Genomic DNA, 115,343 nt, shown 5'->3' with positions numbered 1-115,343 from the left:
TGTGCTTTCATCCGCGGCAAGGATTCCTTTGCCGTCAAGGACGAGAGCCTGTGCAATGTCTGCAAGTGTTTCTGTCATGGTTCGTTACCTTGCATCTTTCAGGGAGTAGGTTCCCGAGTATATACGGCCTGAGGCGTGACCCGGAAGAGCTTCTCCCGGGCCACCACCACGTTATAGGCTCAGAGGCGTGCCTTAACGGCTTCGACAATGGCTTCAGGCGTTATCTTGAACTTCTTGTACAGCTGGTCAATCGGTGCCGAAGCGCCAAAGTCTTCCATGCCGACAAATGCGCCATGCGGGCCGATCCACTCGTGCCAACCGAAGGACAGCGCAGCTTCAACCGCAACAGTCAGGGTGCCAGGAGAAAGGACTTCATCCCGGTAATGCTGTGGCTGCTGCTTGAAAATTTCCCAGCATGGCATGGAAACGACAGCTGTTCCGATACCCATGGCTTCAAGAAGTTTTTGGCCCTGAATGGCAATCTCGACCTCGGAACCGGAAGCAAGCAGTGTCACTTGGCGATCCAGAATCGACGGGTTGAGAATATAGCCCCCATATCCGGAATAGTTAACCGAGATATCCTTGCGCTGGGCAGGAAGACCCTGACGGGTCAGGGCAATGACGGATGGTGTACCTTCTGCTTCCAGCGCCAGTTCCCAGCATTCAGCTGTTTCAATGGCATCCGCAGGGCGGAAGACATTAAGATTGGGAATCGCGCGCAAGGAGGCAAGGTGCTCGACAGGCTGATGGGTCGGACCGTCTTCACCGAGACCAATCGAATCATGGGTCATGACATAGATAACCCGCTGTTTCATCAGCGCGGAAAGGCGAATGGACGGGCGGCAATAGTCTGTAAAGACCAAGAAGGTTCCACCGTAAGGAATAAAACCGCCGTAAAGGGCCAGGCCGTTCATCGCTGCGGCCATGCCGTGTTCACGAACACCGTAATAGATGTAGCTGCCTTCGAAACTGCTGGCTGTTACTGGTCCCTGACTTCCTGATTTGGTGTTGTTTGATCCGGTCAGATCGGCTGATCCGCCGATCATCTGTGGAATCGCTGCAGTCAAAACGTCCAGAGCATTCTGTGATGACTGGCGGGTAGCCAGTTTTGGAATTTCAGCTGCGACTTTTTCTTTGTAAGCCTGAATAGATGCTTTCCAGCCTTCAGGCAGCTTGCCAGAGATCTGCTGTTCAAACTGTTTGCGTTTTTCTGCAGGAAGCGCGGCAAGCTTTTCATCCCAAGAAGACGCAAACTCTGCACCACGTTTTCCGGCTGAGCGCCAGGCATTCAGGATGTTGTCCGGAATTTCAAAAGGTGCATGCGGCCAACCGATTTTAGCGCGGGTGCCAGCAATTTCCTCGTCGCCGAGGGGGGCGCCATGGGTTTTTGATGTACCGGCTTTGGTCGGTGCACCAAAACCGATAACGGTCTTGCAGGCAATCAATGAAGGCTTGTCACTTGTACGTGCTGCCTCGATGGCCTTTGCAATGGCTTCGGGATCGTGCCCGTCAACCGCGACAGCATCCCAGCCACAGGCCTGGAAGCGCAGGAGCTGGTTGTCGGAAACGGAAAGATCTGTCGAACCGTCAATGGTAATGCCGTTATCATCAAAGAGAACAATCAGCTTGCTGAGTTTCAAGTGGCCAGCAAGAGAGATTGCTTCATGACTGATACCTTCCATAAGGCAGCCGTCACCAGCAATGGCATAGGTGTGGTGGTCAACGATGCTATCGCCGTAACGCGCGTTCATCAGACGCTCACCCAGAGCCATGCCAACAGCCGTGGCAATACCCTGTCCCAGGGGACCAGTTGTGGTCTCGATGCCCGGCGCGTGGCCGTATTCGGGATGTCCGGCAGTAATGCTGTCCAGCTGGCGGAAGTTCTTCAACTGCTCCATGGTCATGTCCGGATAACCCGTGAGATGCAACAGGGAGTAGATCAGCATCGATCCATGTCCGGCAGACAGCACAAAGCGGTCGCGGTTTGCCCAGTCGGGGCGCAAGGGATCGAATTTTAGAAAACGGCTAAAAAGAACAGTAGCAACATCAGCCATGCCCATTGGCATTCCTGGATGGCCCGAATTCGCGCGCTGAACGGCATCCATAGAAAGAGCACGAATGGCATTTGCCATTTCGCTGTGGTTACTACCTGGCGCGGCGTCCGCAGCAGAAACGGGAAAGCGCAGTGCAGTCATATTATAGGTCCCCAAGTGGGTTCAGTTTATCCTGCCCATCTACAGGGCAGGGCCCAGTACCGGCGGCAAAATGCCCCTTTGGATGCCGGAGGTCAACAGGGTTATCGGGAATTGTTGTCATGCTGCCCCTTTTGGCTGTATGAAAACAGAACAGAGATTGCATTCAGGGAGGGACTGTTGACCACTGCGGGTGCCTCGACATACTCTGTTAGTTATTGATACTGCCGGAAAAATCACACCGGAAGATTAGACCGGAAAATTTACCAGTGAATGGCCAATTTTAATATGACCAGACTATTGAAAGCTGTTGATCGGCTCACAAATGCGATTGAGATACTTGATACGCGTCTGCAGGCACGGTCAAGCGACTCCGCTAAGTCGTTCGGGGTAATGGAAGCACAGCTGAAACAGAGCCGGGATGAAAATGCCGAGCTCACCAAATTAAAACAAGAAGTCGGTGATCGCCTGGATACAGCGATCGGTCAGCTCGCAGCGGCACTGGAGAAATAGGATGGCGCAGGTTACTCTTAATGTGAATGGTCGAAAATATTCGATCAGCTGTCAGGATGGACAGGAAGATCACCTTCTCGGATTATCCAAGTATATCAACCAGAAGATTGATGAACTCAGGGGCTCAATGGGGCAGGTCAGCGAGGCGCATCTGCTCCTTATGGCAGGCCTTCTTCTTGCGGATGAACTGCACGAAGCCTATATCCAGATTGATGATGGCAAGACGGTTGGCGGGGAAAAGAGTTCTGCAAATGGCGATGTAGAGGCAGAGCAAGTCGCTGCCGCGCTGGAAAGTTGTGCAGATCGTCTGGAAGATATTGCTGCCCGGCTGGAAAGCCAGTAGAAGAACGTTCTGGTGCTGCGGAACGCGTGAGGTTCGTAATTTCCCTGGGGCCTAAATCTTCTTACGGGAGCTGTCCCTGCTGGGATCGTGGTCTTGGTATATGGCGCCCACCTGCATTGCAGGCCACAAGAGGACTTGGAACTAACGGTTACTGTGGCACCACTTACACTTCCTTTCGGGTTATTTATCTAACGTAAGGGCTGGCCTGTTACGCCAGCGCCGGGAGGGGGCGATTTCATGTCAGATACACTCATCATTGATCAGCAGAAAAAGGCTCTTCGCAAAGAGGCCAAGAAGCGACGCGCCCAAGCGTTCGCTGCGCTACCTGATGCCGCAACGGTCCTCCGCGATCGTCTGTTCGAGACTGTTGATTTGCCTGCCGGAGCTGTTGTCACGGCCTATTGGCCACTTGGGGACGAACTGGATCCTCTCCCTTTGCTACAGGCTCTGCATCAACGGGGATTCCGGCCTGTGCTTCCGGTGATGCTGGGAGAGGGAAAGCCGCTGATTTTCCGGGGCTGGGCCCCAGGAGATGAGCTTGTTGAGGCGGGATTCGGGACAAGAGAACCAGCTGCGGACAGGGAAGAGCTTGATCCGGATGTGCTTTTTGTACCCCTTCTGGCTTTTGATCGTGCCGGTTATCGCCTGGGGTACGGCGGTGGATTTTATGATCGGACGCTGGAAAAACTCAGAAAGCTCAAAAAGATCACGGCGATTGGCATCGCCTATGCTGATCAGGAAATGGATTCTGTCATTCGAGGACCGTATGACCAGCCACTGGACTGGATCGTCACCGAACGGGAGGCTTTCCAGATTACCCGGCCCCGGCAAGCGAGGTAATTCTCCAGAATATTCTTGGACTGGGTCGGGATAAACCTTATACCTGCTGCTGGAATTAACAGCGGCTGTGTCCTTGTTTTTTAGCTTTGACCTGTCGAACAAGGACCCGGTGCCTGAAGGAAGAGTAATGAGACTGTTGTTTTGCGGAGATGTGGTCGGACGTTCCGGCCGTGATGCCATAAGCAAATATTTGCCCGGATTACGGCGTGATCTGAAACTGGATTTTGTTGTGGTCAATGGTGAGAATGCAGCCTCTGGGTTTGGAATCACTGAAAAGATCTGCAAACAGTTTATTGAATCCGGTGCCGATGTGGTTTCTGGCGGAAATCACAGTTGGGATCAGCGCGAGTCCCTGAGTTTTATCAACAGTGAATCCCGGTTGCTGCGCCCGGTAAACTTCCCGGAAGGTGCACCGGGGCGCGGGGCTGCTCTCTATGAAGCTCCGGGGGGCCGCAAGGTGATGGTCATCAATGCGATGGGCCGGGTGTTTATGGATCCGATGGATGATCCCTTTGCAGTCATTGCCAAAATTCTGGAACGCTATCGACTGGGAACAGGACTTTCAGCTGTCATTGTTGATTTCCATGGTGAAGCCACCAGTGAGAAGATGGCTATGGGACATTTCCTTGATGGCAAGGTCAGTCTTGTGGTTGGAACCCATACACATGTCCCTACAGCGGATCATACCATCCTGCCCGGAGGTACGGCCTATCAGAGTGATGTGGGCATGACGGGCGATTTTGATTCTGTCATCGGAATGAAAAAAGAAGTGCCGATTTTGCGCTTTACCCGCAAGCTGCCAACAGAACGTATGAGCCCTGCAACGGGGGAGGCGACGCTCTGTGCCCTTTTTGTGGAAACGGATGATAAAACCGGACTGGCGCTCAGGGTCGAACCTGTGCGTATAGGGGGACGTTTGTCTCAGAGCATGCCGGAAGTCGCATGAGCTTTGAAAAGCGGTTAGGCACTCTTGTACTGGATGTTGGTTGATTTAGCAGTGGCGCGAGAGTTCTGCTGAGAGATTTTTAAAGCGCTCGACCTCTTCAATCATAAGAGTTGCCTGATCCAGAGTATCCGCTGCGATTGCACGGCTCTGCTGCAAGAGATTTTCGTCGCCAGCCGTAGACTGCTGTACATTCTTTGCGACAAGCAGCAGGGTGTTTAGGGCATCCATGCCTGCGTCCATCGCAAAATCTTCTGTCAGAGAGGCCGCGATCTCGGCTCTTCTGGAAAACTCCTTGGCATCAATCTGGTTGTCTTGTGAGAAATCAAGGATATGGAATTCTTCTGCCATAATGTCGTGTCGTTCCTGTTGGAGGCAACGCGTTAGAGTATAGCACGTTATTATCTTTAGCTTAAACTTTAGTTAATTGCCCAATTGTTGAAGCGGCGTTCTTGGCGGAGGGATCAAAAAAACCAACGATTAGGGCTTCTTCTGGCAGGGAAATCCTGATAGAAGGCTTTAAAATTTCCGTTTCACTAGACAAGAGTTTAGGAAGTCTGCTCATGGCAGGACATTCACAATTTAAAAACATCATGCACCGCAAGGGTGCACAGGATAAAAAGCGGGCAAAGATTTTTGCCCGCCATACCCGTGAGATCATGGTTGCGGCCCGTTCAGGTCTGCCCGACCCAGAGCAGAATTCTGCGCTGCGCAATGCGATTATGGCTGCGCGCGTCGCCAACATGCCCAAAGACAACATTGATCGGGCGATCAAGCGTGTCGCAGGCGGTGAAGAGGTCGCCAACTACGAAGATGTGCGCTATGAGGGCTATGGCCCGGGTGGTGTTGCCGTCATCGTTGAAGCCTCGACAGACAACCGTAATCGCACCGCTTCTGAAGTGCGGGCAGCTTTCTCCAAGCTGGGTGGGGCTCTGGCCGAGACCGGAAGTGTTTCCTTCATGTTTGATCGGGTTGGTGTAATCACCTATCCGCTTGAGACTGCGGATGCTGACAGTATGTTCGAGGCTGCGGCCGAAGCAGGTGCAGACAATGTGGAAACTCTGGATGAACAGCACGATATCATCTGTAATCCCGATGATTTTGCCACGGTGCGGGACGCCTTGAACGAACGTTTTGGCACGCCAAGTGAGCTGGGTCTGCAGTGGAGGCCCCAGAATACAATCAGTCTGACGGAAGACCAAGCCTCGACCATGCTCAAATTGATTGATGTACTGGACGAGAGCGACGATGTCCAAAACGTCAGTGCCAACTTTGAAATTGATGACGAGATTATGGCCAAGCTGACAGCGGGCTAGATCATGAGGAGGCCGGACCGGGAACTATGAGGATCATTGGACTGGATCCCGGCCTTCGTTTTACCGGGTGGGGCATTATTGAATCTGAAGGGAACCGTTTGCACCATGTTGCAAATGGTGTGATCAAAACTCTTTCAACGAATGAACTCCCCAACCGTCTGGTTGAAATTCACGACGGAATACGTGCTGTTCTCGGGGATTATCAACCTGATGAGGCCGCCGTCGAAATTACCCTTGCAAACAAGAACCCCAGTTCGACCCTGAAGCTTGGGATGGCGCGGGGCATAGCCTTGATTACGCCTGCTCTTGCGGGGCTGTCGGTGGGGGAATACCTGCCAATGATTGTCAAAAAATCTGTAGTGGGAACAGGGCACGCAACCAAAGATCAGGTTGCGATGATGGTTGAGCGTCTCATGCCCGGCTGTAAAATTACCTCATCCGATGCTGCTGATGCCTTGGCTGTTGCAATCTGTCATGCGCATAATGTCTCAACCGGGCGAAAGTGGGCCGCGGGTGTCAGTGACCCGATCGCTGCTGCTTTGGCAAAACAGGATGAGGCCAGACAGCAGGATGAGGGCAATAAGGGGCGCAAGGCTTCGCCCTATAAGGCTGCTGCCAAGGGCAGGGGGAAGACGTTTCGATGATTGGCAAGTTGACCGGCAAAGTTGATTCCAGCGGTGATGACTGGGTGATGCTTGATGTCGGAGGTGTTGGCTATGTCGCTTTTTGTTCAAGCCGGACCCTTTCTGCCTTGCCACCAGTTGGCGAAGTTGCCAGCCTCCTTATCGAGACCCATGTCCGGGAAGACCATTTTCATCTGTTCGGTTTTGCCAGCCAGGCTGAAAAGGACTGGTATCGCACGCTGAGTACCGTACAGGGTGTCGGGGCAAAAATGGCTCTGTCTCTGCTCTCGGCAATTTCTCCCCAGGAACTCTCGCTGGCTATCGCATCACAAGACAAGACGACCCTTACCCGGGCGAACGGGGTGGGGCCCAAGCTGGCCGTCCGTATCATCACCGAACTGAAAGACAAAATTGGCAGCCTTTCTTTGGGGGGAACTGTCAGTGCGGAAGAAAGTTCAGGAGATGGCAAGGCGGGAATGTCTCCTTCCGGGCAAAGCAAACTTGCTGTGTCTGAAGATGCGGTTTCGGCCCTGGTCAATCTGGGGTATCGCAGGTCTGAGGCCTATAGTGCCGTCGCCAAGGTGGCGAGTGACAAGGGAGCGGATGCTGACCTTGAGGTTTTGATTAAAGGTGGATTGGCGGAGTTGATGAAATGAGCGAAGAGCGTTTGATCTCTGCCGAGTTTTCCGAGGGTGATGGGGCTGAAAAATCCTTGCGCCCGCTGAGTCTTGCCGAATTTATCGGCCAACGGCAGTTGCGCGAGAATCTGCATATTTTTATCGAGGCAGCCAAGCAGCGTGGGGATGCGCTTGACCATGTTCTGTTTTTTGGTCCGCCCGGACTTGGAAAAACCACTTTGTCGCAGGTCGTGGCGCGGGAGCTGGGCGTTGGCTTCCGGGCGACATCGGGACCTGTTATTGCAAAGGCCGGGGACCTGGCGGCGATTTTGACCAACCTGCAACCCTATGATGTGCTTTTCATTGATGAAATTCACAGGCTCTCTCCCGTTGTTGAGGAAATTCTCTATCCGGCAATGGAGGACTTTAAACTCGATCTGATTATCGGAGAGGGACCAGCAGCAAGGTCGGTGCAGATTGATCTGCCTCCCTTTACCCTGATCGGGGCAACGACACGCTCGGGGCTGATTTCCACCCCCCTGAGAGAACGCTTTGGCATTCCTTTGCGACTTCAGTTTTACGAACCTGACGAACTTCAGCAGATTGTTGCTCGAGGCGCCCGTATTCTTGATGCGCCAATGACAGATGAAGGGGCGCTGGAAATCGCCCGCCGCTCCAGGGGAACACCACGTGTTTCCGGGCGCCTGTTGCGCCGGGTCAGGGATTTTGCTTCTGTTGCCGGGGTTGAGCTGATCGAGGCGCGAGATGCCGATGTTGCCCTGAAACGGCTTGATGTTGACGAGGCCGGTCTGGATGCAATGGACCGTAAATATCTGCGAATCATTGCGGATAACTATAGCGGCGGACCTGTCGGGGCAGAAACGCTTGCGGCAGCCTTGTCAGAGCAGCGGGATGTGATCGAGGATGTGATCGAGCCTTATCTGATTCAGCAGGGGTTGTTGCAGCGTACACCCCGGGGACGAATGTTGACCTCGGCCGGATATCGGTATCTGGGACTGGCTGAACCCCGCGATGTATCTCTGCGGCGGACTGTACAGATGGATTTGTTGTCAGAATCTTCTGCCAATCCGGATGACGATGCATGAGTGTGAAACAAATTTGTGATCTTCCCCAGTCAGGGCGTATTGAAAAGGGTCTCCACCGTTTTCCCGTCAGGGTCTATTACGAAGACACCGATAATGCCCAAATTGTCTATCATGCCAATTACTTAAAGTTTGCAGAGCGGGCGAGAACAGAAATTTTGCGTCTCGTTGGCCTTGAACAAACCGAATTGAGCAAGCGTTTCGGCCTTTTTTTTGCCGTAAAGGACTGCTTTGTTACATTCGCCCGGCCTGCGCGCCTTGATGACCTGCTGGAAGTCCGTTCCCGAATCACTGTAATAAAGGGGGCAAGTCTTTCTTTTGAGCAGGTGATCATGTTTGGAGATGCGGAAATCGCCAGATGTGATATCCGTATCGCCTGTGTTGACGAGAGGGGAGGGCCGGCTCGGATTCCGGCCGAAGTTCGTCAGGCTTTTACATCTATTTTAGGGTTCTAGAAGGAGCTGTCAGATAAGATGGCAAATGAAGTTGTTGAGACAGTTGAGAGTGTTGCTCTTGGGGGCGAAGCTGTAGATGCCATCGCGCTTGGCGGTGCCGCAGTGCATGACCTGAGTGTTTGGGGACTCTTCCTGCAGGCTGATATTATCGTCAAGATCGTAATTTTCCTTCTGATCATGGCGTCGATCTGGTCCTGGGCCATTATGTTCGACAAGATTTTGAAGTTACGGAAACTTCGTAAGCGGGCAGACCAGTTTGAGGATGCCTTCTGGTCGGGTGGTTCGCTTGACGACCTGTATGATCGAATTGAGAAGCGTCCTTCGGATCCCGTATCGACGATATTTATTTCAGCTATGCGCGAATGGCGCAGGGCCAGCAGCCGGGGTAACGGCAGTCGAACTGATCAGGCGCGGGTAAGCCTGCAGCAGCGTATCGACCGGGTTATGGATATAAGTCTTAACCGGGAAATGGACCTGCTGGAACGCGGGATGGTTTTCCTTGCCTCTGTCGGGTCTTCTGCTCCTTTCATCGGGCTCTTCGGAACCGTTTGGGGGATCATGAACGCCTTTACATCGATCGCAGCCTCGAAGAATACCAGTTTGGCGGTTGTTGCTCCCGGGATTGCAGAAGCTTTGTTTGCGACAGCATTGGGGCTGGTCGCCGCTATTCCCGCTGTGTTGGCCTATAACAAGCTTTCAAGCGATATTGGTCGCTACGGGGCGCGGCTTGAGGCTTTCTCTGGTGAGTTCAGTGCGATTCTGTCACGTCAGCTAGAGGAACACTGAGATGGGGGCTCCTAGTCTCAGTGGCAGCAGCAGCAAAGGCGGGCGTCGCTGGAACAGATCCGGCCGACGTCCAATGAGTGACATTAACGTGACGCCTTTTGTGGACGTGATGCTGGTTCTCCTGATTGTTTTTATGGTTACAGCACCCTTGTTAACAGTTGGTGTGCCGGTGGATTTGCCCAAAACCCAGGCTCAGTCCTTGAGTGAGTCGGAAGAACCTCTGGTGATATCCGTGAATGCGAACGGTGAGCTTTTCATTCAGGAGGCCATGGTTGAGGAAGATCAGTTGATCCCACGCCTTCAGGCGGTAACGGAAAACAAGCCTGATACCCGTATTTATGTTCGCGGCGACAAAGCGATTGACTATGGGCGTGTCATGCAGGTGATGGGGCTGGTGAACAGTGCAGGCTTTAGTAAAGTCGCATTGATTGCCGAATTGCCCCAGAGCGAAAAATAGACGGGAAGCCGCTGATATCATGCGTTCGAGCGTTGCTCTTTCCTTCTTTATTCATCTGGTTCTCTTGCTGTTTGTGATCTTTGGATTGCCACGGTTCAAGAAACCTTTTATGGCCGAGGAAATTGTCCCGGTTGAGTTGGTTATGCTGGGTGATCTGGAGGCGATGCCGGAGCCAGAAGAAAAACCGCAGCCGAAACCTGCACCAAAACCCGAGCCTAAAAAGCCCGAGCCAAAACCGGAACCCAAGCCCGAGCCGAAGCCCGAACCTAAACCGGAGCCCAAGCCCGAACCTAAACCAGAACCTAAGCCAGAAGCCAAGCCTGAACCGAAGCCCTTGAAAGTTGAGGCTCCTGAACCGGAAATTGTGCAACCACCGAAGCCGGAAGTGATTCCCGAGAAACTGAAGAAACCGGAACCACCAAAGCCGAAAGAGCCCAAGCCGGAACCCAAGCCTGAGCCCAAAAAGGCACCGGAAGTCGAGAAAAAGCCGGAGCCCAAGAAGGAGCCGAAGAAAGAGGAACCGAAACCCAAAGCGGATGCTCTGTCTTCGATCCTGAAAAATGTCGAAAAACTTAAATCAGCGCCGAAAGAAACTGCGCCAACGACAAGTTCTTCGACATCCACAGCTCAACCGGCTTCGAATACGCGTCGGGCCTCTGCCAGCCAGATCAACGATATGCAAATGTATTTTCAACAGCGGATGCGTCAGTGCTGGCGTGTGGATGCTGGCCGCTTGCAGGCCGAAGATATGATTGTTGATATCAGCATCTCGTTGCGTAGAGATGGCAGTGTACAGAATGTTACTATTGATGATCAGACGCGTTTCAATCGGGACGCATATTTTAGAGTTGCAGCTGAAGAAGCTCGCAGGGCCATTATCAGCTGTTCTCCCTATACGGAACTCAAGCCTGACTTGTATTCCGACTGGGAAACAGTACATCTGCGATTCGATCCTTCATCCATGTTTGGGCAGTGAACAGGAGAAAAAACGGTGAATTTATTAAAAACTATACGTAATCTGGTTTTGGCTGCCGGAGCAACGCTGGGGATGGTTGTTGCCAGTGCTCCTGCTCAGGCCGAGATCAACGTGAATATCTCCCAGGGCTTTGTGCAGCCTCTTCCTGTCGCGGTGTCAGATTTTCAGGGCGGCCAGCCGGAAGACCAGCTGATCGGGCGTGATATCGCCGGGGTTATTTCCGCGAATCTGGAGCGGACAGGTCTGTTTCGTCCAATTGACAGCAAGGCCTTCATTCAGGATGCAAACTCCTTGAGAGTGGGGGTCCGTTTTGGCGACTGGCGCCTGATCAATGCCCAGGCACTTGTGACCGGAACAACGCAGGTTCTTGGGGATGGCAAGGTCCAGGTCGAGTTCCGGCTCTGGGATGTTTATGCTGAGAACATGATGACGGGCTATCGTTATACAACAACCCGTACAAACTGGCGCAAGGTCGCGCATCAGATCTCTGATGCAATCTATACCCGGCTCACAGGCGAGAGTGGATATTTCACTACCCGCATTGTCTATGTTTCTGAAACAGGTCCGCAGAATCGGCGCCAGCGTCGTCTCGCGATCATGGATCAGGATGGATTCAATCACATCTTCCTGACCAGCGGTCGCTTTGATGTCTTCACACCACGCTTCTCTCCTACATCACAGGAAGTGACCTATCTCTCTTTTGAGGGGAATGTACCGAAGGTGATGTTGCTGGACATCCAGTCCGGCAGGGAAGAAGTATTGGGGAATTTCAAGGGGATGAGCTTTGCGCCAAGGTTTGCGCCGGATGGGAATTCCGTGATCATGAGCCTGGCGGACAAGGGAAATACCGAGATCTATACCATGGATCTGCGGACCCGGAAATTTACCCGCCTGACCAACCATCCTGCAATTGATACTTCTCCTTCCTACTCTCCGGATGGCAGAAAGGTTGTGTTCAACTCTGATCGTGGAGGCAGCCAGCAGCTTTATGTGATGGATGCCAATGGCGGCAATGTAAACCGGATCTCCTTTAACAAGGGGCGTTATGCCACGCCTGTCTGGTCTCCACGGGGTGACCTGATTGCTTTTACACGTATCTCTGGTGGAAAATTTTTCATTGGTGTGATGAAGGCTGATGGTTCCGGAGAGCGAATGCTGGCTGAAGGCTACCATCTCGAGGGGCCGACCTGGTCGCCAAATGGCAGGGTTATTTCCTACTTTAAACAGGGTAAGTCTGATAGCCGCGGTCAGGTTAAGAGCAAGCTCTACACCATTGATCTTTCCGGCTATAACGAGCGGGAAGTTGTAACAGTTCTGGATGGAGTTGATCCAGCCTGGTCACCTCTGTTGCAGTAATACAACAAGATGTGGTAATAATGCATTAGTTGCATTTATGTCATCATCTGTTGCTTGATAATCTCAGTCGATGCCGATATAGTCGTGGCGCTCACCGAATGGAGTCGTGTGCTAACAGATCTAGACGGTGCGACTAGGGGGTTTTTGAGTTTCTCCGGTGATCTTCCGTTTTTGGAAATGATCACCTCAACAATTAAGTATCCGGGTATTACTCGAGAGGGCAAAACACTATGCGCTTTAAGTTGCTCACCATGTTCGCCGCCGCATTGTTTCTAAGTGCTTGCGCCAGCAAATCAGATGAAAATGCAGGGGGGTCAAACGATGGGACGGCTGCGTCCACTGACCAGTCTTCCTCTGTGAGCTCATCTACAATTCAGGGTCCTCAGCCAGGTACTCTGGAACACCTTCTGGTTAACGTTGGGGACCGTGTGTTCTTCGGCTATGACCAGAGCGATCTGTCTGCCGACAGCCAGAAAACAACCGAAGCTCTCGCAGTATGGCTGAACAGCTATCCTGCGGTAACGCTGACCCTCGAAGGTCATGCCGATGAGCGCGGTACACGTGAGTACAACCTTGCACTTGGCGAACGCCGTGCAAACTCCGTACGTGATTATCTGGTTGCTCTGGGTGTAAACCCAAGCCGCCTGCAGGTTGTAAGCTTCGGTAAAGAGCGTCCAGCTGTTCTCGGTTCAACCGAAGAAGCTTGGGCCCAGAACCGTCGTGCAGTTTTCGCTGTAAACTAAGCGTAAATACTGGCCTATAAAAATCCCGTCTGGTGATGCCAGACGGGATTTTTTTTCGCTTCGGGGTGCCACATTCTTACCAAGATGGTGCGCTACAAGGCTGATGAAATACTTTATTTGAAGATTCAAGATGAAGGTGTCTGTGATGAACACGAATTTGAAAAGATTTTGTTTTGCTATGACGGCAGCTGTTGTGTTGCTGGCGTGGCAGCCTGTGGCTTGGTCACAGAGTTCCCAGACACAGGGACTGGTAAACAAGATTGATCGTTTGCAACGTGAGCTACAGACGCTTCAGCAGCATGTCTATCAGGGCAAGGAACCTTCTGCGGCTGATCTGGCAGCAGTCTCCGGTGGTGATGCCGGGGGAGCAGGAACAGCGCGTCTTGAATTGCGTCTGTCCCAGCTTGAAACTGAAATGCGTAATCTGACGGGTCGTTTTGAAGAGGTAAATTACCGGATTGACCAGTTGGGTCAGCGCATGGACAAGTTGATCGCCGATACGGACCTCAGATTACAAAATCTTGAAAACGGAAATCAGGGACTGTCCCAGCAGTCGCTTTCTTCTGGTGGGCAACAGGGGAGTCCATCTGCTCAGCCCCCTGTTTCAAATCAGCCAGGTGTTCTGGGATCGATTAGCGCCGACAGCCTTGAAAACCAGCAGCAGGTTGCCACTGCACCTACAACGCCCGTAGACAGTCCTTCGCCACAAAGTCTGATTCAAGGGGGACTGCGTACAGATGAAGTTGGTGGCTATAACCTTCCCGGAGAGACGCCCAAAGAACAATATGACTTCGCTTTTGGTTTGCTGCGCCAGGCACGTTACGACGAGGCAGAACAGGCCTTTTCGACCTTTGTTGATCGCAACCCTGAAGATACGCTGGCCGGAAACGCGACCTACTGGCTGGGAGAGACCTACTATGTTCGCGGTGACTATCAGCAGGCGGCTGTTACCTTTGCCGATTCTTTCCAGCGCTATCCCAACAGCTCCAAAGCGCCAGATAATCTTCTGAAATTGGGACTTTCTCTGGGATTCCTGGGGAGTGCCTCGGACGCTTGCGGAACATTCGGTGAATTGCTTAACCGCTATCCCAGCGCGTCCTCTATCATTAAACAGCGTGCTACCCAGGAAATGCAGCGTCTGAACTGCCAATAATATCTACACATGATATTTGTTGAGCGTGCCCTGTTGATTGCGAGTGAGCCGTGCATGATGTCTTTCCGCTGACGTCCGCTATTTCTGATTCCGAGTTTGCTGCTCTGATGACGCGTATTCCTTCGATGGCGATGGGCAATCGCCTGGGAATAGCTGTTTCGGGCGGCAGTGACAGCATGGCCCTGACACTTCTCTTGTCCCGCTGGGCAAGGGTTCGGGACAAGACTGTTTTCACGGCTACGGTTGATCATCAGCTGCGCAGCGAATCTTCTGCCGAGGCTGCCTGGGTTCAGGCACGGCTGTCTGATGAGGGAATATCCCACGATATTTTGCCCTGGACTGACAAGATGTCGGGGCGCGGCAGTTTGCAGGTGCAAGCTCGAAAAGCCCGCTATGAGATGCTGAGCCGCTGGTGTCGCGAAAAGGATATCCGTTTTCTTGCCCTGGCGCATCATCAGGACGACCAGCTGGAAACCCTGCTTCTTCGATTGCAAAGGCACAGTGGTCCCGACGGTTTGGCGGGCATGTCCCTGCTGCGTCGAGAAGCAGATGTCATGTTGATCAGGCCTCTGTTATCCCTGCCGAAGGCAAGGCTGATTGCAACGTTGAAGAGCCAGGGCTGGGGCTGGATTGAAGAAGCGAGCAATAACAAGAATGATTATGCACGCAATGCTTTACGTCGTGCGATGCCTTTGCTCGAACAGCAGGGGATCAGGGCAGAAACTCTTATCCGCATTGTCAGCAGTTTGGGGCGAATCAGGCGGAACCTGCAAAGCAGAACCGACCGGTTTATCGATCAGCAAGTGGTTCTTTATCCGGAAGGATATATTTCTATTGATCTAAACGACTCGGCGAGTATTGACGAAGAATTGTTCTGCCGTGCTCTGGCGCGAGGACTTCTGACGGTAGGGGGAGGAAGTTATTCTCCCCGAACGGCACAAATCCAAAATTTGGCGCAGGACCTTCTCGGCAAAAATAAGGATATAGCCTCTCTTGGCGGCTGTTGTCTTTCGCGAGTAAAGGACAAGCTGTTCCTGGTCCGGGAAAACCGGAATATTGAAGACCGCTTGCTTGAAGAAGGGGAATTCCTCTGGGATAACAGGTTTCACGTCTTTGTTGATGCGGACCTGCCCGTAAAGGGGATGGCGCTGAAGGCACTGGGAAGAAGGGGGTGGCAGCAGCTCTCGGAGATTTTCCCGGCAGCAAAAAAAAGTGACATTCCCATGGCGGGGCGCTACTCGCTGCCTGCAGTGTTTTTTGGGGATAAAGTCATATCCGTACCCCATCTGGATTATGTCCAACCGGGATATGAGGAGCAGCAGAGCATAAAAATGCGCTTTGAACCAAAAAATATACTCTTTTCTCCCCCCTTTACTGTTGCTTAGGGGCAGAAGCGCATTATCTTCTAGGAAGAACTGATTTATGACGCAGTCCCCAAGAGAGGGCTGCACAGATTTTGGAAGGCCTATACCTTGAATTTCAGCCGTAATGCAGCCTTATGGATCGTCGTAGGCGTGCTCCTTTTTACGCTCTTTAACCTGTTTCAGGGCTCTGGAACCCAAAGCAATCAGCAGCAGATTGCCTATTCTGATTTTATTGCCCAGGTGGAAGAAGGTCAGGTCACAAATGTAATTATCCAGGGACATGAGATCAAAGGGCACTATAGTGACGGGCGCCAGTTCCAGACCTATGCCCCAGAAGATCCCCAGATGGTCGAAATGCTTCGTAAAAGCGGTGTGACTGTAAAAGCCATGCCTCTGGACGAGGGCAATACCCTTATCCAGATTTTGATCGGCTGGTTCCCGATGATCTTGCTGATCGGTGTCTGGATCTTTCTGTTTCGCCAGATGCAGGGCAACAGTGGCAAGGCCATGGGCTTTGGCAAAAGCAAGGCTAAACTGCTGACGGAAAAGCAGGGACGGGTTACCTTTGACGATGTGGCCGGTATTGATGAAGCCAAGGACGAGCTTCAGGAAGTGGTCGATTTCCTGAAAGACCCGCAGAAATTCCAGCGTCTTGGTGGGAAAATACCAAAAGGCTGCCTTCTGGTTGGTCCTCCAGGTACTGGTAAAACCCTTCTGGCCCGCGCTATTGCCGGGGAAGCAAATGTACCGTTCTTTACTATTTCCGGTTCTGACTTTGTCGAGATGTTCGTTGGAGTTGGCGCCAGCCGTGTCCGCGATATGTTTGAGCAGGGCAAGAAGAACGCCCCCTGTATCATCTTTATCGACGAGATTGATGCTGTGGGTCGTCACCGTGGTGCCGGCATGGGCGGTGGCAACGATGAACGCGAACAGACTCTGAACCAGTTGCTGGTCGAGATGGATGGTTTTGAATCCAACGAAGGCGTCATCATTATTGCAGCGACCAACCGTCCTGACGTTCTTGATAATGCACTTCTGCGCCCAGGCCGTTTCGACCGTCAGGTTACAGTGCCGAACCCGGACATTCTTGGTCGTGAAAAAATTCTCAAGGTCCATCTGCGCAAGGTGCCATTGGCACCGGATGTTGATGCGCGTGTTGTTGCCCGCGGAACTCCCGGCTTCTCCGGTGCGGCTCTGGCAAACCTGGTAAACGAGGCCGCGTTGCTTGCTGCGCGTGCTGGCAAACGGGTTGTGACCATGTCTGATTTCGAAGATGCGAAAGACAAGGTAATGATGGGCGCTGAAAGGCGTTCCATGGTCATGACCGACGAGGAAAAGGAAATGACGGCCTATCATGAAGCTGGTCATGCGTTGGTCGGTATTCATGTCAAAGGCAATGATCCGCTGCACAAGGTGACAATTATTCCGCGTGGTCGCTCGCTTGGTGTGACAATGAACCTGCCGGAACGCGATCGCCTCGGTTACAAGGTGATGGAGCTGAAAGCACGCCTTGCGATGATGTTTGGTGGCCGGGAAGCGGAACAGCTGGTTTATGGACCGGACAACGTCACCACAGGTGCCGGGAATGATATCCAGCAGGCGACAAACATGGCCCGTGCCATGGTGATGGAATACGGCATGAGCGACAAGCTTGGTCGTCTGCGCTATGTGTCCCGTCAGGATGATCCTTTCAATTATTCCGGTGGCGGGGATAACGGCCTCAGTGTTTCCGGTGCAACTCAGAAGATGATTGACGATGAAGTCAGAAGCATCATCGAAGAAGCGGAGACTTTGGCGCGGGATGTTCTGACCAAACACCGGGATCAGCTGGAGGCAATTACGAAAGCCCTGCTTGAATATGAATCTCTCAGTGGGGATGAGGTTCGTAATCTACTTAAAAATGGGACGATCGATCGCGATGATGACAGCGGCCACAACAAGGCAGCTGACAAGCCTCGCAGCTCGGTACCATCCAGCGGCAAGGCTCCCCGGGAAGAGGAAAGTTCTTCACCCGAGGACGGTGGAGCAACTCCAGAGCCACAACCTGGAAACTGACTCTGTTTTGTTCGTTTAAATTTCCGAAGACATGCCAAGGCCTTCCTGAAAGGGGAGGCCTTGGCGCTATCTGACAGGTTCCTGCCATGACTGGTGATCTCTACATTCGTCCGCTTCACATGTCTTCTGAAAAGGACATCTCGCCTGGAGCCGCTCCTCTGCTTGCTTCGGGGGAATATTATTCGGCTGCCGAAGTCACACTTCGTTCCTCTGCCGGGGATATAACCCGGCGGGAAATTGTTGCTTCGGGTGAGATTCTTTCCTGGGTACAGAACAACAGCCCGCTTCATCAGGATAAAGCTCTGGCAATCCTGAAGAATCTTTCGACCAAGCGCTCGAATTTCGCTGGTCTGAATATGTCACAGCCCCAGATCATGGCGGTGATCAATGTAACGCCGGATTCTTTTTCGGATGGTGGAGACCGTTATGATCGAGCCCGTGCCGTCGATGATGCGCTCAGGATGCGTGAACTCGGGGCGAGTATTCTGGATGTCGGAGGAGAATCTACCCGTCCCGGCGCAGAACCGGTCAGTGAGGAGGAAGAACTCCGCCGTGTTCTTCCTGTCATAGAAAAACTCGCCGAGGCTGGGGCCCTGGTTTCGATTGACACACGACATGCCAGGGTGATGCGGGAAGCTGTCGCTGCGGGGGCTGGTATCATCAACGATGTGACTGCCCTTGAGGGAGATAAAGATAGTCTGGAAACAGCGGCTTTTGCTAAAGTCCCGGTTATTCTGATGCATATGCAGGGCACACCCCAGACGATGCAGGCCAATCCTTGCTATCAGGATGTGACACTGGATGTATTTGATTATCTCGAAAAGAGAGTTGCAGCCTGCGTTGCTGCCGGTATCCCGCGAGAAATGATCGCTGTTGATCCGGGAATCGGTTTTGGAAAAACCACGGAGCATAACCTGAGGTTGCTGGACGCACAGGCACTGCTGCACGGGACAGGCTGTCCCCTGTTGCTTGGGGTCAGCAGAAAAGGTTTTATCGGCAAACTTTCCCGTGGTGAAGAACCAAAGGAACGTGTCGCCGGGTCTTTGGCCTGTGCTCTGGCAGGTCTGGTGCGCGGAGTGCAGATGTACCGGGTACATGATGTCGCTGAAACCGCACAGGCCTTTGCAATCGCAAGGGCAATCTCCTAGGGTATTAAATAGAATTTTAGGCCATGGGGCCAGGGTCAGAGTCGAAAGACAGAGTGAGTTTTGAGGTTGGAGAAAACAAGCAGATGAGCCGGAAGTATTTTGGAACGGACGGAATCCGGGGCAAAGCCAATGAAGCACCGGTAACAGCAGAAATTGCTCTGGCTGTTGCCAAGGCTGCAGGAGCTCAATTCCAGCGCGGCAATCACCGGCATACTGTTGTGATTGGCAAGGATACCCGCTTGTCCGGTTATCTTCTGGAGCCAGCCATGACAGCCGGTTTTATCTCTGTCGGAATGGAAGTTGTGCTTCTCGGGCCGCTGCCAACTCCTGCTGTCGGGATGCTTACCCGCTCCTTGCGCGCGGATCTCGGTGTAATGATTTCAGCATCTCACAATCCTTATGAAGATAACGGGATCAAACTTTTTGGTCCCGATGGCTTCAAACTTTCCGACGAGGTGGAAATCGAGATTGAAAAGCTGCTGGAAGATGACAAGTCCATTCCGCTGGCACCCAGTCATAAACTGGGTCGGGCCAGGCGGCTGGATGATGCACTCGGCCGTTATATCGAGTTTGTCAAAAACACCTTCCCCAAAAATCTTCGTCTTGATGGCCTTAAAATCGTCGTCGACTGTGCCAATGGGGCAGCGTATCGCGTCGCACCAACGGTGCTGTACGAACTGGGTGCCGAGGTTATTCCGGTTGCGGTGTCTCCCGATGGTTTCAATATTAACAAGCAGTGTGGCGCAACAGCGACCAATCTGATGCGCGAGACGGTGGTTGCCCATGGAGCTGATCTCGGTATTGCGCTTGATGGTGATGCGGATCGTCTGATCCTCGCAGACGAACATGGACAGATTGTTGATGGCGATCAGGTGATGGCACTGATTGCCAAGACGCTCAATGAAGCAGGACAGCTCAGGGGCGGCGGTGTTGTCGCGACTGTCATGTCTAACATGGGGCTGGAAAAATATCTCAATGGTCTGGGGCTTGATCTGATCCGGACACCAGTTGGTGATCGTTACGTGGTTCAGGCGATGCGCGAGCAGGGCTATAATTTGGGCGGCGAACAATCCGGTCATATGGTGTTGAGTGATCACGCGACAACCGGAGATGGCCTGATTGCTGCGCTGCAGGTTCTGGCTGCTCTTGTTCGGGCGGAACGTCCGGCGAGCGAAGTTCTGCGCGGTTTTACGCCTTTGCCCCAACTGCTGCAAAACGTCCGGCTGAGCGGGGCGACCCCGCTTGATGATGTCCTGGCAATGGATGTGGTTCAGGCTGCCATCCGCGATGGGGAGAGTCAGTTGAACGGCCAGGGCCGGGTGCTTATTCGAAAATCCGGAACCGAGCCCTTGATCCGGGTTATGGCGGAAGGGGAAAATTCCGCGCTGGTCAAAAGTGTGGTTTCGGGTATTTCCTCTGTCATTACAGATGTTGGCTAGAACGGGTGAGTTGAATTCTTCCTGAGTACATCTGTAAAGCAATAAATACTGCTGATCCTAGAAAACCAGTGAATCGACATCTGGTCCTTTGGTGAGCAGGCCAAGCAGAATCTCGAGGCCTCGTGTCATCTTTTCATCACTCTCTGGCTGACCAAGACAGATACGCACTGCGTGCGGCGGAGCCTTTCGGCCAACGATAAAGGGTTCCGAAGCGGTGATGGTGACACCGGCTCTGCCTGCAGCATATACAAACTGGCTGGAGCGCCAGGGGGCTGGCAGGTGAAGCCAGATATAGAGCCCTCTGGTTTCGCTCTCGATTTCGTGCTGTGCAAATATTTTCCGGGCAATTTCGACCCTGCGCCGGGCGCTTTCCTTGCGTCCCTCAAGAATGCGTTCTGCCGCGCCATTGATAATCCAGCGACTGGCAATTTCAGCAGTAATGGGGGATGCCATCCAGCAGGTTGCCCGAACCGCCGAAATCAGGCTTGGAATGCTGTGCTGCGGGCCGGTCATGTATCCAACACGAAGCCCTGGAGCCACCGTCTTTGCCAGAGAAGTGATATAGTAACTTCGTTCTGGAGCCAGACTGGTGATAGGGGGTAATGCATTGTCGACGATCAGGCCAAAAACATCGTCCTCGATAATCGACACCCGATACCGGCGGGCAATGTCGGCAATGGCCTGACGTCGTTCCATGGAAAGCAAACGTGTTGTCGGGTTCTGGAAATTGGGTACACAATAAAGGAACTTTGCATCCCCAGCCAGACAGGCCTCTTCAAAAGCCTCAGGCACAATTCCATTGGCGTCTATTGCCAATCCTTCAAGGCGTAGTCCGAGCATCCGGCTGACAGATTGTATCCCCGGATAGGTTAGCTCTTCACAGAGTACGCGGTCGCCGGGGCGGGCTACTGCTGCCATAGTGACAGCAATGGCATGATGTGCCCCTGCTGTCAGGACAATGTTGTCTGGCTCGACGGTCAGCCCGTTTAATTCCAGCCACTGAGCTCCGGCTTCGCGATGGTTCTTTAAGCCAGCATGTGGTTGATAGCTCAGAAGCCTGGAGAGTTCTGGTCCGGCTGACATGCTCTGCAGGGTCGAGGCCATCTCCTTTTCTTCGGTATCGCCTGGCGGTGGATAGGCAAAATCCATCAGAATGATATTCTGATCTTCGAAGCGAGCTGGCCTGAGCATATGTTGCTCGGCCGGTGAGGGGCCGTGAACAAAAGTGCCGCGCCCGACTTCGCCAAAGGTTAAGCCCCTGCGTTCCGCTTCGGCATAGGCCCGGCTGACCGTTCCCACTGTGACTCCCAGATGCCAGGAAAGATCCCGGTGGGTTGGCAAACGATCACCCTGCTGCAGGAATCCATTCCGGATATCTTCAGACAGAGCATCCGCGATGGCGATATAGCGTGCCCCCGCGCCGAATTTAACTTTTGGCATCCAATTTGTCATGGTGACAATCTATCAATTGACCCCATATAAAATCAAGATTTAACTGTGACAATCATCCATTTTGTCTAGCCGAATGAAAAATCAGGGGAGTACAATGAGCCAGGACCTGCTGAATATAGCCAGAGAACGAGCAGAACGTTATCTGACCGAGATTGATGCTCGACGGGTTTTCCCGGACGAGGCTGCCATGACAGGGCTTGAAGAGTTTGAAGAGATTTTCCCTGAGCAGGGGACGACTGGCGGGCAGGTTCTGGAACTTCTTGATCGCTCTGGTGCTCCGGCAACGGTGGCTTCTGCTGGGCGGCGATATTTTGGATTTGTCGTTGGGGGGACGCTCCCCGTGACAGTAGGGGCAAACTGGCTGGCGACGGCGTGGGATCAGGTCGCTTCCTCAAAAGTAACCTCGCCAGTAATGGACAAGATTGAACAGGTGACCTCTGGCTGGTTGCTTGATGTTTTGGATCTTCCAAGAGAATCTGTGGTTGGGTATGTGACCGGGGCGACGATGGCAACCTTCACAGCCCTTGCTGCCGCGCGGCACAAGTTGCTGGCGCGTCAGGGGTGGGATGTTGAAGCCAGAGGCCTGTTTGGAGCGCCCGAGATCAAGGTGGTTGTGAGTGACGAGGTTCACGTCACAGTATTGAAGGCACTATCGCTGCTGGGCTTTGGTAAAGAACGGGTTGTCAGGGTTCCCACTGATGCCAATGGGGCAATGGATATCAGCAGGCTTCCTGAGCTGGACGCCATGACAATCATTTGTGTGCAGGCGGGGAACGTGAACAGCGGCGCTTTTGATCCAGCTGGAGCGATTTGTGATCGGGCTGCACCCGTTGGGGCCTGGGTTCATGTGGATGGTGCTTTTGGACTCTGGGCCCGGGCTTCCAAAGAACTGAAACATTTGACCGCCGGTGTTGAAAAAGCTGATTCCTGGGCAACTGATGGCCATAAATGGCTTAATACCCCTTACGACGCTGGCGTGGTGATCTGTCGTGATCAGCAATCACTTTACAATGCAATGTCTGTTTCTGCTGCTTACCTGCGCGAGATAGATTCCGCAGCACAGAATTACATGCCGGAATTTTCCAAACGCGCGCGGGGCGTGGAAATATGGGCTGCCCTCAAGTTTTTGGGGCGCAAGGGTGTTGATGAGCTTGTGACAGGCTGTTGTCACCGGGCAGGTGTTTTCGCCCGGGGCCTGGAAGAGTTGGGTTTGACCATACAAAATTCTGTGGTTCTCAACCAAGTGGTGGTGTCCTGGGACAGTCCCGAGAAAACGGAAGCTCTGATGCAGGCAGTACAAAAAGAGGGAACCTGCTGGTTCGGTCCCACCGTGTGGAAAGGCAAGGCCGCTTTTCGTATTTCGGTGTCGTCCTGGAAAACCACGGAAGAGGATATCCAGCTTTCACTGCAGGCGATTAAGCAATGTATGGTGGCTGTTATTGAGGAGACGCAGTGATGAGGCAGGAATTTCCGCTTTATCAGGTTGATGCATTTACGAACGAGGTTTTTGGGGGGAATCCTGCAGCTGTTTGTCCATTGGACAACTGGTTGCCTGATGATCTTATGCAAAAGATTGCTGCTGAAAATAATNTTTCTGAAACGGCTTTTTTTGTGCCGAAAGAAGGGTGCTATCACTTGCGCTGGTTCACCCCGACACGCGAAGTTGATCTTTGTGGCCATGCTACGCTGGCGACAGCACACATTATTGCTACCGAGTTGGCTGTGGGGACAAGGGAGATCACCTTCGAAACAAAAAGCGGGTTGCTGCGGGTTTCCTGTGGAGAGGGCAGCTATACACTGGATTTTCCAGCCCGCCCGCCTGAACTCTATGCTGATAGTGCCAGTGTCGCAGCAGCGATAGGGATAACGCCGCTGGCCGTTCTCAAGGCAACAAAAATGCTGGCGGTGCTGGAAAGCGAGGATCAGGTGCTCGCGGCTGTTCCCGAACTGGGCAAAGTGATGGCATTACCTTCCGATGGTTTGATCGTCACTGCCCCGGGCAAAAAACACGATTTTGTCTCTCGGTATTTTGCACCGCATTGCGGTATTCCCGAAGACCCGGTGACAGGTTCGGCGCATGTAGTACTTGCCCCTTACTGGAGTAACCGTCTGGGCAAGAAGGAGATGTTTGCCAGGCAGGTTTCACAGCGTGGTGGCGAGTTGTGGGTTAGGGATTGTGGTGACCGGGTCCTGATGCGGGGAACTGCTGCACTTTATCTCAAGGGTTTTTTCTATATCTGATTTTATCAAGTCCAACGGGACTTGCATAAGAGGAGCTTCCCCGGATGTCTGACTATCTGATCTTTGCCATGGCCTTTGCTGTTGCTGCAGCTTCGCCGGGACCGGACATTGCCGCCCTGTTGGCCAAAGCCCTGTCTGAAGGGATGGTTGTCAGTTTAAGACTGGCTTTTGGAATGGTGCTGGGCAAACTCGTACTTTTGAGCGCGGCTTTGCTTGGGCTGGTTGCGATCGTTGAAATACTCGGTCCGTTCTTTATTGCTCTCAAAATTATTGGCGGGGGGTATCTGGTCTGGCTGGGGGTGAAAACCTGGCGAAACTCCGGTAAGGAACTGTCGGCCTCGATAGCTGTGGTAAAGGGCAGGTGGCTTGGTGGAGACATCGTTCTTGGCGTGGTTATGTCTCTTTCCAATCCGATGGCAATTGTGTTCTATTTGGCTGTTCTGCCAGGATTACTTGATATAGCCTCTATTGAAATTCTGGACTATCTGATGCTTTGTGGGATTGTGTTTGTTGTCATGAGTGTTGTCGCGCTGATTTACGGGGGGGCTGCTGCTGGAATGCGGCGGGTTTTCACCTCAGGCGATAGCAAACGGCGGATTGATCGTACTTCTGGCGGCATGATGGTTATGGCGGGAATGCTGGTGGCAAGCCGATAAGGCTGATGAGTGGATAGATGGATGCTGATACTAAAAGATAACAGGATAATGGCTGCTGAAGCCCGTAGTGATTTTGATGCAGCAGTGGAACTCTTCAGGGAATATGAAAGCTGGGCCCGGTCTTGCCCTTGTTTTTCAGGCTTTGAGAAGGAATTGGCAGAAATATCCAGTCGATATAGCGGGCGACGAGGGGCGCTCTGGCTGACCCGGGACAGGCACGGAAAGGCCTGCGGTGTTGTTGGTCTCAGCTTTCAGGATGATGCCGTGGCTGAACTCAGGCGTTTATGGGTTACGCCAGCAGGACGCGGCCAGGGACTTGGGGAAGCTCTGGTTTCGGTTGCCTTGGCCGAAGCGCGGGCAAGAAGCACTAAGGCCGTACTCGAGACGGTCCCCGAGCAAATGGCCTCTGCAGTCAAGCTCTATGAAGAACGGGGCTTCCTCCCCTTGCCCCGGAAGGAAGGGGAGACCTTAAGGATGGAGCTGATCTTTTCACCAGAACCCTGATGGAGGGATTCAACTACATTTACGCTTGGCCAGCCCCTATCCCTGTAAAGGCCAGACCCAGAGGATCAGAGGGATCGAGACAAGCAGGATGATAATATCAAGCGGCAGTCCCATCCGCCAGTAATCCCCGAATTTGTACCCCCCGGGACCCATCACCAGCAGATTGGATTGATGACCTATCGGTGTCAGGTATGTTGAAGAGCTGGCGATCGCGACAGCGATCAGGAAGGTGTCGATGTTCACCCCAAGTTCATTGGCGATAAGAATGGCGATCGGGGCCATCAGAACGGCTGTTGCCGCATTATTCATGACATCGGACAGCATCATGGTGATCAGCATCATGAGCGCAAGAATGGCCCAGACCGGCAGATGATCGCTCAGTCCAATCAGGGGAGAAGCGATAACCATTGTGCCGCCAGTGGTTTCCAGAGCCATTCCGACCGGAATCATTGCCGCGAGCAGAACGATCACCGACCAGTCAATTGATTCGTAAAGGTCTTTGAGGTTGAGTTCTCCGATCAGAACCATGGTGCCAACAGCAGCAAGAAAAGAAATCTGTGGTGGCAGGATTCCAAAGACAACCAGAAGAATGGAAAAGGCAAAGAGCAGCGGGGTGATAATCGAACCCTTCTTGCGCACGAGTGACAGTTCTCGTTCGGCCAAAGGCAAGAGGCCAAGCGAGGCCAATGCCTCGGGCATCTCTTCGCGGATACCCTGGAGCAAGAGGACATCCCCGGCCATGAAACGGACGCGGCCAATTCTTTCGTGGACCGGCTGCCCCTGACGGGCCACACCCAGAGTATTGATGCCGTGATGGGTGTGCAGCTGCATGTTATGGGCTGTACGCCCTTCCAAACGGGAACCTGGAGTGACAACAGCCTCGATTATGCCTACCCGGTCAGACTGGAGATCCTGGCTGCTGTCTTCGGCGGACCCGACGATTTCAAGATTGGCTTCGTCCACAACCTTCTGCAAGGTATCGGTATCTGCCTCCAGTGTCAGGATGTCATCGACCTTGAGCCGCATATAACCAGAGGGGGCCAGCATCCGGTCTTCGCGACGAACCAGAGCGACGACGGCTACGTTTCCCTGGGCGAGGGTTTCAAGATCGACAAGCCTGTGCCCGACATAGGGCGAGTTTTCCGAGATGCGGACGTCAGCGATATAGTCTTCGATCTGGAACAGCTTCTGGCGGTCATTACCGCCTGCGGAACGTTTAGGCAGAAACCGCCAGCCTACCAGGGAGATAAAAGCGATTCCGGCAACGGCAACTCCCAGTCCCACAGGCAGAAAGTCGAACATGGCAAAATTCTGCCCGGTTTCGGCCTGCCGGAAGCTGGAAATGATAATATTGGGCGGGGTTCCGATCAGGGTGGTGAGACCACCGAGTAACGACCCAAAACTCAGGGGCATGAGCACTTCACTGGTCGGCCGCTTGCTGCTGTAGGCACTCCCGATCGCAATCGGTAGCATGAGGGCCAGAGCCCCGACGTTGTTCATAAAGGCGGAGCAGATGGCGACGACGGTTGTCAAGGCAAGGATATGAAGAACCGGGCGTCCTGCCGCGGGTTCGAGAAATTTGGTGGCCAGCTCAACGATGCCGGAATTTTGCAGTGCATGGGAAATGATCAACACGGCAGCAACCGTAATAACGGCAGGATGTCCAAAGCCGAGAAATGCCTCGTCGGCGGGGACGACCCCAAAGATAACGGCGCCGATCAGGGCCATCATTGCAACCACATCGTACCTGATCTTCCCCCAGATAAAGAGAACCAGAGCGAGACCTATAATGGTAAAAATGATTAACTGATCTGTATTCATCCCCAGCCAAACCTGCGAAGTTGCTGTTTTAAGTCCTATAGAACCTATTCTGGATCGACTTTCACTACAATGCTGTGCAAATGCAAAAAGATCATTTCTGTTAAAAACAGGTCAATAAACGAAAGGATTTTGCGGTGCAATATGGTTATGATGTCGCTGCGACCATAAAATGTCGGTTTGCGACCCTGTACGGGTGCGTTTTGTACTGCAGCATAGCGAGCTGCTAATCGGAGTTACAAGTCCATGAATGAAAAACCTAGTGAACGTCCCTTAAATCCAAGATTCTCTTCCGGTCCTTGCGCAAAGCGTCCCGGTTGGTCTCTGGATTCACTAGGCTCTTGTTGGCATGGTCGGTCCCATCGGGCAAAAGGCGGAAAAGCCAAGCTGGTTGAGGTAATCGAGCTGTCACGTAAAATCCTTGGTATCCCTGATGACTATCGTATTGGAATCGTCCCAGCTTCTGATACGGGTGCTGTTGAAATGGCACTCTGGTCACTTCTTGGGCCAAGGGGAGTTGATATGTTGACATGGGAGAGCTTTGGCAAGGGTTGGGTTACGGATGTAACCAAACAGCTGAAGCTTGACGATGTAAGGGTTCTAGAGGCTGATTACGGCCAATTACCGGATCTGTCCCAGGTTTCCTGGGATCGTGATGTTGTCTTTACCTGGAATGGTACCACTTCGGGTGTGCGTGTCCCCAATGGTGACTGGATTGCCAGTGATCGCCAGGGGCTTTCAATCTGTGATGCAACCTCGGCAGCCTTTGCAATGCCTTTGCCCTGGGACAAGCTCGATGTTGTTACCTGGTCCTGGCAAAAGGTGCTCGGTGGCGAGGGGGCGCATGGCATGCTTGTGCTCAGTCCACGGGCGGTTGAGCGTTTGGAAAATCACCAACCAGCATGGCCAATGCCGAAAATTTTCCGCATGGTTAAAGCGGGAAAACTTGATGAGAGCATCTTTCAGGGAGCGACCATCAATACACCTTCCATGCTTTGCGTCGAGGACGCGATTGATTCGCTGAAATGGGCCGAGAGTGTTGGAGGCCAGAAGGCTTTGTCTGCCCGCTGTGATGCCAACCTTGCAGCGATAACGTCTTGGGTCGAGCAGCGTGACTGGATTGATTTTCTCGCGGAAAAGCCAGAGACCAGATCGAACACCTCGATTTGTCTGAAAATTACAGCGCCATGGTTTCAGGCGCTTTCAGATGATGACAAGGCCAAAGCGGCAAAGTCTTTAGCGACTCTTCTGGAAAATGAAGATGTGGCACTGGATATCGCTTCGTACCGTGATGCTCCGGCAGGTCTTCGGATCTGGGGTGGAGCGACGATAGAGACAAAAGACATCACGGCACTTCTTCCCTGGCTGGACTGGGGAATTGAAATCGTGCGTGCAGAATTCAAATAAAGGTAATTATGAAAATGGTAAAAGTACTCATCAGTGATGATCTGAGCCCAAAGGCTGCAGATATTTTCCGTGAACGTGGCATCGATGTGGATGTGAAGATCGGTCTTTCCGCAGAGGAATTGATCAAGATTATTGGTACCTATGATGGTCTGGCGATCCGCTCTGCGACAAAGGTAACGCCTGCGGTTGTTGAGGCTGCTACAAATCTTAAAGTCGTCGGGCGTGCCGGGATCGGTGTTGATAACGTGAATATTGAGGCTGCCTCTGCCAAAGGTGTGGTGGTAATGAACACACCTCATGGAAATTCTATTACAACAGCTGAACATGCCATCGCCATGATGTTTGCTGTCTCAAGGCAGATCCCCGAAGCCAATGCTTCTACCCAGGCGGGGAAGTGGGAAAAATCCCGTTTCATGGGAGCTGAGCTGGCCGGAAAGACTCTGGGCGTTATCGGCTGCGGTAACATCGGAGCTATTGTTGCTGACCGGGGCAAGGGACTGAAGATGAAGGTCGTCGCCTTTGATCCTTTCCTGTCCCCCGAGCGGGCAAAGGATCTCGGAGTAGAGAAGGTTGAGCTGGATAGCCTTCTTGCCCGGGCAGACTTTATTACTTTGCATGTTCCCCTCACAGATCAGACACGGGGAATCCTCAATGCCGAGACCTTGGCCAAAACCAAAGAAGGAGTACGGATTATCAACTGTGCCCGGGGGGGGCTGGTTGTCGAGGATGACCTCAAAGCTGCAATGGAAAGTGGTCATGTTGCCGGTGCCGCGTTTGATGTTTTTGCGGTTGAGCCTGCCAAGGAATGTGTGCTCTTCGGTTTGCCGAACTTTGTCGCAACGCCTCACCTTGGGGCGTCTACGCATGAAGCTCAGGAACTGGTTGCCCTGCAGGTTGCGGAACAGATTTCCGATTATCTGCTTACCGGTGCTGTGACCAATGCCTTGAATATGCCATCTCTGACGGCGCAGGAAGCCAGCAAACTTGAGCCTTATATGATTCTGTCACAGCAGCTGGGAAGCTTTGCCGGGCAGTTAACACGAACAGGTCTGAAGGCGATCAAGATTGATTACGAAGGTGCGGTTGCCAGTCTCAATTGCCGTCCTTTAACCCAGACCATTCTGGCCAGTCTACTGGCCCCGATGATGGACTCGGTTAATGTGGTGAGTGCCCCGGTTGTCGCACGTGAACGCAATATTGATGTGACAGAAGCCAAGCATGAACGCGATTGTGATTTTCAAACTCTTATTCGCCTGACAGTAACAACCGAAAAAGGCGAACGTTCTGTTGCCGGAACCTTGTTTGGTGGGAAGCGCCCGCGTCTGGTTAATATCAAAGGTATCGAAATCGAGGCCGAGCTTGGCAAGCATATGCTGTATCTGACCAACGAGGACAGCCCCGGATTTATTGGAGCTCTGGGTATGCAGTTGGGCGAAGCCGGAGTTAATATTGCGACCTTCCATCTCGGGCGTTCGGGGCCAGGGCAGGATGCGATTGCCCTGGTTGAGCTGGATAGTCAACTGACACCGGACCAGCTGAAAAAAGTTCAGAGTCTGTCCCAGTGCAAGCAGGTTGCCCAACTGAATTTCTAAGTTGAATTACGCTCCACTTTTCAGGCTGCAGGTTTTTTCCTGCAGCCTGTTTTTTTGCTTTGGTATGGGGAAAACAAAGCCCCTCTTCAAAGACGCAAAGATAATTTTTCTCTGAATCCAGTTGCCCTGACGGGCTAAAACATGTAGTCAATCATCGAAAAGGCCCCGAGGTTCGATCCACTTGGTCGCTCCCGGTTTTTTCGCATCGCATGAGCTTAAAACCGATCAGGAACGCTGACCATGAAGAAAAATGGGGACAAGGCCTTGTTGCCTGCTGGTTTGCAGGACTTACTGATGCCAGCTGCTGCCCATGAAGCAGAAGTCGTTCGTCGGCTGATCGACTGTTTTTCCTCCGAAGGATATGATCGCATTAAACCTCCTTTGCTGGAGTTTGAAAATGCGTTGCTTTCCGGTGCCGGAGAAACCCTTTCCAATCAGATTTTCCGTTTGATGGACCCCACAAGTCACCGCATGATGGGGCTGCGGGCTGATATCACCCCGCAGGTTGCCCGAATTGCAGCGACTCGCTTGCAAAAAGCATCCCGGCCGCTTCGTCTTTGTTATGGTGGAGATGTGCTGCAGGTGACAGGGAGCCAGCTCCGCCCCGAACGTCAGTTCACCCAGGTTGGTGGAGAACTCATCGGGGTGACGTCTGATGCGGCTGATGCAGAAGTTATCGTCGCAGCGGCCTGTGCCCTGGAAAACGTCGGGGTGAAAGATCTGAGTGTTGATATTAATCTTCCAACCCTTGTTCCGGCAATTGCCACCGATCTGTCACTGGAAGCTGATCTCGCCAGAGATCTCCGGGTTGCGCTTGATCGCAAAGATGCTGCCGAAGTTGAGTTGCTTGCTGGAAAACACGCCACGCTCTTTCTGAATTTGCTCCATGCAGCTGGAACCGCAGAAGAAATTCTGGCCTTTGCAAAAACACTGGATTTGCCTGGAACGGCACGCAAGGAAGTAGAGCGTCTGGTTGCTGTTGTTGAACTGGTCCGCGTGCAGGCGCCCAAATTGACTGTGACACTGGATCTGGTCGAACACCGTGGTTTTGAATATCACACCGGAATAAGCTTTATTTTCTTTGCCAAAGGGGTTCGGGGTGAACTCGGACGGGGCGGCAGGTATAATTCAGTCAGTGTTGACAATGTTGTCGAGCCAGCTACCGGCTTTACCCTTTTTATGGATACGGTACTCAGGGCGTTGCCAAAACCGAAGATCGCCCGCCGTATTTTTCTTCCCTTCGGAACCCGCCGTGAAGAAGGCGGAGCTTTCCGGGCACAGGGATGGGTTACAATTTCCGGCCTCGAGCCCGTTAAAGATGATCGCGCGGAAGCGCTCCGTTTGTCCTGTAGCCATCTGTTGGAAGGTGGCCACATTCATGAGTTAGGAACTAACTGATATGTCCAATGTCGCTGTCGTCGGCTCCCAGTGGGGAGATGAAGGTAAAGGTAAAATCGTTGACTGGCTTTCCGAGCGCGCAGATGTGGTTGTGCGCTTCCAGGGCGGACATAATGCCGGACATACCCTTGTCGTAGACGGCAAGGTTTACAAACTTTCTCTTCTGCCTTCCGGGATCGTGCGCAAAGGCAAGATGTCGATCATCGGTAATGGTGTGGTGATTGATCCTTGGGCGCTGCTGGCTGAAATGGACCGTTTGCGCGAACAGGGTGTGGAACTGACACCCGACAACCTGAAGGTTTCAGAAAACGCAGCTCTGATTCTTCCTTTGCATGGGGAAGTCGACCGGGCGCGGGAAGCTGCGGCCAAAGGAGAATCCAAAATCGGCACTACCGGTCGCGGAATTGGTCCTGCCTATGAAGACAAGGTTGGTCGCCGTGCTATCCGGATCTGTGACCTTGCAGATGAGGAATTCCTGCGCGAGCGGGTGCAGGGACTGTTGCTGCATCACAATGCCTTGCTTCGTGGACTTGGTCAGCCCGAAATTGACGCGGGGGATCTGGTGAGCAAGCTTCTGGAGATTGCACCCAAGATTCTTCCCTATGTGGATGTGGTTTGGCAACGCCTTGAAGAGTGCAGGAAGACGGACAAGCGCGTGCTTTTCGAAGGTGCCCAGGGGGCCATGCTGGATGTTGATCACGGGACTTATCCCTTTGTTACCTCCTCGAACACCATCTCAGGTCAGGCATCTGCGGGTTCTGGTGTTGGCCCTAGTTCGGTTGGCTATGTCCTGGGAATTACCAAGGCCTATACAACGCGTGTTGGATCAGGTCCTTTCCCGACAGAACTGGAAGATGAAATCGGCCAACGCCTTGGGGAGCGGGGCCATGAGTTTGGAACAGTGACTGGACGGAAGCGCCGCTGTGGCTGGTTTGATGCTGTGATGGTTCGCCAAGCCTGCAAAGTTGGCGGGATTACGGGTATCGCGCTTACCAAACTTGATGTTCTGGACGGTTTTAAAGAGCTGAAAGTTTGCACGGGTTACCGGATTGATGGTGTTGACTATGATCACCTGCCATCCCTCCCGAGCAAGCAGGCCAGGGTTGAGCCGATTTACGAAACTCTCGAAGGTTGGGATGACAGCACTTACGGGGCGCGTTCCTGGGCGGAACTGCCTGCTACCGCGATCAAATATATCCGTCGGATTGAAGAACTGATTGAAGTTCCTGTGGCCCTGCTTTCCACGAGCCCGGAACGGGATGATACTATTCTGGTGCAGGATCCCTTCCATCCAAAATCCTGATCAATCTCTAGATCGATCTGTTTTGAAAAAAGTGTTGTCTCTGGCAACACTTTTTTTTGTGCGATATTCTTGCCTTGCTGATTGATGTTGTACCTCTTTCCGGGGAGAGGAATGTTAACTCTTTCGGGCTAAAGAGCTTGGGTTACAATCTGTTAACTATCTTTTTTCGTTTGTCTGCTATAGCTCTAGAGAGATAATGAAAAATTCCTGGTTTCAGGTAGGAGAGCCAGTTTTCTGGTAGGGGAGAGTATGCCTTCATACATTAAGGAAATAGCCGGGGAACTGGACTATTTACAGCATCCAGTCGAACTTGATGGCAAGTTCGAACTGTTGCCTGCAGAAAAATTACCAGAATTCCAATCCCCGGGTACTCTTGCAATCAATGCCGTGTCGATGAAGGGGCAGGCAACGCCACTTGTTGCATTGATTTGCCAAAAGGAAGCGGCACCACGGGCGGCAACAATTCGTCTGATGTCCCGCATCTCCTGTCCGGTTATGCTCGTTCCGATCGGTTCGGGGACAGTCGTCTTTAAAGAGGATAATACCAGACGCTATGTCGTGATTTTTGAGCGTCCCAAAGGCAAACGTCTTGTTCCTCAGGCGGGGATGTCTCCGCCGAAATTTGATGAAGACGATATTATTCATGGGGTTATTGAAAATCTGCTTCCGGCATTCCGGGAGCTTTCGTCCCGAACCTTGACGCACCGCGCCATCCGCCCGGATAACATTTTCCTCACATCGGATCGAAGGGCGATACTGGGAGAAGCTGTTTCCACGCCTGCTGGCTATGCCCAGCCGGTGCTGTATGAACCCATTGATTCTGGAATGGCCAGTCCTTCAGGACGTGCTGAGGGAACGGTTCTGGATGATTATTATTCTTTGGGGGTGCTGATTGCTGAGCTGGCCATGGGGGGAACCCTGCTGGACAAAAAAACAGACGAGCAGATTATTGAAGCCAAAATAAAACTGGGTTCTTACGGAGCTCTGGTTGGCCAGTCACGTGTTCCTCTTAAACTGATGGAGCCATTGAGAGGTCTCCTGAGCGATGATCCCTATGAGCGCTGGGGAATTGCAGATCTTGAAATGTGGGCCAACGGGCGGCATCTGAGTCCCAAACAGGTGCCTTTGCCGCAAAAAGCCGTTCGATCAATATCCTTTGCAGGCAAGGATTATCTGACGGCACCGCTTCTGGCAAACAGCATGCGGATGCACTGGACGGAGAGCAAACAGCTTATTGCAGGCGATCAACTTGATTCCTGGATCAGGCGAGCTCTCTCCAATGATGATATGGCTTCTTTGATCAAGGCCGCTCAACAAACTGGACAGGCCCTGGCCAGTACGGGAAGCGGGGATGACCGGACAGCTTCTGTCGCAATGATGGCTCTCGATCCCTCAGCACCTATAACCTACAAGTCGACATCTGTTCGGGTTAACGGGCTGGCCCAGGCAATAGCTCTGGATTTTTTCCAGTCGGGCAAGCTCGAACAGTATCTGGACATTATCCGGATGAAACTGCCGCAGGCCTGGGTTACTTCACAGGTGCGAACCAAACCTGAATTTGTGGCGATTATCAAACAGCTGGAAAGCGTAGAGCAGAGCGTGAAGAACATGACCGCGGGTTATGGGATGGAACGTGCTGTTTATGCTGGTAATGAAGGGTGGCCCTGTCTTTCACCGCTGGTTGGTGACAATTATGTGGATGACATTAAAAACCTGCTTCCAGCCCTTGAGGGGATGGTCGCTGCCGGACGCATCGAAGGGGCACCTGTCGATCGACATATTCTTGCATTCTCTCTAAAGCATCTGCGGGGAAATCAGGACGCACTTCTCAAGAGGCTTAACGATCCCTTCAAGCGGGATGTCTACAATCGAGCTTCTTTACGGTTTTTAGCAGAAATGCAAAAGCAGCATAGCCCGCAACCTCTTCCTGCGCTTTCAGCCCATATGGCTGACTTGCTGATTGATGCTGTCGAGACTTTTAACAACACCGCCTTTCGCAAACAGCTCAGGGATGCCGTTGAAAAAGCGAAACATGACGGTCAGATGACGACCCTGCAAATGATCCTGGACAATGCGCATATTCAAGACCAGGACAAATTGGGTTTTACCCAGGCCCAGGCCATGTTCACCAATCTTGAAGCCCAGGCCACCTGGCTCGAAAAGGGAGGGCTCGTTTCTGACGAGAATGTCCGCATGGTAAGTGAAAAAACATCAGCGGTTATTTCTGCCGTCTGTTCCGGAGTTGCTCTGGTTATCATGACAATTTCATGGGTATTGTGAGGAAAACGGAATGGGGCGTTTACCGCTTTTAATTATTCTTTTGCTGTTGGCTGTATTCCTTATGCCTTCAGCGATACTGGGCTGTGTCCTGATGGTGCCCAGTCTGGTTGCCTTTGTTGTCGATCGGAATAAACAGCGTTATCTGACCATGACAGTCGGTTTGCCGAACTTTTGTGGAATTCTACCTGCCCTGACCTCTCTGTGGGAGCGGGGACAGACATTTGACGGGGCTTTCTCGGGGATCGCTGATCCCTGGAACATGATGGTTGCCTATAGCGCCGCAGGGTTTGGCTGGCTGGTTTACTTTGGGGTGCCGGTAATTGTCGGCAGCTATTTGAGTATCTCGACTGAAGGCAAGATCAAACAAGTCCGGAAGTATCAGGATGATCTGGTTGAAGCCTGGGGAGAGAGCGTGCGACAGTCTGCTTCGGCCGCAGCGCCACCAGATGACAAAGAGGATGATGAATAGGTAATCAGTTCTCTCGTGGCTTTTGTTGGCGCGAGCGTAAAAGAGAGAGTGTTATGGGACTTGACGTTTTAACTCCTTGAGACGCCGCAAGAAGAGTATCAGATAGAACAGTACAAAGAGGGCAAAAAAGAGCTCCTGTACTTCGCTGGCTCTCTGAAACAGTCTGAAAGAACTATCCAGCGCAGCAAGTACGCGCTCAGTCATTCTTGTGATTTCGGCAATAAGAGCTGTCGGAAAGAGGTGTAGTGTCGGCACAATGATCGAGAGCGGGTGGCTCCACAGAGCGGGACGGTAATGATAGAGCAGGGGCAGAATAATCCCGCCAACAAGGATACCAATTTCCAAGATGGTGCGCGGTTTCTGGTCAAGCCAGGAGCTGGTGTTGTGGAAGTTGGTTTCACCCTGATCGTTTATCGCGGCCCAGTCGCTTGACGTGCTCCACTGGAACCAGTGTTGCCCCCAACTTGCTTCTTCTCCGGACATGTAAAAACTGCCAAGGGCCGCAATCAAAATCCAGAACCACAGCCAGCTAAAGTTGCGCAGGTTCGGGTGAAATAAGATGCGCAAGGCAACAAAAAAAGAGATGGCCGGGATAATTGTATGAGAGGTCTCGAGAATTCCATCTCGTTCGTTCCCAATCCACTGATTGTAAAGTTCTCCAGGCATGAACAGGCCAAGAATTAACAGCAGAAAAGCCAGAGCCACAGGAAGCCAGAGCCAGAGCCATTTGGGGAGACGATCTTCATAAACGACAGTTTCGAGTGTCATTTTACAGCCTGATACAATGTTTAATGTTTTGCTGAAGCTATATTTTCTCTGGGGGTGGGGCCAGTAAAAAAACCGGGATTTGTTGCCCGGGTAAATTGTTATTTGAGGCGACGGGCTGGGGGATTGGCATGAAAAAAGCCGCCAGGCGGCGGCTTTTCTAAGGAGAAACTTTGTTCAGGATGTCGCGAGTTTTTGTTCGATTGCGGCATTCTTAATAGCTTTTTGCAGCTTTTCGAAAGCCCGGACTTCGATCTGACGCACTCTTTCCCGACTGATGTTATAGGTGTGGGAAAGATCTTCAAGAGTTGTCGGATCGTCTTTTAGCCGACGCTCTTCAAGAATATGGCGTTCACGCTCGGTCAGGGATTCCATCGCGTTTACCAGGAGAGCCCTTCGTTTTGTCAGCTCTTCTGATTCAGCATACTGCGTTTCCTGACTGGGTGTGTCATCAACCAGCCAGTCTTGCCATTCGCCGTCGCCATCAATACGCAAGGGTGCGTTGAGCGAGTTGTCGGGACCTGCCAGCCTGCGGTTCATCTGGACAACGTCGTTTTCTGAAACAGCGAGGGTGGTTGCGATGTGCGTCACCTGTTCAGGAGAAAGATCGCCCTCGTCAATTGCCTCCATCTGGCCTTTTAGCTTGCGCAGATTGAAAAAGAGTTTTTTCTGGGCGGCAGTTGTCCCCATTTTGACCAAGGACCAGGAATGCAGGATATATTCCTGAATAGATGCGCGGATCCACCACATGGCGTAAGTCGCAAGGCGGAAGCCCTTTTCCGGATCAAAGCGTTTTACGGCCTGCATCATACCAACGTTGCCTTCAGATATCAGTTCTGACACAGGCAAGCCGTAACCACGGTATCCCATGGCAATCTTGGCAACAAGGCGGAGGTGACTGGTAACGAGTGTATGAGCGGCATCGACATCATCATGCTCCCGCCAGCGTTTGGCGAGCATGTATTCTTGATTCTGTTCCAGCATTGGAAACTTGCGGATGTCCTGAAGGTACCGTGACAGGTTTCCCTCTGGAGTCAGAGCCGGAATTCTTGGTGATGCCATGTTAAACTCCCCTCTAGTCTGTTGACCGTGAGAACCTGCTCACAGGTCTAAGTCTCTGCTTGAATGGAGACATATGGTGTCTTATCCCGCATTGCACAAGGGGTAGACATATTTCCGATTGCGATTTTTAATTATTATAAACTATGAATCAAATCTTTCAAATCGATTGATAGTTCGCTCGAGAAACTCAGTGTTTCCTTGGTAATGGGGTGCACAAAGCCCAAGGTTTTTGCGTGCAAAGCCTGGCGTTCAAAGCTTTTCATAAGTTGCTGGGCCGAAGCCGGAAGGGCTTTGAGGCGGCTTTGGCTCTGGCTGCCGTACAGCGGATCTCCAAGCAGAGGGTGCCCGATGTGGGTCATGTGGACACGGATCTGGTGGGTTCGGCCAGTTTCGAGCTTACATTCAACAAGACTGACAGCGCCATCAGCCAGCACCTTCAGAGTTTTATAATATGTGACAGCTCTCTTCCCGCCAGTGGGAACGACAGCCATTTTTTTTCTGTTTTTGGGGCTTCGGCCAATATTTCCTTCAACTTTTCCTGCTATCGGCTTGGCTGTTCCCCAGACAATGGCATTATAACTCCGTTCGATGTCGTGAGTGGAGAAAAGCTGCACCAGCCCCTGGTGACACTCATCAGTTTTGGCGACGACCATTAATCCGCTGGTGTCCTTGTCAATTCGGTGCACGATACCGGGGCGTTTTACACCGCCGATTCCTTTGAAATCATCACCGCAATAGTGAATTAACGCATTGACCAGTGTACCATCCTGATTGCCTGGTGCGGGGTGCACAACAAGGCCGGATGGTTTGTTTATGATGAGAAGGTGCGCGTCCTCATAGACAATTTCGAGCGGGATATCCTGTGCTGCAGGTTCCGGGTCAACAGCTTCAGGGACGACCAGGCTGACTCTTTGCCCGACCTTGAGACGGAAATTTGCTGTTTGCGTCACCTCGCCATCAATACGCAGGCACTGTTGTACAATGAGCGCCTGTAACCTGCTGCGGGACAGATCGGGCAGCCTGTCAGCCAGAAAACGGTCGACGCGGACTTTTTTCTCTGTTTCTTCGACAGTTAATTCGTACACTTGTGCTGTGCTGCTGTCAGGGGAGTTCGTATCTGGGCCGCACTCTGCCATTGGAACCTCTCGGTTTTTCTCTGCCTTGCCCTCTCAGGCAAGCTCACTTATTACAAGTCTTCTTTTACGCGCGGGTTTATCAAGATGAAAGCGATTAAGATTGCAGTTGTGATCATGAGCATCTTGCTTGTGTTGGGCTTTGGTGTGGTGATCTATACGATCTCCAGCCGGGTAAGCAGTGGGGTTGGGAGCAAGGAAGATGTTTCTAACGAAAGTGTAAGCTCACCTGATAGCCAGGAGATCCAGTCTTTTCCACAGGTGTTGCTTGAAATACCGGCTGGATGTGAATTGGTGGCATCCCAGTTACAGGGGGACAGGCTGATGCTCCGGTTGGGAGGAAACAGGGAGAGGGGCTGTCAACAGGTACTGCTCTTTTCAGCGATCACGGGCGAACGTTTGGGGGGCTGGTCTTTGGCTGCACCAACAGGCGGGACTGACTAAATGCCCCGAGTCATGAAAATTCATGACTGCCTTTTTAATTGAGAAGAAGCGATTAATATTATGACAAATTTTGCATCTGACAATGTGACTGGAATTTCTCCGGCAATTCTCGAAGCAATTTCCGCAGCCAATCTGGATCATGCTGCTTCCAGTTATGGTGCGGATAAATGGACTGCAGGTCTGTCAGAACAGGCTTCGGAAATTTTCGAAAAGGATGTCACTGTTTTTCCAGTTATCAGTGGCACGGCAGCGAATGTGCTGCCGATTTCATCGCTCACCCCCGCTTATGGAGCTATTTATTGTCATGAGTATGCACATATCCATACTGATGAGTGTGGAGCGAGCGAATTCTACACCGGTGGAGCCAAACTGCTTTCTTTGAGCGGGAAGCACGCCAAGTTTTCCGCAGAAAAACTCTCAGCAGCCATTTTTGGCAAAGGTGTTGCCCGTCATGCACAACCGGCTCTTGTCAGTGTGACACAGACGACGGAAGCCGGAACCTTGTATCAGGTCGATGAAGTTGCGGCTATTTCTGCTGTTGCAAGAGACAATGGCATGAAGGTCCATATGGATGGTGCCCGGTTTGCCAATGCTGTGGCAGGACTTGGTTGTTCTCCGGCCGAGATAACCTGGCGGGCAGGTGTCGATGTTCTTTCTTTTGGTGCGACCAAAAACGGGGCTATGGGTGCTGAACTGGTGGTGTTTTTTAATAAAACGGACAGCAGGGAACTTGAGCATAGGCGGGTAAGGGGGGGGCATTATCTTTCTAAAATGCGTTTTGTTTCGGCCCAGCTATCGGCATATCTAACCAAAGATCTCTGGCTTGAAAATGCGCGGCGGGCCAACGCCATGGCAAAAAGACTTGCCAGCCACCTTGAGGAAATTCCTTCTGTCAGCTTTGTGCATCCGGTTGAAGCAAACATTCTCTTTTTATCAATGCCGGGAAAAATGGTGTGTCATTTGAAAGATGCAGGCTTTGAATTCTATGAAATGTCAGAGACTGATCCGGTTCTGGTGAGACTGGTTCTTTCTTTCAACAGCTCTGAGTCCGATGTGGATCGCTTTGGAGAGATTGCCAAATCGTTGTCCTGATCCGGTCAACTGAGAAAATCAGAGGCCCACATAAAACCAACAAAAAACCCCGCAGGATACCGCGGGGTTTTTGCTATTATGCTTTGTGATTATGCGCCTGATGATTAACTTTACAACAGGCCGTTAACAAGAATAGCGGCAATCGCCAGTGGGGCGATAAAACGCAGGATGAAGATCCAGGCAAAAAGAACCAGGCTTTTGCCTTCTCCGCGGGCCATTTCATTCAGAGCTTTTGCGCCCATAACCCAACCGACATAAAGTGAAACGAGAAGACCGCCGACAGGAAGCAGAATGGAACTTGAAACAAAGTCCATCAAGTCGAGGAACCCTTTCCCTGCGAATGTAAAATCTCCCCATATTCCCTGCGAAAGGGATGAGGGAATACCCAAGAGGAAAGCCAGGACACCGCTTGCGAGTGTTACCTTCGTTCTGGAGAAGCCTTTTTGGTTGAAGTAGGCAACAACAGGTTCAAGCAGGGAAATTGAAGATGTCAAAGCCGCAATCGTCAGCAAAAAGAAAAACAGGCTGCCAAAAAGAGCGCCGCCAGGCATGGCTTCAAATACTGCAGGAAGAGTGATAAAGGTCAGCGCCGGGCCCTGAGCAGGATTCAGACCGACGGCAAAAACGGCAGGCAGAATAGCCAGACCCGCCAGAATTGCGACAGCAGTATCAAGAAAGGCTACATACCACGATGATCGGCCAAGGTTCTCTGCCCGATTAAGGTAAGAGCCGTAGGTGATCATCACCCCCATTCCCAGTGACAGGGAGAAAAAAGCCTGCCCCAGAGCTGCCATGACAGTTTTAGCATCAATCTTGCTGAAATCTGGCTCGAGATAAAAGCGGATGCCTGCTTCTGCTCCTGGTAATGTCATTCCCCTGACTGCGAGGGCAATCAGAATAATGAACAGCAGTGGCATCAAAATTTTCCCGGCGCGCTCAATTCCCCCTTTGATACCACCGAGGACAACCAGCATTGTCAGCAGCATGAAAATGCCGGCATAGATCAGGGGAGAAACCGGATCACTGATAAAGCCAATAAAAGCGGTTTCGATGTCTTTGCCATTGGCGCCTGCAAAAGCACCTGTTGCCATTTTCAAGGTGTAGGAGATGGTCCAGCCAGCGATCACACCATAAAACGACAGAATGGTAAACGCGGCAAGAATACCCATAATGCCGATGATGGACCATCCGGGGGTTTCCAGTTTCTTGAAGGATGTGATGGCATCACTCTGACTGGCCCGCCCGATCACCATTTCGGCGGCAAGAACGGATATTCCGATTGTGAAAACGAGACCGAGATAGAGGATCAGAAATGCGGCTCCTCCATTTTCTCCTGTAATATAGGGAAACTTCCAGATGTTCCCCAGGCCGACAGCAGAACCCGCTGCTGCCATGATAAAACCAAGTTTGGAACCCCAATGCTCTCGTGTTACCGCCATAAAAAACTCCAATAAAGATAAGATCTTGCTGGTGCTATAAAATTCATTGATGGCGGTTTAAAGCATTTCCTTGTGGAGCAGGGTTGTGAATTTGTGGATGCAGCTATTCGCGCAAAGTATGGCTCAGGGATTGAACTGAGTATCGAGTGGCGTTGTAGAAAAAAATTGATTTTTTCAAAAAATTGTTAATCCATCGATGACTGCAGTGCGTAAAAAATAAAAGAGATTTTTCAGTCAAGTAGAGCTGAAAATGGGAAGAGGAAATCAGTTGACTATTCTTACAAGGGCACAAGTGAAGCTCCTGGTGCCGCCAGATCGGAGAAGCTGGCAGGATAGAACCTCAACTGATTGAGAGAAGGAAACAGAAACAGTTTTTGCCGTTACCGCACAGGAGGTCATGATGCCCAAGACCGATATCTTCGATGTATATTCCGAGCTATATGAAAGTCGGCAACAAGTCGAACTCTCGCTGAGAGATTATCTCTCCGGCTGCCGCGACGATAAAGGCATGTATGCCTCTACCGCGGAACGGATGGTCGAGGCGATCGGCGAACCAGAACTGTTCGATACCAGCCAGGACGAAAGGATGGGGCGGGTTTTTATGAACCGCACCATCAAGCGCTATACGACCTTTCATGAATTTTTTGGGATGGAAGAGACCATTGAGCGCATTGTTGGCTTTTTCAAACATGCCTCTCAGGGGCTGGAAGAAAGAAAACAGATACTCTACCTTCTCGGGCCCGTTGGCGGCGGTAAATCTTCCATTGCCGAACGGCTCAAGGTTCTGATCGAACGCTGCCCGGTTTATGTGCTCAAGGCAGGGGACCAGATCAGTCCGATTTTTGAATCTCCACTTGGTTTGTTTGATCCCAATCGCATGGGCGATCTGCTCAGTGAAAAGTATGGCATCCCCAAACACCGTTTGACCGGCCTGATTTCACCTTGGGCGTTAAAGCGACTGGAAGAATTCGAAGGCGATATCTCCAAATTTACAGTGGTAAAGCTCTTTCCCTCAAAACTGCGCCAGATCTGTGTGTCAAAAACCGAGCCAGGAGACGAGAACAATCAGGATATCTCGTCTCTGGTCGGGAAGGTGGACATCCGTAAGCTGGAGTATTACAGCCAAAATGATTCAGACGCCTATTCCTATAGTGGCGGCCTGAACATGGCGACCCAGGGGTTGCTTGAATTTGTCGAGATGTTCAAAGCACCGATCAAGATGCTTCACCCGTTGCTGACGGCAACACAGGAAGGGAACTATGTTGGAACAGAAAATATGGGCGCCATCCCTTTTCAGGGGGTGATCCTGGCTCATTCCAACGAATCTGAGTGGCAGACCTTCAAAAACAACAAGAATAACGAAGCCTTTATTGACCGGGTTTGTGTGATCAAGGTTCCTTATTGTCTGCGGGCAAACGAGGAAGGGGATATTTATCAGAAACTGTTGCGTGATAGTGAACTGAGGGATTCACATTGTGCACCCTCAACAATTGAGATGATGTCCCAGTTCAGCGTGATGACGCGCCTGAAAGAACATGAAAATTCAAATATTTTCTCCAAGATGCGTGTTTATAACGGGGAAAATCTTAAAGATGTCGATCCAAATGCCAAACCGATTCAGGAATACCGTGAAGCTGCAGGGCTCAATGAAGGGATGAATGGCATCTCAACTCGTTTTGCCTTCAAGGTTCTGGCCGAAACCTATAACTATGATGCCAATGAAGTCGCTGCTGATCCGGTACATCTGATGTATGTGCTCGAGCAGGCAATTCAGCGCGAGCAATACCCGGACGAAGTCGAGAAGCGATATCTTGAGTTTATCAAAGGCTATCTGGCTGTACGCTATGCTGAATTTATCGGTAACGAGATTCAGAAAGCCTATCTGGAATCCTATTCCGATTTTGGGCAAAATCTGTTCGACCGCTATATTTCCTATGCGGATGCATGGATTGAAGGGCACGATTTCAAAGATCCGGATACCGGACAGCTGCTTGATCCCCGCATTCTGGATCAGGAGCTTTCAAAAATCGAGAAGCCGGCCGGGATTTCAAATCCCAAGGATTTCCGGAATGAGGTGGTCAAATTCACCCTGCGGACCAGAGCCAACAACAAGGGCCAGAACCCCCGTTGGACATCTTATGAAAAATTGAGGGAAGTGATTGAAAAGCGGATGTTCACACAGGTCGAAGACCTGCTGCCGGTGATTTCCTTTGGGTCCAAAAAAGACAAGGAAACAGAGTCCAAGCATAATGAGTTTGTTCAGCGGATGGTTGCCCGTGGTTACAGCAAACGCCAGGTACATCGTCTGGTCGACTGGTATATGCGGGTAAACAAGGCGGGGTAATGACCTGTCAGGTTCCGTTCTGAGTGAAACAGATCAGCAGGTAAACCAGACATGATGCATTTTATTGACAGGCGTCTAAATCCCAAGGGCAAGAGCCTGACAAATCGGCAGCGGTTTATTCGTCGGGCCCGAACCCAAATCCGCAAGGCTGTCAAGGAAGCTATCAATGACGGCAAGGTTGCTGATGTTGGTCACAAGGGGCGGATTTCTATCCCGACCAAAGGACTGAACGAGCCGCGGTTTCGCTACGACTACAGCAAGGGAAAACACGACCGGATCTTGCCTGGTAACAAGGAGTTTTCTACCGGGGACCAGATCAAACGCCCGCCCAAGGGTGGTGAAGGGCAGGGAGGCAAAAAAGCCAGTGAAGAAGGAGAGGGGGAAGACAGCTTTCAATTTTCGCTTTCCCGGGAAGAATTCCTCGAAGTCTTTTTTGAAGATCTGGAACTGCCGGACCTGATAAAAACCTCTCTCAAGGAAGAGGTGGACTTTGAGAAACAGCGCGCAGGATATGTGCGTTCGGGGTCCCCCAGTAATATGGATCTGAAACGGACCATGCGACATAGTCTGGCCCGCAGAATTTCCATGAAACGCCCCGGAAACGATGAGCTTGATGAATTGAGAGCGGAAATTCTGGCACTGGAGGCGAAGGGTCGTAAAACCCAAAAACTCAAGGATATGCAGGAAAAACTTGAACTTCTGGAAAACCGTCGACGTTTTGTCCCTTACATTGATCCGCTCGATGTTCGTTATAAAAGCTTCATCAAGATCCCCAAGCCCAATACCCATGCCGTAATGTTCTGTCTTATGGATGTTTCCGGTTCAATGAGCGAGGGGATGAAGGATCTGGCCAAACGTTTTTTCATGTTGCTGCATCTGTTTCTCTCTACACAGTACGAACGGGTAGAACTGGTTTTTATCCGTCATACCCATCTGGCCAAGGAAGTGGATGAGGAAACTTTTTTCTATTCCCGGGAAACCGGAGGCACCATTGTTTCCTCAGCACTAGAGGAAATGAAAACCGTTCTTGAAGACCGTTATCCGCAGGGTGAATGGAATATCTATGCAGCGCAGGCATCTGATGGCGATAACTTTGCCAGTGACCGGGAGAAATGTCTGGGACTGATGAACGAAGCAATCCTTCCTTTCTGTCAGTATTTTGCCTATATCGAAGTGATGGACGAGCAGGAGCTCGAGATCTTCAAGGATGAGCAAAATATGACTGATCTCTGGCGAATTTATGCTCAGTTGACGGAGTCTTTTGAGAATTTTGCCATGCGGCGGGTGGTCAAACCGAATGATATCTTCCCTGTTTTCAAGGATCTGTTCTCGAAGGAACAAGCCAAGAAAGCATGAAGAAAGGAGTCCAAGATGGTACAGACCCAGCCCAAACAGCAACCTCTTTATGAAGGTGCAGAGTGGACATTTAAAAAACTAGATCTTGTCTTCGATGCGATTGAGGAAATCGCAAAGGATGAGCTGGGGCTTGATGTATACCCCAACCAGATTGAGGTTATTACGGCTGAACAGATGCTGGATGCCTACTCCGGCATTGGTATGCCACTGATGTATAACCACTGGTCATTCGGGAAAAGCTTTGTGCGGGATGAGTTTTATTATCGCAAGGGCATGCGCGGGCTTGCTTATGAGATTGTGATTAATTCAAGCCCCTGTATCAGCTATGTCATGGAAGAAAACTCAATGACCATGCAGGCGCTGGTCATTGCCCATGCTGCCTTTGGTCACAACCATTTTTTCAAAAACAATCATCTTTTCAGACAGTGGACTGATGCAGAGGCCATTTTGGACTATATGCATTTTGCCCGGAAGTATATTGGCAAGTGTGAAGAACGTTACGGCGTTGAAGCAGTTGAAGAATTGCTTGATGCTGCTCATGCTTTGCGGGAAAACGCGGTTGATCGCTATTCCCGTCCGGCAAAGCTGTCGCATGAAATGGAGCGCCAGAGAATGGAGGCGCGTCAGGAACACGAACGGACAAGCTATCGCGATATCTGGCGTACCTTGCCTGAAAAAAGCAAGGATGAGGATGAAAAAACTAAAAGTGAACGTCAGGAACAGATTATCAAGAAGCTGGGGCTGCCCGAAGCAAACCTGCTCTATTTTCTGGAGAAACACAGTCCGGCTTTACAGGACTGGCAACGTGAAATTTTGCGCATTGTGCGAAACATAGCCCAGTATTTTTACCCGCAGAAGCAGACAAAGGTTATGAACGAAGGCTGTGCCTGTTTTTGCCACTACTTCATCATGAACAGTCTGTTTGACAAAGGGCTGATTACAGAAGGCTCAATGCTGGAGTTTATTGACTATCATACACGGGTTGTGGCGCAGCCGGATTTTGATGACCCGCGCTGGAATGGTCTTAACCCTTATGCACTCGGCTTTGCGATGATGCAGGATATCTATCGAATTTGCCATTCGCCGACAGAAGAAGACCGGGCCTGGTTTCCTGACATTGCGGGCTGTGGGGAAGGCATCTCTGTCCTCAAAGACGCCTGGGCCAATTTTCGGGATGAAAGCTTTATTCTCCAGTTCCTTAGCCCCAAGCTGATCCGGGACTTTCGTCTTTTCCAGATACACGACAACTCTGCTCTACCCCACCTCAAGGTTGAAGCCATTCACAATGAGCAGGGATATCGGAAAATTCGCAGTGCACTTGCAAAATCCTATACCGTTTCAGCTATGGACCTGGACATTCAGGTTGCAGACGTGGAATTTGACGGTGACCGGGCCCTGACGTTGAGACATATGGTCCATAATGATGTACCGATTGAGGGCAAAGAAGCCGAAGAGGTCATGAAACGGGTCGCTCAACTGTGGGGTTATGATGTCGGACTGTATTGTGAAGATGCTGTGAACGGAAAAATCCTGGCAACATACGACATTACCTTGTCTTGAGGCTGTTTTTTGTGGATTGCGGATTGTATTCTTTTGGTTGTGGAAGATCTTTTCTGCTTTTGTTAGCAGTAAGGTTTTGGTAGCAGTTTAGGCGTAGAATTCTAACGGAGCGGTATTATCTGAAAGTCCGGGAAGTTGCCCATGTTTCCCGTGACCGGAAATTATTCGTTCCATCGTATGCAATGCCTGTTGGGATGTCCGGATTGCTACAGGAATATCCGGGATCTTAAGTTACCTTCAGGCCCCATGAGGGGAGTGAATTACAATTAGCTATACAGTCGAAAAGGAGTTGTCGAGCCGCAACGACGACCCTCCCATACGCGAGAACAAAGTCATTCAGGCTTTATCTGTTGAGGTCGGGGAAGAGACAATTCCTTTCCTACTCGAGAGGTTCGTTCTTGATCTTGAAACCCATCTCCCTGTTGTTATAGAAGCCGCACGTGCGGGTGATGCAACACCACTTGAAAGAGAAAGCCATACCCTTAAGAGTGTGAGCGGGACCTTTGGGGCTCTCAGGCTGCAGCAGCTTATGACACGTATCAACGAGTGTTGCCGCCTCGGGGATTTCAAAGAAGCATTGATCCATGCGGGACGGGTGGAAGCAGTCGGTAAACTGACTCTGGAAGCTTTCCAGTCAGAATAAAAGCGATCCAGATTTATCGTTGCTTTTGAAAAGGGGCGGAGTACCTGTTTTGGCAGAGTGTTCTGTATTATGCTGCATTATAGAGTTACTTGAGTGAAAGTCCTCTGGTTTGGCTTTCATCTTGATGCTTCTTATGTTTCTTGAATATATTGTTGTTCTCTTTAACCTGGAGCTTTTGGTTGAACTCTTCTGAATGACAACTTCTCCTGACATTTTACTGGTGGAAGATACCGCGTCACTTTCTGCGGTATACTCTCGTTATCTGATCCGGTCTGGTTACCAGTCATCACAGGTGGCTTCAGGTGCAGCAGCACTGGAAGAACTCGGAAATGGTGGCTATCGTGTCATGCTGCTGGATCTCCAGCTACCGGATATGGACGGACTTGATATTCTTCGTTATGTGCAGGAGAAGGCTCTGCCGGTTGCTGTTGTTGTGATTACTTCAAATGCATCGGTCAATGTTGCCGTGGAATCCATGCGTCTTGGTGCGTACGATTTTCTGGTGAAACCTTTTTCTGCTGACCGTTTGATTGTGACTGTCCGGAATGCCCTCAAGCATATGCAGCTTTCTGCGATGGTCGAAGCCATTAAGGAACGTAGCTATTATCAGGGGTTTATCGGGTCTTCCCTGGCCATGCAGTCGATTTATCGGACAATTGACGCCGCGGCATCTTCCAAGGCGACAGTTTTCATCACAGGGGAAAGTGGAACAGGTAAAGAGGTTTGTGCCGAGGCGATACACAAAAGCAGCCCCCGTGTTGAGAAACCGTTTGTGCCTCTTAACTGTGGAGCTATCCCTCGGGACCTGATGGAATCTGAAATCTTCGGCCATATCAAAGGGGCTTTTACCGGAGCCATCAACAATCGGGATGGCGCTGCGACCCAGGCAGATGGCGGGACGCTGTTTCTGGACGAGATCTGCGAGATGGATCTTGATCTTCAAACGAAGTTGCTTCGCTTTATCCAGAGCGGGACTTTCCAGAAAGTTGGAAGCACCCGGCTGGAAAAGGTGAATATCCGGATTGTTTGTGCGACCAACAGGAACCCGTTGCAAGAAGTTCAGGCAGGAAATTTCAGAGAAGATCTGTACTATCGTCTGCATGTCATTCCGATACATCTGCCGCCCTTAAGGGATCGAGATCAGGATGTGGTCGAGATTGCCAAGGCTTTCTTGCAGGAGTATGCCCGAGAGGAGGGTAAAAATTTTACCGCTTTTTCCAGTGAGGCACTCAAGGCGATCTATGAGTATTCCTGGCCGGGCAATATTCGACAACTTCAAAACGTCCTCAGAAACTCGGTGGTTCTCAATTCAGGTACAGTTCTTGCTGCGTCCATGTTGCCTCCGATGGTGAGGTCCTGGAGTGGTAGTGGGGATAGCGTTATTCCTGAACCGATGCCCGAGGATTGGCGAGGGGAAATTCAGGGAAATATCCGCACTGTCTCTGAGGCAAGTCCATCACTCCAGTTTTCTGAAAGAGCTGGCTCAGAAAAAATTGTTCCTTTATGGATTGTTGAAAAACAGGCCATCGAAGATGCAATCTCTCTTTGTGGCGGCAGTGTTACAAAAGCAGCGGCTTTTCTGGATATCAATCCCTCGACAATTTACAGAAAAAAGCTTCAGTGGGATGCAGAATAATTTTTCTGAAATCAGGGAACAATTCAGCGATTAGAGCTTTTTCCTTTTGACCGGGATAGATCAAAAGAGAAGAAAGCGCGACAAGCCTGATAGTTAAAGTACTTGTTCTGTTTCTGATTTAAACAAAAAATGCTTTCAGCATCGTCGTTTCAGCGATCCAGCCATCAGCAGGATAAAAGCGAAAGTCAGCAGAGCTGTGACCATAATCAAGGCGTCGCTGCCCAAAAATTCCATAATCTGGCCCGTGATCAAAGGAGCAAGACTGCCGATGCCCCATAAAAAGCCGAATGATGCATTGGCTGCGACAAGATCCGAACCACTATAGTCATGGCCTACGGCTGTTAGGGCAGTGTTGTAAAGTGAGGTCAGAAGCCCGCCCCAGCAAAAAAGAAGAACTTTCAGTACGAATTTGTGGGGAGCAAAACCGTAGAGCAAAAAAATACAGATAAGACAGGAAATACCAAGATAGAGCAGTAGTTTGCGTGGGTTTATGTGATCTGCCAGCCAGCCAACCGGATACTGGAAAAAAAGTCCACCAATAAAGAAGATGGTCAACATGATTTCAGTATCACTCTCGCTATGGCCCAACTCCTTGCCATAGCCGATAAAAAATGTCCCCATGATGGTCTCTGTTCCTGCGGTCAAGACCACTGCAGCACAAAGTGCCGGGGCTATTAAAATGAAAGCAAAGGGGCTGAAAGTGCTGGGTTTTTCCAAGTCCATGTGAAAATTATTTATAAAGAGCAAGGGAAGCAGGGCTATCAGGGTGATGATGCACCCTGAGAGGAAAGGTGCCCATCCCGAACTTCCAGCAACAATCAGGATCAGCGGGCCGGATGCAAAACCGACCCCGAGCGAAATATTGAACAGGGCAAGAACTCTGCCACGAGTATCATCTCTGGCAAGATAATTGATCCAGGTTTCGCTGGCGATAAAGATGCCGGCAACCATCATGCCCATGATGAATCGGATGATTATCCAGGCCAGGGGAGAAGGAAAAATCTTGAGGCAAAGGAACATCAGAGCCTCGGTCAACATGCAAATCAGAACATAATTGCGCATGCCACAAAATTTTATTCCCGCTGGTACAAAACGGGAATAACAAACGGTCGCAAACCCCAGAACAGAACCGATAAGGCCGATCATGCCATCGCTTGCGCCATCCCTGGCCATGGATATGGTCATCAGAGGGAGGGTCAGCCCCATAGACACACCTGCAATGGAAACACAGGACACAACAGCAAAAAGGGACTTCAGGCGATCACGGTGAAGATCTGTATTATACTCTCTGTCCTGTAGCGTTTCACTCACAAGGATATCTGTCCTTTAAGATCAGAACGATTGTTTCAATTGCTGGTGTGTTTGGTGAGGAGCTTTTGGCAAGAACAGTACGGATCTGATCAATGTAATTTCCACGGGTGATCAGAGCTGGAAAGCAAAAAGCTTCCGCTATCAGCCCCTGTTCACGCATCTCCAGAAGTGATTCAACAGTTCCGGTGATATAGCCGTTACACAGTCCGCCATACCAACGATCTTGCGAAGAGCATAAAGTAACCAGTTCTTTTTCTGTCAGCTGGGTTTCAGCCTGCGCGGTGCGGGCCAAGAACAGGATCAGGAGCAGTGACAAGGCTTTCAGCAAGGTATTTTCCTCAGGACAATGCAGGCTACACTGTTCTTGTGGTTTTAATTTACCACAATTGCGCCCGCTATAGTTTATTTTTGTTAAGTAAAGAATCTGTAGAATTATCAACAGCATCTGTTTCAGGTTAAAGATCTAGCTGCTTGGAACAGGTTTCACCAGGGTTGAGTGGTCGGGGAAAGGGAAGATTGGCGATCAATTTTCTTTTGTTCTTGGGTCGTCTCAGACAGGGAGTGTGGAAGCGGAGAAGATCTGCGTTACCCGCATTGCAAAACAGAGACATCAAGACTAGGTTAAGGTTGAAGTTTCAGGAGCTTGAGCCCGGCTCCGATAAAAAATTTGTCGAATGAGAGAAGGTTTGATCGTGCGGAAATTAGCGGTTTCAGTCGCAATCATTTTTATGTTGCTCATTGTTGCCGTTTTGGCTGGGCCCGGATTTGTTGACTGGAATAGATATAAAGAAGAAATCACCAGCCAGGCTGTTGCGCTGACGGGTCGAAAGTTGACGATTGAAGGCGATCTGAGTTTGCAGATTTTGCCGCGTCCAAGCTTTTCAGCAAAAGGTGTCGCTTTCGAGAATGCTTCCGGCGGGTCGCAAGCTTCGATGGTTCGGCTGGAAGAGCTTGGAGTCACAATTGCAATATTCCCCCTGTTGAGCGGTTCGCTCCAGGTTGAGGAAGTGATACTGCGAAAGCCGGTCGTCTATATTGAAAAGCTGTCCAACGGACAAGGAAATTGGGAACTGTCTCCTCAAGCGACTGTAGAAAACAGAACCCCAGAAGTATCCGTGGATAATGACCTTGGGACGGAACGTCAATCAGGTCAGAGTAATACTCGTTCCTTTTTTGGTGATATCAGTCTGGAGCGTTTTGAAGTTGTTGAGGGAACTTTGGTTTACCTCGATACAGCCTCGGGCAACCGGGAAGTGTTTGAAGATATAAACGCTGAGATCGTTGCAGGTTCTCTGAAGGGGCCTTTTGCCTTGGCCGGGGACTTACTCCTGCGCGGGCAGCGGACAGAAATTGAAATTGATTTGGGCCAGTTTGCTCAGGAAGGGGCTACAGCAATCAATGCTGGCATTCGACTACCGGATTCCCAGGCAAAGCTCAAATTCACAGGATTTATTTCACGTCATGTAAATGATCTTTCCTATAAAGGAAAATTTCAGGGCGATGGCGAAGACCTTGGCGCCCTGTTGGCTGAACTGGTGCAGACCAATATTACCACCCAGGCGAATGGTGATTTTGAATTTACTGCAACATTGCAGGGGGATCAGTCTGAACTCAAAGTGGATGATATTGTTTTTCGGGTAGGATCCCAGAAAATTACCGGAGGTATTTCTGGGACCCTGACTGGTACACCTTCTCTCGAACTAGTGCTGGCAAGTCCAAGGGTCAACCTTGATGATATCCTCTCCTTTGAGGAGACGACGGCTCAGGCAGCAAAAAAAGGTACCCAAAAAACGGCGGAGGTATCCGGGGCAGAAAAGAGTGCTTTATCCCCGGAAAGTCAGGAAAAATCATCTTGGCCCAAGCTTCCTCTGGATATGCGTGTGTCGGCCCAGCTGGTGGTTAACGATGTCATTTTCAATAAACAGCTGATGCGCGAATTTGTGATTCAGTCAAAACTTGAAGATGGGATGCTGCATATTGACCGTTTCAGTGCCCACCTGCCAAGTGGGGGGCAATTATCTTTGGTTGGACAATATGGAAACCAAAACCTTTCAGGACAGATCATTGCGCGTACAGAAGATCTCAGAGGTGTCCTGAGCTGGCTTGAGGTGGAAACACCGACTGTTCCAAATGATCGATTACGCAGACTGGAGGGCAAAGTAAAATTTTCTGCAACCCCCCAGGCGCTTACTCTTAACCCTGTTTCTCTCACGCTTGATGTTACCCATTTTGACGGGGCGGCGACGATTGCCTTGCGGGACCGGATCGGAATTGGAGCGCGTTTTGTCGTTGATCGGGTGGATCTTGATGCCTACCAGACCCAGGTTCTGGTGGAGCAGGCACAAGCGCCTGTTGCTGATCCCTCTGCCGCGACAGAAGAAGCAGACCCGAAAGCGATGGAAAGCCAAAGAAACCAGGCTGAAAAGTCACCTTCGCTAAAAATTCTGGATACCTTTGATGCCAATGTCGATATCACGGTTGCCGAAGCCAAATACAAGGGGCTTGTTTTTAAGGGAGTGAATCTCGACGGCACGCTGCAACAGGGAAATCTGGAGATTCGAAACGGATCACTGGATGATCTCTTGGGCAGTTCTTTCTCTTTCTCCGGAGATTTTTCCGGCATTACGTCGGAACCACAGGCCGACGCGACGGTGATTGCTTCTGTGAGGGATCTGCCCGCCCTTCTCGTTGCAACCGGGGTATCTGCCGGTCAGGGAATACCTGATCTAGGTGCTTTGGAAGTAAGTGGAAGTCTCAAGGGGACGCGTGAGGAAATTATGCTTGATCTCCTCGGCAATGCTGTTGGGGGAGGATATCAACTTCAGGGACGCCTGGCTCCGGGAAGCTCAAATATATACGAAGGGCTACTGATCCTTGATCACCCCGATACAGCGCGGCTTGTCCGTCGGCTGGATCCCGGAGCTGCGGTTAATCATAATTGGGGACGGATGAAAGCGCGTGCTCTGGTCAAGCTGGGGCAGGACAGACTTGAACTGAACGAGCTGGATGGAACAGTTGCCGAAACAAAGATTCAAGGAGCGGTGCAGGCGGATCTTGGTGCCGGGAAAACCAAAATTACGGCAAATCTCCTGACCGGGGTGCTGGATCTGAATCGTCTCCTGCCTGGGAAGACACAGGGTGGTGCTTCCGGAAATGCTTCTGGTGGGGGGAGCCCCACTTCGGCGGGTCTGAACCGGCGCTGGTCGCAGAGTGCGATTGACGTCTCCTTACTGTCTTCTGTTGATGCAGAGTTAAGCCTGATTGCAGATGGTATTATCCAGGATGGCCTCCGATTTGATCAGGTACAGCTCAAAGCAAACTTGGCAGATTCTATCCTGAATATCTCAGAGTTCGCGAGCCAGGTTTATGGTGGGACACTTTCGTTGACGGGGGTGGTCGAACGGCAAGGGCAGGACAACGCTTTGGCGGCTCAGCTGGAGGTCGATGGACAAAATATCGAGAGCGCTGACCTCTTCCGTTCGGCTGCTGATTTTAAACGTATATCCGGCCCGCTCTCTTTTAAGGCCAGCCTGGTTAGCTTTGGGGCTTCAGAAGCCGATCTGGTTCAGTCTCTAGCCGGTAGCGGATCGCTTGAGGGGCTTCTTAAGGCCAAGGTCAAGGATAAGGAAATCCTTGGAGGAGCTCTGCTGGGTGCCCTGAGTGGCAAGGTTCCCGAGATCAGTGGTGTGGGGGATGCGGCATCAACTTTGCTGCAGTCCTTTGCCGGGCAACCTGCAAAGCTGACTGGGACCTATACAATAGGGAATGGAGTTGTTGTCACCAGAGACCTGCGCCTCGACGGGAAGAATGCAAGTGTGTTCTCCGCGGCTCAAGTTGACTTGCCTGCCTGGCTTATTGACAGCCAGAGTGATCTCTTCAGAGCAGGGGATGATCCGACTAAACCTTTTATGACCGTCTTGTTGACGGGGCCACTTGATAGCCCAAATCCCCGGGTAAAAGGGCTTTTCCTGCAATCAAAATCGGGCGGGAATGTGCTGCAACAGCTGTTGGGTGGTGGAAATTCTCAGTCAGAAGAGCCCGTTGCGGCCGAAACAGAAGAACCTGCCCCTGAAAATACGGATAAAAAAGAAACAAAGAAAAAGAAAACCCGCGAGCTGATCAAGGGTATTCTGAATGATCTTGGGGGTTGAACCTTAAGCCAGAGTTTTCAGGCGCTGCTGTCCTGTTTGTTCTGCTGTTCCAGTAACCGGTTAAGCACAAAAATACGCAAGGCGCTGGAAAGGTTCCCTTCGCGGGTTTTATCGATCTTTTCTACCAGTCGGTTGATAGAGATATCCTCAGTCTGGGCGATAAGTCTGAGTTGTTGCCAGAAAGCTTCTTCCAGTGTGAAGCTGGTTCTGTGACCTGCAATAGTTATGGATCTCTTTCTGACTTCAGTATCTGGCATGGCGCGTATTATAATCTGTTCTTGATCAAAAAAGGAGCGGTGATGAGCCGCTCCTTTTTGATTCTTGGGTTGGCGAGATCAATTCTTACGGGGGCCGACCATATTTTCCGGGCGTACCCACTGATCAAACTGTTCTGCTGTGAGCAGACCAAGATCAATGGCTGCCTGTTTCAGAGTACTGTTTTCTGCATAGGCTTTCTTCGCTACTTTCGCAGCATTGTCATAACCGATGTGTGGGTTCAGGGCTGTAACAAGCATCAGAGACTGTTGCATCAGTTCGGTGATACGGTCTTCATTGGCTTCAATACCTTCGACACAGTTCTCGCGGAAACTGTCACAAGCATCCCCAATCAGTTTGGCAGATTGCAGCAGGTTATAGATCATGACCGGCTTGAAAACATTCAGTTCGAAGTGACCGTTAGACCCCGCGACCGTTACAGTTGTGTGGTTCCCCATCACCTGAGCACAGACCATTGTCAGGGCCTCGGTCTGGGTCGGGTTTACCTTTCCTGGCATGATTGAAGAACCAGGTTCGTTGGCAGGAAGAAGAAGTTCGCCAAAACCACAGCGAGGGCCGGAGCCGAGCATACGGACATCATTGGCAATTTTCATCAGGGAAACAGCGAGCACATTCAACGCACCGGAGGATTCAACAATAGCGTCATGTGCTGCCAGAGCTTCAAATTTGTTTTCTGCTGTTGTGAAGGGAAGTTTGGTAATGTCAGATACATGAACAGCAAACTTTTCGGCAAAACCGACAACAGAATTCAGACCTGTTCCCACTGCTGTGCCACCCTGGGCCAGCTCGGCAAGGCGGGGCAGGGTCGCCCGAATGCGGGCTATGCCGTATTCGATCTGTTTGGCGTAACCGGAGAATTCCTGGCCCAGTGTCAAGGGCGTGGCATCCATAAGATGGGTTCTACCAATTTTAATAATGTGGTCAAAGGCTTTGGCCTTCATATCCAGTGCCTGGTGGAGCCGTTCGAGGGCAGGGATGGTCTCTTCGCTTAACAGGCGAACACCGGCAATAGACATAGCCGTAGGGAAAGTATCGTTGGATGACTGGCCCATATTACAATGATCATTGGGGTGCACCGGGGTTTTGCCACCGCGCTCTCCGGTGAGAAGTTCGTTGGCTCGTCCGGCAATTACCTCGTTTGTGTTCATGTTGCTCTGGGTGCCTGAGCCGGTTTGCCAGACCACAAGCGGGAAATGTTCTGTCAATTTCCCATCGATCACTTCCTGTGCTGCAGCACAGATGGTTTCGCCCAGTTTCGCATCAAGTACGCCGAGTTCCATGTTGGTTCTGGCTGCGGCCAGTTTCTGGGTGCCCAGTGCTTTAATGAGGGCCGGGGGCATTTTTTCCCCACCAATCTTGAAATTTTGCAATGACCGCTGGGTTTGTGCGCCCCAATAGCGATCAGCCAGGACTTCAATGTCACCCATGGAATCGTTTTCGATGCGGATATTGCCTTTACTCGACATAGTGGGAAGCTCCCTAATTCTTTGCTTGGTGTTGTCATGCTTTTCCCGACTCTTTATTTGTGCGGGAAAAAATACTTTATGTTGCGGCGCAGTATACACTGGTTGTTCACGGGTTATAATAGCCTTGGCCGGATTATTTGTAATTTTTTCACCCTGCACCTCCGGCTGCGGCAGGGGGAAAGGGGTATGAGGCTGCTTTCCCGGTGTTAGCCTTTGGTTTTCCTGGTCCGTTTTTGTCGGGTTCGTTTCGCGGCGGATATCGCGCGTTCGATCCAGACAAGATATTCCTCTTGGTTATCTGCTGCTGCGGGTGGGACCGTCCAGTACGACATTTTGACCGGTGCTGTTTTTCCCTGATAGCTGAAGGGAGAGCAACGGGCATCAAGGAAGTACTGTTCCGTTTCTTTATCTGCTTTCAGATAGAGCAGGTTTTCAGCTTCGAGGGCAAACATCACCTCTTCGAAATAGAGTCCATGCCCCCCGAACATTGCCCGGGCGCGGACCTCGCCAAGAGGCAGGCAGCGATTGATTGTGCTTTCAACGACGGATGGCAGGGCTTTTTTCACCGACTCTTCTCCTTGATGAACAGATTAATTCTCTGCAGGCATTCATCCCAGTTTTGAGTTTTGGTTCGTCCTGAACGTTTTCGGGGAACCAGATCGTGATCACCGTCTCCTGCCCAATGAAGTTCGATCATCGGGGAAAGGAGGTAGCCAGCGATGTCATCCGGCGTGCCAAATGGGTCTCTGGTTCCCTGCAGGATAAGCCCGGGTGTTTTTAACGTGGCGAGATGATCTGTGCGAGTTTTTTCCGGTTTGCCCGGTGGATGGAAGGGGTATCCCAGGCAAATCAAGCCAGAAACGTCAAGCTGGTCTGCAATCATGCTGGCAACGCGACCGCCGAGAGATTTTCCGGCAAGAAATAAAGGGTGGTCCTTCTGGCTGTTGGCCACCTGCTGAAAAAAGGGCAGCAGTTTTTCCATCCTGTCGGGCGGCCGTTTCTTCCCCGAGCAACGACGTTCGGCCATATAGGGGAATTCGAAACGGACAATCCGATGCCCGGATTGGGCAAGATTCTGGCTAAAAAAATCCATAAAGGGACTGTCCATAGGTGCCCCGGCACCATGGGCAAAAATAATGGTACTGTTGGTGTTCCCGGTACCATCAACGAGAAAGGGGATGCTTGTCATGAACCTTTAGTGTATAATTTCAAACAGGTAATAGAAAATATCACAGATATCACAGACTGATACGGTATAGAGCATGACCGATATTCGCCAGAAAGATTTATCAGATAAACCTGTTCAGGAGATGACGACAGAAGAACGTAAAGAGATGCGTCGTCGTTTCGAAGAGTTTGCCACGCTGGTCGGACGGAACAATGAATCCATACTTGCGCCTCCTGAAAAGCCCAAAAAAGTGGTCAAATGGGATCCGCGTACGATGGCACGGGTGCCTAAAGAAGACTGAATTTAAAGTATGGATGGTTAGGTTCTGCGGGTGAATAATATTCATCCCGGGGCAAGTTTGTGAAAAATGAAGAAGTAAAAGGCCCGATCACCGGGCCTTTTTTGTCTTGTGCAGCTTAAAGCTTTTTCCTTTTGATCGGAACCGATCAAAAGAGAGGCAAAGTACGACAAATCAAATAGCGAAAGCATTTTCGCCGTTTCTGAGTACACAAAAGTGCTTTCGTGTCCGAAACAGGGGCTATTTTTTGCGGAAAGCATCCAGCGTGACAATGTTGTCAGTGCCGCCGTCCTTGGGCTTTTCTTTAGCGGTTTTATCTTTGGGGTTTTCGTCACTGTTGGCGATCTCGTCGCCAGTGTCGAAGTCGTCGTCATCCTCATAATCTTCGAGCAGATCTTCAAGATCGTCTTCGAAGTCGCCATTCTCCCCATTGGTAATATCAAATTGCAATCCAAAGCGAACAGACGGATCAGCAAAAGCAACAATGGCGGCGTAGGGAATGCTCATACGCTCAGGGACATCCGAGAAGCTGAGTGTCACGCTGAAACCGTCCTGACCGACTTCAAGATCCCAGAACTGGTATTGCAGAATGATGGTCATTTCACCGGGATAACGTGCCTTCAGGTGATCGGGAATGATCACTTCTTCCTGAGAGGTGTTAAAGGTGATGTAAAAATGATGGTCACCGGGCAAGCCATTCTTTGCCGCATATTCGAGGGATTCCCGAACAACATTCAAAAGGGCTTTTTCGACCATATGGTCGTAGCGAAGTTCGCTTTCAGAGATTTCGTTGTTTCCCGACATACCTTCGTAATTCCAGGTGTGGCCGTCCCAGACCTATGTTTTTCTTGTTCAGAACTGTTTCGGAACTGTACCGAAACAGTGAGTAAGTGGGGGGCTTCTGTTGCCAGGTGCACCCCCGAACCCCGCCTAGACTTGTGAGAGTCTAGGGCTTAAAAGCGGTTGCTCCGACTGCAATTAAGCAGCGAGAGCTACCTCACGAGTATTGTCATTTGCAACTACTCAAATGGCCCGATAACGGCGGAACCATGCCGGGCACCGAACAAATCTTTACCACGCGTGTCGATCCTATTTCGCCCCCATAAATCTCTCGGAGAAATCTCCGGGAGGGAATGGTGGAGGCGCCGGGTACCGCCCCCGGGTCCACAACGCTTATTCCATAAGCCCGTTTAGCACCATAGACGGCCGAAGCCGACACTTTGAATATAGTAACTATTTACAGGACTTCACAAGGGTTCATCTTTTTATTTTCCCTGAATTTTACACTTTCTTCCGGGTAAGTGAGCTGTTGCCCCATAGCAAGGCAGCGATCAAGTCTAAGATTGAAATAAACATTGTGACCGGATTGTTATTGTTTAAACGCTCCAGACCCGGGTGCCAGAGATAGAACATCATTGAAAATATTTCCCTGAATTACTGGACGGCAGGGTGCTGCCCACTGGAACTGGCCCCTATGAGCATGAGTATGGCAAGGGGAATGAAGCATTTTGCGAAAGCGTAAAATTTCATAGAGGTACAGAGAATGATCGGGACAGACAGTTTTCCTGACGCAGCCGAGCGTGTATGATCCGGTGCAGGATTTTTTGTTGTGTAGACAGTGCGATTCTGTGGGCTACACAGGGATTGTTACCGCTATTATGTTCATTTAAGGAAATTCCATGCATCAGTATCTCGCCCTCATGAAGGACGTTCTTGCCAATGGTACCGAAAAGGGAGACCGGACGGGAACGGGTACTCTGAGCGTTTTTGGCAGGCAGGTCCGTTTTCATCTGGATGATGGTTTTCCTCTTATGACGACCAAGAAACTGCACATCAAGTCGGTGATACACGAGTTGTTGTGGTTCCTGTCAGGGGACACAAATATTCGCTACCTCAAAGAAAATGGGGTACGGATCTGGGATGAGTGGGCTGATGCCGATGGAAACCTTGGTCCGGTTTACGGCCATCAATGGCGTTCCTGGCCTGCGCCGGATGGCCATACGATTGATCAGATCTCCAAGTTGATGACCCAGCTGAAAAACAATCCGGATTCCCGCCGCCATATTGTGTCGGCCTGGAATGTGGCCGAGGTTGACAGTATGGCGTTACCTCCCTGTCACAGCATGTTTCAATTCTATGTGGCGGACGGACGTCTTTCCTGTCAGCTCTATCAACGCAGTGCCGATATTTTCCTGGGGGTGCCGTTCAATATTGCATCCTATGCCCTGCTGACCTGCATGATTGCGCAGCAATGTGATCTAAAACCGGGCGACTTTGTTCATACCTTCGGCGATACACACCTTTATCTCAATCACCTGGAACAGGCGAAAATCCAGCTCAAGCGAGAGCCCAATAGTCTGCCTACCTTGCGGATCAAGCGGAAACCGGAGAGTATTTTCGATTATCGGTTCGAGGATTTTGAAATCCTTGGCTATGACGCCCATCCCCATATTCCTGCAGAAGTATCTGTCTGAGTCCTGACCCGGAGCTGTCCCATGCCGTTTGAAGATCTTGGAACTCCGTCACTTTTGCTGAATCGGGATGTGTTTGAAAACAATTGTCGGGTGATGCAGGAACGGGCTCAAGGGGCGGAGGTGCGTTTACGGCCCCATATGAAAACAGCCAAGTCGGTTGAAGCTTATAAGTTGGCTACCAGGGGGGGCTTTGAGGGCATAACAGTTTCGACCCTGGCAGAAGCTGATTTTTTTGCCGATGCCGGGGTACGGGATATTCTTTATGCTGTGGGGATCGTGCCGGGGAAACTGACTACAGCGCAGAAAATACAGGATAAAGGCGTCAAACTTGGCCTGATCACGGATAATGCCGCTGTTATCCCTGCCCTTGATGACGAAGCCGAACGTCTGGGAACAACATTTTCTGTGGCTGTCGAAATTGATTCTGGGGGTGGCCGTGGTGGGGTTCTATCTGAATCTGCTGATCTTCTTGATCTGGCCGCGGCTCTGAAAAACTCCAGACGGCTCAGTTTTGAAGGCGTTTTGACACATGCCGGGCATTCCTACGGGTTTTCTACAGCAGAGGAGATCGCCGAGATTGCCGAACAGGAACGCCTTGCCGTGGTGAGGGCGGCCGAACGTCTGCGCAAGGCAGGTTTTTCCTGTCCGCTTGTCAGTGCAGGTTCCACGCCGACAGCCGTGTTCGCCAGATCCTTTGAAGGTTTGAGCGAAATCAGACCGGGCGTTTATATGTTCGGGGATGTGGATCAACTTTTTATCGGCACCTGCAAGGCAGATGAGATAGCTGCGACAGTTCTGACCTCGGTGATTGGCCACAACAGGTCCTCCCGACGTTTGCTTGTTGATGCTGGCGGTCTGGCCCTGTCAAAAGATATCAGTGCCAGTATTTTCAGCTCGCAATCGGGTTATGGTCTTGTCTGCAAGCTGGACGGCACAATCATCGATGAAATTTTTGTCGAGAGTGTCCACCAGGAACATGGGCTTATTGCGGCTGTTTCAGGTAACCTGCCCTTCGAAGACTATCCGGTTGGCAGCCGGCTTCGTATCTTGCCGATTCATGTCTGCATGACTGTCGCGGCCTATGAGCACTATGAGGTGCATGATGCCCAAGGATCTCTTGTTGCCAGATGGAACCGGGTTAACCGCTGGTAAGCTGTTGAGAGTGCGTAAATCTCTTTTTGAAAATGGGCTCGTTTGAACAGAGCAGAGATTGTATAGTCAATTTTGTATAGTGTTATATCCCTCAGGGCTTTGATTGGGGGATGATCTTCAGAAAATTTAGCATCACGAGGAATTCCCATGAAGCTGCAACTCAAGAAGACATTTGCCGGATTGATGACGGCTGGAGTGCTTTTTGTCGCGACAGCGTCAGCCCAGCAGATCAAGTTTTTCACCATCGGCACAGGTGGTACTTCCTATACTTATTACCCTGTCGGTGGGGTGATCGCTAACGCGATTTCAAAACCACCCGGATCGCGGGAATGTGACGAAGGGGGGAGCTGCGGGGTTCCAAATCTGATTGCTTCAGCGGTGTCATCACGTGGCTCGGTGGATAATGTAAACGCCATCGATTCCGGACTTCGTAACTCCGGCTTTGCCCAGTCAGATGTGGCCTATTGGGCTTATACGGGCACAGGGACGATGGAGGGCAAGCCACCCATGATCGAGCTGAGATCGATTGCAGCCCTGTTTCCTGAACATATTCACTTGGTGGCGTCTGTCGGTTCCGGAATAAATTCGGTGAAAGATCTGAAGGGAAAACGGGTTTCTTTGGACGAGCCAGGATCTGGTACCTATGTGGATGCCAATTTGATTATGGAAGCTTTTGGGGTGACCCAAGCTGATATTATAGTGGAAGCCCTCAAGGGAAACGAAGCTGCCGAGGCGCTGAGAAACGGCAAGATTGATGCCTTTTTTGTCGTTGCGGGTTACCCGACGGGCGCGATTGTAGAGCTTTCTTCCGGTGTTGATATCAAGCTTGTTCCTATAGCGGGCAAGGAAGCTGATGATTTGACCGGGAAATACGGTTTTTTTGCCTCTGACAATATTCCGGCAGGGACCTATGAGGGAATTTCTGATGACACCCCTACCGTAACTGTCGGGGCACAGTGGTTTACCAGTGCAAAAGAGGATGATGAGCTGATCTATGGTATCACCAAGGCTCTGTGGAACGAGCAGTCCCGGACGCTTCTGGATATTGGCCATGCCAAGGGGAAAGTCATCCGTCTGGAAAGTGCCCTGACCGGTTTGGGGGTGCCTCTTCATGCTGGAGCCGAGCGGTTCTATAAAGAGGCCGGGTTGATAAAGTAGGCCGGGTTGAAAATAGCGCCCGACGGTTAGACCGCCGGGCGTTTTTTATATAGCAAGTGATGATGTCAGACGCATGAGTCTGGAAAATCTGGAGCAGTTGGAAAAGAATTTCGATCCGGAAATGTCTTGTTCGCAAGACCGGGCGTGGCCTGGCTATCTTTGTCTACTCTCCGTCCCTGTTGCTGGTGACACCCGATTTTTCATGACAAAGCCTGATCATAACGCTGGCCGGGGCGATGGCCGGGATCGGGTTGTTGGGTGTAGCTTTTTCTGGATATTTCCTGGGCGACCTAAGCCGTTATCAACGTTTGTGGCTCGGGGTTGTTGCGTTGATTTTTGTGGCACCGGGTAGCATAACGCTTGCATTGGCGATACTGTTGGCGCTACCAGTTCTCTTGTTCCAGTATTTTGAACTATACAAAAAAACAAATCGTAAAATGACATAATCAGGTACCTTACATCTGACCTATTCGGGGGATTTAATACTCAAATGCTGGAAAGGCTCTTGCGGCTTAAAGATGTGATTATCTTTGCTGGGATCATGTGGATTGCCCACTTTACGAACTGGATGCTTGATGGAAAATTCTGGTCCTATGGTGTTGCTCCTCGCAGTGTGGATCACCTCTCTGGCATAGTGTTCTCGCCTTTTATTCATGGCGATTATATTCATTTGATATCCAATACAGTTCCGCTTCTGATTTTCGGTGGTCTGATTTCTCAAGAAGCAAAGTGGCGCTTCTGGCAGGTGTCGGTCACCCTGATATTTCTGAGTGGCGGTTTATTATGGCTGGTTGGTTTCGATGGAATCCACTTTGGCGCAAGTGGTGTCGTCTTCGGGCTTTTCAGCTATCTTTTAGGGCGGGCCTGGTGGCGCAGAGATTTTCTGTCGATCCTTGCCGCAGTGATCGTTTTGGCACTTTATAGTGGTCTGATTTCGTCCTTGTTTGTGATCAAGGAAGGCATTTCCTGGGAGGGGCACCTGGTTGGTTTTCTGGCTGGTGGGATTGTTGCTTATGTGGTGACACGCTTTCAGCGACCCGCAGCCGAGCAAGTTTGAGACAACCACACAGCGCGAAGTGCAGTCATCTCAAAGTCAGCGAAAAGTTTAGATCAAATCGGTAAAGATCAGGTCAGAAGGAAACCCTTGGCATAGGGATCCCGGTCATCAATGAAAATGGTGTTGAGACCATGGATTCTGGCCCAGCCTTCGATGGAGGGGATGATAGCATGATAGTCGCCAAGTTTAACCTGGTCTTCTACCCGCCCGCGGAACAGGCTGCCGATGATGCTCTCGTGGATAAAGTCGTCCCCGGTTTTTAACTCTCCCCTTGCAGCCAGCTGTGCCATCCGTGCCGAAGTTCCTGTGCCACAGGGAGAGCGATCAATGCCCTTGTCCCCGTAAAAAACGGCGTTTCTGGCATGGGCTTCAGAATTGTTTGCCTTGCCAGTCCATTGGACGTGCGAGCAACCGTTGATGCGTTTATCCTGTGGGTGGATAAAACTGTATTTTTCATTGATCAGGCGCCGGATAACCGGGCTGAGACGCTGGATTTCGCCGGGTGTGATGTCGCTCAGATCATCATAGTTATCCTGCGGTTCGATGATGGCGTAAAAATTCCCGCCATAGGCAACATCAAAGCGCAATGTTCCCCACTCGGGAACCTCGATTTCAAGATCAGAAGAGTGCAGGAAGGAAGCGACGTTGCGGATACGCACTGAATCCACTTGCTCTCCGGTCATCTGATAATCGGCGATAACCAGCCCTGCCGGGGTGTCCAGACGCAAGGTACCCGGGGTTTTCGGTTGAACTAGCCCCCGCTCGATCATGACGGTAACAGTGCCGATTGTACCGTGGCCGCACATGGGCAGGCATCCGCTGGTTTCGATAAAGAGAATGCCGATATCACAGTCTTCTCTTGTCGGCGGATAGAGGATACTGCCTGACATGATGTCGTGACCACGGGGTTCGAACATCAGTCCGGTTCTGATCCAGTCGTATTCAGCGAGAAAATGTGCCCGGCGTTCCAGCATGGATTTTCCCTCGAGCAAGGGTCCTCCGCCGGCAACAACGCGGACTGGATTGCCACAGGTATGGGCATCGACACAGAAAAAGGTATGGTTGGCCACGATCAAAATCCCATGATCTTCAAAAAATCAGTCATTGAGCAGTTCAATCAAAGCGATTGATATGAAATGCTTCAGTATTAAACGTTCCAGGGTGACCAGCAATCATACTGGCAATGGTCTTGCCGGTGACAGCTCCCCCTGTTATTCCCAGGTGCCCATGCCCGAAGGCGTAATGGACATTGTCGTGATGCCGCGAAGGGCTGATCACCGGAAGGCTGTCAGGTGTCGAAGGTCGTCGTCCCATCCAGCGGGTGCCGCCTTCACCATTCAATGTTGGGAGGTATCCCTTTGCCAACTGCAGCAGGGTATCGCACCGGGCGTAATTCGGTTCTGCTTCTATGCCTGCAAACTCGACCGCTCCGCCAACGCGCAAGCCTATATTCATGGGGGTCGCGACGAATTTGTCTTCGGCAAAAACAACCATGTTGTTCAGTTTTGCTTCCGGATTTGGCAGGGTCGTGTTGTATCCACGCTCTGTATCCAATGGGAATTTATCACCAAGTTTAGCCGACAAGCGGGCAGACCAGGCACCTGCCGCGATGACCAGTTGATCGAACTCAATCCTTTGACCATCCCGGGTTCTGACGCTTACGGGTTTATTGTCACGTGTCTCGAAGCTTTCGACTTCACCTTGTAGATGGCTGCCGCCGCTTTCCTGAAAGAGTTTGGCTAGGCCGCGAACCAGATCCCCGGGATTGGCGAAATGTCCCCAGTCCGGTGTGTAGACTCCCGCATGAGCCTGAGGTCCCAGGGCAGGTTCTCTTTCTTGTACTTCTTTCTGGCTGAGAGACTGAAGGGTAACACCGTTGCGTCGGGTGAGATCCCAGAAATAGTTATCAAGCGCCAGTCCCTTGTCGCTTTTATAGACAAAGATTGTTCCCTCTTTTTTCAACAATCCATCAAGTCCGGCCGCACCCAGGAGCGGCTTGTAATCCTCAAAAGCAGAAGCAAGATAAGAAGACATGGCTTTTGCCCCGGCTTCGGCTTTTGTCTGGTTGCTTGATTTGAGGAACAGGTAGAGCCAGGGCAGGAACTGGGGCATATAGGAGAGGCGCAGGCTGAGAGGTCCCAGCGGGTCCAGCAGCCACCCTGGTACCGATTTCCATAAGCCGGGGAGGGCATAGGGGGCAACTTCTGCAGCCGCGATGGCTCCCGCATTTCCACAGGATGTTCCATCGCCAAGCGGATCCCGCTCGACGATGGTTACATCATATCCATCACGCAAAAGATAGTTTGCACTGCAAAGACCGACAATGCCTGAACCAACGATCAGAACACGTGCTTTTTTATCTTTTGCTTTTGCCATAAATGATCTCCGTTGCCCTGTTGTTCCTCTGGTCCAAGTCCAGAGTTAGACTAGGCAAGTGTGTAGGATGTTTTAACAGTGGTAAAGAACTCGGCCGCATAGCTGCCCTGTTCACGACTACCAAAGCTTGAGCCTTTTGTTCCGCCAAAGGGGACATGATAGTCAACTCCGGCAGTTGGCAAATTGACCATCGCCATCCCCGCTTTTGCATTGCGCTTGAAATCTGTTGCGTACTTGAGCGAGGTGGTGCAGATGCCGGACGAGAGGCCAAATTCCGTATCGTTCGCCACAGCGAGAGCTTCCTCGTAACCTTTGACTCTGATCACACTGGCAACCGGCCCGAAGATCTCTTCACGGTTGATGCGCATGCTGTTGCTGGTCTCGGTAAAGAGTGCCGGGGAAAGATAGAACCCTTTGGTTGCACGCTCTAGCAGTTGGCCACCAAAAGCGAGTTTTGCTCCTTCGGATTGTCCGACGCGGATATATTCAAGGTCCTGTGCAAGCTGGCTGTCATCCACCACAGGTCCGATGTGCACGCCATCACTCAGGGCATGATCAACTTTCAACCCTTCAAGGCGTTTGATTACGCCCGCAACAAAACGATCGTGAATGCCTTCGGTAATGATCAGGCGGGATGAGGCGGTGCAGCGCTGCCCTGTTGAAAAGAATGCCCCCTGTACGGCGGTTTCTACAGCACTGTCGAGATCGGCATCGTCCAGAACCACAAGCGGATTTTTGCCGCCCATTTCAAGCTGAAATTTGGCCAGACGGCCAGCACAGGTCGCTGCGACATGTTGGCCGGTTGCAACCGAACCCGTAAAGGTAACGCCTCTGACTTTACGATTGGTCAGAATTTCTTCGCCAACAACAGAACCACGTCCCATCACCAGGTTGAACACACCTTTGGGCAGACCTGAGCGGGCGATAATGTCTGCAAGAGCCCATCCGCAACCGGGGACCAGATCTGCGGGTTTGAAAACAACGGCGTTGCCATAACAAAGCGCAGGAGCAATTTTCCAGGCGGGAATGGCAATGGGGAAATTCCAGGGGGTGATGATGCCAATAACACCCAGGGCCTCACGTACAACCTCAACATCAACACCGGGACGTACTGACGCGAGCTTGTCGCCTTTTAACCGCAAGGCTTCACCGGCAAAGAACTTGAATATCTGTCCGGCGCGGGCGGTTTCACCGATCCCCTCCGGCAGGGTTTTGCCTTCTTCACGTGAGAGAAGCTCTCCCAGTTCGGCTTTGCGTGCCAGAAGTTCGGTTCCGATGGCGTCGAGCACATCAAAGCGTTGCTGTGGTGTTGATTTTGCCCAACCTTCTGCTGCTGAATGTGCAACGTCGATTGCCGCTCTGGCCTGGGCTGCATCAGCCTGGCTATAAAGCCCTACAACTTCAGAGATATCGGAAGGGTTGATGTTTTCGCGAGCTGTGGCACCTTCGATATATTGGCCGTCGATGTAGTTTTTTTTCAAAGTCAGTCTCCCGTCGGCGAGCAGCGCCGGGTAATGCAGATGAGTGAGCGCCTGTTGTACAAGCACGAGCGGTGCGGGTTCGTCAGGGCTGTTGAATAGACTGGAATGATCGACCAGATATATCGCAAAACAGCGGTGTGTTTAACGGGTGTTTTCTGGAGGGGGCTTCCTGTTTTTTACAGCTAACTGATGAACATTGGTTGTTTGAAGCGACAGTATAATCTTTGATTGGATATTGTATACAAAAATATTTGGCAAATGAAATTTTCTGCCAATGAGCATTCTCGAGTTAACGGGAAAAGATCAGGATCTCATAAAAGCGGATAGAAAGTCGGGCTTATTCTGAATGGATCTGCGAATCAAGAAAAGTAATGAGGTTCTCGCACCCGTTCTGGATGTGTTGATCCAGAAGACTGGTTGCTTCTTCAATCTGGCCTTCTTTACAGTAGTTATAGATCTTCCAGTGGTCATCTCTGGCTTTTGAGCGGGCACCGGCATTGCTGAGTTGAATGCGCAGGTAACGATCTATGTTGTTGTGCAAGTTCTGAACAATAGCCAGAGTCTTGGGGCGATCAGCTGCAACATACAAAATATGGTGAAAACGCGCGTTAAGTTCTCCCCACAGGGCGACTTCGCCGTTTTCCAGAGCGAGATCATATCGTTTGAGAATATTCTCGGCCTCATCAAGAACTTCGCTCGACATTTTTGGGATGGCGCGTTTGAGAAGATCACTCTCAAGTAACCTTCTGATGTCAAAAAGTTCGCAGATTTCTGTACGTGAAAGAACGGATACAACAGCCCCCTTATGAGGATAGAACGTCACCAGTCCTTCAGCTTCAAGCTGGCGCAGGGCCTCGCGAACAGGAATTCTGCTGACGTTGAACCGTGTCGCAATTGCATCCTGACGGAGCTGGACCCCTTCTTTTTGCTGTCCGGTAAGGATCTCTTCTCTCAGAGCTTCGGCAACAGCTTCTGTAATGGTCTGGCGCTTGAAGCCATTTGATTTGGTAGATGTTTCGGCCATTCGGTTTTAGACTTCCGTTTTTATGTTTGGCTTTTTATGATGCAATCACTATGTCCTGACTGGTCGGCATCTTAGGATATTTTGATCCTGCTTGACCAGCGGCTTTGCTGCTTGTGAGCAGGCTTTACCTGGATCGTCTGTTTTCTGTTAATCTGTTTCATAGTCTGTTAGGAAACCAATGACAATAATTTCCCTGATTGTCGCACACGGCAAAAACCTGGCCATTGGCAAAGATAATGCCATGCCCTGGCATATTCCTGAGGACTTGAAGTTTTTCAAAGCCCAGACTTTGGGGAAGCCTGTGATTATGGGCCGAAAAACCTTTCAGTCAATTGGCCGTCCCTTGCCTGGCCGGCCAAACATTGTTGTTACACGAGACAGCAGCTTTTCTGCCGAAGGTGTGACTGTTTGTTCCAGTCTGGATGACGCACTTAAGCGCGGTGAAGAGGATGCTGAATTTCTTGGTGGTGACGAGATTATGATTATTGGGGGGGCCCAGATCTATCAACAGGCCATTAGCTTGGTGGATCGTCTTTATATCACCGAAATAGATCTGTCTCCCGAGGCTGATACTTTCTTTCCGGCAACGGACTCACAGGACTGGGTTGAACATTTTCGCGAAAGCCGTCCAACTGAAGCTGCTGTTCCAGGCCATGCTTTTGTAATACTTGATCGTAAAACGGATGCGGGGCGCTAGTTGGGCCCTATTTGTTAGGAACCTGTTGCGGACTATAGTCAGAAGGTTCGACAGAAAGGGAAATCTCGGTTGAGCCGCTGATTTCCCGCTTCAGTTTTTCCTTCAGTGCAGGTCCGAAGTTTTCGAATTCTATTACTTCCATCAAGAAGGCGTTCGTTCCACCAATAACATTCTTGATGTAATAGGCATCCAGCCAGGCAGAAGGTGGGCCAAGGCCGTTTGGATTGGGGCGGGAAGACAGGACGGGCAGCCCATTAATGGTAATGCCCAGGGCGATAGCATCATCCCGGGCTTCGCGCACCTGTCGCCCATCACTATTCGGACCGTCCCCGGATATATCTATTACCAAGCGTTCTCCCAGATAAGCATTTCCGAAGAGCGAAACTATTGCCACATCAATGATGCTGCTGATTGAGGTTGAAGGTGCCGAGGTGATAGGTCGTGATGCCAAAGCGTCGGAGAATGCCCAGGCACTTTCGCGACCATCAAGTAAAGACCATCCAATAACCGTATGTTGGTACCTGCTTCCCGCCCATTCAATATAGGTTACGGCAACACGACCTCTTGAACCCGAAATAATGGCTTCTATGACAGCGGGATCGCGCAGGGCATCAATATATCCCTGGCGCTGAAGACTGGCCTCGTAACCATCAACGCTGTGGGATACATCAACTGCCAATACCAGCTCGAGATCAACCGCGATCGCTGGTTTGTCCTGTTTTCCCGGGAGGGACGGGAAGGGAGCGGGAGGTTGGTCCAAAGCTGCTGCCGGTTGGATGGCCAAGAATAGCCTTCCCAGAAAGAGCAGCAAAAACAGAGAGGTTAAAGAAGGAGTGACCATGGGACTTTAGTCTCGCGAGTTTGTCTCTTCCAAGACTATATCGAAAACGGGCTATTCCCAAATCATGCTTCCTATAATGCGAGTGACACTTTCTCAAGTGTGGTTAACAAGACAAAAGGCCGACAGAAGATCAGAAAGCCTGCTTGCTGTCCTTAATCTTCTATCGGCCTGTTATCTACAGATGACGGCTTTGATCAGTGCTGTAGTGAATTTATTCCATAGAGATCGAAGGTGATTTTCTGCCTGAGTTTTTCAGACTTTCCCAGACGCCATCTGCAATGGCAGCATAACGTTTACTGTGCTCACTATCAGGGGAGGAAACAACAATCGGCTCGCCCTCGTCACTGGTGGTTCTGATCTCGAGATGCAGAGGCATTTCACCTAGGAAGGCGCAGCCAAGGTTCTCGGCTTCCTTGCGGGCACCATGGTGCCCAAAAATATGAGCCTCATGACCGCAATTCGGACAGATGTAGACACTCATGTTTTCAATGATACCCAGGACCGGGACATCAACTTTTCGGAACATGTTGAGGCCCTTGCGGGCATCCAGCAGGGCAATGTCCTGTGGCGTGGAGACGATCACCGCGCCATCCAGAGGGACCTGCTGGGCCATGGTCAGCTGGGCATCGCCTGTGCCGGGGGGCATGTCAACCACAAGCAGGTCAAGATCACCCCAGACAACATCCCTCAGCATCTGTGTCAAAGCGCTTTGGACCATGGGGCCACGCCAGATCATCGGCGTATCTTCCGCGACGAGGAAGCCGACAGACATACATTTGATACCGTGGCGTTCCATTGGCAACAGTGTCTTTCCGTCTGGGGAAGAGGGGCGACCAGTAATGCCCATCATGCGGGGTTGAGACGGCCCATAAATGTCGGCATCCATCAGGCCGATTTTTAATCCCTTTTTTGCAAGGGATAATGCAAGATTGATTGCGGTTGTCGATTTGCCAACGCCGCCTTTGCCACTTGCGATGGCGATGATGTGCTTAATGCCCTCTATCTGTAGTTTGGCCCCAGCTGCTGCTTTTGGTTTTGACGGGGTCTCTGCAGGTTTATTTTGGGCTGCCTGATTATGGGCAGTCAAGATTGCGCTTACGGAAAGTACACCGGGCAGGGCATGGACAGCTTTTTCAGCCGATTTGCGGAGAATTTCCATGTCTGCAGCACGGGCAGGATCGATTTCGATGGAAAAACCGACATTGCCTTCCTTGACTACCAGGCCGGAGATCATGCCGAGTGTAACAATGTCTTTTTTGCTTTCCGGTTCGATAATTGTACCTAGAACCGTGAGAATTTCTTGTTCCGTAATGCGACTCATCCTTGAATTCCCCATAACTTGGACAATATGTGCAGGTACTGTTAATTTTGTTCCTGACTGGTTATAAAGTGTTATGCCCCCTTTATATGGTAGGGTCCATGACAAAGATAAGGTGAAATTGACGCACACCGGAGCGGATTTGTGGGTTTTTCTGCGAATGAACGCTTGAAAAGCAGGTGCTTTTAGTGACAGATTCAGGCAAATTTCGGTTGTACTCTTAAAATGTTTAACACAGGGAAAATAGATGCCTTGGGAAAATAAAGGTTCTGGCGGCGGTGGTCCATGGGGCAGCGGCAGTGGCGGCGGTAATGGTGGTGGACATCGTCCACCGGACATAGAAGACATGATACGCAAAAGCCAGGATCGGATGAAAGAAATGATCCCGGGTGGCGGTAACTTCAGTGGTAAAGGCTTTGTCTTTATTCTGGCTGTTGTATTGCTCTTCTGGCTTGGCTCCGGTTTTTACCGGGTGCAGCCGAACGAACAGGGGATCGTCCTACGTTTTGGTCAGTGGACCAAAACAACAGAGGCTGGTCTGAACTGGCATCTACCCTATCCGATTGAAACGGTTATGACCCCCGAGGTTACAACCATTCATCAGATCAATATTGGTTTCTCCTCTTCCAACACTGGCGGTCGTTTGACCAAACGGGATGTCCCGGAAGAGAGTCTGATGCTGACCGGGGACCAGAATATCATTGATATTGATCTGACCCTTCAGTGGAAAATCGCAGAGCCGGGAAAATTTCTTTTCAACATCAGGGATCAGGAAGCAACAGTTAAAATTGCAGCTGAATCCGCCCTGCGTGAAATTATTGGGCAGACTGATATTCAACCGGCCTTGACCGAAGCTCGTGATAAAATTCAGACTGAGACCCGGGTTCTTCTGCAGTCCATTCTTGATCAGTATGAAGCCGGTATTCTGATTACTGAAGTTCAGTTGCAGAACGTCCAGCCACCTGAAGCTGTTATTGATGCTTTCGATGATGTTCAGCGGTCCTTGCAGGACCGGGATCGTGCTCGTAATGAAGCTGACCGCTATCGCAATGATATTCTGCCTCGTGCCCGTGGTGAAGCTCAGAAGCAAATCCAGGAAGCTGAAGCTTATAAAGAGCGGTTGCTGAATGAAGCGACTGGTGAAGCGGATCGTTTCCTTTCTGTCTATAAGGAATATAAACAGAATCCGGAAGTGACCAAACGGCGGATGTATCTGGAGACCATGCAAAAAGTTTTCCAGAACACGGACAAGGTTATCCTCGGTACAGGTGAAAGTAATGTTCTTCCTTACCTGCCGCTCAATGAACTTCGTAAGAACAGCCAGTAAGCGCGGGAGAACAGGAATATGAATAACAAAATTACTCTCGGTATTGGTGCTGCACTGCTTTTGAGCGCTTTTGTCTCAAGCATGAGTCTCTTTACAATTTTCCCTCATGAACAGGCGATGGTTCTGGAATTCGGTAATCCCCAGAAAACCATCCAGAGCCCTGGCCTCTATTTCAAACTGCCCTGGCAGGATGTGCAGAAATATGAAAAACGCGTTCTGAACCTGGACCCTCCAGTAGAACGTATGATCCTCTCAGACCAGAAACCTCTGCTGGTTGATACCTTTGCGCGCTATCGCATTGAAGACCCGCTGGCATTTTTCACGACCGTGCGGTCTGAAGAGGGTGCCCGGGCCCGTTTGGGAACAATCATCAACGCTGGCCTGCGTGGTGAACTTGGTAAAGCAACTTTGAGCACGGTTCTTTCTCAGGAAAGAAATATCTTTATGCAGAACGTGCTGCGGCATGTGAACACCCAGGCTAAACGTTTTGGTATTGATGTGGTGGATATTCGTATTCGCCGTGCTGATTTGCCAAACCAGACCAGTCAGGCGGTGTTCAACCGGATGAAGACTGAACGTGAAAGAGAAGCTGCCGAGTTCCGGGCTCAGGGTTTCGAGCAGGCCCAGCGGATCAAATCGACTGCGGATCGTGAAGCGACGGTTATTACAGCCGAAGCCAAGAAAGAGTCCGAGATCCTTCGTGGTCAAGGGGATGCGGCACTGACCAAAATCCTCAACGATGCCTATGGTCAGGATCCTGAGTTTTTCAAATTCTACCGCTCCATGCAGGCCTATGAAGCATCACTTGATAAAGGAACCTATATGGTTCTCTCTCCTGACAGTGATTTCTTCGAGTTCTTCAACGGGGTCAACCCGAAGTAGTCTTTGATGAGTAACTTTCAAAAGGTATTGTTTCGGATATATACCTTTTAGGCAAAAAACGGCGATGTCTTTACTGGCGTCGCCGTTTCTTTTTATGGTATCCCAGAAACAACAGGAATAACCGATCAGGTTATTTGATATACAGGGTTTAAATGACGGATTTTTTGACAGCGCTCGCCCTGGTATTGGTGATAGAAGGAATTTTTCTGGCACTTTTCCCCCATCGTGTAAGGCAAGTACTTACACTGTTGGACGAGATGCCTCCTGAAAATCTCCGTCGGGGTGGTCTGATCTGCGCCGTGATCGGTGTTGGCCTGGTCTGGTTCCTTAAAACGGTATGACTTTGTCCGGTTGATTGTCACCAGAAGGTCACAATTACGCCCCTTTCGTCGCGCAGCCTTGAAAAATGAGGCTTCTTGATCTTCACAAGATCGTGCCCAGATTTATTGTTGATCGCCACAAGGCGAGAAGAGCATTGGAGAGAACACAAATGAATGTAAGAGCGAGACGGAGAGATCGTCAGACACAGGGACAGTCCTGTGTCGCGATGGCAGATCGATCTTCCTATCAACCTTTGGCCCAGTGGCTTGTCGGTTCTGCCGTGGCGCTTGGGTTTGTGTGTCTGTCATTCGCGGTTCAGGCCCGTTCAGCACCGGAAAGCTTTGCTGATCTGGCAGAAGAGCTCTTGCCGTCAGTTGTCAATGTTGTGACGACCCAGAATGTTGTGCCTGATGAACGTGCCGATGGTGGTGAACAGATACCTCAGGGCGAAAATTTTGAAGAATTTTTCCGGGATTTTCTTGAACGTCGCGGTGGAGGGCAACCGCAACAACCCCGTCCAGGCGGAGCTCAGGGATCAGGTTTTATCATTGACGCGAGCGGATATATTGTCACAAACCACCATGTGATCGAAGGTGCAGATGCGGTCACTGTGCGTATGCATGACGGAGCTGTTCTTGATGCCAAGATTGTCGGAAGCGATGAAAAAACCGATCTGGCGCTTTTGAAAGTTGATACAGAATTGGAGCTGCCCGCTACCAAATGGGGCGATTCTGATAAGTCGCGAATTGGTGACTGGGTTGTTGCAATCGGAAACCCCTTCGGCTTGGGAGGCTCTGTCTCTGCTGGTATTATTTCTGCCCGTGCCCGCGATATTAACTCTGGTCCCTATGATGACTTCATCCAGACAGATGCCGCAATAAACCGGGGCAACTCGGGTGGCCCCCTGTTCAATATGGATGGTCAGGTTATCGGGGTGAATACCGCGATCTACTCTCCTTCCGGAGGGTCAATCGGTATTGGCTTTGCTATTCCTTCTGCCATGGCAGAACACGTGATCCAGCAGTTGCGGGAAAGCGGAGAAGTCAAGCGGGGCTGGTTGGGTGTGCACATCCAGACCGTGACTGAAGAACTGGCCGAAGGATTACGTCTTGATGAAGCTTCGGGGGCCCTGGTTGCCTCTGTTGCCAAAGATGGCCCTGCCGAAAAAGCGGGTATCCTCCAGGGCGATGTTATTCTCGAATTCAATGGCCGAAAAGTTCCTGAAATGCGCAAGCTGCCGCGCATGGTTGCCGAAACACCAATTGGTCGTGAGGTTGATGTTGTTGTCTGGCGCAAAGGGGAACGGAAAACCCTGCAGGTGGATCTCGGCAAGCTGAGCGATGATGTGGTCGCGGCTGTTGCTCCTTCCGGTCAGGTTGAAGAGACGCCAAAATCAGACAAGGTCGAAGACCTCGGATTGTTTCTGGGGACGCTGAATGATGATGTTCGTGAACGCTTCCAGATCGGTGACATTTCCAAGGGCGTGGTTATCACAGATGTGGTGCAGAACAGCAGTGCCGCCGAGAAAAACCTGCGTCCAGGTGATGTTATTGTCGAGGTTGATCAGGAAGAGGTGAGCAAGCCGGATCAGGTTGCTTCACTTGTGACACGGGCCAAGGAAGCCGGTTTTCGTGTTGTGACACTTCTGGTTTTCCGCCAGGGCGAATACCAGTGGGTCGCTGTCAAACTTGATTCGTAAGGCAAACTAAACCGCACTTGCGTTAGCCGCACTTGCGTTAGCCGCACTTGCGTTAGAATGCATAAAAGGGGTGCCGATCCATGCACCCCTTTTATTTTGTCTTTAGGGAAGGGCTGTATTTATTTCAGCAAAAATCTTCTCGTCGATAACCCTGGTAAAACAGCGCGGCCTGATGATCCGTGTGATTGATCAGGAAAGCTGCTGTTTTCTGCACAATCGGTTTGCTGTGATAGCCGATCCCCATGCCAACAGTCGAGAGCATGTCGAGATCGTTTGCACCATCGCCGATAGCACAGACATTTGACAGGGTGATGTTCAGCTTGCTGGCCAGATCTTGCGTTGCTTCCAGTTTGGCTTCCCGTCCCAGGATCGGTTCGCTGACCTGTCCCGAAAGACGACCATTTTCGATCAACAGGGTATTTGCCCTGTCTTCATCAAAATGGCAGAGATCTTTTATTTGTGACGTGAAATAGGTAAAGCCACCTGAAACCAGTGCGGTATAGGCACCGTGTTTTTTCATGGTTCTGACAAGGATATCAGCGCCGGGGTTAAGGGTCATCAGGCCGGACAGTTTGGCAAGTTCTGTTTCATCGATCCCCTTGAGCAAGGCGACACGTTCGCGCAAGGAGGCTTCAAAATTCAACTCACCACGCATGGATTTGTGCGTGATAACGGCAATTTCCTCGCCAATTCCCTGCCTGAGAGCGAGTTCATCAATCATTTCTTGCGGGATGATTGTGGATTCCATATCAGCGACCAGCAGGCCCTTGCGGCGTCCAGCCGGAGACTGCACGGCAAAATCAATTCCGGTGCCGAGCAACTCTGTTGACAACAGCTCTTTGGTTGCCTGTATTTCCTGAGCATCAAGGAAGATATCACAGGCCTCCCCTTCTGACAGCCAGTCTTCAGCTTCAAGTATAGCGCCGTGGGTCACAAGACAGCGTGAAAGGGACTGGATGAGAGAATGGTCAACGAGTGACCCGGCTGCTGGACCGACGAGGGTGGCGACAAGACGCATGGAACTGTGTCCTCTGATGCTGATTTGTTTTGTGGCTCTTTAGCCTGCGCTATAGTAGGAAGCTAGGAATGAATGTTAAAGCAGAGAAAACACTCGTGATCAATGACAAGCCTCCCGTGGTCGTTATTACCGGGCCGACAGCAAGTGGAAAATCTGCTTTGGCTGTCGAGGCGGCATTAAAGCTCGGTGGTGAAATTATCAACGCGGACTCAATGCAGATCTATCAAGAGCTGGATGTTTTGACTGCGCGTCCGGATCAGGCTGCACTTGCGCGGGTTCCGCATCACCTATACGGCGTACTCTCCGGCGCTGTGCGTTGCTCGGCTGAGCAGTGGCGGGGGCTTGCGATCCAGGAAATCGAAAAACTTCATAAAGCGGGAAAAGTTCCAGTTCTCGTTGGCGGGACCGGGCTTTATATTCGCGCCTTGGAGAAAGGGATTGCCCGTATTCCCGCTATCCCCGAAACGGTCAGGCTTCAGGGGCGAGAAAAGCTGGCGCAGATGGGAGGGGAGGCATTCCGATCACTGTTGGCCACACTTGATCCGGCAATGGCTCAGAGACTTCCTCCGGGAGATAGTCAGCGTTTGGTGAGAGCCTGGGAAGTCGTCTCTTATACCGGGAGATCTATTCTCGCATGGCAACAGGATGCGCAGGAGTCTGTACCGGAGTATAATTTTATTCGGTTCGCTATGATCCCCCCACGAGAAGAACTCTATGATAACTGTAATAAACGTCTTGAGCTGATGCTGGACCAGGGGGCGCTTGAAGAGGTCGAGGCGCTGGTCAAGCAGGAGCTTGATCCGAGTTTGCCATTGATGAAGGCGCTGGGGGTGCCGGAACTGGCCAGTTATCTTGCTGGAACCCTGTCCAGAAGTGAGGCAATCTCGCAGGCGCAACAAAGCACGCGTCGTTATGCAAAACGCCAAATGACCTGGATAAGAACACAATATAGTGACGCAAAAATCATAAATGAGAAATATTCGGAAAGTTTAAGGGGTGAATTTTTTAATTTTATTCGCCAAAGCGGCTTGACCCTCATAAATTAAGAGGCTAGCTTTCGCGCTCGCAAACTCGTTCGGCGGTCCTGTTCTCGAACAGCCTGTCGGCTTCTCTTGAGGATTGGTCTCTGGAGGCGAGGATGCAGATTATTAAACTGCCAGTGTTTGAGAGGAATAACCAATGGCGACCGAACAGTTGACCGGCGCGGAAATCGTGATCAGAGCCCTGAAAGACCAGGGTGTGGACACCGTGTTTGGCTATCCTGGCGGTGCAGTGCTCCCGATTTATGATGCCCTTTTTCTCCAGAACGAAGTGAAACACATTCTCGTTCGTCAGGAAGGTGGTGCGGTGCACGCAGCGGAAGGATATGCGAGATCTACTGGTAAGGTCGGTGTGGTACTGGTGACATCCGGTCCCGGCGCGACCAATGCTGTCACCGGTCTGACCGATGCGCTGATGGATTCCATTCCCCTGATCTGCCTGACCGGGCAAGTTCCAACGCATCTGATTGGCAATGATGCTTTTCAGGAAGCAGACACGACCGGGATCACCCGGCCTTGTACCAAACACAACTACCTGGTTCGCAATGTCGAAGACCTGCCACGTATTATGCATGAAGCATTCTACGTTGCCCAGAATGGGCGTCCTGGCCCGGTTGTTATTGATTTGCCCAAGGATGTCCTGCAGCTCAAGAGCGAGAACTATCTCACGCCTGATCAGGTTAAACACCGCAGCTACCGTCCACAGGTTGATGGCGAGGAAGAGCAGATTGAAAAAGCGGTCGAGGCGCTTGCAAAATCAAAACGTCCGATTTTCTATGTTGGCGGAGGCGTCATCAATTCGGGCGATCGGGCAACCGAGCTTTTGACTGAGTTTATCCATCTGACGGGTGCTCCTTGTACAACAACCCTTATGGGGTTGGGTGCCTTTCCGGGCAGTGACAAACAGTTTCTGGGGATGCTGGGTATGCATGGGACATACGAAGCCAACCTGACCATGTATAACTGTGATGTTATGATGAATATCGGGGCACGTTTTGATGATCGTGTAACAGGGCGTCTTGATGAGTTTTCACCAGATTCGATCAAGGTTCATGTCGATATCGATGCCAGCTCAATCAATAAAAATGTTATGGTCGACATTCCTGTTATTGGTGATGCTGAACGGGTTCTTGAGGCTATGATCACGCTTTGGAAAGAGCGTAAATATAGTCTTGATAAAAAACAAATGAAAGCCTGGTGGGGTCGCATTAATGAATGGCAGGCCAAAGATTGCCTGAGCTATGTTCAGGATGGTCCTGTGATCAAACCGCAACATGCAATCAAGCGCCTTTATGAGCTGACCAAGGACCGCAAACCCTACATCACCACCGAGGTGGGGCAGCATCAGATGTGGGCAGCCCAGTACTTCAAATTTGAAGAGCCCAAAAAATGGATGACGTCTGGTGGGCTTGGAACGATGGGCTACGGCTTGCCAGCAGCAGTTGGCGCACAGCAGGCGCATCCGGGAGAGCTGGTCATTGATGTGTCGGGTGAAGCATCTTTCATGATGAACATGCAGGAACTTTCGACCATCGCTCAATATAATCTGCCGGTGAAAGTTTTTATTGTAAACAATCAGTGGATGGGGATGGTGCGCCAGTGGCAGCAGTTGTTGCATGGCAGCCGTTATTCCGAGAGCTATTCGGATGCTTTGCCTGATTTTGTGAAACTGGCTGAGTCCTTCGGGTTGGTCGGGATGCGCTGTGAAAAAGCAGAAGACCTTGATCGGATGATACAGGAAATGATTGACTGTCCTCATCCTGTTCTGTTCGACTGCCTTGTCTCACAGGAAGAAAACTGTTTCCCGATGATTCCTTCAGGTGCTGCACATTATGAAATGTTGCTGGGGCCGGATGATTCTGCAGCGAGACCTATTTCTGATGAAGGAATGGTGCTGGTCTGATTAGGAACATCCCTCCGGGAAGGATACTGGTTTGCTGCTCTGGTTGAGCGCGAGCCGTTCGTTTTGGTTTAAATAGATTCGGGATTGCCTCCAATGGCACCAATGGAATATCTGATTGAAAGCCGTACCATCGCGGTACTTGTTGATAACGAACCGGGTGTGCTTGCCCGGGTTATCGGTCTCTTTTCGGGACGCGGTTATAACATCGAGAGCTTGACGGTGACCGAGGTTGATGCTGCGCACGGTCTCTCCCGTATTACTGTCGTGACGTCCGGTACAGCCCAGATCCTTGAGCAAATCAAGGCCCAGCTCGGCCGTCTTGTCCNGGTTCACCGTGTCAGTGATCTGACCAAGGAAGGTACTTGTGTCGAGCGGGAGCTGGCTCTTATCAAAGTGGCCGGTGCTGGAGACAAACGTGTGGAAGCTTTGCGTATTGCAGATATTTTCCGCGCCCGTGTTGTTGATTCCAGCCATAGTCATTTTGTTTTTGAATTGACTGGCAAGAGTGACAAGCTGGATGTTTTTGTAGACTTAATGCAGCCTTTGGGATTGATTGATGTCAGTCGGACCGGGGTTGTTGCGATTTCCCGCGGAGCAAAAGCGCTCTGAGCGAGATGGATACCCACTTTTTCTGTTTGAAATAGCTGCTGAAGCTACTGTTAGGAAGGAATAAGCTATGCGTGTCTATTATGACCGTGATGCGGATGTGAATCTTGTTAAAGGCAAGAAGGTTGTAATTGTCGGTTATGGTAGCCAGGGGCATGCCCACGCCAATAACCTCAAGGATAGTGGCGTTAAAGACGTACGTGTTGCGTTGCGCTCCGGTTCTACTTCTGCAAAAAAAGCAGAAGCTGCCGGTTTCCAGGTGATGTCTGCTGCTGATGCAGCTGCCTGGGCTGATGTAGTGATGATCCTGACCCCAGATGAAAATCAGGCGGCTCTTTATCGGGACGATCTGGCCGCTAACCTGAAAGAAGGCGCTGCAATCGTTTTTGCTCATGGCCTGAACATTCATTTCAACCTGATCGAGCCTCGCCCCGACCTTGATGTGTTTATGGTTGCTCCAAAAGGCCCTGGACACACCGTTCGTGGTGAGTACCTCAAGGGGGGCGGTGTTCCCTGTCTGATCGCTGTACACCAGGATGCTTCCGGTAATGCCAAGGAAATCGCTCTTTCCTATGCTTCTGCAATTGGTGGTGGTCGCTCTGGTGTGATCGAAACTTCCTTCCGCGAAGAGTGCGAGACCGATCTCTTCGGCGAGCAGGTTGTTCTTTGTGGCGGCCTCTGCGATCTGATTAAAGCTGGCTTTGAGACCTTGACCGAAGCTGGTTATGCGCCGGAAATGGCATACTTTGAGTGTCTGCATGAAGTGAAGCTGATTGTTGATCTGATGTATGAAGGTGGCATGGCCAACATGCGCTATTCGATCTCAAATACTGCTGAATTTGGTGATTATGTAACGGGTCCACGGATCATTACAGACGAAACCAAAGCAGAAATGAAACGGGTCCTTGCTGACATTCAGTCAGGCCGTTTTGTCCAGAAATTTGTTCTCGACTGTCAGGCTGGTCAGCCAGAGCTGAAAGCAACCCGCCGCCTTAACGCAGAGCATCCGATTGAAGAAGTCGGGTCACGCTTGCGTGCGATGATGCCATGGATTGCATCTAATAAACTGGTGGATAAAGAAAAGAACTGATTGTTCTTTTTTCAAAAAACGAAAAAGGCGAGCCGGAAGGTTCGCCTTTTTCGTTTGTGATGTTTCTCCGAGTTCATATTTGAATTATCTGATTTATTGCCCGGGTGGCCTTATTTTAGCCGAGATAGTATTGAAATATTCAAAGAGTTGCCGCCCAATTACATTCTGGCTTTCACTCTATGGGAAAAGTGTTATTGTGTCCGACCATCGGGACCTTGTGTCTCGTGGGGGGATTCTGTGACTTTCTCCAGTTATATCGGGGCGCGGCCTTGCAAGATTTTTTGTGAGGGGGTATCCCTTGCATTACTGTATGTTTCTGACGTTTGATATTTAGGGATAGCTAATTCATGGTCTCTTTGTTTGGCATGTTTTCTACCGATATGGCCATTGATCTCGGTACAGCCAACACTTTGGTGTACGTAAAAGGACGCGGGATTGTTCTGAATGAACCCTCCGTTGTCGCAATCGGCGAAAAAAAGGGTAAGAAACATGTTCTTGCCGTTGGTGATGAAGCCAAGCTTATGCTTGGACGTACACCAGGCAATATCCAGGCTATCAGGCCTCTGAGAGACGGGGTCATCGCTGACTTTGATGTCGCGGAAGAAATGATCAAGCACTTCATTCACAAAGTTCATGGGCGTCGCTCCTTTGCGCGTCCGCGAATTGTTGTTTGTGTTCCGTTCGGATCGACAGCTGTTGAACGTCGTGCAATTCAGGAATCAGCTGAAAGCGCAGGGGCTCGTGAAGTTCATCTGGTCGAGGAGCCGATGGCTGCTGCGATCGGGGCCGGGCTGCCTGTTACAGAGCCAACGGGCTCGATGGTTGTGGATATTGGTGGTGGTACGACGGAAGTCGCGGTTCTCTCGCTGGGCGGAATTGTCTATTCCCGGTCCGTACGTGTTGGTGGTGATAAAATGGATGAAGCGATTATCGCTTATATCCGCCGTAATCATAACCTGCTGGTCGGTGAAGCTTCTGCTGAGCGTATCAAGAAAGAAATTGGTTCTGCCTGCCCGCCAGAAGATGGCGAAGGCATGACAATGGAAATCAAGGGGCGCGATCTGATGAACGGCGTTCCGAAGGAACTGATCATCTCTGAGCGTCAGATTGCCGAGGCCCTGGCTGAGCCGGTTGGTGGTATCGTCGAGGCAGTCAAGGTTGCGCTTGAGCACACAGCCCCTGAACTTGCTGCTGATATTGTGGACAAGGGAATTGTCCTGACTGGCGGCGGCGGTTTGTTGCGCAATCTTGATTACGTCTTGCGTGCTTCAACAGGGCTCCCGGTTTCTATCGCGGATGATCCCCTCAGCTGTGTTGCTATGGGAACAGGACGTTGCCTTGAAGACTGGAAAACTCTTCAGCACGTTCTTATTCAGATGTACTAACCCCAGAATTAAATACATATAAAAAATACTCTGACGATTGAAAGGTTTTATTTAACCTTTTGAGGCATAGTATGTAGAGTAGATTCAAAGGTTTGCGTGGTTAACACCCCGCAGTTCTGTGACAGGAGCAGGATTTGAGCAAGAGAGTTGGTGCTATCAGTCATGTAACCACACCGGTTCGTGCGTGGCTTCAGGGCTCGGCCTATGCTGTTCTTCTCGTCTTTGCTATCACGCTGATTGTTCTCGCAAAAACCGGTAATCCTGGTGTGGAACGCATTCGTTCCGCTGTGACGGATGGGGCTGCGCCGCTGATGGAGCTCGCGACCAGGCCAGTGGTTGTTATCAGTGATACCATTGAAACAGCACAAAATTATGTTGCGCTTAAATCCGAAAATGAGGAATTACGGCGCCAGAATGAGGCTTTGAAGCGTTGGCAGCTTGTCGCGGTCAAGCTCGAAGGTGAAAATGCTGCATTGAGGGATGTCCTGAATGTCGCAGGAGAGAGTAAGCCCGACGTCGTGACGGCACGGATTGTTGCCGATCAGGGGGGGGCGTTTGTTCGCTCTGTTGCGATCAGTGCCGGGAGCCTTGACGGCGTTCGTAAAGGACAAGCGGCAATGACAGGGCTTGGCCTGGCAGGACGCGTTTCAGAAGTCGGACGTCACTCTGCCCGTGTTGTACTTCTGACGGATATCAGCAGCCGTGTACCTGTCTTTGTGGGCAAGGCTCGGTATCGCGCTATGATGGTGGGGAATAACTCACCTTTTCCTGCCTTGTTATATCTGGATCAGGATGCCTCTATTATCCCCGGGGATACAATCTATACCTCTGGTCATGGTGGGGGATTTGCACAAGGTCTTCCTGTTGGTGTCGTTCATTCAGTTGCCGAGAAAAAAGCGATAAAGGTCCGTCCTTTTGCGGATTGGGGACAGATTGAATTTTTACGCCTCGAAGACTATAACCTAGCAGAAAATCTGGATGTCCTCTATCGAGACAGCGGGGCCGGGGAGCCACAGTGAGCCCTTCTTTCTGGCAACGTATTGATGGTGTCGCCCGTGCGGCCTGTCCTTTTACGATTTCACTGCTTCTGATTATCCTGGCTCTGGTGCCGCTCCAGATTCCGCATCTCGCCACGATCATGCCATCTCTGTTGTTGATTTCGGTTTTTTACTGGTCATTGTATCGGCCTGATCTCATGCCGGTTTGGGCGGTTTTTGTTCTGGCGGTTATTCAGGATTTACTCTCCGGTTCGCTGCTGGGTGTTGTCCCATTTATTTTACTTTTTTTCTGTATAGCGCTGAACGGGCAGCGTAGACTGTTGGTTCACGCATCTTTTTTGATGCTGTGGATCAGTTTTTCTGTTCTTTCAAGTCTTGCTCTTGCATTGCAATGGTGTCTGATCTTTATATTGGAAACGGGTACCCCGGATTACAGACCGGTACTTTTCCAAAGTTTAACAACAATAGCTGTATATCCCGCTTTTTCATGGATGTTTGTTCTGATTCAGCGGTCACTTCTTAAGGGTTAGGATCGTTCTCTATGCCGATGGTTCATGAGGACCAGGACCGTCACAAGGGGTTTACCCGGCGGGTGCTGATGCTGTCTTGCGGGAAAGTTGCTCTGCTTTCCGCGCTTGTCGGGCGCATGTATTATCTACAGGTGATCGAAGCAGAAAAATACAAGACCCTTGCAGAAGACAACAGGGTAAATCTTCGGCTGCTTCCCCCACGGCGCGGAAAAATCCTTGATCGCTTTGGTGTTGAGCTTGCCGGAAATCAGCAAAATTTCCGTGTGGTTGTGGTAAAGGAACAGACACCGGATTTGATCGCGACGCTTGATGCGCTATCCCTTCTGATCAAACTTTCCGAACATGACTACAAACGGGTTTTACGGGATGTAAAACGAAAAAGAGCTTTTGTACCTGTTACGGTGAAGGACAACCTCAGCTGGGATCAGGTCAGTAGTATCGAAGTTAATTCTGCTGATTTACCTGGCGCGAGTATTGAAGTTGGAGAGACGCGGTTCTATCCCTTTGGCGCTGATATGTCTCATATTCTCGGGTATGTTGCGGCTGTGTCCGAGGCCGAGTTAACTGGTGATCCCTTGCTTGAGCTTCCAGACTTCCGGATTGGTAAAAACGGGGTAGAGAAATTTTATGATCAGGAAATGCGTGGCCAGGCTGGCACCAGCGAGTTTGAAGTCAATGCCTATGGGCGGGTCATTCGGGAGCTGAGTCGCAAGGAAGGCGCGAGTGGTCGGGAAATGATCCTGACGATTGACGCTGGGTTACAGACTTTTGTGCAACAGAGACTGATGAGCGAACTGTCGGCAGCAAGTGTTGTGATCGATATTGAAAATGGTGACATTCTGGCTATGGGGTCGGTCCCGGCCTATGACCCCAGTGCTTTTAATCTTGGCTTGAGCTCTGCGCAGTGGAACAGTCTGATTAACGATCCCTTGTCGCCCTTAACCAACAAGAGTATTTCCGGGGGATATGCTCCTGGATCAACTTTTAAGATGGCTGTGGCGCTAGCTGCTTTAAAAGAAGGAATCGGTGCTCATACGCATACAGCCTTCTGTCCAGGTTTTATGAAACTGGGAAATTCGAAGTTTCATTGCTGGAAGAAAGGTGGTCATGGTCGCGTCAACATGATCGAAGCTTTGCAGTATTCCTGCGATGTTTATTTTTACGATGTTGCGCGCCGCATTGGTGTCGACAATATAGCTGCTATGGCCAACCGACTGGGGCTTGGCGAGAAGGTTGGAATTGATTTGCCGGGAGAGAAGCCTGGTGTAATTCCTACCAAGGCCTGGAAAGAAGCCAACATTGGAGAAAGTTGGCAGGGCGGGGAAACTCTGGTTACCTCTATTGGGCAGGGCTTTGTTCTTACGACGCCTCTGCAGTTGGCTGTCATGACTGCTCGTCTGGCCAGTGGGCAGAAAAAAGTCGTGCCGCGCCTGGCCAGAGGTTATCGGGAAGGGGGGCAGGCTTATGGCTTTGCACGTTCCGAGTTTGAAGACCTGGGTATACCAGAAGAACATATCAGAATAATCCACCAGGGAATGGATGCTGTATCCAATCATCCACGTGGAACAGCCTATCGATACCGGATTAAGGAAGAGGGATGGGAACTTGCGGGTAAAACGGGTACCGCACAGGTGCGACGGATTACTCTGGCGGAACGTCAGGCAGGTGTTTTCAAAAATGAGGATTTACCTTGGCGCAGACGTGATCATGCTCTTTTTACTGCTTTTGCGCCGGTTGATAAGCCACGTTACGCTTGCTCGGTTGTGGTTCAGCACGGTGGAGGCGGCTCGACGATTGCGGGGCCGATTGCCAGGGATATCTTGAGGGAAACACAGCGGCGGGACCCGGCTCGGGCTGCAGCGATCTCTTTGAAACCCCGAAGCGGATCAGATAACACAGGTGACGTGTAGAAATGGCGCAACGAGCACAATATCTTGGACGGCATAATCCGGAGATCTCTCTCGGGCAGAAAATCTGGCAATTGAATTGGGGGATGGTTCTCCTGGTCGGCATTATTGCGACGATGGGGCTTGGGATGCTCTATTCTGCGGCTAACGGGAGCTTTGATCCCTGGGCTTCGCGCCAGGCAGTCAGGTTCGGCATCGGTATGGTTCTGATGCTGCTTGTTGCTTTGGTTGATATCCGTTTTATATTCCGTGTCAGTTATCTGTTTTATATCGTTGCGCTGTTGTTGCTGATTGCCGTTGAGGTGATGGGCAGTATTGGTATGGGAGCGCAGCGATGGATTGATCTGAAATTTATTCAGCTGCAACCTTCTGAGTTGATGAAAATTGCGATCATTCTTGCACTGGCCAGATATTTTCATGGTGTGTCGCAAGAAGATATTGGCAGGCCGGCTTTTCTCCTGGTGCCGTTATGTATGGTTTTGCTCCCGTCTGCCTTGGTGCTGCGACAGCCTGACCTGGGAACGACGGGCATGCTGGTTCTGGCATCAGGAGCAATTTTCTTTTGTGCCGGGGTGCGTCTCTGGAAGTTTGTTATTGTACTTATTTCCGGGCTTGCGGCAATTCCCATAGGCTGGCAGTTCCTCCATAGCTATCAGCAAAACCGGGTTTTGACCTTTCTTGATCCGGAGCAGGATCCATTGGGGACCGGTTATCACATTCACCAATCCAAGATCGCCTTCGGTTCGGGGGGGATTTTTGGGAAAGGTTTCTTGCAGGGATCACAAAGCCACTTGAATTTTCTGCCGGAAAAACAGACTGACTTTATCTTTACAATGCTGGCAGAAGAATTTGGTATGGTTGGAGGACTGGTGCTGCTCAGCCTTTACCTTTTGCTGATGATTTATGGCGTTGCCATTGCTGTGCGCAGCCGCAACCAGTATGGCAGACTTCTGGCTATTGGCTTGACTTTTAACCTGTTCCTCTACGTTTTTATTAACATTGCCATGATTATGGGGCTGGTCCCGGTTGTGGGAGTTCCCCTGCCGCTTATCTCTTATGGAGGGACTGTTATGCTGACTGTCATGATGGGGTTGGGGATGGTGATGTCGGTCTGGCTTCACCGTGACATCAAGATATCCCGCAGAGGTGTGCAGGACGACTTCTAAACAAGGGCCGTCCTGCGCGGTCTGTAAAAGCTTAGAGGCACCAATAGCCGAAAGAAGAGGCAAAATCTCTTTTTCGCCACATGCCTTTCATGTCGGCGATCAGGCCATTTGGCTTTAGCAGCTGTTCGATACTGCTGTCGGTTAATTCCAGATATCCCGCGTGAGGTACGGCTCCAATAATGCAGTCGTAGGGTTCTTCACTCTCCAGAGATGTTTTGAGGGGGATGTTGAAGAATTTCTCCGCCTCAGCAGGGTCGGCCATGGGGTCGTGGACCTCTACCTGGTGACCCAAGAGTGTTAAAGCAGAAACGATATCTGTTACCTTGGTATTCCGCAGATCAGGAACGTCTTCTTTGAATGTTAGACCCATGACGAGTGTTTTGGGGCTCTTGATGTCAGGCGCTTTGGTTTTCAAGGCGAGATGAATGGCATTGCTGACAGCATCACTCATGGCCTCATTTGTCGATCGTCCTGAAAGAATAACCTTCGGATCATGTCCAAATGACTTTGCGCAGTGGGCAAGGTAATAGGGGTCAACGCCGATACAATGCCCACCCACAAGGCCGGGTTGGAAATTGAGGAAGTTCCATTTGGTTCCTGCAGCTTCAAGAACATCGTAAACAGAAATGCCAAGATTTTGAAAAATCACGGCAATTTCATTGACAAAGGCGATGTTGATATCCCTTTGCGCATTCTCAATAACCTTTGCGGCTTCGGCGGTTTTGATGTTTTTTGCCAGAAAAATATTGCCATTGTTCATGGTGCCATAGATTTCACGCAAGCTTTCGGCCACAGCAGCGGTTTGACCAGCAACAACCTTGGTTATCCGGTCGACGGTGTGCTCCCTGTCGCCAGGATTTATTCTCTCTGGCGAGTAGCCGAGAAAGAAATCCCGCCCACATTCGAGCCCGGATATCTCGGCAAGTATGGGGCCGCATATATCTTCGGTAACACCAGGGTAGACAGTGCTTTCATAAACAACAATATCACCGTGTTTGAGCACTGTTCCAACAGTCTCTGATGCTTTTCGAACAGGGGTAAGATCTGGTTGATTATTGGGGTCGACAGGGGTGGGGACCGTCACGATATGGATATCATGCCCGTGGAGTTCTTCCTGACTGGAAGTCAGGTGAAGCGTAGAGTTGCGCAGATCCTGGGAAGAAATTTCTCCTGTTCTGTCATGCCCTTCCCGGAGTTCTTCGATCCGGGCTTCATTGATGTCGAAACCGGTTACTTTGTAGTGTTTGGCAAGATGGATGGCGAGGGGGAGCCCTACATAGCCCAAGCCAATGATTGTGATTTGTGGTTTTTCCGACATAGATTTACTTACTCACTGGGATGAAATTTCATCATTTTTAGGGGATAAATTTGGATGAGGCAATCTCCTTTCCCTTTTCAGACTGGTTTATCAGGAGATCAGTTGAAGGTGTTTTTCGTTCTATCCGTGTGGCTTTGACGATTTATTTACCAATATGGTGATATTAAAACCGCTGTGTGTTTGTCATGAAAACAAAAGGTTGCCTGATGGCTGAGTATACAGGGATAGAGCGTCGACTTGTTTTTCGCTTGCTGGATTATTGGGAGCGACAGAAGAAAGAGCGCAGCATGCCCGGTTTGGAAGACATCAAACAGGATGATCTGGGGGATGATTGGGACTGGTGTTTCCTGATTTCATTAGGCGACGAAGGGGAGAATCCTGTTTTTGTACATGTCGGTTCGCTGATCTGGCCAACCGAGCGGGGGCTCCTTAAGGGGACAGCTGTACTGGACTGCCCGGAACCGAGTTTAATTAAGCAGGCAACGGCTTTCATGCCCCGCGTTCTCAAACTCGGCGTTCCTGTCAGTATTGGAGGCGAGTGCGAAGATGGCGGGGACAAATTATTATACCGTAGCACCCTGATGCCACTTTCTTCGGATGATGTTTTCGTTGATGGCTTGTTTGGGGGGGCTAATTGTCGCAAGGTTGCTAACGGATAAGAAACCACCACAGGGTTCAGGGGTTATATGTCGCAGGTTGTTTCATACGAGGTAGATACTTATCAGAATAACAGGTGGGTCCTGGAATGTGTCCTTGATGACAAGGATATGGCGCTTTCGACTGCCAAGCGTCTGTATGATACCAAACGCTTTGCTGCGGTTCGGATTGTTCAGGAAACCTACGATGAAGAGGTGAACTCCAGCAGGGAGCGGGTGATCTTCGAGACGACTGTTGCTGATCGTGAAAACCGTGCTGCGAAACATAGCCAGGTTAACAGCCCGCCGAAAGTTGATCGCTCTGAACGGCACCCTTTGCGAAAACGCCCGAGAGTGGAGCCGCCTGTGGTTCAGAAAAAAGGAACCAGCCTGTGGATCTTGCTTCTGCTGCTCTGCGTGATTGCTGGCGGCGGGATTGGGCTTCTGGCTTTCCTTAAAGGGCTGTAGGCAGGCAGGTTTTCCTGCGGGATCCGGGAAAGATCTTTATCCAAGCAGAGTATAGAACATCCGCAGGGATGTCAGCCCGAGGAACAGGGCAAAGGTCCGGCGCAGCCAGATACGGTTGAGTCTGTGGGCTATCTTTGCGCCCAGAGGAGCGAACAGCACCGTGGTCGGAAAGATCAGACAGAAGCCGACAAGACTGACATAACCCAGACTAAAAGGCGGGCGTTCCGCAACATCCGCGCCGATGAGAATAAATCCTGTCACACCGGGAATGGCGATGAGTAGCCCCAGGGCCGATGCGGTCCCGACTGCCTTGTGAATGGGGAAGCTGAAGGAACTGAGGACGGGTACTGAAAGGGTTCCGCCCCCGATCCCCATAATGGCTGAGAATGCTCCGATTATCAGAGAAATCATTGTGTTGAGCCAGGAGCCTACAGGCAGTGCCGGGCTCAGTGTCAGGGTTTCCGAGCGGACCATGTTCAGGGATACGAGCAGCGCAACCACAGCAAAGACGGCGGTGAGGACATCGCCCTTGACCTGTCCGGCGATAAAGGCCCCGAGTACAGAGCCCGCAAAAATCCCGAGACCCCATTTTTTCAGAAGGGCAATATCAACCGCCCCCTTTTTGTGATGGGCGAGCAAGGACGAAAGCGAGGTCGGGACGATGGTCGCCAGCGACGTCCCCACAGCCATATGCATGGCTGTGGAAGCGGGAAGATCGAGAAGGCCAAAGAGGTTGAAGAGCACGGGAACAATAACGATTCCGCCGCCAACGCCAAGCAGACCTGCGAGTGTGCCCGCGACGGCTCCGGTCAGGATCAAAAGCAGCCCTGTGTAAATAAGATCAATGCTGTCCATAGAAGAACCTGCCCGATGTCAGAAGAAAGGTGTCAGAAGGGATGAGACTATATTGTCCCGCGATCAGTTATCACCGCTGCATTAAAAACCACTGCAGGCATGCGGTAAAACAAAATGATGAGGCGAGACATCTGTATAACCCCTTTCTTATCTGACGCGGGGCTGACGGGGAAAGGTATCAGATAAATTTAGGTGACAGGTTTTCAGGGTCAACGACCAGAGGATCGGCCGGGCCAAACCGTTGCGGCGGTCTGGCCCGGCTTTTGCGATCCCTGGGGGCTACTGGCCCCAGTGGCGGGTGTAGTCGGCCGGGTCTGGACGGGCGCGCTCGCGTACCTCACGTTCGACCGAGCCGATGTAGAGGAAGCCGATGATGTCGGTATTTTCGTCCAGCTCCAGTCCCTCCCGGACCATGGGGTCATAGGCGGCAGCCCCGGTCAGCCAGATCGCGCCGTAACCGCGCTCGTGGGCGGCGAGCAGAATGTTCTGGGCGGCGGCCCCGGCGGAAAGCACGCGTTCGTTTTTCGGCACGCCGGGCTTTTCCTCGGTCATGACCGAACAGACCACGATCACCAGCGGGGCAAAGAGAGGGCGGCTGCGCTCTTTCTCGATCTGCTCTTCGGTGGCGTCAGGATTTCTTTTTTGCAACGCGCTGACAAAGAGGTCGGAGAGCTTGCTCCGGGCTGCACCTTCGACCACGAGAAAACGCCAGGGACGGAGCCAGCCGTGATCGGGCGCGCGGACCGCAGCCTGGAGCAGGTAATCGATATCGTCTTTGGAAGGGGCGGGCTCGACCATCCACTGCGGGACAATGGATTTACGGGATAAAAGAAAGGACAAAAACAGATCTCCTGTAGAGGTGGGCCAGAAAGGGGCAGGGCAAGCTCGGCTAAAAGCTCACCCGAAGACGCACCCGAATATGCATCAGCATAGGTACTGGAAACTTCCTGTGAAAGGTCATAGCGGAAAACCGCCGGGGCTTCATCTTCTTTTTCCTGATCTGGCTCCGGGTATCGCTCCCGATCGGGGACTTGATCAGGATCAAGGAGGAAGAATAACAATGTTGTTAATTTGTTTGCAATCAATTCTCATTTACACTACATCTATAGCGCGGATGAAAATCATTCTCATAGTGCGAGAAAAACATGTACGTTTGTCTTTGTAACGGTTTTACAGAAAAAGATGTCCGGAACGCTGTCGGACTGGGCGCCTGTTCTGTCGCGGGTGTCTATAAAGCCATGGATTGCGCGCCACAGTGCGGCAAGTGTGGCTGTGATATCAAGGACATGCTGGAGCAGGAACGAAATCTTGCGGTGCATTTTGCCTCGATGCAGAACCTGGCAGCCGAATAGGGCGTAACCGTCCTCCCTCCTGATAGGCTCCCTTTCCCAAGGGAGGGCTCCAGAGCTTTTCTCCCGCTTGTCCTGCGCGTCTGGCTGGTTTCAATCCATCATTTGAGCGCTGCTGTGTGGCTTATTGCTGACGGGGCAGAGTTTCGAGAGACTCCGGCTGGCCGATTCTTTTCCGGCTTTCGGGGTATTCCTCCCTCGGTTTACTCTCTTCCTTTTCCTTTATCCGGTTTTCCTTATTTCCGGTTTCTGGCATTTGCATTTATGGGCGCCAGGGCGGATACTTCCCCAGATACTCCTCCGGAGTAGATTCCAGAAAACCTTTCACAGACCAACGTCAATGTTTCCCTAATCGTATTAGGAGGATTGTCCTTGCTGTCTGTTTCAGACACTATGGAGATCTCCTGGGGGAAAATCCGGATTCACAATCTGGATTCCGGAGCACTTTTAAATCCACAGGAAAAAGAGGCTCTGGCAGTTTGTCAGGGCGCGTTTACTTCTTTGGTGATCAATTCCGATCAAAAGAGAAAAGCAGCAGGGTGAGGCACAATGAAGACTGAACAACCAAAAGCGATTAAATTACAAGACTATACCCCGCCTGCTTTTTTTATTGATCATGTGGATCTGGAATTTTTCCTCGAGCCGGAAGGCACCCGGGTCAAGTCCCTGCTCAAGGCCCGGCGCAATCCGAATTCCTCTGGCTCTGATTCCTCTGGCCCGCTGCATCTGGATGGCGACACGCTGGAGCTGCTCTCGCTTGCCGTCGATGGCCGGGCGCTGAAGGAGGCGGACTATCAGCTCGAGGAATTCTCCCTGCAAATCGACGGCCTGCCCGACAGCTTTGAACTGGCGGTCGAAACCCGGATCGACCCGGTCCTGAACACGCGGCTTGAGGGGCTGTATCTCTCCGGCGGGAATTTCTGTACCCAGTGCGAGGCCGAAGGCTTCCGCCGCATTACCTTTTACCCCGACCGCCCTGATGTTATGGCGACCTACAGCGTCACCCTGCATGCGGATCAGGCAAAATATCCGGTGCTGCTGTCGAACGGCAATCTGGTTTCCAGCGGCAAGGGACAAGACGGCAAACATTGGGCCAAGTGGCACGACCCTTTCCCCAAACCCTGTTATCTCTTTGCGCTGGTGGCGGGAGATCTGGCCTGTTACGAAGACAGCTATAAAACCGGCAGCGGCCGGGATGTTGCCCTGAAGATCTATGTGCAGCATGGCAATGAAGACAAATGTGCCTTTGCCATGGATTCCCTGATCCGCTCCATGCGCTGGGATGAAGAACGTTTCGGGCTGGAATACGATCTGGATATTTTCAACATCGTCGCGGTTGATGATTTCAACATGGGCGCGATGGAAAACAAAAGCCTGAATATCTTTAACTCCAAATGTGTTCTGGCCAGCCCGGATACGGCAACCGATGCGGACTTTGAACGGATCGAGGCGATTGTCGCCCACGAATATTTCCACAACTGGACCGGAAACCGCGTGACCTGCCGCGACTGGTTCCAGCTCAGCCTCAAGGAAGGGCTGACGGTCTATCGCGATCAGGAGTTTTCGTCGGATATGCGCTCGGCCCCGGTCAAGCGCATACAGGATGTCAGAACCCTGCGCGCGCGTCAGTTCCCCGAAGATTCCGGGCCGCTGTCGCACCCGATCCGCCCGGAAAGCTATATCGAGATCAACAATTTCTATACTGCCACGGTCTATGAAAAAGGCGCCGAGGTGATCCGTATGATGCAGGAAATCCTCGGGCGAGAAGGCTTCCGCAAGGGCATCGACCTCTATTTCCAACGCCATGACAATCAGGCCGTCACCTGCGAAGACTTTGTCGCGGCGATGGAAGATGCCAATGGCGTCGATCTCAAACATTTCCGGCTGTGGTACAGCCAGGCGGGCACACCGGATGTCAGTGCTTCCTGGCAACAGGATGCGGCGGCGGGCGTCTTTAGCCTGACCCTGTCACAACAGACCGCAGACACCCCCGGACAGCACGACAAACAGGCGCTGCATATCCCGCTGACCGTCGGTCTGCTGGGGCAGGACGGGCGCGATATCCCGCTGACCCTTCAGGGCGACAACAGCCCGGATAACAGCAGGAGCAACAGCAAAACCCTGCGGTTCGACCGCGAACAGCAAAGCTTTTCCTTCACCGATGTCCCCGCAGGGGCCGTGCCTTCAATCAACCGGGGATTTTCCGCACCGGTCAAGCTCTCGGCGATGTACAGCGATGACGAACTGCTGTTCCTGATGGAAAACGACAGCGACCTCTTTAACCGCTGGGAAGCGGCCCAATCCTCTGCCTCGCGCCTGCTGCTCAAGATGATCGGCGAGATCCAGTCGGGCCGGGAGCCTGTCTACACCCCCGGTTTTGCCCGGGCGCTGGCCCGCAATATCGCCAACCCCGACCTCGACCCCGCCTTTGTCGCCCAGCTGATGACCCTGCCGTCGATCAGCTATATCACCGACCAGATGCAAGTTGCCGATTTTGACGCGGCGGAAAAGGCGAAGACCTTTTTCAAACATAAAATCGCGACAGATCTGTTTGCCAGCCTGAAAGACCTGTACCAGCAGGGTGCAGACGGGATGGCCTACAGCCCCGATGCGGCCGCGATGGGGCGCCGGGCGTTGCGCACGGCGGCGCTGGACTATCTCGCGACCTTTGAAAATGATCCCACCTGTCGCGAACTGGTGGTGCGCCATTTTGAAGCCGCCGACAACATGACCGACCGCATGGCCGCGCTGACGCTCCTGAACGACTTTACAGGTGCCGAGCGCGAAGCCGCCCTTGCCGCCTTTGAACAGCGTTATCAGCAGGACCCGGTGGTGATGGACAAGTGGTTTATGGTCCAGGCCTGTTCGCGGCTGCCCGATGTGCTGGACCGGATCAAGGCACTGACCGCCCACCCCGGCTTTTCCTATAAAAACCCGAACAAGGTCCGGGCGCTGATCGGGGCCTTTGCCTCAGCGAACCCGGCGCGATTCCACGCGGAAGACGGTGAAGGCTATCGTTTCCTTGCCGACAGCATCATCCACATGAACGCGATCAATCCACAGGTGGCCTCGCGCATCCTCGCCCCGCTGGGCGGCTGGCGCCGGATGAATGTCCGGCATCAGAAAATGATGAAAGCAGAACTCAAGCGCATTCTGGCAACCGAGAAACTCTCAGGCGATGTCTATGAAATGGCCTCGAAGTCGCTGGGCAAAGAGGCTTAGGGTTTAGATTTTATTAGCCTTATTTATAGGCGGGAGCTTACTTTCCTATCGTAAAGAGTGGATTACCCATCCGCTCTTTACGATATGGGAAGGGATTGAAGTTACTGTACCCTTTATGGCGGTAGAATCTCTATAAATTTAAGTTTGTATGGGTTCAGCCATTATCTGGAAAAGCACTCCATGAAAATGAGTCATGAGGAATACGTCGAGAAGAAGAGGCAGCGCGCAGCAGAAGTGGCTCGTGGCATGATTGATGGCTCGGTGCATTATCTAGAAGGTGCAATTGAATTATCAACGCTCAGATTCGAAGTTGGCCTTTCTGAAGATGATAAGGACTTTTTAGCTTTTACTGTTGTGTCTTCTGAAGTCGATAATCTTCCTATTGGTGCTCCTAGGAAATATTGGTCTCAAGAAGCACTGGATCGACATGAACCTGAAGTCCAAGAATCTATTTTATGGGCAAAAAAAGTATCTTTTATCGAGTGTAAATCAATTGTTCTCAGGTTTAATTCTTAACAATTCAAAGTATCTGCTTTAGGTCGAAAGAGACCTATTGTGTTAACGAGTTTGTTCTTCTGCCTCTGAATTTACCTATCTTCCCTGAAGAAGGAGGCAGGAGCTGAAGCACTCAGGTTTCGATGCATCAGTACCTGTCGGGTGATGACCAGTCGCTTTCTACAGTTTTCCGGCGACTCAGACGCAGGGCCAGACCCACGGAGACACCAACGCCAATGGCCACCGTCAGATCAACAAGCACCGTCAGGGCGAGGGTGAGAAGCAAAAGCATAATGTCGCTTTTCCTGCCGCGCGCGTATTCGCGCCATTTGTGAGGTTCGGTCATGTTCCAGGCCGTCACGATCAGCAGGGCGGCAAGGGCGGGCATGGCCAGATAGCTTGCCAGCGGGGCAGCAAGTAACATCACCAGCAGAATGATCAGGGCATGGACGAGGCCAGCGACGGGGGTTTTTCCACCTGCCTTGATGTTGGTTGCGGTTCGGGCAATTGCGCCTGTCACGGGCAGACCTGTGAAGAGGGCAGAGCCGATATTGGCAATGCCCTGGGCCGTCAGTTCCGCATTTGGTCTGTGGTGCCCCGTGATCATTTTGTCGGCGACCATGGCCGAAAGCAGCGATTCAACCCCGGCCAGAAAGGCAATAACAAAAGCCGAGGGCAGAAGTTCAATAATCCGGGAGAGCGAAAAGTCGGGCAACTGCGGCCAGGGCATCTGGCTTGGCAGTTCGCCAAAGCGGGAGCCGAGGGTATCTACGGGCAGCAGTAGAAAGGCGACAAGGGCAGAACCAACCCCGACCGCCACGATAAGGCCGGGAAAGCGCGGGGCGGCCCGGCGCAGGATCAGGATCAGGGCGAGGGTGATCAGCGCAATGGAAAAAGTCGCCGGGCTGAAGCTTGTCCGGGCGTCCCAGAGCGCGGGGATTTTTTCCAGAAAGTCGGCGGGAACCCTGTCGAGGGACAGGCCAAGAAAATCTTTCAGCTGGCTGGTGGCGATGATGATGCCGATGCCAATGGTGAAGCCGTTCACCACGGCCTCGGGCACGAAGGCAATCAGGTTTCCGGCACGAAAATAGCCGCCAACCAGCAGAATAATCCCCGCCATAAAGCTTGCCAGAACCAGACCGTCATAGCCATGTTGGGCGATTACCCCGAAGACAACGACAATAAAAGCCCCGGTCGGTCCGCCGATCTGAACCCGGCTGCCGCCAAAAAGTGAAATCAGAAAGCCGCCGACAATCGCGGTGATCATGCCCTTGGAAGGGTCGGCACCCGATGCAATGGCGATGGCGAGGCTGAGGGGCAGGGCAACCATGGCAACGGTTGCTCCGGCCAGAAGGTCATGGACAAAAAGTTGCCAGCTATAGCTTTGGAGTGTCGTGAAAATCTTTGGTTGGCGCATTCTCGGGAGTCCGGCGTTGAATTGGCAAAATTTCACGGTCTCCTTCCCAGCCTTCCGGCTTACGCAGGGCTGTCTTAAAGAGATCGGACGATACACACAGAAAAATTCAGATTACTATAAGCTGCTGGCCGGGCTGAGTAAAAGAGGGTTTGGTTTTCTTTCAGCGTTTGAGGACTTTTCGGCAGTCGGCCTGCCGATCCTGCCAGCCGAGCTTGACCAGCTCGGGTGTGTCGTCTTCCTGTTCCGGGTAGCCGATGCAGCAGTAGGCGACCAGTTTCCAGTCTTCGGGGACTGCGAGTGTTTTGCTCACTTCGTCCGCGTCAAGGATGGAAACCCAGCCCAGACCGACGCCGTAGGCTCTGGCAGCCAGCCAGAGGGTATGGACGGCGAGCACAGCAGAGTACCGCAGCATTTCCGGCATGGACTGATGGCCGAGGCCGTGGCCCTGTTCTGTTTGTTCGTTGGCAAAAACCGCCAGCTGTACCGGGGCCTTGTCCATGCCTTCGAGCTTGAGACTGGCGTAAAGCCGGGCGCGGTCGCCGTCATAGCCCTCAAGCGCCTGGCTGTTTGCCCGTTGGAAATTTTCCCGGATGGCCTGCCGGGTGTTGTCGTCTTCAACCAGGACAAAGCGCCAGGGCTGGCTGTTGCCGACGGAGGGCGCAAGGCAGGCCAGATCAAGCAGGGTATCGAGCAATCCATCGGGCAGGGCCGTGGTTTTGAAGTGTCGGACATCGCGACGCCATTCCAGAAGCTGGGTCAAACCATTACAGAAGCTGTCGTCGAAATCCGGTTTTTTCATTGATCAGGGTGTCACTCACAGTTAAGGGGCGGCGCAGTTAGGGGGCCGTCCTGTAGAAATTTGCATGGAAAGCCGGAGACTGTCGAATGTTTTCTGGTGATTGCCTTGCCGATTGCCCTTTTGGCAAAATTGCCTTGCATCCTCTGGCGATCAAAGGGAAAAGTCATCTGTTATTGATGCAGGTGACAGGGGAGAAAACGGCCGATGACCGGGAGAGAAGCGTCTGTGCCACATACACTGGTTCTTGGTGGGGCCCGCTCGGGCAAGAGCAGTTATGCCGAGCAACTGGTCGAAGGCCAGCCGGGGGATTGTCTCTATCTGGCGACGGCGCAGGCCTGGGACGACGAGATGGACGCGCGGATCGACGAGCACAAGCTGCGTCGGGGGTCGCGCTGGCAGACCTTTGAAGAGCCGCTGGAACTGGTGGCGCGCTTGCGCAAAATCTGTCGCCCGGATGCGGTGGTGCTGGTTGACTGTCTGACGCTCTGGGTCACCAATCTGATGATGGCAGGGCGTGATCCTGACGTGGAAGGTGCACAACTGGTCGCGGCTTTACCTGAACTGGCGGGCCCGGTTGTGCTAGTTTCCAACGAGGTTGGATTGGGAATCGTTCCCATGGACAAGATGTCACGAGATTTCAGGGACCATGCAGGCCGATTGCACCAGCGCATCGCCGCGGCCGTTCCCTCGGTTGTTTTTATGGTTTCCGGATTGCCGATGCGGGTCAAGCCTGCAGCGGAGTAGCCGGATTGAAATGCTATTGAGGCCGCTTGGGCTGAATTTGAAAAACGAACGCAGGATTTAGATAAACAGATGGCACAGACTAAAAAAATTCCGGCAACAGTGATCACCGGATTTCTGGGTGCTGGAAAAACCAGCACGATCCAGCACCTTTTGAAAACCGCAGGCGGACGCAAGCTGGCGCTGATCATCAATGAATTTGGTGATCTGGGCGTGGACAGCGATATCGTCAAGGGCTGCAACATCGAAGGCTGCAATGACGAGGACGTGCTGGAGCTGGCCAACGGTTGTATCTGCTGCACCGTCGCCGATGATTTCATCCCGACAATCGAGAAGCTGTTGAACCGCGAAACACCGCCGGATCATATTATCATCGAAACCTCTGGCCTCGCCCTGCCCAAGCCGCTGGTCAAGGCGTTCAACTGGCCGGAAATCAGAACCCGCGTGACCGTGGACGGGGTGATTACCCTGGTTGACGGGCGCGCTGTGGCCGACGGGCTTTTTGCCTCCAACCCGCAGGCGATCGAAGCACAACGCGCCGCCGATGACAATCTGGATCATGAAAGCCCGCTGGAAGAACTGTTCGAAGAGCAGCTGGGCTGTGCCGATATGGTGGTGATCAACAAGCTTGATCTGCTGGAAGAAGGCGACATGGACCGGGTGCTGGAAGCTGTGCGCAAGGAAATCCGCCCGGAAGTGAAGATCGTCAAGATCTCGCACGGCGAGATCGATGCCTCGGTCCTGCTGGGACTGGAAGCCGCCGCCGAGGACGATCTGGACTCGCGCCATTCCCATCACGATGACGGCCACGAGCACGATCACGACGACTTCGAAAGCTTTGCTGTCGAGTTCGGCGAGATTGCTGACCCCGAAGCGTTGATCGCCAAGTTGCTGCCAATCGTCGCCAAACACGAAATCCTGCGGGTGAAGGGCTTTGTCGCCGTTGCCGGCAAGGACATGCGGCTGGTTGTTCAGGGCGTCGGTAGTCGTTTCCAGCAGTATTATGATCAGGAATGGTCTGATGCCGCAGTCCGTCGCAGCCGTCTGGTGGTGATCGGCGATCACGACATGGACGAAGCGGCAATCCGGGCCGAAATGACGGCCTGATAAGGCTTTTAATCTGTGGGAGGGGGCGTTGTTTTGAGGCTTTCTCCCGCTTCCTGATCCTCTGGGGCCAATCTTTCGTGGGCCATCGCAGGCAAAGAGAAGACGTTTATGCATCTGTTACAAGCCCAGCCGGGGATGATTGCCGACGGGTCTGACGCCGTTGATTTGGGGCAGTCGCCCGGTGATATCCTGATCCTTTCAGCCGCGGATACCGAACTGGCCAGTCTGGTTCAGGCCCGCCAGCTGTTAGGAGACGGTTATCCCACGCTGCGGCTGGCCAACCTGATGCAGCTGTCGCACAACATGTCTGTCGATCTTTATGTCGAGGATATGGTGGCGGAGGCCAAATTTGTTGTTGCCCGTATTCTCGGCGGAATTGGCTACTGGCCCTATGGTGTGGAACAGCTCAGAGCCGTCTGCAAAGCGAAAAAAATCCCGCTGGTGCTGCTGCCGGGCGATGATCAGCCCGATGCCGAGCTGGCGGCCTATTCCAGCGTTTCGCAGGAAAGCTATCACCGGATCTGGCAGTACTTTATCCACGGCGGCCCGGATAATGCGCGCAATTCGCTCTGTTATCTGGCGTCTCTGTTGGGCCGGGAGTTTGACTGGGTCGAGCCTAAACCGCTGTTGCGTGCGGGGGTCTACTGGCCCGGTCTTGATACGCCTGATCTTGACGATCTGAAAGCGAAATGGATCGAGGGCGCACCCGTTGCCGCAATCGTGTTCTATCGGGCGCTGCTGCAATCCGCCGATCTGGCCCCGGTTGATGCGCTGGTCCGGTCTTTGCGCGACAAGGGGATCAATCCGCTGCCGCTCTATTGTTCCTCGCTCAAGGAGCCGGTTTCTGCCGGGATTGTTAGCAATTATCTGTCTGAGGCCGGGGCGGGGATCATCCTCAATGCCACAGGTTTTGCGATTTCAACGCCGGGGGCCGAGCGCAAGCAAACGCCGTTTGATGTGGTCGATTGCCCGATCCTGCAGGTGATTTTTTCCGGCGGCAACGAAACAGCCTGGCGTGAAGGTCTCAGCGGTCTGTCGGCGCGCGATATCGCCATGAACGTGGCCCTGCCCGAAGTGGACGGACGTATTCTCTCCCGCGCGGTATCGTTCAAATCTGAAGCCCGCTTTGATGCGGCTACAGAATGCTCGGTGGTCTGCCATCAGGAAGTGCCGGACCGGATCGACTTTGTCGCTGAGTTGGCGGTCAACTGGCTGCGCTTGCGAAACTGCCCGGCGGCAGAGCGCAAGGTGGCGCTGATCATGGCCAACTATCCCAACCGGGACGGGCGCATGGGCAACGGGGTCGGCCTGGATACTCCGGCAGGAACCGTCGAACTGCTCAAGGCTATGGCGGCGGCGGGTTATGACGTGGCCGATATCCCCGGGGATGGCAACGCGCTGGTCGAACGCATGGCTGAGGGACCAACCAACGCAGCGGTGGACGGGCGCATTGTGCGCGAGAGCCTGAGCCTTTCGACCTATCAGGCGTTTTGGCAGGCCTTGCCCGAAGCGGTACGTGACGCCGTCGAAGAACGCTGGGGCGGGCCGGAGAAAGATCCTTTCTTCATGCCGGAACAGTCGGCTTTCGCGGTGTCGGCCTTTCACTGTGGCAAGATCATTGTCGGGCTGCAGCCCGCGCGCGGCTACAACATCAATCCGGTCGAGACTTACCATTCGCCCGATCTGGTGCCGCCGCATGGTTATCTGGCTTTTTATGCCTGGCTGCGTCAGGCCGAGCAGGTGCACGCCATTGTCCATATGGGCAAACACGGCAACATGGAGTGGCTGCCGGGCAAGTCACTGGCGCTGTCGAGTGTCTGTTTCCCGGAAGTTGTTTTCGGGGCGATGCCGCATCTCTATCCCTTTATTGTCAATGATCCCGGCGAGGGGACCCAGGCAAAGCGTCGGGCCCAGGCGGTGATCATCGATCACCTGACCCCACCGCTGACACGCGCTGAATCCTATGGGCCACTCGCAGATCTGGAACAGCTCTGTGATGAGTACTATGAAGCGGCGGGGGTTGATCCCCGGCGGCTTAAGCTGCTGCGGGATGAAATCCTGAAGCTGACGCAAAGGATCGGACTGGACAAGGACTGCGGTATTTCCGAACAGGATGATGAAGATGCTGCCCTGTCCAAGCTGGATAACTATCTTTGTGAACTGAAGGAAATGCAGATCCGCGACGGGCTGCATATCTTTGGCCAGTCGCCGGAGGGGCGCTTGCTGCATGATCTGTTGGTCGCCCTGACCCGACTGCCTCGGGGCGACGGCAAGGGCGGGGATGCCTCGCTGATCCGAGCTTTGGCAAAAGATCTGGGCTTCCCGTTAGAATTTGACCCGCTGGATTGTCGGTTCGGTGATGCCTGGAACGGGCCACGCCCGGAGGTGCTGCAGGGTGAAGGCAGCTGGCGCAGCAATGGCGACACGGTAGAGCGTCTGGAAATTCTGGCCGCCCGACTTGTGGCTGGCGAAATTGAGGTGCCGCAAGACTGGCCCGCGACCTTTGCGGTTGTGACAAAGATCCAACAACAGCTTGCGCCGATTGTGCGGTCCTGCGGGGCCAGCGAAATCGATGGTGCCTTGCGCGGACTGGACGGACGCTTTGTTGAGCCGGGACCCTCTGGTGCGCCAACCCGGGGCAAACCGGATGTGCTACCGACGGGGCGGAATTTCTATTCGGTTGATTCGCGGGTCGTGCCAACCCCTGCGGCCTGGCAACTGGGCTGGAAGTCGGCCAATCTGATGATCGAGCGCTACCGTCAGGAAAACGGCAGCTGGCCCAAACGCATGGTCTTGTCCGCCTGGGGCACCTCGAACATGCGTACCGGCGGCGATGATATTGCACAGGGACTGGCCCTGATGGGGGTGCAGCCGCAGTGGGAGCCAACATCGCGTCGGGTCATCGGGTTCGAAATCCTGCCGCTGTCGGTGCTGGACCGTCCGCGGGTTGATGTAACACTCCGGGTCTCGGGTTTTTTCAGAGATGCCTTCCCGGCACAGATTGATCTGTTTGATTCCGCAGCCCGCGCTGTTGCCGCGCTGGATGAACCAGAGAAAATGAACCCGCTGGCGGCAAGAGTTGTCACGGAAAAAGCCGAGCTTATGGCGCGGGGACTGGACGAGAAGACGGCAACGCAGCGATCCGGCTATCGGGTTTTCGGCTCCAAACCGGGGGCTTATGGCGCGGGACTACAGGCCCTGATTGACGAGCGCGGCTGGGAAAATGACGGTGATCTGGCCCGGGCCTATATTGCCTGGGGCGGTTATGCCTATGGCAGCGGCGGTAATGGGGAAGCCGGGCACAGCCTGTTTGAAAACCGCCTGCGCGATGTCGAGGCGGTGGTCCACAATCAGGATAACCGCGAACACGATCTGCTGGATTCTGATGACTATTATCAATTCGAAGGTGGTGTGACCGCGGCGATCCGTCATCTGTCCGGCACGCAGCCTGTGGTGTATCACAACGACCACTCCCGGCCGGAAAGTCCCCAGATCAGAACCCTGCAGGAAGAAATTGCCCGTGTGGTGCGCGCCCGTGTGGTTAACCCCAAGTGGATTGAGGGGGTGATGCGCCACGGTTACAAAGGGGCGTTCGAGATGGCGGCAACAGTCGATTATCTTTTTGCCTTTGCCGCGACGGCGAAAGTAGTTGAGGATCATCATTTTGATGCTGTGTTCGACGCCTATCTGATGGATGACAGCGTGCGCGAATTTCTGGAACAGAACAATGCCGCGGCCCTGAAGGAAATGGCGGAACGTCTGATCGAGGCACAGGACAGAAACCTGTGGCAAGCGAAGTCGAATTCGGCGCGGGCGATGCTGGAACAGCTTGCCGCCAGTTGATAAGCTGGCGGGAAAAGAGAATTGAGAAATAAACAGGATTTGGGAGAAACAGAATGTCCGAAGCAGAAAACCAGCAGGACGAGAGCACTCTGGATCAGGCGGCTTTTGAGCGCGCGAACGAAAAATCACGTAAGCGCAAGGCCGCCAGAGACAAGATGCTTTCAAGCAAGGTGAATGAAAAAGGTCTGATCATCGTTCATACGGGCAAGGGAAAAGGCAAGTCCACAGCGGCTTTTGGTCTGGCAACCCGCGCAGTTGGTAACGGCATGAAAATCGGGGTCGTCCAGTTTGTCAAAGGCAAGTGGGAAACCGGGGAAAAATATGTGCTGGAGAAATTCCCTGATCAGGTCGAGATGTACGCTCTGGGCGAAGGCTTTACCTGGGATACGCAAGATCGGGCGCGGGATATCTCTGCGGCCGAGAAAGCCTGGGAAAAATCCAAGGAAATGATCAATGCTTGTCGCGGGGAAAACCCGAAATACAACATGATCATTCTGGATGAGCTGAACATCACCCTGCGCTATGACCATCTGGTGCTGGAAGAGGTTATCGATTTTCTCGAGGACAAACCGGAAGATCTGCACATCGTCATCACCGGGCGCAATGCCAAGGATGAAATGATTGAGATTGCTGATTTGGTCACCGAAATGACGCTGGTGAAACATCCATTCCGCGATCAGAATATCAAGGCTCAGCGCGGTATCGAGTTCTGATTTATCCTGAATCTGTTTTGAAAAGGGCGGATTTTCCGCCCTTTTTCTTTGCCCGAAAAGCGTCTAGGCTCCTGTTCCTTTCATAGACAGTATGTATTTCAGGAGAGCAGGAATGTTTTTTCAGCCGGGGCATCATCTGGAGCAGGGATTACCGCATAACCCTTTCAAGGGCTGTGTTCTGCCGCGCCCGATAGCCTGGATTTCAACGCAGTCCGCCGCCGGTGTCTGTAATCTTGCTCCTTTCAGTTATTTTAACGCTTTTTCCGATGAACCGCCGATAATCGGCGTTGGTTTTTCGCCCGATGGCCGTGAAGAGGGGATCAAGGATTCCCTGCGCAATATCCTCGAGACCGAAGAGTTCGTGTTTAATCTGGTGTCCTGGGAACAGCGGAACGCCATGAACGAAAGTTCCAAGCCGGCTCCTTTTTCTGTCGATGAGTTTGAGGCAGCAGGGCTTGAAAAATTATCCTCGACTATGGTCACACCACCCCGGGTCAAGGGGGCGCCAGTGCATTTCGAATGCAGGTTGTTCAAATCACTTGAACTGCCCGCCAATGCCGCAGGTCAGCATTCTACGATGGTACTGGGCGAGGTTGTTGGTATTCATATTGATGAATCCTGCCTGACCAATGGGCTGGTCGATGCGACGAAAATGCGCCCTCTGGCCCGGCTCGGCTATCAGGATTACGCTGTGATCAACGAAGTTTTCCAACTGGTACGACCAAAAGCCGGATAGTCTCTCTAAACTGATCAATCCAACGCGCGAGTCGCGGGTGATCCCGGGGGGAAAGAAATGGAACAGCTGTTAATCTGGACAGAACTCCTGTTGCCGGAATTCTGGATGGTGCTGGCTTGTGGATTGGTGGCCGGGCTGTGCCGGGGGTTTTCCGGCTTTGGCCTTTCTGCCCTGATCGTGACGTCCCTGACGCTGATCCTGCTGCCCAGCGAAGTGGTGCCGATTGCCCTGCTGCTGGAGATGATCTCCAGTCTGGTGATGGCGCGCATGACCTGGAGCGCCATCCATTGGCCGCTGTTACGCTGGTTACTGATAGGGGCTGCGCTCGGCGTGCCCATTGGGGTTCTGATCCTCAAGTTTATTGCACCCGACCCCTTGCGAATTGCGATTTCTCTGAGTGTTCTGGCAGCAAGCCTATTGCTGTTTTTTGGCCGTTCACTTGTATTGCGTGAAACCGGGGGACGAAATTTTTCAGTTGGCCTGCTGTCCGGTTTGGCCAATGGGGCGGCGTCAATCGGTGGCCTGCCCGTGGCGATCTATATGATGGCCGTGGCACTGCCTGCCGAAGCTGTCCGGGCGACGCTCAATCTCTATTTCCTGATTCTGGATGCCTATGGCACCGGGGCACTGATCTTTGCAGGGCTGCTTGATCTGGTGACTCTTGCCAGAACCGCAGTGCTGGTGCTTCCTGTACTCTTGGGGATCTGGCTGGGGAACAAGGTTTTCAAGCGCAGTTCGGCGCTGCACTATCGTTATTTTGTGCTTTGTCTCTTGATGGTTCTGGCGCTGCTGGGGCTGGCAAAAAGTTTGCTCTAGGTCCCTTTAAAAAAATTACAATAGGGAAGGTAGCAACAGGGTCGCAACGGCGACCAGCATCCAGAAACCTGCGCCGAGATAGAGTTTGAGCGCCTGGCGGATATCGGGAGCGTCGAGATCTTTTCGGCCGCCGTCGCCCATAAAGGGGTCATCGACCACGTAGCCGGGATAGGTCCGGGGACCCGCCAGGGCAAAGCCAAGTGCTCCGGCCACGGCAGCTTCCTGCCAGCCAGCGTTGGGTGAGCGGTGTAAACCGGCATCACGGAACATGATTCTCAAGCCTCGTGATGGCGAGGCACCCGGCACCAACAGAGCGGCAAGAACAAAAAACAGTCCGGCGAGGCGGGCCGGGATCAGGTTGACCAGATCATCCAACCGGGCCGCAAACTTCCCGAAGGCTTCATAACGCTCGTTCCTGTGGCCGATCATGCTGTCGAGAGTGTTGATTGCCTTGTAGGCACAGATACCGGGCAGGCCAAAGACTGCAAACCAGAAAACGGGTGCAACGACCCCGTCGGAAAAGTTCTCGGCCATGCTTTCGATGGCGGCGCGACTGATCCCGGCTTCGTTCAGGCTTTCGGGGTCGCGGCCAACGAGATGGCGAATAGCGAGGCGACCAGACTTCAGGCCAAGGGCGAGTTCTGTCGCAACATGCTGTACCGCTTTGCCCAACCCGCGATAGGCAATCAGGCTGGAAGCCAGAAGCGATTCGATAATCCAGCCATGGGGGACTTGCCCTGAAAGGTGTGAGAGTATAAGACCGACAGCAGTACTTAACGAGATGATCCCCAGAGCCAGCAGGGCGCCGAGAACGATACGGAATGACCGACTGTCCCGATTACGGTTTAGCCGGATTTCTGTGAGTTCTATGGCTTTGCCGATGAGGACCACGGGGTGGGGAATGATCTTGTAGAGGCGTGTCGGATCCCCGATTGCCGCATCGATCAGGATGGCGATGATCAGGGTCAGGACGGGTAAAAAAAGTGGCTCTTGGAGCAAAAAGGACAATAACATGGCGTGACAATGTTAGCGCCGCTGTTCCAGGTCAAGTACTCGTGTGCGTGGATAGATAAAAATACTGTACGAGGGGACCGAAGATGTCGCCGTCAAATAGGAAGAGATGAGAAAATGGCAGAGAACGGAACCAAGATTGGTGTGATGGTCTGTGGACATGGCAGCCGTGATGAAGGCGCTGTGCGCGAGTTTGACTCCGTTGCCCGCGGGATCCGCGAACGCCTGCCCCAATATGTGGTCGACAGTGGTTTCCTTGAATTTGCCACACCGATTATCCGCACCGGTCTGGATAACCTGCGCGAAGCCGGGCACGATCTGGTACTGGCGATTCCGGGAATGCTCTTTGCCGCCGGGCACGCCAAAAATGATATTCCGTCGGTGCTGAGGACCTATGAGGCGCAGCATCCGGAAATGAAAATCGAATATGGTCGTGAACTGGGCATTGATCCGAAACTGATCGCCGCCGCCGGGGCGCGTATTCAGGAAGCCGTCGATGCGGCCAATGCCAGCAGCGGCGAGGTGCCGATCCATGACACCATGCTGATGGTGGTCGGGCGCGGTGCATCTGACCCTGATGCCAATTCCAACGTCAGCAAGGTCATGCGTCTGCTGTGGGAAGGTTTTGGTTTTGGCTGGGGCGAAGTCTGCTATTCCGGTGTGACCTTCCCGCTGGTGGAGCCGGGTCTGGAACACGCCACCAAGCTTGGCTATAAACGGATCATTGTTTTCCCCTATTTTCTTTTTACAGGAATACTGGTCAAGCGCATCTATGACTACACGGATGTGGTTGCTGCACGCCATCCAGAGATTGAATTTGTCAAGGCGCCTTATCTGTCCGACCATCCAAAGGTGCTGGATGCCTTTGCCGACCGGGTACAGGAAATTCTGGACGGCGCGAACCTGATGAACTGCAAGCTCTGCAAATACCGCGAGCAGGTGCTGGGTTTCGAGGCCGAGATCGGTCTGCCGCAGGAAAGTCATCACCACCATGTGGAAGGGATCGGGACGGGGCCTGCGGAAGACCATGCTCACGATCATGCGCATAGTCACGGGCATAGCCATGACCACGGGCATGATCACAATCACGGGCATGACCACGGGCATGACCACGATCATGGACACAGTCATCACGATCATAGTCACGATCATGCGCACGGGCACGATCACCACCATCATCCCTATCCCCATGCGGATCACCCGCTGGGGCCGGTCACCATGAAAAAGGGCGTCAAGGGCGTCTAGTCCGGGCAAGGGGAAGCTGTATGTCTGTTATCTATGACTATATTCGTGATCCGCAGGAGATCTATCGTCAGTCTTTCGCCCAGATCCAGGCAGCGGCTGATTTGAGCAAAATGCCAGCGGATATCGCCGATGTTGCCGTCCGTATTATCCACGCCTGTGGTATGCCGGAAGTTGTTGATGACCTTGCCTGGACCAGTGATGCGGCTGCCAAAGGACGTGCGGCGCTAAAGGCCGGGGTACCGATCATTGCTGACTGCCGTATGGCCATGGACGGGATTATCCGCAACCGTCTTCCGGCTGATAATGCTGTGCTCTGTCCCCTGACGGACGAGCGGGTGCCGGGACTGGCACTGGAAATTGGCAATACCCGCTCTGCTGCTGCTGTTGAATTGTGGCGAGAGCATCTGGAGGGCGCGGTTGTTGTGATCGGCAATGCGCCGACAGCCTTGTTTCATTTGCTGGAGATTCTTGCGGATGGAGCGCCGAAGCCTGCAGTAATCCTTGGCTTTCCCGTTGGTTTTGTTGGCGCTGCAGAATCAAAGGAAGCCTTGATCGAGGCAAATATCGGCGTACCCTATATGACATTGCGCGGACGTCGGGGAGGCAGTGCCATTGCCTCGGCCGCCCTGAACGCTGTGGCAAAGGACAATCAATGACGCAGGCGGCCTGGCTGACGATACTGGGGATCGGAGAAGAGGGGCTTGACAGTCTGACCCCGGTTGCTCGCAGTTTGCTGGAACAGGCCGAAGTGATCGTCGGCGGGGAGCGCCATCTGTCAATGCTGGGCGAAGATCCTCGCGAACAGCTTGTCTGGGGAAATCCTTTTTCTGGCATGGTCAAAAGGGTGCTGGCCCGCCGCGGAGAAAAAATCTGTGTTCTCGCGACCGGGGACCCCATGTGTTTTGGTGTCGGGGCAACCTTTGCCAAACAGCTTTCTGCGACGGAAATGCGCATAGTGCCGGGAATTTCGGCCTATTCCCTGGCCTGTGCCCGTCTGGGTTGGCCCTTGATGGAAGTCGATCTTCTGACCCTGCATGGCAGGCCGTTAAGTTTGCTGCAAAGTTATATACAGCCTGGTGCCCGTCTGCTGATGCTCAGTGAAAACGGCAAGACACCGGGAGAAGTTGCTGATCTTTTGACCAAACGGGGCTTTGGCGACAGCCGGATCACCGTGCTGGAGCATATGGGCGGAGAGAATGAACAGCAGATGGAAGGTATTGCCCACTGTTGGGATCACCCGGTTTCAGCTGATCTGAATACGATCGCCGTCGACTGTATTGCGACGGGTCACGCCCGTGTTTATGCCAATACGCCGGGCCTGCCGGACGATGCTTTCCTCCATGATGGCCAGATGACCAAGAGGATCGTCCGGGCGGCCACGCTTGCAGCACTGACTCCGGTTCCGGGACAGCTGCTCTGGGATCTTGGTGCCGGCTGCGGGTCGATCTCTATCGAATGGATGCGCGCAGCGCGCGGCGCGAGGGCGGTGGCTGTCGAGCGCAACAGCGAACGCCTGACCATGATTGCATCCAATGCCCAGGCCCTGGGAACTCCCTTCCTTGCCATCCATGACGGTGCTTTGCCTTCCGCGCTGGATCAGCTGAGCCAAAAAGGCGAACATCCCGATGCGATCTTTATCGGCGGCGGTGCAACCAGTGAAGGGATTTTCGAGCGTTGCTGGGCGCTTTTGAACCCTGGAGGGCGCTTTGTCGCCAATGTTGTGACGCTCGAAGGGGAGAATCAGCTTTATGAATGGCATAAAAAAGTCGGGGGAGAGCTGAACCGTATTGCGGTCAGTCATGCTTCTCCTGTAGGACCCTATCACGGCTGGCGCTCTGCCATGACCGTGACCCAGTTTGTGGTAACGAAAGAATATGGCCAATAAAACATCAGGAAAGCTTTATGGTGTCGGGATTGGTCCCGGCGACCCCGAGCTTCTTACTCTCAAGGCTTTGCGCCTGATCCAGGGCGCGCCTGTACTGGCCTATCCGGCACCGGATGTCGGCGACAGTCTGGCCCGTTCCATCGTGGCGGATCATCTGCCGGGCGGACAGGTCGAATACCCGATCCGTATCCCGATGGTGACAGAACGTTTCCCGGCGCAGGATGTTTATGACAAGGCGGCCGAAGACCTGAGTGTCTATCTGGAGGCGGGGCAAGATGTGGTGGTGCTCTGTGAAGGTGATCCCTTTTTCTATGGATCGTTTATGTACCTTTTTGGCCGGATGATGGAGCGCTTCGATGTCGAGGTGGTGCCGGGGGTATCTTCCCTGATGGCCTGTTCGGCAATGGTTGGTGCACCGCTGGCGGCACGCAATGATGTGATGACCATTATCCCCGGCCCGGTCGACGCCGACATTATGAAACAGCGCCTGCGCAATGTGCAGGCCGCGGCAATCATCAAGGTCGGCCGCCATTTTGAAAAAATTCGAACCATTCTGGAAGAGCTGGATCTGGTTGACTGTGCCCGCTATGTGGAGCGCGCGACAATGGACAATCAGAAAATAATGCCCCTGAGTGAAGTTGGTGATGCCAAGGCACCCTACTTTTCAATGATCCTGATCCACAAACGTGGTGAAGCCTGGACACTATAATGACGCAAAAATTTGATCACTCTCCCGCTTTTGTTGCCCTGACCGCCGAAGGGGCCAAACTGGCCCGTCGTCTGCGCGATGCTTTTGGTGCCGGTGAAGTTCACGGTCGCAGCGGTCGTGTAGACGGCGCCGATGTTTCTTTCGAAGAAACCATCAGCCACCTGCAATCACTGTTTCGGGAAGGACGTGCCATTGTCGGAATCTGTGCTGCTGGCGTTCTGATCAGGGCTTTGTCGCCACTGCTGGCTGACAAGCGGGCCGAGCCGCCTGTGCTGGCAGTGGCTGAAAACGGCTCGGCGGTTGTGCCACTGCTGGGTGGGCACCACGGGGCCAATGATCTGGCCAAGACGCTGTCTGCCAAACTGGAGGTCACCGCAGCGATCACCACGGCATCTGACAATCGTTTTGGCATTGCGCTGGATAACCCGCCTGCAGGCTGGAAACTGGGCAATCCTGGCGATTACAAAGCCTTTATGGCCGAGGTGCTGGCCGGGGCGTCGGTCCGCCTTGTTGGTAACGCTGATTGGGTCAAAGCGGGCAAGCTGCCACTGTCAGATGATGGTGAGCTGACAATTACCGTGACAGAGAAGGCACTGGCCGGATCTGAAAAGGAACTGGTGCTGCATCCGGCTGTGCTGTCGCTGGGTGTGGGCTGTGAACGCAATGCTGATGCTGAGGAACTCTCGACACTGGTGCGAGAAACATTGAAAGCTGAAGGGCTGTCAGAGAAAGCGGTTGCGGCTGTTTTCTCAATTGATGTGAAAGCCGATGAAACGGCGGTTCAGGCCTTGGCGGCCGAACTGGATGTGCCTGCGCGCTTCTTCCCGGCTGCAATACTCGAGGAACAAGCTCCACGGCTTGCGACACCTTCTGATGTTGTCTTCGAAGAAGTTGGCTGTCACGGCGTCTCAGAGGGGGCAGCCCTTGCTGCTGTCGGGGCTAAGGGTCAGCTTCTTGTGGCCAAACACAAATCGAAACGGGCGACCTGTGCCGTTGGTCAGGCGCCAGAGATCGTCGAGGTCTCGACCCTGGGGCAGGCGCGGGGCAAGCTCTTTGTCGTCGGACTTGGGCCGGGCGACCAGTGCTGGCGCGCGCCGGAGGTTGATCGTGTTGTCCGGGGAGTAACCGATCTTGTCGGCTATCACCTCTATCTCGACCTGCTTGGCCCGCTGGCCGAGGGCAAAGGCCGTCACGGCTATGAGCTGGGCGAAGAGGAAATGCGGGTTCGTATCGCGCTTAACCTTGCGGCAGAAGGGCGCGCTGTGGCGCTGGTCTGTTCCGGTGATCCGGGCATCTATGCCATGGCCGCGCTGACATTTGAGCTGCTGGACCGGGGCAACCGCGCCGACTGGAACCGGGTTGCCATTCAGGTTACCCCGGGCATTTCCGCCCTGCAGGGGGCCTCGGCCCGGATTGGTGCGCCACTGGGGCATGATTTCTGCACCATCTCGCTTTCTGATCTGCTCACCCCCTGGGAAGCGATTGAAAAGCGCCTGAATGCAGCGGCGCAGGGTGATTTTGTTATTGCTTTCTACAACCCGGTCTCCCGCCGCCGTACCCGCCAGCTGGCGACGGCAGTCGAAATCCTGCTCAAGCATCGCCCCGCCGATACACCTGTGATGCTGGGACGGAACCTCGGGCGGGAAGGTGAAAGCATGACGGTGCTGCGTCTGGATGAACTGACGCCGGATCAGGTGGATATGCTGACCGTAGTGCTGGTCGGCTCCTCGACATCGCGCCGGATCGAAAAGTCTGATGGCTCCTGCTGGGTCTACACCCCGCGCGGCTACGAGAAAAAAGCCCATCTCTATGAAAACTTCGACGAGACAGGCGAAGTGAAATCCCAGAATGAGGAAACAGCGGCATGACCGTCTATTTTATCGGTGCCGGTCCGGGTGCGCCTGATCTGATTACCATTCGCGGACGGGACCTGATTGCCCGCTGTCCTGTCTGTCTCTATGCCGGATCTCTGGTGCCGCAGGGGGTGATTGATTTTGCTCCTGAAGGTGCCCTGATCAAAGACACCGCGCCGATGAACCTCGACGAGATCATCGCCGATATGGTTGAAGCCCATAAAGGCGGCAAGGATGTAGCTCGGGTCCATTCCGGTGACCCTTGCCTTTATGGGTCGGTCGCCGAGCAGATGCGCCGCCTGGATCAGAAGGGTATAGATTACGAAGTTGTGCCGGGGGTTTCTGCCTATGCAGCAGCTTCTGCCGTGATCCAGAAAGAACTGACACTGCCGGAAGTCAGCCAGTCAATCATTCTGACCCGTACGGCGATGAAATCTTCGGCCATGCCGAACAGGGAAGACCTGGATACCTTTGGCAAGTCAGGCGCGACCCTGGCTATTCACCTGTCGGTGCGGAACCTTAAGCATGTACAGGAAACCCTGATCCCGCATTACGGCGAAGACTGTCCGGCAGTGATCGCTTATCGCGTGACCTGGCCGGATGAGCTGATCATCCGTTGCACCCTGAAAGACCTGAGGGAAAAGGCGCGGGAAGCCAAGATCACCCGCACGGCGCTGATCCTGGTTGGTCATGTGCTGTCCGAAGATAAGGACTTTATCGACAGCAAGCTCTATGATCCGGATTTTGTCCATGTGCTGCGCCTCGGCAAGGACAAGAAAAAAGCCCGTGCCGTCGAACTGGAAGCCAACCTGCCGGGCGGGCTGGACTGACAGAACTGAGGAGAACCGCTTGATATCAAAGGGGCCTTCGGGCCTCTTTTTGTTTGAAGTAAGTTGTTGATATATAGTAATGAAAATTATTTTTTGAACCTTCTCTGACCTGATTTCGGCTTATTCCTCAAGAGCAGCAGTTGCTGCAGGTCGAACCTAACTTGAGGAGATAAAAATGAGACGGACGCATAACCTCCTGCTGGCAACAACTGCGCTGGCGCTGGCCGTGGCGGCCCTGAATCCTGTTGCACAGGCCAATTCCCCACGGAGCAATTCCGATTATGTTGAAGATGTGACCCTGTCGATGGAAGGGATCAACCTCAACATGATTGAGCTGGAAAACAAATCCGGATCAAAACTGGTCAGCAAGATGGATGTTCAGCCCGTCAACAGTGTGATGAATGTTCCGCTGAAAGGTTTTGTCCAATGCAAGAAAGACAAGAAAGTCGATTTTGACAAGGGGACGATGTATTTCGGTCTGGCCCATCGACAGGGCGATAATATCGTTCCTGTCAATGCGCTCTATCAGGATAGCTATCATCCGACCTTCAAGGTCTGGACGGGGTTGTTGGGCGGCTGGATTGCTGAAGGCGGGAATGCCGAACCTTTTGAAGTGCCGCTTGCCAATATCAAAAATGGGCATCCATCTGTGCGTGTTGATCCGGTTGAAGAGTTCAATAAAAAACTGGAGGCACATGTAAACGGAGGTGGGAGTGAGCTGGAGTTCCTGAAGCAGGATCAGTTTATCAGCGTCATGCGCCCGGTGACATTGGCGGGTTTTTGTAACAAGGGAGCTGTGAGCAAGGGCGGTTACATGACGGCAATGATCCCGATCGGTATCAAGTTCAAGGGCGATCCGGATCTGGTCAAATCCTCACCGGCGCAGGTTTCGAACAATAATCTCGCTGCGAAATTTGCTCTTACTGAAGCGAAAGTTTCCCCTCATATCAAGGATTATATCGGTCAGTGCCCGGCCGATCTTGGCTTTCGTTTGACCTTCAAGGCCCAGGGCAAAGGTACAGTCAAATACCGGATGGTCAATGAAGTGGGAGCCAAAGGACCGGTCAATACTATCAGCTTCAATAATGACGGTCTGAAAACGATTGATTTTATCCGGCATATTGTCGCGCCGTCAGGCGGAAATATTAACAAGCTTGCCATCAACAGCCCCCAGCAGGGCGGTGATATCAAGGGCTTCCAGAATACACCGAGCGACAAGAAGCACGGTTCGTGGACTGTGGAAGTTCTGGAACCGGCAAGCAGCAGTTCTGACGAGAGTTTCTACAGCTGGAAATGTCAACCGAAACCCAAATTCAATACTCCAACGACCCTGAAACAGGCCCCAGGGAAAGTCCAGATTGATAAAATCAGGGCGGTGCCGGTTGACCCAAAACCACAACCCAAATCGCTTCTGAAATTACAGCAAAGTGTTCCGGCAAACTGAGAAGGATTGATTTCTGTCTGGTCATGAAGGGGGAGAAGGCAGATGTCTTCTCTCCCTTGTTTGCTTGAAAGAAGGGCAGAGAAGTGCTTTTGTCCAGAACTGATTCAGGTCAAAACAGATCCAGGCCTGTTTCGGGAATTGACTTCTGGAGGGAATATGAGAGCGTCTTTGCGGCAAAAAATCGTTGAGATCTGTAACAGCAAGATCGAAAAAAAAGGGCCGTCGGTCGGGCTTTCCTTCTATGCGTTTTTCGCCAACAAAAATGATGATCCAGAGCTTTTGATGGAAGCAGCTGACTGGTGGATCATGACCCACAAGCTGGATCATTTTGAAAAGGCGCTTAAAATCAGGGAAATGGTAGAAGCCGGGAAATAGCGACCTCAAAACAGCTGAGGGAATCCGCCAAACAAGATTTATAAATACCGAAGAAGCGAGACCGGCTTTGTCTGCTTGCCTTGCCGGGATGATTTTTTCTTTTGCTTAATCTATCTCGGGCATCCTGTCCGGAGTTGGACAGTTGTGATGGTTCCTTCATGATACATAGACTGTTCAGCGGGTTCGGACGGATTTTGGGCGATGAGATCGCCAGTGGTGTGTGATGCTGTTTGGTCGGATGATTTTTCGCGGGTTGTTTTTTGTACCCTTTCTTTTTCTGAGCCTTGAGGTGCAGTCTGCTGAGCCGACGGTTTTTACGTCACGGGGCCCGGAAACTCATC

Annotated in this window: 104 protein-coding genes, 2 other RNA genes and 1 pseudogene (2 of these 107 only partly in view); 77 read left to right on the top strand and 30 right to left on the bottom strand. The window is 52.1% G+C overall.

All coding sequences use genetic code 11. The features are described from left to right. Both B152_RS0120910 and tkt read right to left on the bottom strand, forming a co-directional pair. Positions 1-78 carry the 5' portion of a class I fructose-bisphosphate aldolase gene (locus tag B152_RS0120910; protein WP_020594411.1) on the bottom strand. It extends 921 nt beyond the left edge of the window, so only the first 78 of its 999 coding nucleotides appear in the window; it begins with the start codon at positions 76-78; the stop codon falls past the left edge of the window. A 101-nt stretch (positions 79-179) separates the two neighbouring features. Continuing rightward, positions 180-2,195: a transketolase gene (gene tkt, locus B152_RS0120905; RefSeq protein WP_020594410.1), complete on the bottom strand. Its 2,016-nt coding sequence runs from the start codon at positions 2,193-2,195 to the stop codon at positions 180-182. Positions 2,196-2,465: 270 nt separating this feature from the next. On the opposite strand from tkt, the gene B152_RS0120900 reads away from it, so the two are divergent. From B152_RS0120900 to B152_RS0120885, 5 genes are all read left to right on the top strand, one after another. Continuing rightward, positions 2,466-2,705 (top strand): hypothetical protein, encoded by a 240-nt coding sequence (locus tag B152_RS0120900; RefSeq protein ID WP_020594409.1) that lies wholly within the window; start codon positions 2,466-2,468, stop codon positions 2,703-2,705. A gap of 1 nt (position 2,706) precedes the next feature. Then, positions 2,707-3,048 carry a cell division protein ZapA gene (locus B152_RS0120895; protein WP_020594408.1) on the top strand — a complete coding sequence of 114 codons (342 nt, stop codon included), beginning with the start codon at positions 2,707-2,709 and terminating at the stop codon, positions 3,046-3,048. Positions 3,049-3,057: 9 nt separating this feature from the next. Next, positions 3,058-3,212: non-coding RNA, 6S RNA (ssrS, locus tag B152_RS25870), on the top strand. Positions 3,213-3,285: 73 nt separating this feature from the next. After that, positions 3,286-3,888 (top strand): 5-formyltetrahydrofolate cyclo-ligase, encoded by a 603-nt coding sequence (locus B152_RS0120890; RefSeq protein WP_020594407.1) that lies wholly within the window; start codon positions 3,286-3,288, stop codon positions 3,886-3,888. A gap of 127 nt (positions 3,889-4,015) precedes the next feature. Continuing rightward, on the top strand, positions 4,016-4,834 hold the full coding sequence (locus B152_RS0120885) for a TIGR00282 family metallophosphoesterase (RefSeq protein ID WP_020594406.1): 819 nt from the start codon (positions 4,016-4,018) through the stop codon (positions 4,832-4,834). Between the two features lie 45 nt (positions 4,835-4,879). On the opposite strand, the gene B152_RS0120880 is transcribed toward B152_RS0120885, so the two are convergent. Further along, entirely contained in the window at positions 4,880-5,182 is a 303-nt protein-coding gene (locus B152_RS0120880; protein WP_020594405.1) for a hypothetical protein, read from the bottom strand. A gap of 212 nt (positions 5,183-5,394) precedes the next feature. Between B152_RS0120880 and B152_RS0120875 the strand changes: the two genes are divergently transcribed. From B152_RS0120875 to glmM, 15 genes and pseudogenes are all read left to right on the top strand, one after another. Then, a complete protein-coding gene (locus B152_RS0120875; protein WP_026261766.1) occupies positions 5,395-6,147 on the top strand; it encodes a YebC/PmpR family DNA-binding transcriptional regulator in 753 nt (250 codons plus the stop codon). A gap of 26 nt (positions 6,148-6,173) precedes the next feature. Next, positions 6,174-6,629: pseudogene (ruvC, locus tag B152_RS24610) on the top strand (crossover junction endodeoxyribonuclease RuvC); the annotation flags it as partial. 158 nt (positions 6,630-6,787) lie between these two features. Beyond that, positions 6,788-7,426, top strand: coding sequence for a Holliday junction branch migration protein RuvA (gene ruvA, locus B152_RS0120865; RefSeq protein WP_020594402.1), 639 nt, complete (start codon positions 6,788-6,790; stop codon positions 7,424-7,426). Further along, positions 7,423-8,493, top strand: coding sequence for a Holliday junction branch migration DNA helicase RuvB (gene ruvB, locus B152_RS0120860; RefSeq protein ID WP_020594401.1), 1,071 nt, complete (start codon positions 7,423-7,425; stop codon positions 8,491-8,493). Before ruvA ends, ruvB begins: the two co-directional genes overlap by 4 nt. Then, a complete protein-coding gene (ybgC, locus tag B152_RS0120855; RefSeq protein WP_020594400.1) occupies positions 8,490-8,945 on the top strand; it encodes a tol-pal system-associated acyl-CoA thioesterase in 456 nt (151 codons plus the stop codon). The genes ruvB and ybgC overlap by 4 nt, the downstream gene beginning before the upstream one ends. An 18-nt stretch (positions 8,946-8,963) precedes the next feature. Beyond that, positions 8,964-9,731, top strand: a complete 768-nt coding sequence (tolQ, locus tag B152_RS0120850) for a protein TolQ (protein ID WP_020594399.1) — start codon at positions 8,964-8,966, stop codon at positions 9,729-9,731. A 1-nt stretch (position 9,732) separates the two neighbouring features. After that, positions 9,733-10,188, top strand: coding sequence for a protein TolR (gene tolR, locus B152_RS0120845; protein WP_020594398.1), 456 nt, complete (start codon positions 9,733-9,735; stop codon positions 10,186-10,188). Between the two features lie 109 nt (positions 10,189-10,297). Next, positions 10,298-11,164 carry a hypothetical protein gene (locus B152_RS26260; RefSeq protein ID WP_211212263.1) on the top strand — a complete coding sequence of 289 codons (867 nt, stop codon included), beginning with the start codon at positions 10,298-10,300 and terminating at the stop codon, positions 11,162-11,164. Positions 11,165-11,179: 15 nt separating this feature from the next. Further along, positions 11,180-12,520, top strand: a complete 1,341-nt coding sequence (tolB, locus tag B152_RS0120835; RefSeq protein WP_020594396.1) for a Tol-Pal system beta propeller repeat protein TolB — start codon at positions 11,180-11,182, stop codon at positions 12,518-12,520. A gap of 230 nt (positions 12,521-12,750) precedes the next feature. Further along, the gene (gene pal / locus B152_RS0120830; protein WP_020594395.1) at positions 12,751-13,263 is read left to right on the top strand and encodes a peptidoglycan-associated lipoprotein Pal; all 513 of its coding nucleotides are present in this window, start codon (positions 12,751-12,753) and stop codon (positions 13,261-13,263) included. A gap of 145 nt (positions 13,264-13,408) precedes the next feature. Continuing rightward, positions 13,409-14,416 carry a tol-pal system protein YbgF gene (gene ybgF, locus B152_RS25680; RefSeq protein ID WP_169337446.1) on the top strand — a complete coding sequence of 336 codons (1,008 nt, stop codon included), beginning with the start codon at positions 13,409-13,411 and terminating at the stop codon, positions 14,414-14,416. Positions 14,417-14,466: 50 nt separating this feature from the next. Then, positions 14,467-15,801, top strand: a complete 1,335-nt coding sequence (gene tilS, locus B152_RS25675; protein WP_020594392.1) for a tRNA lysidine(34) synthetase TilS — start codon at positions 14,467-14,469, stop codon at positions 15,799-15,801. Positions 15,802-15,888: 87 nt separating this feature from the next. Beyond that, entirely contained in the window at positions 15,889-17,835 is a 1,947-nt protein-coding gene (gene ftsH, locus B152_RS0120810; protein WP_026261764.1) for an ATP-dependent zinc metalloprotease FtsH, read from the top strand. Between the two features lie 86 nt (positions 17,836-17,921). Further along, a complete protein-coding gene (gene folP, locus B152_RS0120805) occupies positions 17,922-18,983 on the top strand; it encodes a dihydropteroate synthase (protein ID WP_020594390.1) in 1,062 nt (353 codons plus the stop codon). A gap of 83 nt (positions 18,984-19,066) precedes the next feature. Further along, positions 19,067-20,422, top strand: coding sequence for a phosphoglucosamine mutase (glmM, locus tag B152_RS0120800; protein WP_026261763.1), 1,356 nt, complete (start codon positions 19,067-19,069; stop codon positions 20,420-20,422). A gap of 57 nt (positions 20,423-20,479) precedes the next feature. On the opposite strand, the gene ehuR is transcribed toward glmM, so the two are convergent. Beyond that, positions 20,480-21,862 (bottom strand): MocR-like ectoine utilization transcription factor EhuR, encoded by a 1,383-nt coding sequence (gene ehuR / locus B152_RS0120795; protein ID WP_020594388.1) that lies wholly within the window; start codon positions 21,860-21,862, stop codon positions 20,480-20,482. Positions 21,863-21,968: 106 nt separating this feature from the next. Here ehuR and B152_RS0120790 point away from each other — a divergent pair, with 106 nt between their 5' ends. The 4 genes from B152_RS0120790 to B152_RS24590 all read left to right on the top strand — a co-directional run bounded on the left by B152_RS0120790 (position 21,969) and on the right by B152_RS24590 (position 25,275). Then, complete coding sequence (locus tag B152_RS0120790) at positions 21,969-23,330, top strand: pyridoxal phosphate-dependent decarboxylase family protein (protein ID WP_020594387.1); 1,362 nt, start codon at positions 21,969-21,971, stop codon at positions 23,328-23,330. Continuing rightward, entirely contained in the window at positions 23,330-24,115 is a 786-nt protein-coding gene (locus B152_RS0120785; RefSeq protein WP_020594386.1) for a PhzF family phenazine biosynthesis protein, read from the top strand. Before B152_RS0120790 ends, B152_RS0120785 begins: the two co-directional genes overlap by 1 nt. 44 nt (positions 24,116-24,159) lie before the next feature. Continuing rightward, positions 24,160-24,771: a LysE family translocator gene (locus tag B152_RS0120780; RefSeq protein WP_020594385.1), complete on the top strand. Its 612-nt coding sequence runs from the start codon at positions 24,160-24,162 to the stop codon at positions 24,769-24,771. A gap of 21 nt (positions 24,772-24,792) precedes the next feature. Further along, on the top strand, positions 24,793-25,275 hold the full coding sequence (locus tag B152_RS24590; RefSeq protein WP_083921963.1) for a GNAT family N-acetyltransferase: 483 nt from the start codon (positions 24,793-24,795) through the stop codon (positions 25,273-25,275). A gap of 36 nt (positions 25,276-25,311) precedes the next feature. On the opposite strand, the gene B152_RS0120770 is transcribed toward B152_RS24590, so the two are convergent. Beyond that, a complete protein-coding gene (locus B152_RS0120770; protein WP_020594383.1) occupies positions 25,312-27,096 on the bottom strand; it encodes an SLC13 family permease in 1,785 nt (594 codons plus the stop codon). Positions 27,097-27,339: 243 nt separating this feature from the next. Between B152_RS0120770 and B152_RS0120765 the strand changes: the two genes are divergently transcribed. The 6 genes from B152_RS0120765 to B152_RS0120740 all read left to right on the top strand — a co-directional run bounded on the left by B152_RS0120765 (position 27,340) and on the right by B152_RS0120740 (position 35,542). After that, positions 27,340-28,500, top strand: coding sequence for a phosphoserine transaminase (locus B152_RS0120765; RefSeq protein ID WP_020594382.1), 1,161 nt, complete (start codon positions 27,340-27,342; stop codon positions 28,498-28,500). A gap of 14 nt (positions 28,501-28,514) precedes the next feature. Next, positions 28,515-30,092: a phosphoglycerate dehydrogenase gene (gene serA, locus B152_RS0120760; RefSeq protein ID WP_026261761.1), complete on the top strand. Its 1,578-nt coding sequence runs from the start codon at positions 28,515-28,517 to the stop codon at positions 30,090-30,092. A gap of 240 nt (positions 30,093-30,332) precedes the next feature. Further along, positions 30,333-31,490: an ATP phosphoribosyltransferase regulatory subunit gene (locus B152_RS0120755; RefSeq protein WP_020594380.1), complete on the top strand. Its 1,158-nt coding sequence runs from the start codon at positions 30,333-30,335 to the stop codon at positions 31,488-31,490. A gap of 1 nt (position 31,491) precedes the next feature. Continuing rightward, entirely contained in the window at positions 31,492-32,793 is a 1,302-nt protein-coding gene (locus B152_RS0120750; protein ID WP_020594379.1) for an adenylosuccinate synthase, read from the top strand. 249 nt (positions 32,794-33,042) lie between these two features. Further along, positions 33,043-35,073: a serine/threonine-protein kinase gene (locus B152_RS0120745; protein ID WP_020594378.1), complete on the top strand. Its 2,031-nt coding sequence runs from the start codon at positions 33,043-33,045 to the stop codon at positions 35,071-35,073. 10 nt (positions 35,074-35,083) lie between these two features. Beyond that, positions 35,084-35,542 carry a hypothetical protein gene (locus B152_RS0120740; protein ID WP_020594377.1) on the top strand — a complete coding sequence of 153 codons (459 nt, stop codon included), beginning with the start codon at positions 35,084-35,086 and terminating at the stop codon, positions 35,540-35,542. A gap of 51 nt (positions 35,543-35,593) precedes the next feature. Here B152_RS0120740 and B152_RS0120735 read toward each other — a convergent pair whose 3' ends face one another. The 3 genes from B152_RS0120735 to B152_RS0120725 all read right to left on the bottom strand — a co-directional run bounded on the left by B152_RS0120735 (position 35,594) and on the right by B152_RS0120725 (position 38,454). Next, complete coding sequence (locus B152_RS0120735; protein WP_020594376.1) at positions 35,594-36,310, bottom strand: hypothetical protein; 717 nt, start codon at positions 36,308-36,310, stop codon at positions 35,594-35,596. Positions 36,311-36,484: 174 nt separating this feature from the next. Further along, positions 36,485-37,369 carry an RNA polymerase sigma factor RpoH gene (gene rpoH, locus B152_RS0120730; RefSeq protein WP_026261760.1) on the bottom strand — a complete coding sequence of 295 codons (885 nt, stop codon included), beginning with the start codon at positions 37,367-37,369 and terminating at the stop codon, positions 36,485-36,487. Between the two features lie 134 nt (positions 37,370-37,503). Then, a complete protein-coding gene (locus B152_RS0120725; RefSeq protein WP_033407160.1) occupies positions 37,504-38,454 on the bottom strand; it encodes an RluA family pseudouridine synthase in 951 nt (316 codons plus the stop codon). A gap of 135 nt (positions 38,455-38,589) precedes the next feature. On the opposite strand from B152_RS0120725, the gene B152_RS0120720 reads away from it, so the two are divergent. Further along, positions 38,590-38,946 carry a hypothetical protein gene (locus tag B152_RS0120720; protein WP_020594373.1) on the top strand — a complete coding sequence of 119 codons (357 nt, stop codon included), beginning with the start codon at positions 38,590-38,592 and terminating at the stop codon, positions 38,944-38,946. A gap of 60 nt (positions 38,947-39,006) precedes the next feature. Beyond that, positions 39,007-40,038, top strand: a complete 1,032-nt coding sequence (locus tag B152_RS0120715; RefSeq protein ID WP_020594372.1) for a threonine aldolase family protein — start codon at positions 39,007-39,009, stop codon at positions 40,036-40,038. Positions 40,039-40,148: 110 nt separating this feature from the next. Here B152_RS0120715 and B152_RS0120710 read toward each other — a convergent pair whose 3' ends face one another. Continuing rightward, on the bottom strand, positions 40,149-41,477 hold the full coding sequence (locus tag B152_RS0120710; RefSeq protein WP_020594371.1) for a sodium-dependent transporter: 1,329 nt from the start codon (positions 41,475-41,477) through the stop codon (positions 40,149-40,151). Between the two features lie 397 nt (positions 41,478-41,874). Between B152_RS0120710 and B152_RS0120705 the strand changes: the two genes are divergently transcribed. The 5 genes from B152_RS0120705 to B152_RS0120680 all read left to right on the top strand — a co-directional run bounded on the left by B152_RS0120705 (position 41,875) and on the right by B152_RS0120680 (position 49,016). Next, complete coding sequence (locus B152_RS0120705) at positions 41,875-43,821, top strand: PrkA family serine protein kinase (RefSeq protein WP_026261759.1); 1,947 nt, start codon at positions 41,875-41,877, stop codon at positions 43,819-43,821. 51 nt (positions 43,822-43,872) lie between these two features. Continuing rightward, a complete protein-coding gene (locus B152_RS0120700) occupies positions 43,873-45,177 on the top strand; it encodes a YeaH/YhbH family protein (protein WP_020594369.1) in 1,305 nt (434 codons plus the stop codon). Between the two features lie 15 nt (positions 45,178-45,192). Next, complete coding sequence (locus tag B152_RS0120695; protein WP_020594368.1) at positions 45,193-46,737, top strand: SpoVR family protein; 1,545 nt, start codon at positions 45,193-45,195, stop codon at positions 46,735-46,737. A 289-nt stretch (positions 46,738-47,026) separates the two neighbouring features. Then, entirely contained in the window at positions 47,027-47,380 is a 354-nt protein-coding gene (locus B152_RS0120690) for an Hpt domain-containing protein (RefSeq protein WP_020594367.1), read from the top strand. Between the two features lie 193 nt (positions 47,381-47,573). After that, positions 47,574-49,016: a sigma-54-dependent transcriptional regulator gene (locus tag B152_RS0120680; protein WP_020594366.1), complete on the top strand. Its 1,443-nt coding sequence runs from the start codon at positions 47,574-47,576 to the stop codon at positions 49,014-49,016. Positions 49,017-49,151: 135 nt separating this feature from the next. Here B152_RS0120680 and B152_RS0120675 read toward each other — a convergent pair whose 3' ends face one another. Together B152_RS0120675 and B152_RS0120670 are read right to left on the bottom strand one after the other, a co-directional pair. Beyond that, positions 49,152-50,327 (bottom strand): MFS transporter, encoded by a 1,176-nt coding sequence (locus B152_RS0120675; protein WP_020594365.1) that lies wholly within the window; start codon positions 50,325-50,327, stop codon positions 49,152-49,154. Beyond that, positions 50,320-50,655: a Rap1a/Tai family immunity protein gene (locus tag B152_RS0120670; RefSeq protein WP_020594364.1), complete on the bottom strand. Its 336-nt coding sequence runs from the start codon at positions 50,653-50,655 to the stop codon at positions 50,320-50,322. Before B152_RS0120670 ends, B152_RS0120675 begins: the two co-directional genes overlap by 8 nt. A gap of 364 nt (positions 50,656-51,019) precedes the next feature. Here B152_RS0120670 and B152_RS0120660 point away from each other — a divergent pair, with 364 nt between their 5' ends. Further along, on the top strand, positions 51,020-54,478 hold the full coding sequence (locus B152_RS0120660; protein ID WP_169337445.1) for an AsmA family protein: 3,459 nt from the start codon (positions 51,020-51,022) through the stop codon (positions 54,476-54,478). Positions 54,479-54,495: 17 nt separating this feature from the next. Here B152_RS0120660 and B152_RS0120655 read toward each other — a convergent pair whose 3' ends face one another. From B152_RS0120655 to B152_RS0120640, 4 genes are all read right to left on the bottom strand, one after another. Then, positions 54,496-54,735: a ribbon-helix-helix domain-containing protein gene (locus B152_RS0120655; protein WP_020594361.1), complete on the bottom strand. Its 240-nt coding sequence runs from the start codon at positions 54,733-54,735 to the stop codon at positions 54,496-54,498. Positions 54,736-54,813: 78 nt separating this feature from the next. After that, positions 54,814-56,220 carry a class II fumarate hydratase gene (gene fumC, locus B152_RS0120650; RefSeq protein WP_020594360.1) on the bottom strand — a complete coding sequence of 469 codons (1,407 nt, stop codon included), beginning with the start codon at positions 56,218-56,220 and terminating at the stop codon, positions 54,814-54,816. Positions 56,221-56,426: 206 nt separating this feature from the next. Beyond that, the gene (locus B152_RS0120645) at positions 56,427-56,786 is read right to left on the bottom strand and encodes a TfoX/Sxy family protein (protein WP_020594359.1); all 360 of its coding nucleotides are present in this window, start codon (positions 56,784-56,786) and stop codon (positions 56,427-56,429) included. Then, the gene (locus B152_RS0120640; protein WP_020594358.1) at positions 56,783-57,409 is read right to left on the bottom strand and encodes an alpha/beta family hydrolase; all 627 of its coding nucleotides are present in this window, start codon (positions 57,407-57,409) and stop codon (positions 56,783-56,785) included. Before B152_RS0120640 ends, B152_RS0120645 begins: the two co-directional genes overlap by 4 nt. Before the next feature lie 73 nt (positions 57,410-57,482). Here B152_RS0120640 and B152_RS0120635 point away from each other — a divergent pair, with 73 nt between their 5' ends. Continuing rightward, positions 57,483-57,689, top strand: a complete 207-nt coding sequence (locus B152_RS0120635) for a hypothetical protein (protein WP_020594357.1) — start codon at positions 57,483-57,485, stop codon at positions 57,687-57,689. A 237-nt stretch (positions 57,690-57,926) separates the two neighbouring features. Here B152_RS0120635 and B152_RS0120625 read toward each other — a convergent pair whose 3' ends face one another. Continuing rightward, positions 57,927-58,490 carry an SspB family protein gene (locus B152_RS0120625; protein ID WP_020594355.1) on the bottom strand — a complete coding sequence of 188 codons (564 nt, stop codon included), beginning with the start codon at positions 58,488-58,490 and terminating at the stop codon, positions 57,927-57,929. A gap of 85 nt (positions 58,491-58,575) precedes the next feature. Next, positions 58,576-58,943, bottom strand: a transfer-messenger RNA (tmRNA) gene (gene ssrA / locus B152_RS25860). Positions 58,944-59,365: 422 nt separating this feature from the next. Here ssrA and B152_RS0120610 point away from each other — a divergent pair. The 4 genes from B152_RS0120610 (at position 59,366) to B152_RS24585 (ending at position 63,527) form a co-directional block, all read left to right on the top strand. Beyond that, on the top strand, positions 59,366-60,160 hold the full coding sequence (locus B152_RS0120610; protein ID WP_020594352.1) for a thymidylate synthase: 795 nt from the start codon (positions 59,366-59,368) through the stop codon (positions 60,158-60,160). 21 nt (positions 60,161-60,181) lie between these two features. Next, the gene (locus B152_RS0120605; RefSeq protein WP_020594351.1) at positions 60,182-61,312 is read left to right on the top strand and encodes an alanine racemase; all 1,131 of its coding nucleotides are present in this window, start codon (positions 60,182-60,184) and stop codon (positions 61,310-61,312) included. Between the two features lie 147 nt (positions 61,313-61,459). Continuing rightward, positions 61,460-62,470 carry a TAXI family TRAP transporter solute-binding subunit gene (locus tag B152_RS0120600; protein ID WP_020594350.1) on the top strand — a complete coding sequence of 337 codons (1,011 nt, stop codon included), beginning with the start codon at positions 61,460-61,462 and terminating at the stop codon, positions 62,468-62,470. Between the two features lie 505 nt (positions 62,471-62,975). Continuing rightward, on the top strand, positions 62,976-63,527 hold the full coding sequence (locus B152_RS24585; protein WP_157231203.1) for a rhomboid family intramembrane serine protease: 552 nt from the start codon (positions 62,976-62,978) through the stop codon (positions 63,525-63,527). Positions 63,528-63,595: 68 nt separating this feature from the next. Here the strand turns inward: B152_RS24585 and B152_RS0120585 are convergent, their stop codons facing one another. From B152_RS0120585 to B152_RS0120570, 4 genes are all read right to left on the bottom strand, one after another. Further along, positions 63,596-64,597, bottom strand: a complete 1,002-nt coding sequence (locus B152_RS0120585; protein WP_020594347.1) for a 4-hydroxyproline epimerase — start codon at positions 64,595-64,597, stop codon at positions 63,596-63,598. A 43-nt stretch (positions 64,598-64,640) separates the two neighbouring features. Further along, on the bottom strand, positions 64,641-65,903 hold the full coding sequence (locus tag B152_RS0120580) for an NAD(P)/FAD-dependent oxidoreductase (RefSeq protein ID WP_020594346.1): 1,263 nt from the start codon (positions 65,901-65,903) through the stop codon (positions 64,641-64,643). A gap of 50 nt (positions 65,904-65,953) precedes the next feature. Beyond that, complete coding sequence (locus tag B152_RS0120575; protein WP_020594345.1) at positions 65,954-67,384, bottom strand: aldehyde dehydrogenase family protein; 1,431 nt, start codon at positions 67,382-67,384, stop codon at positions 65,954-65,956. A gap of 337 nt (positions 67,385-67,721) precedes the next feature. After that, the gene (locus B152_RS0120570; RefSeq protein WP_020594344.1) at positions 67,722-68,408 is read right to left on the bottom strand and encodes a GntR family transcriptional regulator; all 687 of its coding nucleotides are present in this window, start codon (positions 68,406-68,408) and stop codon (positions 67,722-67,724) included. A 178-nt stretch (positions 68,409-68,586) separates the two neighbouring features. On the opposite strand from B152_RS0120570, the gene B152_RS0120565 reads away from it, so the two are divergent. After that, the gene (locus tag B152_RS0120565) at positions 68,587-69,105 is read left to right on the top strand and encodes a dihydrofolate reductase (RefSeq protein ID WP_020594343.1); all 519 of its coding nucleotides are present in this window, start codon (positions 68,587-68,589) and stop codon (positions 69,103-69,105) included. A gap of 7 nt (positions 69,106-69,112) precedes the next feature. Here the strand turns inward: B152_RS0120565 and B152_RS24580 are convergent, their stop codons facing one another. Together B152_RS24580 and apbC are read right to left on the bottom strand one after the other, a co-directional pair. Continuing rightward, positions 69,113-69,889 carry a DUF1194 domain-containing protein gene (locus tag B152_RS24580; protein WP_157231202.1) on the bottom strand — a complete coding sequence of 259 codons (777 nt, stop codon included), beginning with the start codon at positions 69,887-69,889 and terminating at the stop codon, positions 69,113-69,115. Positions 69,890-70,157: 268 nt separating this feature from the next. Further along, positions 70,158-71,267, bottom strand: a complete 1,110-nt coding sequence (gene apbC / locus B152_RS0120555; protein ID WP_020594341.1) for an iron-sulfur cluster carrier protein ApbC — start codon at positions 71,265-71,267, stop codon at positions 70,158-70,160. Between the two features lie 244 nt (positions 71,268-71,511). Between apbC and hflK the strand changes: the two genes are divergently transcribed. The 4 genes from hflK (at position 71,512) to B152_RS0120535 (ending at position 75,493) form a co-directional block, all read left to right on the top strand. Next, positions 71,512-72,591 carry an FtsH protease activity modulator HflK gene (hflK, locus tag B152_RS0120550; protein WP_020594340.1) on the top strand — a complete coding sequence of 360 codons (1,080 nt, stop codon included), beginning with the start codon at positions 71,512-71,514 and terminating at the stop codon, positions 72,589-72,591. Positions 72,592-72,609: 18 nt separating this feature from the next. Beyond that, positions 72,610-73,473 (top strand): protease modulator HflC, encoded by an 864-nt coding sequence (gene hflC / locus B152_RS0120545; protein WP_020594339.1) that lies wholly within the window; start codon positions 72,610-72,612, stop codon positions 73,471-73,473. 152 nt (positions 73,474-73,625) lie between these two features. Continuing rightward, on the top strand, positions 73,626-73,814 hold the full coding sequence (locus tag B152_RS0120540; protein ID WP_020594338.1) for a DUF2065 domain-containing protein: 189 nt from the start codon (positions 73,626-73,628) through the stop codon (positions 73,812-73,814). 149 nt (positions 73,815-73,963) lie between these two features. Next, entirely contained in the window at positions 73,964-75,493 is a 1,530-nt protein-coding gene (locus B152_RS0120535) for a DegQ family serine endoprotease (protein WP_169337444.1), read from the top strand. Between the two features lie 124 nt (positions 75,494-75,617). Here the strand turns inward: B152_RS0120535 and serB are convergent, their stop codons facing one another. After that, entirely contained in the window at positions 75,618-76,511 is an 894-nt protein-coding gene (gene serB / locus B152_RS0120530; RefSeq protein ID WP_020594336.1) for a phosphoserine phosphatase SerB, read from the bottom strand. Positions 76,512-76,579: 68 nt separating this feature from the next. On the opposite strand from serB, the gene miaA reads away from it, so the two are divergent. From miaA to rodA, 9 genes are all read left to right on the top strand, one after another. After that, positions 76,580-77,557 (top strand): tRNA (adenosine(37)-N6)-dimethylallyltransferase MiaA, encoded by a 978-nt coding sequence (gene miaA, locus B152_RS0120525; RefSeq protein WP_020594335.1) that lies wholly within the window; start codon positions 76,580-76,582, stop codon positions 77,555-77,557. A 133-nt stretch (positions 77,558-77,690) separates the two neighbouring features. Continuing rightward, positions 77,691-79,454 carry an acetolactate synthase 3 large subunit gene (locus tag B152_RS0120520; RefSeq protein ID WP_020594334.1) on the top strand — a complete coding sequence of 588 codons (1,764 nt, stop codon included), beginning with the start codon at positions 77,691-77,693 and terminating at the stop codon, positions 79,452-79,454. 93 nt (positions 79,455-79,547) lie between these two features. Then, positions 79,548-80,063 (top strand): acetolactate synthase small subunit, encoded by a 516-nt coding sequence (ilvN, locus tag B152_RS0120515; RefSeq protein ID WP_020594333.1) that lies wholly within the window; start codon positions 79,548-79,550, stop codon positions 80,061-80,063. 67 nt (positions 80,064-80,130) lie between these two features. After that, positions 80,131-81,150, top strand: a complete 1,020-nt coding sequence (ilvC, locus tag B152_RS0120510) for a ketol-acid reductoisomerase (RefSeq protein WP_020594332.1) — start codon at positions 80,131-80,133, stop codon at positions 81,148-81,150. 347 nt (positions 81,151-81,497) lie between these two features. Next, a complete protein-coding gene (locus B152_RS0120505) occupies positions 81,498-82,535 on the top strand; it encodes a rod shape-determining protein (RefSeq protein ID WP_020594331.1) in 1,038 nt (345 codons plus the stop codon). 134 nt (positions 82,536-82,669) lie between these two features. After that, a complete protein-coding gene (mreC, locus tag B152_RS24575) occupies positions 82,670-83,554 on the top strand; it encodes a rod shape-determining protein MreC (protein ID WP_020594330.1) in 885 nt (294 codons plus the stop codon). Continuing rightward, positions 83,551-84,063, top strand: coding sequence for a rod shape-determining protein MreD (gene mreD / locus B152_RS0120495; RefSeq protein WP_020594329.1), 513 nt, complete (start codon positions 83,551-83,553; stop codon positions 84,061-84,063). Before mreC ends, mreD begins: the two co-directional genes overlap by 4 nt. An 11-nt stretch (positions 84,064-84,074) precedes the next feature. Next, positions 84,075-85,973: a penicillin-binding protein 2 gene (gene mrdA / locus B152_RS0120490; RefSeq protein WP_020594328.1), complete on the top strand. Its 1,899-nt coding sequence runs from the start codon at positions 84,075-84,077 to the stop codon at positions 85,971-85,973. A 2-nt stretch (positions 85,974-85,975) separates the two neighbouring features. Then, complete coding sequence (gene rodA, locus B152_RS0120485) at positions 85,976-87,136, top strand: rod shape-determining protein RodA (RefSeq protein ID WP_026261756.1); 1,161 nt, start codon at positions 85,976-85,978, stop codon at positions 87,134-87,136. Between the two features lie 31 nt (positions 87,137-87,167). Here the strand turns inward: rodA and B152_RS0120480 are convergent, their stop codons facing one another. Further along, a complete protein-coding gene (locus B152_RS0120480) occupies positions 87,168-88,454 on the bottom strand; it encodes a nucleotide sugar dehydrogenase (RefSeq protein WP_020594326.1) in 1,287 nt (428 codons plus the stop codon). A 206-nt stretch (positions 88,455-88,660) separates the two neighbouring features. Here B152_RS0120480 and B152_RS0120475 point away from each other — a divergent pair, with 206 nt between their 5' ends. Together B152_RS0120475 and B152_RS0120470 are read left to right on the top strand one after the other, a co-directional pair. Then, positions 88,661-89,113 (top strand): PAS domain-containing protein, encoded by a 453-nt coding sequence (locus tag B152_RS0120475; protein ID WP_020594325.1) that lies wholly within the window; start codon positions 88,661-88,663, stop codon positions 89,111-89,113. A 27-nt stretch (positions 89,114-89,140) separates the two neighbouring features. Continuing rightward, entirely contained in the window at positions 89,141-89,557 is a 417-nt protein-coding gene (locus B152_RS0120470) for a hypothetical protein (protein WP_020594324.1), read from the top strand. Positions 89,558-89,593: 36 nt separating this feature from the next. Here the strand turns inward: B152_RS0120470 and B152_RS0120465 are convergent, their stop codons facing one another. After that, positions 89,594-90,412 carry a sulfite exporter TauE/SafE family protein gene (locus B152_RS0120465; protein WP_020594323.1) on the bottom strand — a complete coding sequence of 273 codons (819 nt, stop codon included), beginning with the start codon at positions 90,410-90,412 and terminating at the stop codon, positions 89,594-89,596. Between the two features lie 279 nt (positions 90,413-90,691). Continuing rightward, positions 90,692-91,252 (bottom strand): nitroreductase family protein, encoded by a 561-nt coding sequence (locus tag B152_RS0120460; RefSeq protein WP_020594322.1) that lies wholly within the window; start codon positions 91,250-91,252, stop codon positions 90,692-90,694. Positions 91,253-91,557: 305 nt separating this feature from the next. Between B152_RS0120460 and B152_RS0120455 the strand changes: the two genes are divergently transcribed. The 3 genes from B152_RS0120455 (at position 91,558) to B152_RS0120435 (ending at position 95,499) form a co-directional block, all read left to right on the top strand. After that, positions 91,558-91,764, top strand: a complete 207-nt coding sequence (locus B152_RS0120455) for a (2Fe-2S)-binding protein (RefSeq protein WP_020594321.1) — start codon at positions 91,558-91,560, stop codon at positions 91,762-91,764. Positions 91,765-92,310: 546 nt separating this feature from the next. Further along, complete coding sequence (gene pepN / locus B152_RS0120440; RefSeq protein WP_020594318.1) at positions 92,311-94,983, top strand: aminopeptidase N; 2,673 nt, start codon at positions 92,311-92,313, stop codon at positions 94,981-94,983. A gap of 180 nt (positions 94,984-95,163) precedes the next feature. Beyond that, positions 95,164-95,499 (top strand): DUF2489 domain-containing protein, encoded by a 336-nt coding sequence (locus tag B152_RS0120435; protein ID WP_020594317.1) that lies wholly within the window; start codon positions 95,164-95,166, stop codon positions 95,497-95,499. 127 nt (positions 95,500-95,626) lie between these two features. Here B152_RS0120435 and B152_RS0120430 read toward each other — a convergent pair whose 3' ends face one another. Continuing rightward, on the bottom strand, positions 95,627-96,895 hold the full coding sequence (locus tag B152_RS0120430; protein ID WP_020594316.1) for a SulP family inorganic anion transporter: 1,269 nt from the start codon (positions 96,893-96,895) through the stop codon (positions 95,627-95,629). Between the two features lie 160 nt (positions 96,896-97,055). Continuing rightward, positions 97,056-97,694, bottom strand: coding sequence for a 5,6-dimethylbenzimidazole synthase (gene bluB / locus B152_RS0120425; protein WP_020594315.1), 639 nt, complete (start codon positions 97,692-97,694; stop codon positions 97,056-97,058). Between the two features lie 204 nt (positions 97,695-97,898). Here bluB and cobU point away from each other — a divergent pair, with 204 nt between their 5' ends. The 6 genes from cobU (at position 97,899) to B152_RS0120395 (ending at position 105,650) form a co-directional block, all read left to right on the top strand. After that, on the top strand, positions 97,899-98,438 hold the full coding sequence (cobU, locus tag B152_RS0120420) for a bifunctional adenosylcobinamide kinase/adenosylcobinamide-phosphate guanylyltransferase (RefSeq protein WP_020594314.1): 540 nt from the start codon (positions 97,899-97,901) through the stop codon (positions 98,436-98,438). A 69-nt stretch (positions 98,439-98,507) separates the two neighbouring features. Further along, the gene (gene cobW, locus B152_RS0120415) at positions 98,508-99,542 is read left to right on the top strand and encodes a cobalamin biosynthesis protein CobW (RefSeq protein ID WP_020594313.1); all 1,035 of its coding nucleotides are present in this window, start codon (positions 98,508-98,510) and stop codon (positions 99,540-99,542) included. 108 nt (positions 99,543-99,650) lie between these two features. Continuing rightward, positions 99,651-103,385, top strand: a complete 3,735-nt coding sequence (cobN, locus tag B152_RS0120410) for a cobaltochelatase subunit CobN (protein ID WP_020594312.1) — start codon at positions 99,651-99,653, stop codon at positions 103,383-103,385. Between the two features lie 53 nt (positions 103,386-103,438). Next, positions 103,439-104,098: a cob(I)yrinic acid a,c-diamide adenosyltransferase gene (gene cobO, locus B152_RS0120405; RefSeq protein WP_020594311.1), complete on the top strand. Its 660-nt coding sequence runs from the start codon at positions 103,439-103,441 to the stop codon at positions 104,096-104,098. A gap of 112 nt (positions 104,099-104,210) precedes the next feature. Next, entirely contained in the window at positions 104,211-104,834 is a 624-nt protein-coding gene (locus tag B152_RS0120400; RefSeq protein WP_020594310.1) for a flavin reductase family protein, read from the top strand. 57 nt (positions 104,835-104,891) lie between these two features. Next, positions 104,892-105,650: a sulfite exporter TauE/SafE family protein gene (locus B152_RS0120395; protein WP_020594309.1), complete on the top strand. Its 759-nt coding sequence runs from the start codon at positions 104,892-104,894 to the stop codon at positions 105,648-105,650. Positions 105,651-105,665: 15 nt separating this feature from the next. Here B152_RS0120395 and cbiB read toward each other — a convergent pair whose 3' ends face one another. Further along, positions 105,666-106,649: an adenosylcobinamide-phosphate synthase CbiB gene (gene cbiB, locus B152_RS0120390; RefSeq protein WP_211212262.1), complete on the bottom strand. Its 984-nt coding sequence runs from the start codon at positions 106,647-106,649 to the stop codon at positions 105,666-105,668. Between the two features lie 129 nt (positions 106,650-106,778). Between cbiB and B152_RS0120385 the strand changes: the two genes are divergently transcribed. The 9 genes from B152_RS0120385 to B152_RS0120345 form a co-directional block, all read left to right on the top strand. Beyond that, positions 106,779-107,906, top strand: coding sequence for a sirohydrochlorin chelatase (locus B152_RS0120385; RefSeq protein WP_020594307.1), 1,128 nt, complete (start codon positions 106,779-106,781; stop codon positions 107,904-107,906). 20 nt (positions 107,907-107,926) lie between these two features. Then, the gene (locus B152_RS0120380) at positions 107,927-108,562 is read left to right on the top strand and encodes a precorrin-8X methylmutase (protein ID WP_020594306.1); all 636 of its coding nucleotides are present in this window, start codon (positions 107,927-107,929) and stop codon (positions 108,560-108,562) included. Beyond that, positions 108,559-109,791: a precorrin-6y C5,15-methyltransferase (decarboxylating) subunit CbiE gene (gene cbiE, locus B152_RS0120375; RefSeq protein WP_020594305.1), complete on the top strand. Its 1,233-nt coding sequence runs from the start codon at positions 108,559-108,561 to the stop codon at positions 109,789-109,791. The genes B152_RS0120380 and cbiE overlap by 4 nt, the downstream gene beginning before the upstream one ends. Further along, positions 109,781-110,500 (top strand): precorrin-2 C(20)-methyltransferase, encoded by a 720-nt coding sequence (locus B152_RS0120370; RefSeq protein ID WP_020594304.1) that lies wholly within the window; start codon positions 109,781-109,783, stop codon positions 110,498-110,500. Before cbiE ends, B152_RS0120370 begins: the two co-directional genes overlap by 11 nt. Then, positions 110,500-112,368: a precorrin-3B C(17)-methyltransferase gene (gene cobJ / locus B152_RS0120365; RefSeq protein ID WP_020594303.1), complete on the top strand. Its 1,869-nt coding sequence runs from the start codon at positions 110,500-110,502 to the stop codon at positions 112,366-112,368. Before B152_RS0120370 ends, cobJ begins: the two co-directional genes overlap by 1 nt. Next, positions 112,365-113,183, top strand: a complete 819-nt coding sequence (gene cobM / locus B152_RS0120360) for a precorrin-4 C(11)-methyltransferase (RefSeq protein ID WP_020594302.1) — start codon at positions 112,365-112,367, stop codon at positions 113,181-113,183. Before cobJ ends, cobM begins: the two co-directional genes overlap by 4 nt. A 175-nt stretch (positions 113,184-113,358) precedes the next feature. After that, positions 113,359-114,627 (top strand): hypothetical protein, encoded by a 1,269-nt coding sequence (locus tag B152_RS0120355; RefSeq protein ID WP_020594301.1) that lies wholly within the window; start codon positions 113,359-113,361, stop codon positions 114,625-114,627. A gap of 156 nt (positions 114,628-114,783) precedes the next feature. Then, positions 114,784-115,002: a DUF6500 family protein gene (locus tag B152_RS0120350; protein ID WP_026261754.1), complete on the top strand. Its 219-nt coding sequence runs from the start codon at positions 114,784-114,786 to the stop codon at positions 115,000-115,002. 223 nt (positions 115,003-115,225) lie between these two features. After that, positions 115,226-115,343, top strand: partial view of a hypothetical protein gene (locus tag B152_RS0120345; protein WP_020594299.1) — the beginning only. It continues 779 nt past the right edge of the window; 118 of the gene's 897 nt are visible here — the first part of the coding sequence; its start codon is at positions 115,226-115,228; the stop codon falls past the right edge of the window.

It is taken from the genome of Kiloniella laminariae DSM 19542 (genome assembly GCF_000374005.1).
Classification (GTDB): Bacteria; Pseudomonadota; Alphaproteobacteria; order Kiloniellales; family Kiloniellaceae; genus Kiloniella; species Kiloniella laminariae.
Note: the sequence above shows the minus strand (reverse complement) of the source record. Positions and strands in the feature narration are given on the sequence as shown.

What these genes read in the sequence shown, in the direction of transcription:
- tkt (WP_020594410.1), bottom strand. Translation starts at nt 2,195, where the DNA reads ATGACTGCACTGCGCTTTCCCGTTTCTGCTGCGGACGCCGCGCCAGGT.
- B152_RS0120900 (WP_020594409.1), top strand. Translation starts at nt 2,466, where the DNA reads ATGGCCAATTTTAATATGACCAGACTATTGAAAGCTGTTGATCGGCTC.
- B152_RS0120895 (WP_020594408.1), top strand. Translation starts at nt 2,707, where the DNA reads ATGGCGCAGGTTACTCTTAATGTGAATGGTCGAAAATATTCGATCAGC.
- B152_RS0120890 (WP_020594407.1), top strand. Translation starts at nt 3,286, where the DNA reads ATGTCAGATACACTCATCATTGATCAGCAGAAAAAGGCTCTTCGCAAA.
- B152_RS0120885 (WP_020594406.1), top strand. Translation starts at nt 4,016, where the DNA reads ATGAGACTGTTGTTTTGCGGAGATGTGGTCGGACGTTCCGGCCGTGAT.
- B152_RS0120880 (WP_020594405.1), bottom strand. Translation starts at nt 5,182, where the DNA reads ATGGCAGAAGAATTCCATATCCTTGATTTCTCACAAGACAACCAGATT.
- B152_RS0120875 (WP_026261766.1), top strand. Translation starts at nt 5,395, where the DNA reads ATGGCAGGACATTCACAATTTAAAAACATCATGCACCGCAAGGGTGCA.
- ruvA (WP_020594402.1), top strand. Translation starts at nt 6,788, where the DNA reads ATGATTGGCAAGTTGACCGGCAAAGTTGATTCCAGCGGTGATGACTGG.
- ruvB (WP_020594401.1), top strand. Translation starts at nt 7,423, where the DNA reads ATGAGCGAAGAGCGTTTGATCTCTGCCGAGTTTTCCGAGGGTGATGGG.
- ybgC (WP_020594400.1), top strand. Translation starts at nt 8,490, where the DNA reads ATGAGTGTGAAACAAATTTGTGATCTTCCCCAGTCAGGGCGTATTGAA.
- tolQ (WP_020594399.1), top strand. Translation starts at nt 8,964, where the DNA reads ATGGCAAATGAAGTTGTTGAGACAGTTGAGAGTGTTGCTCTTGGGGGC.
- tolR (WP_020594398.1), top strand. Translation starts at nt 9,733, where the DNA reads ATGGGGGCTCCTAGTCTCAGTGGCAGCAGCAGCAAAGGCGGGCGTCGC.
- B152_RS26260 (WP_211212263.1), top strand. Translation starts at nt 10,298, where the DNA reads ATGGCCGAGGAAATTGTCCCGGTTGAGTTGGTTATGCTGGGTGATCTG.
- pal (WP_020594395.1), top strand. Translation starts at nt 12,751, where the DNA reads ATGCGCTTTAAGTTGCTCACCATGTTCGCCGCCGCATTGTTTCTAAGT.
- ybgF (WP_169337446.1), top strand. Translation starts at nt 13,409, where the DNA reads ATGAACACGAATTTGAAAAGATTTTGTTTTGCTATGACGGCAGCTGTT.
- folP (WP_020594390.1), top strand. Translation starts at nt 17,922, where the DNA reads ATGACTGGTGATCTCTACATTCGTCCGCTTCACATGTCTTCTGAAAAG.
- glmM (WP_026261763.1), top strand. Translation starts at nt 19,067, where the DNA reads ATGAGCCGGAAGTATTTTGGAACGGACGGAATCCGGGGCAAAGCCAAT.
- ehuR (WP_020594388.1), bottom strand. Translation starts at nt 21,862, where the DNA reads ATGCCAAAAGTTAAATTCGGCGCGGGGGCACGCTATATCGCCATCGCG.
- B152_RS0120790 (WP_020594387.1), top strand. Translation starts at nt 21,969, where the DNA reads ATGAGCCAGGACCTGCTGAATATAGCCAGAGAACGAGCAGAACGTTAT.
- B152_RS0120780 (WP_020594385.1), top strand. Translation starts at nt 24,160, where the DNA reads ATGTCTGACTATCTGATCTTTGCCATGGCCTTTGCTGTTGCTGCAGCT.
- B152_RS24590 (WP_083921963.1), top strand. Translation starts at nt 24,793, where the DNA reads ATGCTGATACTAAAAGATAACAGGATAATGGCTGCTGAAGCCCGTAGT.
- B152_RS0120770 (WP_020594383.1), bottom strand. Translation starts at nt 27,096, where the DNA reads ATGAATACAGATCAGTTAATCATTTTTACCATTATAGGTCTCGCTCTG.
- B152_RS0120765 (WP_020594382.1), top strand. Translation starts at nt 27,340, where the DNA reads ATGAATGAAAAACCTAGTGAACGTCCCTTAAATCCAAGATTCTCTTCC.
- serA (WP_026261761.1), top strand. Translation starts at nt 28,515, where the DNA reads ATGGTAAAAGTACTCATCAGTGATGATCTGAGCCCAAAGGCTGCAGAT.
- B152_RS0120755 (WP_020594380.1), top strand. Translation starts at nt 30,333, where the DNA reads ATGAAGAAAAATGGGGACAAGGCCTTGTTGCCTGCTGGTTTGCAGGAC.
- B152_RS0120750 (WP_020594379.1), top strand. Translation starts at nt 31,492, where the DNA reads ATGTCCAATGTCGCTGTCGTCGGCTCCCAGTGGGGAGATGAAGGTAAA.
- B152_RS0120745 (WP_020594378.1), top strand. Translation starts at nt 33,043, where the DNA reads ATGCCTTCATACATTAAGGAAATAGCCGGGGAACTGGACTATTTACAG.
- B152_RS0120740 (WP_020594377.1), top strand. Translation starts at nt 35,084, where the DNA reads ATGGGGCGTTTACCGCTTTTAATTATTCTTTTGCTGTTGGCTGTATTC.
- B152_RS0120735 (WP_020594376.1), bottom strand. Translation starts at nt 36,310, where the DNA reads ATGACACTCGAAACTGTCGTTTATGAAGATCGTCTCCCCAAATGGCTC.
- rpoH (WP_026261760.1), bottom strand. Translation starts at nt 37,369, where the DNA reads ATGGCATCACCAAGAATTCCGGCTCTGACTCCAGAGGGAAACCTGTCA.
- B152_RS0120720 (WP_020594373.1), top strand. Translation starts at nt 38,590, where the DNA reads ATGAAAGCGATTAAGATTGCAGTTGTGATCATGAGCATCTTGCTTGTG.
- B152_RS0120715 (WP_020594372.1), top strand. Translation starts at nt 39,007, where the DNA reads ATGACAAATTTTGCATCTGACAATGTGACTGGAATTTCTCCGGCAATT.
- B152_RS0120710 (WP_020594371.1), bottom strand. Translation starts at nt 41,477, where the DNA reads ATGGCGGTAACACGAGAGCATTGGGGTTCCAAACTTGGTTTTATCATG.
- B152_RS0120705 (WP_026261759.1), top strand. Translation starts at nt 41,875, where the DNA reads ATGATGCCCAAGACCGATATCTTCGATGTATATTCCGAGCTATATGAA.
- B152_RS0120700 (WP_020594369.1), top strand. Translation starts at nt 43,873, where the DNA reads ATGATGCATTTTATTGACAGGCGTCTAAATCCCAAGGGCAAGAGCCTG.
- B152_RS0120695 (WP_020594368.1), top strand. Translation starts at nt 45,193, where the DNA reads ATGGTACAGACCCAGCCCAAACAGCAACCTCTTTATGAAGGTGCAGAG.
- B152_RS0120680 (WP_020594366.1), top strand. Translation starts at nt 47,574, where the DNA reads ATGACAACTTCTCCTGACATTTTACTGGTGGAAGATACCGCGTCACTT.
- B152_RS0120655 (WP_020594361.1), bottom strand. Translation starts at nt 54,735, where the DNA reads ATGCCAGATACTGAAGTCAGAAAGAGATCCATAACTATTGCAGGTCAC.
- fumC (WP_020594360.1), bottom strand. Translation starts at nt 56,220, where the DNA reads ATGTCGAGTAAAGGCAATATCCGCATCGAAAACGATTCCATGGGTGAC.
- B152_RS0120640 (WP_020594358.1), bottom strand. Translation starts at nt 57,409, where the DNA reads ATGACAAGCATCCCCTTTCTCGTTGATGGTACCGGGAACACCAACAGT.
- B152_RS0120635 (WP_020594357.1), top strand. Translation starts at nt 57,483, where the DNA reads ATGACCGATATTCGCCAGAAAGATTTATCAGATAAACCTGTTCAGGAG.
- B152_RS0120625 (WP_020594355.1), bottom strand. Translation starts at nt 58,490, where the DNA reads ATGTCGGGAAACAACGAAATCTCTGAAAGCGAACTTCGCTACGACCAT.
- B152_RS0120610 (WP_020594352.1), top strand. Translation starts at nt 59,366, where the DNA reads ATGCATCAGTATCTCGCCCTCATGAAGGACGTTCTTGCCAATGGTACC.
- B152_RS0120605 (WP_020594351.1), top strand. Translation starts at nt 60,182, where the DNA reads ATGCCGTTTGAAGATCTTGGAACTCCGTCACTTTTGCTGAATCGGGAT.
- B152_RS0120600 (WP_020594350.1), top strand. Translation starts at nt 61,460, where the DNA reads ATGAAGCTGCAACTCAAGAAGACATTTGCCGGATTGATGACGGCTGGA.
- B152_RS0120580 (WP_020594346.1), bottom strand. Translation starts at nt 65,903, where the DNA reads ATGGCAAAAGCAAAAGATAAAAAAGCACGTGTTCTGATCGTTGGTTCA.
- B152_RS0120570 (WP_020594344.1), bottom strand. Translation starts at nt 68,408, where the DNA reads ATGGCCGAAACATCTACCAAATCAAATGGCTTCAAGCGCCAGACCATT.
- B152_RS0120565 (WP_020594343.1), top strand. Translation starts at nt 68,587, where the DNA reads ATGACAATAATTTCCCTGATTGTCGCACACGGCAAAAACCTGGCCATT.
- apbC (WP_020594341.1), bottom strand. Translation starts at nt 71,267, where the DNA reads ATGAGTCGCATTACGGAACAAGAAATTCTCACGGTTCTAGGTACAATT.
- hflK (WP_020594340.1), top strand. Translation starts at nt 71,512, where the DNA reads ATGCCTTGGGAAAATAAAGGTTCTGGCGGCGGTGGTCCATGGGGCAGC.
- hflC (WP_020594339.1), top strand. Translation starts at nt 72,610, where the DNA reads ATGAATAACAAAATTACTCTCGGTATTGGTGCTGCACTGCTTTTGAGC.
- B152_RS0120540 (WP_020594338.1), top strand. Translation starts at nt 73,626, where the DNA reads ATGACGGATTTTTTGACAGCGCTCGCCCTGGTATTGGTGATAGAAGGA.
- B152_RS0120535 (WP_169337444.1), top strand. Translation starts at nt 73,964, where the DNA reads ATGAATGTAAGAGCGAGACGGAGAGATCGTCAGACACAGGGACAGTCC.
- serB (WP_020594336.1), bottom strand. Translation starts at nt 76,511, where the DNA reads ATGCGTCTTGTCGCCACCCTCGTCGGTCCAGCAGCCGGGTCACTCGTT.
- miaA (WP_020594335.1), top strand. Translation starts at nt 76,580, where the DNA reads ATGAATGTTAAAGCAGAGAAAACACTCGTGATCAATGACAAGCCTCCC.
- B152_RS0120520 (WP_020594334.1), top strand. Translation starts at nt 77,691, where the DNA reads ATGGCGACCGAACAGTTGACCGGCGCGGAAATCGTGATCAGAGCCCTG.
- ilvC (WP_020594332.1), top strand. Translation starts at nt 80,131, where the DNA reads ATGCGTGTCTATTATGACCGTGATGCGGATGTGAATCTTGTTAAAGGC.
- B152_RS0120505 (WP_020594331.1), top strand. Translation starts at nt 81,498, where the DNA reads ATGGTCTCTTTGTTTGGCATGTTTTCTACCGATATGGCCATTGATCTC.
- mrdA (WP_020594328.1), top strand. Translation starts at nt 84,075, where the DNA reads ATGCCGATGGTTCATGAGGACCAGGACCGTCACAAGGGGTTTACCCGG.
- rodA (WP_026261756.1), top strand. Translation starts at nt 85,976, where the DNA reads ATGGCGCAACGAGCACAATATCTTGGACGGCATAATCCGGAGATCTCT.
- B152_RS0120480 (WP_020594326.1), bottom strand. Translation starts at nt 88,454, where the DNA reads ATGTCGGAAAAACCACAAATCACAATCATTGGCTTGGGCTATGTAGGG.
- B152_RS0120475 (WP_020594325.1), top strand. Translation starts at nt 88,661, where the DNA reads ATGGCTGAGTATACAGGGATAGAGCGTCGACTTGTTTTTCGCTTGCTG.
- B152_RS0120470 (WP_020594324.1), top strand. Translation starts at nt 89,141, where the DNA reads ATGTCGCAGGTTGTTTCATACGAGGTAGATACTTATCAGAATAACAGG.
- B152_RS0120465 (WP_020594323.1), bottom strand. Translation starts at nt 90,412, where the DNA reads ATGGACAGCATTGATCTTATTTACACAGGGCTGCTTTTGATCCTGACC.
- B152_RS0120455 (WP_020594321.1), top strand. Translation starts at nt 91,558, where the DNA reads ATGTACGTTTGTCTTTGTAACGGTTTTACAGAAAAAGATGTCCGGAAC.
- pepN (WP_020594318.1), top strand. Translation starts at nt 92,311, where the DNA reads ATGAAGACTGAACAACCAAAAGCGATTAAATTACAAGACTATACCCCG.
- B152_RS0120435 (WP_020594317.1), top strand. Translation starts at nt 95,164, where the DNA reads ATGAAAATGAGTCATGAGGAATACGTCGAGAAGAAGAGGCAGCGCGCA.
- B152_RS0120430 (WP_020594316.1), bottom strand. Translation starts at nt 96,895, where the DNA reads ATGCGCCAACCAAAGATTTTCACGACACTCCAAAGCTATAGCTGGCAA.
- bluB (WP_020594315.1), bottom strand. Translation starts at nt 97,694, where the DNA reads ATGAAAAAACCGGATTTCGACGACAGCTTCTGTAATGGTTTGACCCAG.
- cobU (WP_020594314.1), top strand. Translation starts at nt 97,899, where the DNA reads ATGACCGGGAGAGAAGCGTCTGTGCCACATACACTGGTTCTTGGTGGG.
- cobW (WP_020594313.1), top strand. Translation starts at nt 98,508, where the DNA reads ATGGCACAGACTAAAAAAATTCCGGCAACAGTGATCACCGGATTTCTG.
- cobN (WP_020594312.1), top strand. Translation starts at nt 99,651, where the DNA reads ATGCATCTGTTACAAGCCCAGCCGGGGATGATTGCCGACGGGTCTGAC.
- cobO (WP_020594311.1), top strand. Translation starts at nt 103,439, where the DNA reads ATGTCCGAAGCAGAAAACCAGCAGGACGAGAGCACTCTGGATCAGGCG.
- B152_RS0120400 (WP_020594310.1), top strand. Translation starts at nt 104,211, where the DNA reads ATGTTTTTTCAGCCGGGGCATCATCTGGAGCAGGGATTACCGCATAAC.
- B152_RS0120395 (WP_020594309.1), top strand. Translation starts at nt 104,892, where the DNA reads ATGGAACAGCTGTTAATCTGGACAGAACTCCTGTTGCCGGAATTCTGG.
- B152_RS0120385 (WP_020594307.1), top strand. Translation starts at nt 106,779, where the DNA reads ATGGCAGAGAACGGAACCAAGATTGGTGTGATGGTCTGTGGACATGGC.
- B152_RS0120380 (WP_020594306.1), top strand. Translation starts at nt 107,927, where the DNA reads ATGTCTGTTATCTATGACTATATTCGTGATCCGCAGGAGATCTATCGT.
- cbiE (WP_020594305.1), top strand. Translation starts at nt 108,559, where the DNA reads ATGACGCAGGCGGCCTGGCTGACGATACTGGGGATCGGAGAAGAGGGG.
- B152_RS0120370 (WP_020594304.1), top strand. Translation starts at nt 109,781, where the DNA reads ATGGCCAATAAAACATCAGGAAAGCTTTATGGTGTCGGGATTGGTCCC.
- cobJ (WP_020594303.1), top strand. Translation starts at nt 110,500, where the DNA reads ATGACGCAAAAATTTGATCACTCTCCCGCTTTTGTTGCCCTGACCGCC.
- cobM (WP_020594302.1), top strand. Translation starts at nt 112,365, where the DNA reads ATGACCGTCTATTTTATCGGTGCCGGTCCGGGTGCGCCTGATCTGATT.
- B152_RS0120355 (WP_020594301.1), top strand. Translation starts at nt 113,359, where the DNA reads ATGAGACGGACGCATAACCTCCTGCTGGCAACAACTGCGCTGGCGCTG.
- B152_RS0120350 (WP_026261754.1), top strand. Translation starts at nt 114,784, where the DNA reads ATGAGAGCGTCTTTGCGGCAAAAAATCGTTGAGATCTGTAACAGCAAG.